We start from the raw sequence: 114,698 nt of genomic DNA, 5'->3' as shown, positions 1-114,698 counted from the left end.
CTGGCACGGCGTGCCGCGAGTGAAGGACCTCACCGGGCTGGGGTTGACCCGGTGAGGTCCCTTGAACAGCCCCGAAGGGGCACAAACAGGCGGCCCCGGGGCTCCGGGACGGAGGGTCCCCACCCCAATGGGGACCCTCCGTCCCGTCCGCGAGGTTTCGGCCGGACAGACCGACGGCTTTCGGCCGTCCAGGACCTGTCGCCTCACGGAGTCGGTTCGGTCGGACGTCGGTCGGACGTCGGTCAGACGCTGTATGTGCTGCCGTAGTGCAGGTTCTGCGCGTAGTCCGGGGTGATCGACTCGGCGACGCCCTCGACGCCGGTGACGGCGTTGCCGACGAGCGGGCCCGCCGCGCCCTGGACCGTCCCGGTCAGGTCCGCTGCGAGGGGAGCGACCTGGCCGGCGACGCCGTACGCGAAGGGAGCGACCTCGCCGACGACCCCGCCCGCGAAGGGCGTGACGTCACCGCTGACGCCGTACGCCAGCGCCGTGGCGCTGCCGCCGACGCCCCGCACGACGGGCCGGACGGTCTCGGTGACGGTGTCGACGAGGGGCTGGACGGCACCGGTGACCCCGTAGGCGAACGGCTGCACCTCGCCCACGACGCCGTAGGCCAGATCGCTCGTGTGACCGCCCACGCCGTACGCGAGCGGCGACACGGAGCCGACGGCCCCGCCCGCGAAGGGCTCCACGTCACCGACCACGCCGTACGCCAGCCCGCCCGCATCCGTGACGGCCTGCCCGGCGACGGGCCCAACGCCCTGCACAGCGGTGTTCGCCATGGGAGGCAGGACGGCGCCCGTGGTGTCCTCGGCGACCTGCCCGACGACACCGGTGGCGACCGGCGGCAAGCCCTGGACGACACCCCCGGCGACGGGCCGCACCTCGGCGGCGACCCCGTACGCCATCGCCGTCGCGGCCTCGACGCTGTACCCGGCGGTCTGCTCGACCCCGGCGACCGCACCACCGGCGACCGGCGTCACGCCGTGCACGGCCGTGTTCGCGGCCGGCGGGACGACCGCGCCGGCGGTCTGCTCGACGACCGGGGTGACCGTCCCGGGGACGCCGGCGACGGTGCCGGCGAGTTGCTGCTGCTCGACCTCGGGCGCGAAGGCGGAGAGGGGACCGAAGAGGTGGTCGATCCCGTCCTGCGGGGTGTCGGTGCCGACACCGGTGTCGGAGACGGCGGACCGGGCGGCGGTGGCGGTCCCGTCGACGGTGCCGGCGGCCTTGGCCTGCGCCGCCCGGGCGGCCTTCGCGCCCTGGATGGCCGCGGCGCCCTTCACCTTGGACGCCTTCGGGACGGTGACCTTCGCATCGACGTAACGGCGGGCCTGCTCGGCGGTGCCGGTAGGGGTGCCGGTGCCTGTCGTGTCGGTCGTGGTGCTCTGGACGCCGGAGACGACGCCGTCGACCGCGCCGGTGACCGTACCGAGGGTGTCGGAGAGGCCGGTGGTCGCTTCGGTGGTCGCTTCGGTGGTCGCTTCGATGGTGGTGCCGGGTGTTGCGTCGGCCGCTGTGTCGGTCACTGTGTCGGTCGTCGGGTCCGATACGGAGAGGGAGGACGCGGGCAGCTCGTCCGCGCTGGCCACGGCGGAGCCGAGTGCCCACGCGCCGGTGACACCGGCGGCTATCACGATGGAACGGCGGATGTTCTTGTTCATGGCGTGCGTCAGATCCTTAGATCCTCGGGAGTTCCGGAGCTCCTTGGGAGCTGCGGGACTTGGGAAGGCCTGGGAAGGCTTGGGGACACTCCGGATCGGGTCCGGAGGGAAGGGCAGACCTGTTCCGCCCCCGCGCAAGGCAGGTCTACGGCGGGAGGAGAGAGGGTCTGGCCTAGGCGGGGGAAACGGGAATGTCCCGGTGCCTGTCCCGAATGCCGTCCGCGTCAACACGCGCCGCGGCGCCGGGCACAAGCCGCAAGGGCGCCCGGTGGTCGAACGTGACGGCGTGTGCGTCGCCATGCCGCGACGTACCGGTGTCGACCGCCGCCTTGCCGCTCAGCGCACCACCCGGATCACCGGGCGCCTGATGCGCGGGGGCGTGCCAGACGGGGGCGGCCCGGTGCGTGGACATGTGCGCCGCGACGCCGGTCGCGATGGCGGGAGCGGCGGCGAAACGCGGTCCGTATGTGCCGTGGGTAAGGGGCGTTGCCGTGGTGGAGAGCCCCTCGGGGGCCTGTTCGTTCGTCGTCGGGGACGTCGCCGACGAGCCCGGCTGCGGCGCGGGCGTAACCGGGACCGGGAGCGGCAGCGTCTGCACCGGAAGCGCGGGCAGGCCGGGCAGGCCCGGTAGGGACGGGGAGTCGGGTGGGCTGGGCAGCGAAGGCAACGGCGGCGCCTTCGCCTCCACGTCGGCCAGCCCAGCCGTCACCTTGTGCACGAGGTCACCGACCCCGACCGGCTGCACGACACGCACGGCCACTGACTGGACGGCCTGCTCGGTCACGGGCCGCAGCGCTTTGCCGACCTCCGGCTGCCGTGCATCAACTGGACGGGCATCAACTGGACGGGCATCGACTGGGGGACCACCGGACTCGGCAGTACCGCTCTCGGCCTTCCGCCCGCCCGAAGCGTTCACCGCCTGACCGACCGTCGAAGCCACGGAACTCGTCGCGGACGCCGATGCCGAAGCCGCGGAGCTCGTCGCCACCGCGGAGCTCGTCGCAGACGACACCGCACCGTCGGCCGCCTGCGCCTGCCCCCCGAAGAGGAAGCCGAGCGCGAACAACCCGCCCACCAGGACCACCACTTGCAGCGCACGCCGTCCGGCCGCCGTACGCGTCACGCGCAGAGCGGCACCGGAAAAGGCGGCTGGCAGGATCAAGGCGGGGAGGGTCCTCCCGTGCGGCGGAACGATGTGCGCGGCACGCGGCAAGCGGAGCGCGGCGCACCGCAGACAGGCGCTGATCCTTGCACGGGACTCCCGAGGTTGCGCAAGCCCCCCGTTACCGATGCGTACTCATGTCCCTTTTGCTGCCCCACGTCGTCGTCAATGGGTCGACAAGTCGCCAGTCCCCGGCCTGCGCCGGCCCCGCTCCCCAGGCCCTCACGCGGTGTCCGGTACAGGAAGGGGCCGTTTCTCGATCGCCGCCGCCATCACCTCCGGGAACAGGTCGGGCGTGCAGGCGAAGGCGGGTGCCCCCAGCGCGGCGAGCGCGGCCGCGTGCTCCCGGTCGTAGGCGGGTGCCCCCTCGTCGGACAGGGCGAGCAGCGTCACGAACTGCACCCCCGACGCCTTCATCGCCGCGACCCGCTTGAGCATCTCCTGCCGTATGCCTCCTTCGTAGAGGTCGCTGATCAGCACGACCACCGTCTCCGCGGGCCGCGTGATCTGCGACTGGCAGTACGCGAGCGCCCGGTTGATGTCCGTGCCCCCGCCGAGCTGGGTGCCGAACAGGACGTCGACCGGGTCGTCCAGCTGGTCGGTGAGGTCGACGACCGCCGTGTCGAAGACGACGAGCCGCGTGTCGATCGACCGCATGGACGCCAGCACCGCCCCGAACACGGACGCGTACACGACGGACGCCGCCATCGATCCCGACTGGTCTATGCAGAGGACGACCTCTTTCTTCACGGACTGCGAGGCCCGCCCGTACCCGATGAGCCGCTCCGGCACGATCGTCCGGTACTCGGGCAGGTAGTGCTTGAGGTTGGCCGCGATCGTGCGGTTCCAGTCGATGTCGTGGTGGCGCGGCCGGCTGACGCGGGCGCTGCGGTCGAGGGCGCCGGTGAGGGTGGCCCGGGTGCGGGTGGCGAGCCGCTTCTCGAGGTCCTCGACGACCTTGCGCACCACGGCCCGTGCGGTCTCCTTGGTCGTCTCCGGCATCACCTTGTTGAGGGAGAGCAGCGTGCCGACGAGGTGCACGTCGGCCTCCACGGCTTCCAGCATCTCCGGTTCGAGGAGCAGCGTGGACAGTCCGAGCCGGTCGATGGCGTCGCGCTGCATGACCTGTACGACGGAGGACGGGAAGTACGTCCGGATGTCCCCGAGCCAGCGCGCCACGGCCGGCGCCGACGCCCCCAGCCCCGCCGAACGGTCCCGCCCCGCCTGTGCCTTGTCCCCCTTCCCGTAGAGCGCGGCCAGCGCCCCGTCCATCGCGGTGTCCGTCCCGGACAGCGCGCACCCGGTGCCGTCGGCCGTGTCGCCCCCGAGGACGAGCCGCCAGCGCCGCAGCCGCTCCTGCGCCGGGTCTGCCGGAGCGGTCAAGTTCGTCACGTCGGCCGTCATCTGCCCACCCCCACAAGGTCGTTGTCATCGGCGCTCTCCTGGTCGCCGTCGCCGTCGCCGTCCAGTCCGAGCAACAGCCGCACCACCGGCACCACGGCGTCCGCGCGCGCGATGTCGAGCTCGGGCGCGAAGCCAGGTATGCCGGACCCGACGGTCGCCGCATTCCCCCGCTGCCCCGGTCCGCGTCGGACCAGTTCCCCCAAGGTCCGGCGCACGCCCGCCTCATACGCCGAGAAGGTACGCCGCAGCAGTGGCAGCACGTCCGTGAACGCCTCCGCCGGCACGCCGGTCAGCCAGGCGTCGACCAGACCGAGCAGCCGCTCGTCGTGCACGAGCAGCATTCCGCCGCCGGAGCCGCCGCCGACGAAGCCCTCGATCCACGCTGCCGCGTCCCCCGGCGGCGTCCCCGGCGACAGCACGAGCCCCATCAGCCGTGCCGCCTCGTCCTGCGCCAACTCCCCGCCGTCCAGCAGCAGCCGCACAGCCCGCCCCCGGACGACCCCGGGCACGGTGTCCCGCCCGGACAACACCCCGAGCACCGCGTGCCAGCGATCACGCAGGGCACCACGCGCAGGGGCGGGCGCGGAGATCCCGTGAGGCTTGTGTATGTCGCCGGCGTCGCCCGACTGTATGTCGCCGGCCTCGCCCGGCTCACGGGCGTCGCGAATATCCCCCAGCAAGCCCACCGCCCCATGCACCGCGTCGACATGGCCCCGCATCTCCTCGGCCGCGTCCGCGTCGAGCGCCGCACAGGCCGGGGGCAGGCCGACGAAGATCCGCTCGGCGAGGCCCGCGGCGACCTCGGTCAGCGCCCCGGTGTCCGTGCCCCGCACGTCGCCGTAGCGCAGGGAGCGGACCAGGGCGGGCAGGGCCTGGGCGAGATGGCCGACGTCCGCGTCGAGGGCCGCCCGGTCGGCGAGGATCCGCATCACCGCGGGCAGCGCGTCCGGCAGTTCGGCCAGCAGGCAGCGCTCGGCGAGCGCCGTGACGTCGGCCAGGCCCTGCGCCCCGACGGCGTCCGCCTCCGCCTTGGCGGTCGCCGCGGCCGGCACGGTCGTCCCCCACACCCCGGCCTCCGCGACCCGCACGGCCAGCTCGGGCTCCCACCTCAGCCGCCAGGTCTCCCGGAACGTGCCCGTGCTGCCGCGCGAGGCAATCGGCTCGCCCCACTCCACGCCGAGCAGTCGCAGCCGATGCAGCAGCCTGCTGCGCTCGGCGTCGGTGTCCTTGCGCAGGTCGAGCTCCAACTCCCGCTCCAGCGCCTCGGGTTTGAGCCGCAGTCGGCGCTGGATCCGGTCGAGGTCCCGCTGCAAGGGCACCGCCGGCGCCGTCCGCGGCACCTCCCCCAGCACGTCCCCCACCACCAGCCGGTCGTGCACCAGCGCCAGCGGGACGTCCGAGCCCTCGCACATCACCGCCCGCACCGCGTCGGTCGTCTCGCTCAGGCCGGGCAGCGGGCGGCCCCGCATCGCGGCGAGGGTCTCGGCCAGCCGCACGGCCTCGATGACGTGCGCCGAGGACACGAGCCGGTCCTCCTCGCGCATCAGCCCCGCCACCTTGGTCAGCCACCGCACGACCGGCCGGTCCGGCGCCCCGAACAGGTGCCCGTACCAGCCCGGGGAGTCGATCCCCGCGCCGTACCCGCTGTGCCGCGACAGCCTCCGGTACGTCCACGGCACCCAGGTCATGTCTGCCTTGACCTTGGGCAGCCCCTTCAGCAGCGCCTTGTCGGCGGCGACGGTGGTCCTCCGCCGCAGCGCGGGCACGTGCCAGGCCCCGCACACCACCGCGACAGCGTCCCCGAACCGGCGCTGTGCCGCCCGCACCTGGAGGCGCATGAACGCCTCCCGCACCAGATCCCGGTCCTGGCCCCCGCTCCCGTACGTCTCCCGGAGCACCCCCATGGCCTCTTCGAGCACGGTGAACGGCGCGAACGCGTCCCCCTCTCCTCCGTCCCGGTGCTCGACGACGTCCTCCCACCAGCGCTCCGGGTCGTCGTACCCGGCGGCCTCGGCCAGCACGGCCAGCGGATCGACACGGACATCGACGGTGGACCCGACCTCATCGCCTCCCGCGGGCACGTCGGCGTCTTCAGCCCCGGACGACGGAACCCCTGCCTCCGTCTCCACGTCCCTCCCCCACGCCAACGTGTGCGTGGCCGGCAGGTCGATGAAGGAGGCCGGGACGTCGTGCTCCAGGGCCCAGCGGATCGCGACCCACTCCGGGGAGAACTCGGCCAGCGGCCAGAACGCCGAGCGGCCGGGCTCGTCCACGGCATGGGCGAGAAGCGCGACCGGCGGCCGCATGTCCTCCTCGGCGGCCAGCGGGATCAGGGCGTCGGCCTCGGGCGGTCCCTCGATCAGCACGGCGCGCGGCCGGGCGACGTCCAGCGCCGCCCGCACGGCCCGCGCGGAACCGGGCCCGTGGTGCCGCACCCCGAGCAGCAGCGGCCCCGCCCCGGGCCACTGGCCCCCGGACTCCTCAGCGCCTGTCACACCATCCCCCCTCGCCGCCAAGGCCACTTCGCATCGTCATAGCCATCGTCGAAGTCGTTGTCGAAATCGTCGTAGTCGTCGTAGTCGTCGTCGAGCAGCACGCAGACCTGGCGATGAGCGACCGCCGTCCCGCCACCCGCCGTCCCGCCACCCGCCGTCGGGTGCCCGCGCCGGCGTCCCCACTCCGTGTCGCTCATGCGCTCACCTCCCGACAGGCCCGGTAGAAGTCCTTCCAGCCGTCGCGTTCGCGGACGACCGCCTCCAGGTATTCCTGCCAGATGACCCGGTCGGCCGCCGGATCGCGGACGACGGCGCCGAGGATGCCCGCCGCGACATCGCCGGCCCGCAGCACGCCGTCGCCGAAGTGCGCCGCCAGCGCGAGGCCGTTGGTCACGACGGAGATGGCCTCGGCCGTGGACAGCGTGCCGCTGGGCGACTTCAGCTTCGTGCGGCCGTCGGACGTGACACCGTCGCGCAGCTCGCGGAAGACCGTCACGACGCGGCGGATCTCCTCGAAGCCGTCCGGCGCGGCCGGCAGGGCGAGGGAGCGGCCGATCTGGTCGACCCGGCGCGAGACGATGTCGACCTCGGCCTCGACGCTCTCCGGCAGCGGCAGCACGACCGTGTTGAAGCGGCGGCGCAGGGCGCTGGACAGGTCGTTGACCCCGCGGTCGCGGTCGTTGGCCGTGGCGATCAGGTTGAAGCCACGGACCGCCTGCACCTCCTGGCCCAGCTCCGGTATCGGCAGCGTCTTCTCCGACAGGATCGTGATGAGCGAGTCCTGTACGTCGGCCGGGATGCGGGTCAGCTCCTCGACGCGGGCCGTCATCCCCTCCGCCATCGCCCGCATCACCGGGCTGGGGACCAGGGCGTCGCGGCTCGGGCCGTGCGCGAGCAGTTGCGCGTAGTTCCAGCCGTACCGGATCGCCTCCTCCGGGGTGCCGGCCGTGCCCTGCACCAGCAGCGTGGAGTCGCCGCTGACCGCCGCGGCCAGGTGCTCGGACACCCAGGTCTTCGCCGTGCCGGGAACTCCGAGCAGGAGCAGGGCCCGGTCGGTGGCGAGCGTGGTGACGGCGACCTCGACGAGACGGCGCGGGCCCACGTACTTCGGCGTGATCACCGTGCCGTCGGACAGGGTGCCGCCGAGCAGATAGGTGGCGACGGCCCACGGCGACAGCTTCCAGCGGGCCGGGCGCGGGCGATCGTCCTGCGCGGCGAGCGCGAGGAGTTCACCGGCGAACGCGCCCTCGGCATGCGGCCGCAACGCCTCGGCCGACTCCGCCTCGCGCACCTCCACGGACATCGGGTCTACGGACGCCGGGTCTACGGACGTCGAAGCTGCGGACGTCGAAGCTACGGTCGTCGAATCTACGGACACAGACATGGCTGAGGCCCCCTCCAGCTCGGCCGGTTCAGATCTGGTGTCCACCGTGCACCACGCCACTGACAATGCGATCTGACCTGCGCAAACGCGCTGGCGAGGCCGATTGTCAGTGGTGGGATCTACCTTCGATGACATGACTCAGCAGGGGGTGCGCTGGAGCGCGGATCAGGTGCTGTCACTGGCGCCTGACGCCGCATCACGCAAAGCGGGAAGCAAACTCGGCGCGGCCGGGCCGTGGTCCGAGGCGGGCCGGTCCGGCGAAGGGACGGTGTGGGGGCTGTGCGAGGGCAGTGGCAGCAAGCCGTATCAGACGGTCGTCGACATCGCGGACGCGTCCGGCCCGGCGTACAGGTGCAGTTGCCCGAGCCGCAAGTTCCCGTGCAAACACGCGCTCGGGCTGCTGCTGCTCTGGGCGGGCGAGGACGGCGCGGTGCCGCCGGGGCAACCGCCGGAGTGGGCCGAGCAGTGGATAGCGGGGAGAGGGCAGCGGGCGACGGGGAAACGGACGGCGGAGGCGGCCGGTTCCCCGTCCGGCTCCGGTGATCTCGAGGCGGCGCGGCGCAGGGCGGAGCGCCGGGCCGAGCGGATCACCGCCGGGGCGACGGAGCTGGAGCAGCGGCTGGCCGACCTGCTGCGCGGCGGCCTGGCGGGCGCGGAGCAGGCGGGGTACGGGCTGTGGGAGGAGACGGCGGCTCGCATGGTCGACGCGCAGGCCTCCGGACTGGCAGGCCGAGCAAGGGAATTGGGTGCGATCCCGTCATCCGGGCCCGGCTGGCCGGTGCGCCTGCTGGAGGAGTGCGCCCTCCTCCATCTCCTCGACCGGGCCTGGCTGCGCCGCGAGCGGCTGCCCGACGGCCTGGCGGCGACGGTCCGTTCCCGCATCGGCCTGACCGCCTCGGCGGACGGCCCGCCGATGCGGGACCACTGGCTGGTCCTGGCGCAGTACGACACGTCGGACGCGCGTCTGACGACCCGCCGGACATGGCTGTACGGCGCCGGATCGGACCGTACGGCACTGCTCCTGTCCTACGGGGCAGCCGGCCGCGCACCGGAGCTGGCGCTGCCGGTCGGGCTGGCCCTGGATGCGGAGGTGTCCGCCTACCCGGGCGCCGGGCAGCCGCGCGCGGCTCTGGGCGAGCAGTTCGCCCCGCCCGCTCCGGCGGCGATACGGCCACCGGGGCTCACCACGGCCCAGGCCGCCGCCCGCTACGGCGATGCCCTCCGGGAGGACCCCTGGCTGGACTCGGTCCCGGTGACGCTGGACCGGGTCATACCGACCCCGGACGCGACCCTGGACGGCGACGGCTGGCAGCTGGCGGACGCCGACGGGGACACGGCGCTGCCCCTCACCCCCGTCGCCCGTTCCCGTCCGGGCCTGTGGCGGCTCGTCGCCCTCTCGGGCGGCAGTCCCGTCAAGGTCTTCGGCGAGTGCGGCCATCGGGGGTTCACCCCGCTGACTGCCTGGCCGGAGGGGGCGGGCGAGGCGGTGTCGCTGTGCTGACCCGCCAGGCACCACCGACCGACAATCCACCCGCTCTCCCTCAACCCACGTATATGTCCTGCCCCACCGGACACCCGAACCGAGTGCCCCTTCAACCACTTCCAGGCACGGCACGGCGAGGACACGGAGAGGAAGGGAAAGGAACCGCATGAACAAGACCTCTGCTCTGGTGGATTCGCCCGCGCCGGGCGCTTGGGAGGAACTCGTCACAGCGGCACTGCTCGGGACGGAGCGGCGCACCCCGCCGGGCTGCGCGCCTGGCCGCGAGGCGCCGCTGACCCTGCTGGACGCGGCGGCCGTGGAGACCGTACGACGGCGGGCCGGTCTGCGGCCGGGTCGGGCTGCTCGGCGTCCGGAACCGGCAGCCGAGGACTCGCGCCCGCCGCTGCCCGGCGCGGCAGCCCGCCGACTGGCGATGCTGCTGGCCGACCGCCCCGGCTCCGGCGGCGGTGGCCGCAGAAGTACCGCGCCGGACCTCATGGAGCTGCTGCCGCAGTGGCTCGCCACGGCGAACGCCCGCGGTTTCGCCGCACCCCCCGAGATGCTGCCCGCGCTCCTGGACGCGGCCCGGGGGCGTACGGACCTGCGGCCGGCGGCGCTGGCCTTCGCGGGACCCCGTGCCGTGTGGCTCGCCCGGCTGAACCCGGACTGGCGGTTCGCCCTGCGTGCGACACCGGGCGGAGGGACGGCGCTGCCGGACCTCGATGACATCGGCGGGATTCAGCAGTTGTGGCAGGAAGGGCTGTTCGCCGAGCGGGTCGCCTTGCTCGCCGCGATCCGCGCCCGCGAGCCCGCCGCCGCCCGCGAACTGCTCGCGACGACCTGGGCGACGGAGCGGGCCGAGGACCGGCTGATGTTCCTCGACTCACTCCGGACGGGCCTGGCCGCGGACGACGAGCCGTTCCTGGAACAGGCACTGACCGACCGGAGCCGCAATGTCCGGGCGACGGCCGCGGAGTTGCTGTCGGCGCTGCCCGGTTCGGCGCTCGCCGCGCGGATGGCGGTGCGGGCCGGGGCGTGCGTGGCCGTCGACCACACGCGGGACAGACCGACCCTCATGGTCGAGGCGCCCCACGAGTGCGACACGAGCATGGAGTGCGACGGCGTCGTACCCAAGGCTCCCGCCGGGCGGGGCGAACGGTCGTGGTGGTTCGGCCAGTTGGTGGAGGCGGCACCACTGGGCACCTGGCCGGGGCGGCTCGGCGGCCGTACCCCTCAGGAGATCGTGGCGCTACCGGTGGCGGACGACTGGCGCAGCGAACTGCACGCGGCGTGGTGCCGGGCGGCGGTGCGGCAGCGGGACGCGGGGTGGGCGCGAGCCCTCCTCGGAGCGCCCGGCGCCCCCGAGGCCGGCGGCCCCGGTGCGGTGTCCCTGGCCGAGCGGGCCAAGCTGCTCGCCACCCTGGGCGCCGCAGAACGGGCCGAGTGGGTCGCCGGATTCATCGCGGCCCACGGTCTGTCCGAGGCGTTCCAACTGCTCGGAGTGTGCGCGGCGCCATGGGCCACACCACTGGGCCGGGCCGTGGTGGACGCGCTCAACATCGCACGGGACGCGGGGAGTTACCCATGGAGTTTCAGCGGAGTGATGGGACTGGCGGAACGCTGCCTCGACCCGTCCGAGGCGAGCCGCCTCAACGGGCTGATGGCAGTACCGGACGAGCCGGAGGACGCGAGCCCCGGAGCCGGGGGCTACTGGGCGGAGGCGTTCCAGCGACTTGTCACTACGTTGCGGTTGCGGGCGGCGATGCAGGAGGAACTGGGGGCCTGAGGGCGGAGCCCCCAGGCAACGGCCGCCCCAGCCCAGCGCAGCGGCTACGCCCCCGCAGGCTGTCGTACATTCGCCCGCACCCAGTTCACGATCGACGCCGTGGTGGCACCCGGCGTGAAGATCTCCGCGACGCCCTTCTCCTTCAGCGGAGCGATGTCCCCCTCGGGGATGATCCCGCCGCCGAAGACCAGGATGTCCGCCGCGTCGCGCTCCTTGAGCAGCTTGATGACGGCCGCGAAGAGCGTGTTGTGCGCCCCGGAGAGGATGGACAGGCCGATCGCGTCGGCGTCCTCCTGGATCGCGGTGTCGACGATCTGCTCGGGCGTCTGGTGGAGTCCGGTGTAGATGACTTCCATACCCGCGTCGCGCAGCGCCCGCGCGATCACCTTGGCCCCGCGATCGTGGCCGTCGAGCCCCGGCTTGGCCACCACCACGCGGATCGGACCGGCTGCCATACCCATCACTGCCTCCATGAAGCGACTCCATTCATCTGTACCCACAAGTACCGCACCGGCCGGGAAAGTGAACGAACGTTATTGCCAGCATCCCGCACCCGGCAGTTTCGCGGTGGATACCGAGGGGGAAATCACACGGTGGGACACGTTCGGGAGCCGCAACGAGGTCGTCGCACCGCCGCGCCGCAGGCCACGCGCCGCGGCGGTGCGACGTATCGGCGTCGGCACGAAAGGCACGCAGGGCAGGTAAGGCACGACAGCGGGGAGCTTCGTCGTCCCACCGGCAGGGAGCCTCGCCACGTCATCGGCGCACGCGCCGCACGCCACCCCCGCCCCAGGCGATCCGCTCGCGCCGCGTCGACGACCTCGCTCGCGACTTCCCATAAGGGCACCCGGTGGACAGAGCCGTCCTCCCGCGTGTCGACAGGAGGTCGGCCATGAAGGTCACGGGGGCCACGCTGCCCTTTCTTCCCTTCTGCCAGCGGCTGTTGCCCAGCAGACTGGCGGGTTTCTCGCTGGCCCTTCTCAAGGCGACCGCCCTGGAGATCACGATCCTCGCGGGACACCTCCTCCTCTATCCCTCCGGCATCACCCAGGAGCGCCGGGCCGCCCCCGTGTCCCCGCTCCCCACACCGGACGACGGCGACGACGGCCCGGCCCAGCTGCCCACGCAGGCCAAGCCCCCGGTCGTGCTGCTGCACGGCTTCATCGACAACCGCTCGGTCTTCGTCCTGCTGCGCCGCAATCTCGCCCAGCACGGCAGGCAGCAGATCGAGTCGCTCAACTACTCGCCGCTGACCTGCGACGTCCGCACCGCGGCCGCGCTGCTCGGCCGGCACATAGAGGAGATCTGCGAGCGCACGGGCAGCAAGCAGGTCGACATCGTCGGCCACAGTCTGGGCGGACTGATCGCGCGGTACTACGTCCAGCGCCTGGGCGGTGACTTCCGCGTCCGGACGCTCGTGACACTCGGCACCCCGCACTCCGGCACCCGAGTGGTGCCACTGGCGAACGCCCACCCGATCGTGCGCCAGATGCGCCCGAGCTCGGAGCTGATCGAGGAGCTGACCGGGCCCGCACCCGGCTGCCGTACGCACTTCGTCAGCTTCTGGAGCGACCTCGACCATCTGATGGACCCGCTGGAGACAGCCTGCGTCGACCACCCCGACCTGATCTCGCAGAGCGTCCGGGTGAGCGGGATCGGGCATCTCGCCCTGCCCGTGCACCCCGCCGTCGCGACCGGGATACGCCAGGTACTCGACACGGAACAGACCCCAGCCGAAGCCACGGCCGACTCGGGCGGCCTGACGGTGGCCTGACAGCTGAAACAGCCGACCCACAGCCCTCGGACAGCCATTCATCTTCGAACAGTCTTCGAACGCAGAGCCAAACCCGCGCCCGCAGTCCCCCGAAACACGGCCGAATGCCCGTTTCCCGCGCGCGTGAAACCCGCGGAAGATTGTCGCGCCCGCATACCGCCGGGTACAGTCACCGCACTGCTCTGCCAGCCCCTGTTGTCGAGGCGAAAGAGAAGTTGGTGAACGACCGTCACCCGTCGGGGACCATGACCACCCCGGCTCCGGCTTCCGACGCCGCCTCGACGCCCTACGCGTCATACGGCACCCAGGAAGCCCAGTACGGCGACTTCACCACGTACGGAAACTACGACGCCACAGGTTTCGAAACCGGCGGCAACGCCACCCCGACCTTCGAGGCCGACCCCCTCTTCGGCTGCCTTCCCGGCGACGGCACGGGGTCGTACGACAGCTCGACGTGGTCCACGGGCAGCCAGCAGACCCTGAACTACGACGCGTACGCGGCCCAGCACCACGCCGCCCACGACAGCGGCGCGTACGACACCACCGCCTGGACCGGCGAGCAGCAGCACCTCTCCGTGATCCCGCCGCAGGCCACGAGCCCCGACGTCAGCGGCCAGTGGAACGCGGGCGCCTGGCTCCAGCCCGACCAGTCAGGATGCCCGGCCGACCAGACCCAGCACTGGGAATGGGGCACGCAGGCCTTCGACACCGGGGCGTACGACGCCACGCAGTGGAACTCCGACGGCGGCACCTCGGCAGCCGCCGCGGAGTACGAGCCCCACGCCGAATCCTTCCACCAGTCCCTCGACCAGCAGGCGACGGCGACCTTCGAGCAGGTCACGCACGACGAAACCGCCGCAGACGACAACGAGTTGGGCGTCACCGGCGTCATGCCCGCCGCATCCGTCGCCCCGCTCCTGAGCGACCGGGAAGAAGCCACACCAACTCCAGCCCCGGCCCCGGCGACACGCGCTGCCGCTCGCGGCGCGGGGCGCTCCCGCCGCCGTCCGCCCCCCAAGCGCTCCCCGCTGCTGACCATCGCCGTGCCCTCGGCCTGCGTGATGGGGGTGGCCGGGATCGCCGCCGCGTCCGTCGGCACCTTCACCGACGACAGCAAGGCCGCCTCGACGACCGCGTCGGACGTGACCGCCGTCAAGCCGTCCGCCGCGAACAACAAGCTGGACACCCAGCTGGAGAGCCTCTCCGCCGGCGTCGACGACTTCGCCGACCGGGCCAGCCGCACGCAGGAACGTATCGACCTCAAGGCTCAGCAACTGGCCGAGAAGAAGAGGGCGGCCGCGGAGGCGGCCCGCAAGGAGCGGCTGCGCCCCAAGTACGCGCTGCCGGTCGCCCAGCGCGGCCTCAGCGCCTACTTCGGCCAGGCCGGCGTCAACTGGATGTCCATCCACACCGGCATAGACTTCCCGGTCTCCTACGGCACGACCGTGATGGCCGTCACCGACGGCACCGTCCGGACGCAGTGGAACAGCGCCTACGGCAACATGATGATCGTGACCGCGAAGGACGGCACGGAGACGTGGTACTGCCACCTCGCCAGCTACCGCGTCGCCTCCGGTACGACGGTGAAGGCCGGCGACCCGATCGCCTACTCGGGCAACTCGGGCAACTCGACCGGGCCGCACCTGCACCTCGAGGTACGGCCGTCCGGCGGCTCGGCCATCGATCCGCTTCCCTGGCTGCGGAGTCACGGGCTCGACCCGACGTAAGCCGCCCGCAACACGCTTACAACCGGCGCAGTCGCTCCTAGCCGCAGTCGCACAGCTTCACCACCGGCGCAGTCGCCACAGCTCTCGCTACAGCGCTACAGCTGTCGCTACAGCCGTCGCTACAGCTTCTCCACCGGCGCGTACCGCAGCAGCAGCCGCTTCGGATTCGCCTCCCCGAAGTCGATCGTCGCCTCGGCGTTGGCGCCCGTGCCCTTCACGCCCACCACCGTCCCGAGCCCGAACTGGTCGTGCGTCACCCGGTCCCCGACCGCCAGCGCGACCACCGGCTTCTCCGAGGTCCGCCGCGTGGCGAAGCCGGAGGCGCCCGAGGCCGCCGAGCGGGAGCGGGACGACGACAGCGAGGCCGCCACGCCGGACGCCGGACCCGAGGACATCGGTGCCGTGGCACCGGTCCGCTTCCAGTCGACGTGGTGCGCCGGGATCTCCTCCAGGAAACGGGACGGCGGGTTGTACGACGGCTGCCCCCACGCGCTCCGCATCGACGACCGCGTCAGATAGAGCCGTTCCCGCGCGCGCGTGATGCCGACGTACGCAAGGCGCCGCTCCTCCTCCAGCTCCTTGTTCTCACCGAGGGCGCGCATGTGCGGGAAGACGCCGTCCTCCATGCCGGTCAGGAAGACGACCGGGAACTCCAGGCCCTTGGCGGTGTGGAGGGTCATGAGGGTGATGACCCCCGAGCCGTCCTCGTCCTCGTCGGGGATCTGGTCGGAGTCGGCGACGAGCGCGACCCGCTCCAGGAAGGCGGAGAGCCCGCCGACCGCCTCGCCCTCGGCGGACTCCTGTTCGAACTCCAGGGCCACGGCGGCGAGTTCCTGGAGGTTCTCGATCCGGGTCTCGTCCTGCGGATCGGTGGAGGCCTGCAACTCGGCGAGGTAGCCGGTGCGTTCGAGGATGGCTTCCAGGACGGTCGCAGGTCCCACGCCGGACTCGACGATCGTACGGAGGTCCTCCATCAGCGTGTTGAACCGCTTCACGGCGTTCGTGGAGCGCGCGGCCATGCCGTACGCCTCGTCGACGCGCTTCAGCGCCTGCGGGAAGCTGATCTTCTCGCGCTGGGAGAGGGCGTCGATCATCGCCTCCGCGCGGTCGCCGATGCCGCGCTTGGGGACGTTCAGGATGCGGCGCAGCGGGACCGAGTCCTCCGGGTTGGCCAGCACGCGCAGGTAGGCCAGGACGTCCCGGACCTCCTTGCGCTCGTAGAAGCGGACGCCGCCGACGACCTTGTAGGGCAGGCCGACGCGGATGAAGATCTCTTCGAAGACACGGGACTGGGCGTTCGTACGGTAGAAGACCGCGACGTCCCCGGCCTTCGCCTCGCGCGCGTCCGTGAGGCGGTCTATCTCGTCGGCGACGAACTGCGCCTCGTCGTGCTCGGTGTCGGCGACGTAGCCGGTGATGCGCGCGCCCTCGCCCGCGTTGGTCCACAGGTTCTTGGGGCGGCGGGACTCGTTGCGCTCGATGACCGCGTTGGCGGCGGAGAGGATCGTCTGCGTCGAGCGGTAGTTCTGCTCCAGCAGGATCGTCGTCGCGTCCGGGTAGTCCTCCTCGAACTGGAGGATGTTGCGGATCGTCGCGCCGCGGAAGGCGTAGATCGACTGGTCGGCGTCGCCCACGACGCACAGTTCGGCGGGCGGGAGGTCCAACTCGCTGGGCGGTACGTCCACCGGGTGCTCGGAGGTGCCGACGAGTTCCCGGACGAGGGCGTACTGGGCGTGGTTGGTGTCCTGGTACTCGTCCACGAGGACGTGCCGGAAGCGGCGGCGGTAGTGCTCGGCGACGTCCGGGAACGCGCGCAGCAGGTTGACCGTCGTCATGATCAGGTCGTCGAAGTCGAGGGCGTTCGCCTCGCGCAGCCGCGACTGGTACATCGCGTAGGCCTGGGCGAGGGTCTTCTCGAAGCCGTCGGTGGCCTGGGCGGCGAAGTCCTCCTCGTCGATCAACTCGTTCTTCAGGTTCGAGATCTTGGCGCTGAAGGACTTCGGCGGGAAGCGCTTGGGGTCGAGCTCCAGGTCACGGCAGACCAGGGCCATGAGGCGCTTGCTGTCGGCGGCGTCGTAGATGGAGAAACTCGACGTGAAGCCGAGCTTCTTGCTCTCGCGCCGCAGGATGCGTACGCACGCGCTGTGGAAGGTCATCACCCACATCGCGTTGGCGCGCGGGCCGACGAGTTGCTCGACGCGCTCCTTCATCTCGCCCGCGGCCTTGTTGGTGAAGGTGATCGCGAGGATCTGGCCCGGGTGGACCTGCCGCTCGCCGAGCAGGTGGGCGATGCGGTGGGTCAGCACACGCGTCTTGCCGGAGCCGGCGCCGGCCACGATGAGCAGCGGGGTGCCGTGGTGCACGACGGCGGCACGCTGGTTGTCGTTCAGCCCCTCCAGGAGCGCGGCCGCGTCCACCGCCGGGCGCGGGGCGCCGTCGCGGTAGTAGGCGTCCCGGTCCGGGGGCACGTCGAACTTTCCGCCGAACAGATCGTCCGGAACGGACTCCGGTACGTGATCGTCGTCGGGCGGCGGCGGGGGCTCCTCCGCGTGCCCACGAGGGGCCTGGAGGTTCGCCAGGAAGCTGTCATCAAAGAGGCTGCTCATCGCTCTCCGAGTCTAGGGCGCCCCACTGACACCCCGCCGCCGCCCCGAGAACATCACCCGGCCTTCTCGCCCTCCGGAACCGTTCCGTCACGGTCCGCGATGGCCGGCGACGCCCTGAGTCAAGGTCACGAAAATGTATCGGGCATTTCACCCATCAACCTTCACAGGCACCACACGAGTTGGCTACGGTGCCGAGCAGGCCGCACGACCCCCTCCGGCGAACGTCGCCGGGCCGCGCGGCCTCCGCCGAGTCCGGTGCGCCGCCGCGCAGCCGGAGCCGGGGACCCACCGAACTTGGGGTGAATCGGCCGGCTCCCTTCCGGGAACGGCCGTAGGGCAACCCTTCCAGACCACCCGCCCGAACCCGACAGCTAACTCGGTAGGCGGAGCATGGAAGGAGTCGCCTCCCTTGGCGTCGCACCGCAAGTCGCGTCCTTCGGGCACGCGCGTAGCAGGCATACGGACCCCCGCCCTCGCCACGGCGGCCCTCACCTCCGTGGCCCTGCTGTCCCAGACGGCCAACGCCGCCCCCTCGGCCGACGACAAACCGAGCCTCGAGGAAGTCGAGAAGAAGGTCGACGACCTCTACCGCCAGGCCGAGTCGGCGACCGACAAGTACAACGCGGCCAAGGAGAAGTCCGCGAAACAGCGCAAGCGCGTCGACACCCTCCTCGACGACGTCGCCCAGCGCACGCAGAAACTCAACGAGGCGCGGGAGGAACTGGGCACCTTCGCCGCCGCCCAGTACCGGACCGGCGCCTCGGCCCCCGACACCGCGACCTTCCTGCTCGCGGACTCGCCGCAGGACTACTTCGACCAGAACCAGCTGATGGGCCGGCTGACCAGTCGCCAGAAAGGCGCGGTCGACGACTACGTCACCGAGCAGTCCGCGACGATGAAGAAGCGCCAGGAGGCCACGAAGAGCCTCGAGACGCTCACCGAGTCGCAGGGCGACCTGAAGACGGCCAAGGCGACCGTCCAGACCAAGCTCGCCGGCGCACGAGAACTCCTGTCGAAGCTGACCGCCGAGGAGAAGGCACGGCTCGCGGCGATCGAGAAGGAGAAGCAGCAGGAGGCGGCCCGCAAGGCCGCGGAGCTGGCACGGCAGCAGGCGGCGGAGCAGAAGGCCCGGGAAGAGGCCGCGGCCCAGCAGGAGCAGGAGAGCTCCTCCGGATCCACCACCGCCCCCAGCACCTCCGCACCTTCCGCGCCCTCCGCGCCCGACTCCTCGTACGCCACCAAGGCCGAGAAGGCGCTGGCCTTCGCCCGCGCCCAGATCGGCAAGCCGTACGTCTGGGGCGCCACGGGCCCCGGCTCCTACGACTGCTCCGGCCTCACCCAGGCCGCCTGGAAAGCCGCCGGCGTCGACATCCCGCGTGTCACCTACGACCAGGTCAACGCCGGCACCACGGTCTCCCTCTCCAACGCCCAGCCCGGTGACCTGGTCTTCTTCTACGACGACATCAGCCACGTCGGCATGTACATCGGCAACGGCATGATGATCCACGCCCCGAAGCCGGGCGCGTACGTCCGCGAGGAGTCGATCTACTACGACGGCGAGTCGTCGATCTACAGCGTGGTACGTCCGGCCTGACGCGGGTCAGTGGTGGGTCCTGCTGACGCGGTCACGTCCATCGCGTCCGTCACATCCGTCATGTCCACAGCACCGCGATGAAGATGTTCGCGGTCGTCAGCAGACCCACCACGCCGAACAGGCTCTTGTCCACCTTCTCGTCGTCGCGCTTCACGTAGACCAGGCCGAGGATCACGATCAGCAGGGCCAGTTTCACGCCGATCTTGATGTTGTTGACGGGCTGGTCGTCGGCCTGGTTGAGCCCGACCAGGATCGCGCCGGTGACCAGCATGGTGAGCGCGCCGTGCAGCATCGCGGGGACGAAGCGGGCCGTGCCCTGGCCCATCGCCTTCATCTGCGTGAGGAAACCGCCGAGCAGCGCGGCGATGCCGACGATGTGCAGGGCGACGAAGAGATGGATGAGTACGTCCATGAGTCCGGAGCCTAATCAGAGGCTCAGATGCCGCCCGACACCGGCCCACCTCCCTTGACCGGATCTTGCATATATGCGACCCATAGCATCCCGTCGCCCCCGCCTGTCCCGGAATCCCCACTTCGGTCATCGCGCTGCGTGAAGTCGACGGCGCCGACACCGGATCACGGTCACTTACGGTCACCCGGCGGTCCGCTCGCGGCACTTCCGCACATCGCGTCACCGCGCCGGTACAGCGCGGTTTAGCGTCCTCCACCAGGTGACCGGCTCCCCACCGCCGCCCGGGCCAGGGGCGGTAGTCGGCCACCACCGCCAAGAAGGTCCGGCGGCGGTCCAGCTCCCCCTGTGCGGGCCGCCGCCGGACGCGCAAACCGTCCCAGAGTGGTCGTACGAAAGGACGTGCAGTCCACGTGGCAGCGCACCGCAAGCCCCGACAACGCTCGACCGGCGGCAACACGGCCCGTACGGCGGCGACGATCGCCCTCGCCGGCGCGGCGACCGCGACGGGCTTCGACGGGACCGGACACGCCGAGCCGCAGCTGACACCGGCACAGGTCAAGGCGAAGGTGGACAAGCTGTACCAGGAGGCGGAGGTCGCCACCGAGAGGTACAACGGCGCGAAGGAGAAGGCGAAGGGTGCCGAGACCCGGCTGGCGACCCTTCAGGACGAGGCGGCGCGCAAGACGGAGAAGCTCAACTCGGCGCGGGACGCACTGGGTTCGACGGCGGCCGCGCAGTACCGCGAAGGCGGCCTGGACCCCGCGCTGCAACTCGCGCTCTCCGAGGACCCCGACGGCTACCTGAACGGCGCCGAGTTCGTGGAACGGGCGGGCAACCGCCAGGCCTCCTCCGTCGCGACCGTCCGCAAGCAGCTGCGGGAGATCGAGCGGCTGCGCGGGGCCGCGCACATCGAGCTGACCTCGCTCAAGTCCCGTCAGGCCGAGCTGAACCGGCACAAGAAGACGATCAACGGGAAGCTGGGCACGGCCAGACGCCTGCTGTCCCAGCTGACCGCCCAGGAGCGCACGCGGCTCGGGGGCGACGCGTCCCGCGCCTCACGGTCGTCGACAGCGGGCCGGGACGGCCTCGCGGCCACCGGCTCCGCCACCTCCCAGGCCCCCAACTCCCGTGCGGCGGCGGCCGTCTCGTACGCCTACGCCAAGCTCGGCAGCCCCTACGTATGGGGCGCGACGGGCCCGGACGCCTTCGACTGCTCGGGCCTCATCCAGGCCGCCTACCGCTCCGCCGGCATCTCCCTGCCCCGCACGACCTACGCCCAGATCGACGCAGGCCGCCGCGTCTCCCGCTCCGAACTGCTCCCGGGCGACCTGGTGTTCTTCTACTCCGGCATCAGCCACGTCGGCATCTACGTCGGCAACGGCCAGATGATCCACGCCCCGAGGCCGTCGGCGCCGGTACGGGTGGCGCCGATCAGCGAGATGCCGTTCGCGGGGGCTGCTCGGGTGGTGTGAGGCAGCCTCACTCTCGCGTCACGGGCAAGAGGGGGACCCCGAGCCCGTGATACTCCTCGGGTTCCGTCGTGGCCACCTCCCAACCGGTCGTCATACTCACCACCGCGGCATGCAGAGGCGCCCACCCCTTCCCAGGGAAGAACGTCACGGCGATCCGCCCCATGGTGTCGGCGACGAGCCGGTCGATCGACGACACTTCCACAGCGGGGAGTTGGGCAAGGTGCACCGAGATGCCCGGGCGGCTCTTCGTCGCCTCCGCGAGGCAGAGTGCCGGAACGATCACCGAGTACAGCGGATCCTCGTGCGCCGCCACGACGAACCCGGACAGCACCCGATGGCCTCGCCCCAGGGCCAGCAGGCCATGGTGATCGAGGACGATCCCGTCGCTCACGCGGCTGTGCCCTTGCGGCGAGCGTCGGTGCGGGCCTTGTTCGCGGCCAGCATGCCGCGTGCCTCGACGAGTTCCTCATCCGTCAACGCCTGCCCGCGCAGCAGGTTCTCCTCGATGTACTCCCGAGCCTGCTCGGCTCGCTGTCGACGCTCGACGCGGCTTCGCATCGTCTCGTTGATCAGCGCCGAGAGCGACGGGGCCTCGCCTGCCTCGACGAGTTGCTGCAGCTCTTCGAGTACATCCGGATCGAGAGTGACGGAGATGGGCTTTTTGACTGCCATGATACGAGGGTATCGCATGGGAATATGAGACTCTCTTATTTCATAGGTACACCTGTGGGCGGCGGGGCGCGGCGGACGGGGAAGGGCCGTCAGTCGCCGCGAAAGGCCGAGGACTTCACGCACGCTGTGGCGTGCGAATGGCGGCGCGCACCTGCGCAGCCCGAGCCCGCACCGCTGATGGCCGCACCTCCGTCGGCTCTCGTGTCACACTCCCGTCCCGGCAGCCGCAGGCCCGGCAGAGGCCGCCGGGCAACGCCTCCGGGCGTCCGGGCACGCCGCAGTCGGTGCACTCCATGAGCGTGCGAGGCAACTGGGCTACAACGGCGGGCCGCTCGGGCGGCAACTTGTCGACCAGCCTGCGTCGTACGAAGGCCCGGGGCGAGTGGACGTCCTCGGGAAGCCCCGCCGACACGATCTGCACCAACTGCTCGGCGGTCACTCCGCGAGCGAGCCAGTCACCGGCCAACTCCTCCAGGGCGGCGCAGTCGGCGGAGGAGAGGGCGAGGCGGGGGTCGCGGAGGCCGAGTTGGGCGAGGGCGTTGTAGGCGGCGGAGGTCGCGGGCCGCTGGGGTTCGGGAGTGGGTCGCGGCTTCGGCTGCGGTGAATCGGCTGACGCACCGTGGAGTGTGTGGGGTGCCACGTCGCCGGCGGCATCCGTCTCCGGCGGCACATCACCATCGAGGAACCGGGCCCACCATTCGTCGTCACGTGCGGTGCGGGACCAGTAGGTGTGGAAGACCCAGCGAGTACCTGTGCCGCCCTGTTCCGGTTGGATACGGCGGCGTACCCGGCGCAGATGACCAGCCCGGCCGAGTTCGTTGAGCGCCGAGCGGACGGCCTGCTGACCGTAGAGCGGCTGCGCCTTGGCGAGGGTCTTGGCGTCCATGGCCGCGTTCTCGCAGAGCCGGTCGAGGAGGGCGGCGAGGTACGCCTCACGGGCGGGGAGGTGGTCGAAATCGCCTCGGCGCGGGGGCTTCTGGTCCGGGGCGGAGCGCTTGCCGTAGCCGGGCTTGGCCATGGGATGCGCTGCGAGTGCGGGCAGGGCCGCGATAGAGTTTTCGTAAGCCACGAGATCGTCCTAAGCCACGGATCTTGGGGTGAGACCCCGGCGGGTGCTGGTAACACCCGGCCGGGGTTGTTTGTTGTGGCGAACGCTAGACGGTCGCGACAGCGCGTCGCAAGCCGATCACGAAAAGTCACTTTGGCTGCCGCGCGGGCGAGTTGAGGCGCGGGGAGGGCGGGAGGGTGGGTGGATTCTGTCCGCCCGTTCCTTGAAAAAGAGGCTCGAATCTCGGCCCCCGAAGCCCGGGGCTCAGGCCTCGCGGGATGCGTACACGACGAAGGCCGCCCAGGCGTCCGGGGGGACTTCGAAGCGGGGGCTTCGAGTGCCGAGCTTCGAGTCGCGGATGTGGATGGTGTGGGGGCGGGGGGCGACTTCGAGGCACTCGCCGCCTTGGGAGTCGCTGTAGCTAGATTTGAACCACGTCAGGGGTTCGCTCATAGCTCCTCTGCCACCTTCCTGATGAATGCTGCCGACTCCTCAACTCCGAGCGCCTGCATGCGGATCATGCCATGCACTTGTGCGAGGGAGGAGACCTTGTCACCGTCGGCGTGCAGCACGCTGGTCTCGGGCCCCTCGACGTATGCGAAGCGCTCGTGTTCAGCAGTCTCAAGCAATACGAACGGGCCATTGAGCGCGATGCCGTTGCACTTCCCGAACGGCAGCACCTGGATGGACACGTTACGCAGCGCGCTGACCTCCAGGAGACGCAACAGTTGACGCCGCATAACCTCCCGTCCGCCCACCTCGGTGCGCAACGCGGCCTCGTGGATGACGAAGCCGTACACCGTCTTCGTGCGGCGCGTCAGCGCCTCCTGCCTCGCCAACCGTGCTCGAACCCGTTCCTCCACCGTCTCGTCGTCCATCGGCGGGCAGCTTTCGCTGATCAGCGCTCGCGCGTACTCCCCTGTCTGCAAGAGGCCGGGAATCAGCCCAAGCGCATAGTGATGCACAACGATCGCCTCGGCCTCGATCCCCATGTACTCCTGCGACCGCGCGGGAAACGGCTCAGGCTTGAGGAACTCATGCCCGGCCACCAACTTCCCCCGCGCCCCCCACAGTTGATCCGCGACCTGCAACAACCGCAACGTCGGCCTGCGCCGCCCGCACTCCATCGACTTGACGTACTCGTAGTCGTACCCGGCCTCATCGGCCAGCGCCTGCCGCGCGACCCCCGCTTCCTCCCGCCACAGCTTGATCTGCCCACCGCAGTACCGCCAGTTCTGCTGAGCCTGTTGAGACGCCCCGGAAGTCACCGCACCCTCCGCCTCCCGCCACCACACCGTGTACAAGCACGCTGTGTACCCGTTCCGCTACTCCCGAGGCTACGCGCCAACGACCAGCCTGATCACCACAAATGACGGAGAATCACACGCAAGGAACGAAGCGCGCATGCCCGAGGAAGTCGAGTGGCGGCTGCCCCGTCACGCCCGCAGCGTGGGCCGGGCCCGAGCCCTCCTCCGCGACCAGGCCGTCGCCTGGAAGCTCCCGGACGAGGTGACGGAGACGGCCGTACTCCTGCTCAGCGAACTGATGACGAACGCCTACCGCCACGCGAAGGTCTCCCCCGGACGCGAGATCTGGACCCGCTGCACCCTGGAGGCCGAACCCCTCCACGTCTCGGTCGCGGACGCGAACGGCACACCGCCGACGCCCCGCCCGGCGCTGCCGGACGACGAGTCCGGCCGAGGCCTGGCGCTGGTGGCGGCGCTGTCGGACCGCTGGGGTGCGAGACCTCGGTCCGGCGGCATCGGCAAGACCGTCTGGTTCGAGCTGGTCCGCTCACCGGGTGAGGACGCCGGTCAACGCTCCTCAGACCCTGGACAGGATCGCGTACACGCCTACCGGACAGTCACACCAACCGCCGAGCCGTAGCCCACCGAGTCAGCTCATGCCGGTTCGACAGCTGAAGCTTCCTCAGCACCGCCGACACATGGGACTCCACCGTCTTCACGGAGATGAACAGCTGCTTGGCGATCTCCTTGTACGCGTACCCGCGGGCGATCAGGCGCAGCACCTCGCGCTCGCGCTGGGTGAGGCGGTCGAGGTCCTCGTCCACCGGCGGCGCGTCCGTGGACGCGAAGGCGTCCAGGACGAAACCGGCGAGCCTCGGTGAGAAGACCGCGTCGCCCTCCTGGACTCGGAAGATGGAGTTGATCAGGTCCGCGCCCGTGATCGTCTTCGTCACGTAGCCCCTCGCGCCGCCGCGGATCACTCCGATCACGTCCTCCGCCGCGTCCGAGACGGACAGGGCGAGGAAGCGGACGGGCTGTTCGGCGTCGGCCATCAACGGGGCGCAGCGGCGCAGGACTTCGACGCCGCCGCCGCCCGGGAGGTGGACGTCGAGGAGGACGACCTCGGGCCGAGTCGCGGTGATGACCGTGACCGCCTGGTCGACGTCCGCGGCCTCGCCGACGACCTCGACACCGGTCTGCTCGGTCTGGCCGATCTCGGCCTGCACACCTGTGCGGAACATGCGGTGGTCGTCGACGAGGACCACGCGCACGTGACGCTCGCCCGCCTCCGCCGCTCCCGCCGTACTGTTCGCCTCGGTCGGGTCGCTCATGACGTCTTCTCCGCCCTCTCCATCTCCAGCTCGACCTCCGTGCCGCCGTCCGGCACCGCGCGCAGTCGCGCCGTGCCGCCGTGTCGCTCCATGCGGCCGATGATCGATTCTCTGACGCCCATGCGGTCGGCGGGTATCGAGTCGAGGTCGAAGCCGGGGCCGCGGTCCCGGACGGACACGAAGACCGTCTTGCCCTCGACTTCGGCGTAGACCTGGACGGCGCCGCCCTCGCCACCGTACTTGGCCGCGTTCACCATTGCCTCGCGCGCGGCCTGCATCTGTGCGCCGATTCTCTCGTCGAGGGGGCAGTCGCCGACGACGACCACCTCGATGGGGACTCCGTGCTTGTCCTCGACCTCCGCGGCGTTGCGCCGTACCGCGTCGGCGAGGGTGGTGGGTTCGTCGGCCTCGTCCTTGCCGGTGCCCTCGGGTTTGTACAGCCAGGTGCGCAGGTCGCGTTCCTGGGCGCGGGCGAGGCGGCGCACCTCTGCCGGGTTCTCCGCGCTGCGCTGTATCAGGGTCAGGGTGTGCAGCACGGAGTCGTGGACGTGGGCGGCGACCTCGGCGCGCTCCTGGGCGCGGATACGCATCAGACGCTCCTCGGAGAGGTCCTGGGTCATGCGCACCAGGTAGGGACCGGCAAGGAGCGTTATGCCGACGAGGACCGCGAGAGCCGCCTGGAGGATCGAGCCGAGGTGGGCGGCCGATCCCTGGAGGACGAAGATGCCGGAGACGCCCGCGGTGACGAGCAGGACACCCGCACCCGCGCGCAGCAGGGTGAGCGTGCGCCGGCGGCGGCCGGCCTCGACCCAGCGGGCCCGGCGGGCATTGTCCGCCTGGCGCCAGACGAGGGCGACGCCGGCGCCGACGAGGACGATCGGCCAGAGGTAGGCCTTGGCGCCGTTGCCCAGATTCACATTGCCCACGAAGACCATGGCCACGACGACCATAAGGAGCAGGGCCACGATCTGGCCCTTGTCCGGCCTGCGGGCGACGAGTCTGCGGCGGCCGTCCGGCGAGGTCTCGGCGGTGACGAGGGACGGGGGCCGCTGACCGCCGACCCCGCCGACGCCGAGGGGTACGAAGAACCAGAACGCGGCATACAGCAGGGCACCGAGGCCGTCCGCCATGAACAGGCCGACGAAGACGAGCCGCACCCAGATCACGGGCAGCCCGAGATGCCCGGCGAGCCCCCGCGCCACACCACCGAGCCAGCGTCCGTCACTGCTGCGGTAGAGCTTGCGCGGCGGCCGCGGTTCGACGAGTGGCGCTGTCGCGGCTTCCGGCATGCCATTGATGGTCACACGGTCGGCCCAGCGGAGCATCAGGGTCGACCCCCGAGACTCCCCTGATCTTCGGCCGCCGGCTCTGTCGAACGCTTCCCCGGCGCCGGCTCAGGGCAGATATCAGGGTCCGGCCAGGGTCCTACCGACTGCCGCTGCGGCGGTGCGCCCGTCACCATGGACACATGACAGAGCACCAGCACGCCGCGGACTCCGCGCCCGACGAGGGCACCTCGTCCGACGCGCGCACCGCGGCCCCCGCGGCCGGGGAACCGCGCGCACAGGAACAGGGAGGCATGCGCGGGCGGGCGAGCGCGCCCGGAGATCCAGGAGATCCAGGAGATCCAGAGGACAAGGCCGCGACGCCCGAGGCGCCCGGCGAAACCGGTGCGGCCGAGTTGCCCCGTAAGTTCCGGCGCGGGAGGCGGCACAAGTTGCTCGCCGGTGTGTGCGCCGGGCTGGGGCGGCAGTACGACATGGATCCGGTGATCTTCCGGATCACCCTCGCGGTACTCTCCGCCACCGGCGGCATCGGCCTCATCTTCTACGGCTTCGCCTGGCTCTTCGTCCCGTACGACGACGAGGACGAGAACGAGCTGCGCAAACTGCTCACCGGCCGCGTCGACGGCCAGGCGCTGACGGCGGTGCTGTTCGCGCTGGTCGGCTGCGGAGTGTTCCTGACCCTGCTGAACAACGGCGGGGTGCTGACCTTCGCCGTCGTCCTCTCCTTGCTCCTCGCGGGCGCGGGGTACTGGTCACGGCAGCGCGGCGCCCCCGACACCGACCCCCTGGGCGCGCAGGCCGTCGCCGACGCCCCGCCGGAGGCCCAGGCGCCGCCGGTGCCCGCCGCCTACTCGTCCTGGTGGCGCGACCCCATCGTCAAGGACGGCACACACGTGGGCGGCACCGGCTATCTGTGGGGCCCCCAGGACTCCCGCGACCGGGACATCGCGGCGGCCGTCAACATCAGCCTCGGCTCCTCCTGGGACCACCGCGGTGGCATACCCACCCCGCGCGCGCAGCCCCCCAAGCCGCGCGGCCCCCGCTGGATAGGCGGCTGGGTCCTCGTCTTCGCCCTGATCGCGGGCACTCTCGGCACCCGCCTGACGTGGGAGGACCGGACACTGGGCACCAGCGTGGAGACCGGCCTGGCCTGCGCACTCGTCGTCTTCGGCATAGGCATCGCGGTCAGCGCGTTCCTGGGGCGGACGGGCGCGGGATCGGTCTTCCTGGCGGTCATCACGGCGGCCCTGCTCGCCGGTTCGGCCGCCCTGCCCAAGGACATCAACACCCACTGGGAGCGGACGGACTGGCGGCCCGCCGCGGTGGCGGACGTCCATCAGCACTACAAGGTCGGCAGCGGCGTCGGCACCCTGGACCTGAGCCGCCTTGACCTGGCGAAGGGGCAGACGGTGACCACGCAGGCCGACGTGGGCATGGGCCGCCTGCGGGTGATCGTGCCCGAGGACGTGGCCGTGAAGGTGAGCATCAATGTGGGCGTGGGCGACATCCAGTTGCCGGGCGACGACGAGAAGGACGTGGACGTGGCACCGGGCAAGCAGAAAGAGGTGACCCTGGCACCGACGGGCGCGGCCAAGGCCAGGGCCAACGGCACGCTCGACCTCGACCTGCGGGTCGGCATCGGACAGGCGGAGGTGAGCCGTGCTACGTCATGAGTTCCAGCCCGGGAGGCTGGTCGCCGGGCTCTTCCTCATCCTCGCGGGCATCATCTACGCCGGTGACGCGGGGGGCCTCTGGGACACCCCCTGGTTCGTGATCATCCCCGTGGTCGTGGGCGGCCTGTGCCTGGCGGGCGCGGTCGGAGTCCTGACCCGGGGCATACGCAAACGCCGCGGAGCGGGCCGTACGGACCTCGCCGGGCCACCGCCACCGCTCCCCTCCGCGAATCAGCCACCGGCACCGCACTGACCGAGGACGGAAGGGGGTCCCGGGACGGAAGGGGGTCCCCAGACGGACAGGGTCCCCAGACGGACGGGATCCCGACCCCGCTACCGATAACCGCCCAGCCTCCGCCTCCGTCGCCGACCGCGTAGCGCCGCGTCCAGGGAGAGGAAAGGCGCACCCGCGAGGACGAGAGGCAGCCAGGCCATCAGATAGGCGAGGTCATTGCCGTAGTAGTACGGCTCGGTGGCCCAGCTCACGGTCAGCCACAGGCTGAGCGAGATCAGCGCGCCGCCGAGCGCGGCCAGACGAGTGAGGAGACCGATCAGGGTGCCGATACCGACGGCGAGTTCACCGAAGGCGATGGCGTAGCCGAAACCGACGGGGTTCTTCAGGGCCAGGTCCACCAGGGCCGGGATGGCCGAGGAGTCGCGGATGGTGCGCATGAGATCACCGATCGAGCCGGAACCGGAGTTCTTCATGAAGGCGCTGTCGGTGAGTTTGTCCAGGCCGGCGTAGATGAAGGTGACGCCGAGGAAGACGCGGAGCGGAAGCAGCGCGTATCGGGTGGCGGTCTCGCGCCAGTCCCGGTCGCCGTCCAGATAGGGGGAATGCGTGTCCGTACGAATGCCGTGAGTCATCGCTCCTAGCCGCCTCTCGCCCGCCGTGCAGTGACTCCTCAGAAGACGATACGCACGCCAGGGAAACCCCGCTCAACCCCGCGCGACCAGTTTCTCCGACTTGACCCGACTTCAGCGGCTGCCGTCACTCCGTCACATCGATCGCATACCGGTTCGTCTCCACCCCGGCCGCGGTCACCACCTGCACATCCACCCGCCCCGGCTCCACATCCACCGGCACCGGCACGGTCAGCACCGCGTCCGTCGGATTGCTGAAGCCCCCGGCCACCGGCACCAGCGGCACCCGTACGTTCACCGCGCCGATGCGCACGACCATCTGCGACAACCGGTCCGCGCCCTGTGCCCCCGGCGGCACGAACCCGGCGCCCCGGATCTCCACGTCGTCGCCGGTCCGGATCGGCCCGTCAAGGTCACCGGCCTCCCTCGCCCGCACCACGGAAAGGATCACCGGCCGCCCGCCCTCCGCGTACTTCCCGGCCAGATAGGTCCCGGCCGACACGAGCACCACCACCGCCAGCCCCCACGGCAGGTCCGGCAACTGGTCCGGCCGCCGGGCCAGCCGTACCGCCGCGAACAGCAGAGCCACCCCGCTGATCACGACGTACTGGATGTCCGCGAAGGTCCCCCGGCCCGCGTCGTCCGTCAGCACGTCGGCCGCCCTGGGCCGTTCGGCCCGTACCTTCTGCAACCGTTGACCCAGCACCCGCAGCCCGACCACCCGCCGCACCAGCACCGCGATCGCGCACACCACCGCGAGCACGGTCACCACGCCCGCGCCCCGGGCGAGTCCGAGCCCGGAGATCAGCGCGTCCCGCTCCGTGTGTCCGGAGGCCGCGGCCAACCGCCCCACCAGTACCAGCACGGCGTACGCGACGAACACCACCCAGCCGACCGCCACCGCGCGCGAGGTGGACAGGCGGTTGTCCTCGCCGATCAGCGGGGCCAGCGCGCCACCGCAGGCCCGGTGGAACCACGACGCCGCCGTCACCGCGCCGGCCACCAGCAGTGCCGCGAGCAGTCCGGCCGTGCGCGCCGTCGTCCAGCCCGCGCCGATCGCCGTGAGCGACTGCGCCAACAGCAACAGCACGACCAGCGCCCACACCGCGATCGTCGTACGGCGCCACAGCAGTCCCAGCCATGCCTCGCCCTCGGCCCGGCCGCGTTCGGCGACGAGTTCCGCGGACTGGGTCAGCTCCTCCGAGACCCACTGCCGGGAGGCCGACGCCGAGTGGGCCACCCCCGCGGGCAGCCCCTGCCCTGCCGCGAACTCGTCCCGCTTCAGCAGGAACTCGGCGACCGCCCGCCGGTGCCCCGCACGCGCGCCGTGCGGACAGTCCCCGCAGGTGCAACCGCCTCCGTGCGCACGTCCGTGCCCACTCGTGGACGCTCCGCCCGGCCCGCCCGCTGCCCCGCCCTGTCTCGCCTCCTGTACCGCCACGTCCAACGCCCGCTTTCCCGCGGCCTCACGAGCCACGACCTTCACGATCGGTGGCCCCTTCGCGGAATCCGGCCACTGCCACGCAAGTTCCCCCTACGACGACAGCGGAATTGTGCCCTACCCGGCGCGTCCGCGTCCGCCCGGTCTGGTCAGCACGGGGGAAGTCGGGCCTGCCGTGTTGACCCGGCTGCGAGAATTTGTCCATGGCCGAGATCATCCAGCGCGACGGGACCTGGGCCTTTGACGGCAGCACGGTCCGGATCACGCCGGGGCTCCACCGCTCCGTGCCGCTGTTCCGGCAGACGTACGGAGAGGTCGCCGTGCCCCTGGAGGCCATCTCGGGCATCGTCTTCGAGCCCGAACGCAAGCGCGGCCGGCTGCGCATGCGGCTGCGCGAGGGCGCCGACCCGCTCCTCCAGGCGACGGGGGGCCGCCTGCCCGATCCGGCCGATCCCTACCGGCTGCTGGTGGACGTCGACCGCGCCGGGGTCGCCGAGTACGTGGCCGAGGAGATCCGCCGCTCCCTGCTCCTGGACCAGATCCCCAAGGAACCGACCAAGGCCTACCTCCTGCCGGGTCCACCGGTCCCGGTCTCGGTGCGTTCCTCCGACGGCACGGTCTCCTTCGACGGCACCCAGGTGCGCATCGACTGGTCCGACACCTCCGACCGGCTCAAGCGGGCCACCGGCCCGCGGATCATCAACATCGGGGACCTCGTCCAGGTCGAGTGGCTGCCCAACTCCGGTTACGAGGACGGCTTCCTGCGCTTCGTGACCCGGGAGACGGTGTTCTCCAAACTGCCGCCGGAGAAGGACCCGTACGCCCTGGACCTGTGGGGCAGCGCCCGCCGCGACCTGCTCACGGCCCTCGTCGCCACCGCGGTCACGGCCCGGCTGTCCCACCCCTCCACCCGCACCGGCGTCGAGGACGGCGAGCGGCACGCGCCCCGGCCCCGCCTCACGACGGCCGCCGTGCCGCCCCAGGCCGACCATCACGACGTCCTCCTGCGGCGGCTGCGCGAGCTGGGCGAACTGCACCGGGACGGGGTGCTCACCGACGAGGAGTTCGCGATGACGAAGGCGGCGGTGCTCCGGGGCTTCTAGCCCGACCAGCTGAACCGCTGAACCAGCTCAGCTGGCCGAACCAGCTGAACCAGCTCAGCTAGCTCAAGAAATCAGGCTCGCTGCGGCTGATGTCCTGCCACATGGGCTGGTAGTTGATCCATGCCACCAGGTCCCCGCCCGTCTGCTCCCGCGTGGCCACCGCCGCCTTGTGGTCGATCAGGACGGGCCGGCCGGCCGCCTTCGCGGTCAGCTGGACCTGACAGGACCGTTCCATCGACAGGAACCACCAGGCCGCCGCGTCCACCGAGTCCCCGACGGTCAGCAGCCCGTGGTTGCGCAGCACGAGCGCCTTGCGGGAGCCGAGGGCGGTGGCGATCCGGCGGCCCTCGTCGGCGTCGACGGCGACGCCGGTGTAGGCGTCGTACAGGGCGTGATCCTCGTAGAAGGCGCAGCTCTCCTGAGTGATGGGGTCCAGGAAGTCGCCCAGCGCGGAGAGCGCCCGCCCGTGCACCGAGTGGCAGTGGGCGACGGCGACGACGTCGGGGCGGGCCGCGTGCACCTGGGCGTGCACGGTGAACGCCGCCTGGTTGACGTGGTAGCTGCCGTCGACCACCTGCCCGTCCGAGTTGGCGAGCACCAGGTCGCTCACCGTGACGTGCCGGAACGGCATCCCGAAAGGATTGACCCAGAAGCAGTCGCTGAACTCGGGGTCGCGCGCGGTGATGTGCCCTGACACCCCGTCTTCGAAGCCGAGCCGCCCGAAGATCCGCAGCGCGCCCGCGAGCCGCTCCTTGCGGTGCCGCCGCTCGTCCTCGACCGATTCGTGCATCGGCGGCATGGCGAACCGCAACCGGTCGGTGGGCAGCGGCAGGGGCGGTGTGGGCCCGGCTTCGGGCATCCCGTGCATGTTTCCTCCAGCACTGCGTAGCTTTACGGGGCGGAAGTTACCGTCGGTCAGCACAAGAGAACAGCGCTGGTGCGTGAAGCCGATGGGTAAAGATGGCGCACGCCGCCAATACCAGACAGAAGGTGTCGGGTATCGGCGGGAGACTGTCCGCTATGAACTGGGCAACCTGGGCGGCCTTCTCCGCAGCGGAACCCGAACTGGCCAAGACCGTCGAAGAACGCTTCGGCGCCTACACCCACCACACCCTCGCGACCCTGCGCAAGGACGGATCGCCGCGCACCACCGGCCTCGAGGTGCGTTTCCTGAACGGTGAGCTGTGGCTGGGCATGATGCCGGGCTCGCTCAAGGCGCTCGATCTGCGCCGCGACCAGCGCTTCGCGCTCCAGGCGAACCCGGGAGACGGCACCGGCATGGGCGGCGGCGACGTCCGGATCAGCGGGCGGGCGATCGAGGTGGACGACCCCGAGACGCGGGCCGGGTATGCGAAAGAGGTGGAACCGCCGGAGCCGTTCCACCTCTTCCGCACCGAGCTGATGGAGGTCGTACGGACCTACGTCGAGGACGACACCTACCTGGTCGTCCAGGTCTGGAAACCCGGAGAGCCGGTGCGCACGCTCAAGCGGACCTGAGCCGCACAGAAGAAGCTCACTCCCACTCAATCGTCCCCGGCGGCTTGCTCGTCACGTCGAGGACGACCCGGTTGACGTCCGCGACCTCGTTCGTGATCCGGGTCGAGATCTTCGCGAGGACGTCGTACGGCAGCCGCGACCAGTCGGCGGTCATGGCGTCCTCGCTCGAGACCGGGCGCAGGACGATCGGGTGGCCGTAGGTCCGGCCGTCGCCCTGGACGCCGACGCTGCGGACGTCCGCGAGCAGGACCACCGGGCACTGCCAGATGTCCCGGTCGAGGCCGGCCGCGGTGAGTTCCTCGCGGGCGATGGCGTCGGCGTCACGGAGCAGGTCGAGACGCTCCTTCGTCACCTCGCCGACGATCCGGATACCCAGGCCGGGACCGGGGAACGGCTGGCGCTGGACGATCTCGTCCGGCAGGCCGAGCTCCTGGCCGACCATCCGCACCTCGTCCTTGAACAGCTTGCGCAGCGGCTCGATCAGCTTGAACTCGAGGTCTTCGGGGAGCCCGCCGACGTTGTGGTGGGACTTGATGTTGGCCGTGCCGGTACCGCCACCGGACTCGACCACGTCCGGGTAGAGCGTGCCCTGGACCAGGAAGGCGACCTCGGGACCCGCGTCCGCGATGATCTCCGCCTGCGCCTGCTCGAAGACCCGGATGAACTCCCGGCCGATGATCTTCCGCTTCTCCTCGGGGTCGGAGACCCCCGCGAGCGCCTTGAGGAAGCGCTCCTCGGCGTCGACGACCTTCAGCTGTACGCCGGTCGCGGCCACGAAGTCCTTCTCGACCTGCTCGGTCTCGCCCTTGCGCATCAGGCCGTGGTCGACGTACACGCAGGTCAGCTGCGAGCCGATGGCCTTCTGTACGAGGGCGGCTGCGACGGCGGAGTCCACGCCGCCGGACAGACCGCAGATCGCGCGCTTGTCGCCGACCTGCTCGCGGATGGCAGCGACCTGCTCCTCGATCACGTTGCCCGCGGTCCAGGTCGGGGTCAGGCCCGCGCCCCGGTACAGGAAGTGCTCGAGCACCTGCTGGCCGTGCGTGGTGTGCATGACCTCGGGGTGGTACTGGACGCCGTACAGCTTCTTCTCGTCGTTCTCGAAGGCGGCGACCGGGACGACGTCCGTGGAGGCCGTGACGGTGAAGCCCTCGGGGGCGGCGGAGCAGGCGTCGCCGTGCGACATCCACACCGACTGCTCGGCCGGGGTGCCCTCGAAGAGGGTGGAGCCGGACTTCGAGACGTGGAGGGGCGTACGGCCGTACTCGCGGGCGCCCGTGTTGTCGACGGTGCCGCCGAGGGCCGTCGCCATCAGCTGGAAGCCGTAGCACATGCCGAAGACGGGGACGCCGGCCTCGAAGATCTCGCGGTCGAGGCGAGGGGCGCGCTCGGCGTACACCGAGGAGGGGCCGCCGGAGAGGATGATCGCCGCCGGGTTCTTGGCGAGCATCTCGGCGACCGGCATGGTGCTCGGCACGATCTCGCTGTAGACCCGTGCCTCGCGGACGCGACGGGCGATGAGCTGGGCGTACTGCGCGCCGAAGTCGACGACCAGGACGGTGTCGGGGGCGGGGGTCGCTGATGACACGGGGTGCCTTCCGGCGGTGGGGCGGGGGCTGTGATTACCGATTCTAACGGGGTGGCCGTGGGGCCCCTCACCGTGTCACCGTGCGCTGGGGCTCCGCCCCCAGAAGGCGCCGTGGCATACTGAACCCCATGCTCACGCACCCGACCTTCCTCTTTACCTATGGCAACCGGCCCGCCGGATGCCATGGTCGTGCTGCTTGAGCTACTGACAAGCGACTTCCCAGGCGCCCCGGGCCGACAAGGCCCGGGGCGTCTGGCGTTTCCCGGGTCGTGTCGCTCCGAGGCCGCCTCACCCCACCCATCGAACGCCTATCGAATGAGGAGCCCCGACATGACCGCCACCGACGTGACCGGCGCCCGTACCCCCGAAGCCGCCGACGTGATCAGCGGTGCCCGTGAGCGCATCGACGCCCTGGACGACCGGATCATCGGGCTGATCCAGGAACGGATGGCCGTGTCCGCCGTCATCCAGGAGGCGCGGATCGCCTCCGGCGGCCGGCGCGTGAACCTCTCCCGCGAGATGGACGTCCTGGGCCACTACAGGGACGCGTTGGGCAAGCCGGGTACGTCCCTCGCCATGACGCTCCTCGAACTGTGCCGGGGTCGCATCTGAGTTCGGTCCCGCTCTCACCCGTACGGCGCGTGACCGCCGCGCGAGCGGCTTCGTTGGTACCGGTGTCCGTGCCAGCCAGGGGCGGGCTCGAGAGAACCACGCGTGGCTCGCTGGAGCGATGAGACGTACGGGTCGTGCTGTGCGTCGTGGGACCTCGCTCCGGGAAGGTGACCGGACGGCAGGGGACAGCAGCCCGGTCACCCAAGAGAACGGTCGGCTCCGGGGACGCTCGGGGCCGACCGGCGGGAAGCACAAGACGAAGCAACCAGGACAAGCGGCGCAACCCCCCGGCGCCGCTACCGGCACCGGCGCTGCCCTGACGTCGGTGCTGACGAAAGAAGGGCCCCGCGGCCGACCTCCCGCGGGGCCCTTCGCACGTCCGCTCGGGAGTCGCGCCCGCTCGGAAGTGACCTGGGTCATATAAAGATCCTGTGAGTGCGGGCACAACCATTATCCGGCTTCACGAATCAAACCTGGCGAACCAAGGGCCACCCCCCGCGCCCCACACGCGGAGGCCTCCCAAGTGCGCTGCTACCTGCGGCGCACCGGATTTCCGAGGTCTTCATGAAGCTTCGCCGTGCCATGGCCGCAGCGGCCGCGACGGCCGTCATCGCCCCACTCGCCCTGCTCTCGGCGCCGACCGCGTTCGCGACGGGCGACGAGACTGCGACTCCCACCACGTCTACGAGCAGCCCGGCGGCAGAGGACAGCACGCCCGCCGCGGACGACACGACTCCGGCCGCTGACGACACGACTCCCGCGGCCGACGACACGACACCTGCCGCGGACGACACCACGCCCGCGGCCGACGACACCACCCCGGCCGCCGACAAGAGCAGCACGGCCGCCTCCCCGTCCGCGTCCCCGTCGCCGAGCGCCAGCGAGAGCGCGCCCGTGGACGAGGACCCCGAGCTCTGCGTCGACGAGGACGGCAACAGCACCGCCGAGCTCAGCGCCGACGTGACCAGCGGCCTGTCCGGGCTGCCCGAGACGGTCGTCGCCGGCGGCGGATGGACCGCGTTCTCGTTCAACGTCTCCAACAAGGGAGACGACGAGGTCAAGGACATCAAGCCGCTGCTCGGCGTCGCCGCGTTCGGCTGGGACGACGAGAAGGACTACTCCGGCCAGATCAAGCTCCAGATCTTCGACAAGTCCTCCGGTACCTGGACGACGGTCGCGGACGCCGCGGGCGAGGGCGGCACGTTCCCCGCGTTCTCGCTCGGCGCGGGCCAGTCGGTCTCGTACAAGCTGCGGCTCAGCGTCAGCGGCAAGGTGCCGGACTCCATGGGCCTGACCGGCGGCCTCGCCGAGTACGCCGACGACGAGGGCTGCTGGATCGCCGACGACCCGAACGGCTGGTTCTACTTCTTCGACATCCTCGCGGCCGGCTCCGACGCCGGTAACCCGAACGACGCCAAGCCGCAGACCGGCGGCATGAAGGACCTCTCGGACGTGAACGAGGTGTCCGCCACCGGCAGCCTCGCCGAGACGGGTTCCAGCTCGGCACTGCCGGTGATCGGTCTTGTGGGCGGGTTCGCCGTCGTCGCCGGTGCGGGCGCGGTGTTCGTGGTGCGCCGTCGCAAGGCCGGGGTCGAGGCGTAGATACAGCTTCGCGAGAAACGCGAGAAACAGAGAAGGACCTGCGCTCGGAGGGGGGTGCAGGTCCTTCTCGCTGTCTGTTACTTCCAAGTCCCCTTCTACTTCTACTTCCGCATCTACTTCTTCGGCGGCACCGCCGGTATCCCCAGGAACGGCAGCTTCAGCGCGCCGAACGCGTCCGCCGGGACCGCCGGTGACTTCGGCTCGACCGGCTTCAGGCGCTCGTATGCCGTCCCCTGGGCCGGACGCGGGTCCTGCTCGCCCTTGTTGGGCCAGTACGACATCGCGCGCTCGGCCTGGGCCGTGATCGTCAGGGAGGGGTTCACGCCCAGGTTAGCGGAGACCGCCGCGCCGTCGACGACGGAGATGCCGGGGTGACCGTAGAGGCGGTGGTACGGGTCGAGTACGCCGGTCTCGCGGGAGGAGCCGATCGGGCAGCCGCCGAGGAAGTGGGCGGTGAGGGGAGTGCCCATCAGTTCGCCCACGTTGGAGCCGGCGAAGCCGTTGATCTCGGCCGCGATGGCGGAGGCGCCCGCTGAAGCCGCCTTGATCTGCTTGGGGTTGGGGGCGCCGTGGCCCTGACATGCCGTCAGCAGGCCCTTGCCCACTCCGTCCGGTTTCAGGTACGTCGTCAGGGAGTTGTCCAGGGACTGCATGACCAGGCCGATGATGGTCCGCTCCGACCAGCGGTGGTTGGAGAGGGAGCGCAGGACCAGGAACGGGTGGCGGGCCGCGTTCCGCAGCCAGGCCAGGGCGCGGGAGGAGCCTGCCGCGTACGGGACCTGGAGGATCGACAGGCCGCCCATGGAGTTGGAGCCCTTGCCGTAGCGGACCGGCTCGATGTGGGTGTTGGCGTCGGGGTGGACGGACGACGTGATGGCGACGCCGCGGGTGAAGTCGACCTTCGGCTCGCCCGTCGCCTTGCGGTAGCGGCGGTTGGTGGTCTGGGCGCCGACCAGGGCCTCGGAGTTGGTGCGGGTCAGCTCGCCCAGCCGGTCGGAGATGTACGGGAGTTGACCGCCGGTCTTCATGCGGTGCAGGAGGGTCTGGGTGCCGTAGGTGCCGGCCGCGATGACCACCTGGCGGGCCTTGAAGGTCCTGCCCTTCGCCTTGCGGCGGTCGTCGGTGGCGAGCGTGGCGATCGCGTAGCCGCCCCGCGAGTCGTCGGTGACCGACACGACCGTCGTCATCGGGTGGACGACCGCGCCCCCCTTCTCGGCGAGGTACAGGTAGTTCTCGTTGAGGGTGTTCTTCGCGCCGTGGCGGCAGCCGGTCATGCACTCGCCGCACTCGTTGCAGGCCTTGCGGGACGGGCCCGCGCCGCCGAAGTACGGGTCGTTCACCTGCTCACCGGGGCTGGCCTTCGTGGCGCCGGCCGCGTCCTCGCCGTCCCCGAAGAACACGCCGACCGGGGCCAGGTGGAAGGTGTCGCCGACGCCCATCCGCTCGGCTGCCGCCTTGAGGTGCACGTCGGACGGGGTCATCGTCGGATTCAGGCGTACACCGAGCATGCGCCGCGCCTGGTCGTAGTACGGCGTCAACTCCTCCTGCCAGTCCGTGATGTCCCGCCACTGCGGGTCCTCGAAGAACGGCTTCGGCGGTACGTAGAGGGTGTTGGCGTAGTTGAGGGAGCCGCCGCCTACGCCTGCGCCGGCCAGGACCATGACGTTGCCGAGCAGGTGGATGCGCTGGATGCCGTACATGTTGAACTTGGGGGCCCATAGGTAGTTCTTCAGGTCCCAGGAGTTCTTGGGGAGGGTTTCGCGAGTGAAGCGACGGCCCGCTTCCACTACGCCGACCTTGTAACCCTTTTCCGTGAGGCGGAGGGCGGTTACCGAGCCGCCGAAGCCGGAGCCGATTACGAGGACGTCGTAGTCATAGGCGTCTTGCGACAACGTGTTCTCCTCATTGAGATTCGCTGCGGGCCGTCTGTGGTTCTACCTGAACCGGAATGCCTTCATGAGCCGGAGGCTGCGGCTCATGAACTGGGCGTACTTCTCATCGTCCATTCCCAGTGAGGGAGCCATCGGCAGCAGGCGCTGCTGGGCGATCGTCTGGGCCTCGGTGAACTTGAGGATGCCCTCGGAGCCGTGGCGGCGGCCGAGGCCGGAGTCCTTCATGCCGCCCATGGGGGCCTGGACGCTGCCGTAGGCGGACGCGTAGCCCTCGTTGACGTTCACGGTTCCGGTGCGCAGGCGGGAGGCGACCTCGCGGCCACGGCGGCCGTCCTTCGTCCAGACGGAGGAATTGAGGCCGTACGGCGTGGAGTTGGCGACCTGCACCGCCTCGTCGTCGGTCTTGAAGCGGTAGATCGACACGACCGGGCCGAAGGTCTCCTCCGAGCAGACGGCCATCGGGGCCTCGACGCCGTCGAGGATGGTCGGCTCGAAGAAGTACGGGCCGATGTCCGGGCGGGCCGCCCCGCCGGCGACAAGCTTCGCGCCCTTCGCCACGGCCTCCTCGACGTGCCGGGCGACGGTCTCCAGCTGCCGCTCTCCGGCCAGGGATCCCATGTCGGCGCCGTAGGCCAGGGAGGTGCCGAGCCGCATGGCCTTCGTACGGGCGGCGAAGCGCTCGACGAACGCGTCGGCGATCGACTCGTGGACGTACAACCGCTCGATGGAGACGCAGAGTTGGCCGGCGGAGGAGAAGCAGGCGCGGACCGCGCCCGCCGCCGCCTTCTCGATGTCGGCGTCCTCCAGCACCAGCATGGCGTTCTTGCCGCCGAGTTCGAGGGAGGCGCCGATCAGACGGGCGGCGGCGCCCTGGGCGACCTCGCGGCCCGTGCGGGTGGAACCGGTGAAGGAGACGTAGTCGGCGTGCTTGACGATCTCCGGGCCGACGACGGGCCCCTCGCCGAGGACCACCTGGAAGACATCGGCGGGCAGACCGGCCTCGATGAGGAGGTCACGGGCCCAGAGGGCCGTCAGACACGTCTCCGTGTCGGGCTTCATCACGACCGCGTTGCCCGCGACGAGCGCCGGGAGCGCGTCGCCGGCCGACAGTTCCAGGGGGTAGTTCCAGGGCACGATCAAGCCGACGACACCGCGCGGGTGGCGCAGTTCGGTGACGCGGGTGAGGGTCGGCACGGCGCCCGCGTGCCGCTTCGGCTTCAGATACGCGGGTGCCTTACGGCCGTAATGGCGGGCCGCGACGGCGACGGACTGCACCTCCTCGTGCGCGTGCAGCCGGGCCTTGCCGGTCTCCAGCTGGACCAGGTCGAGGACCTCGGCCTGGCGTTCGAGGATCAGGTCGTGAAAGCGCAGGAGTACGGCGGCGCGCTCCCGCAGGGGAGTCTGCGCCCAGACGGACTGCGCCGTGCGGGCCGTCTCGAAGGCCTTCCGTACGTCCTCGGGCGTGGACTCGGGCAGATCCGCCAGCTTCTCACCGGTGAACGGCGTGTGGTTGGCGGTCCGGCCGGAGCCGACCACACCCTTGGTGAGCTGGGCGACCAGCTCGGGCGTGACCACGTCGGCGGCGGTGCGGGCGCCCGCCGGGGCGGGGGCGATGGGGTTCGTGCCGGTCTGGGCCGGGGCCTGCGCGTCCGTCATGAGCCGCAGGGTATGACGCCGCGAAGACTTTGTGTACCCGTCGGTAATGGGGATTCACCGGCTGCTCACATGACGCCGGCCAGGACTGGCCCTGCGGACTCAGCTTTTCCCGATCTCCAGCCGCTCGCGGGCTTCCTTGAAGAGGGCCGTGCCCTTCTTCTCGTCCGCCGTTCCCTTCGGCATGTCCACGCGCAGTTGGTACATCCGGTCGTCGTCGGTGCGGACGACCAGCCGCATCACGCGAGTCGGTGTGCCGTGCGGATCGTAGGTGACGTCGGCGAGGACGGCCTCCTGACCGTGGAAGCTGGTGGGGGTGTACTGGCCGGCGGACCGCTCGTACCCCTCCCAGGCGACCGGGGTCTTCTTCGCCTCGGTCGTCGGGGAGCCGGGCGCCTGGTCCCACTCGGTGAGGAAGACCTGGATGTTCTCGCCATTGCCAGTGCCATTGCCAGTGCCATTGCCGTACACGCTCATGCGGGGGTCGTCGCGGGCCTCGCCCACCTGGTGCATCCGCTTGTACTGCGGGGGGAGGTGGAGAACGGCGTCCATCGCCTGATCGCGGTGCGCTACCCAGCCGTCCTGCGGGGCTGTTCCGCCGGCGAACGAGGTACTGAGCCATACGCCGCCGGCGAGGAGGACGCCCACGAGGGCGACGGCCGTGCGGATGACGGTGCGGTGCTTGGGGGGTGGGGGGAGGAGGGGTGAGGGGAGAGGTTGGGGTGGCTTGGGAGTGGGATCGGTATCAGGGAGTTCGGGCTCGGGCTCGGGCTCGGGCAGGGGTGCGTCGTCCACAGGCCGCCGCTCCCCCGCCGCCGACTCCAGTGCCCGTGCGGCCTCCTCCGGGGCCGGCCGCCGTTCGGGGTCCTTCGCCAGCAGCCCGGTGATCAGCGGCCCGAGAGGGCCGGCCCGGGTGGGCTCGGGCGGATCGGCGGCGAGGATCGCGGCGAGCGTCGACTCCGGTGTCATACGCCGGAAAGGAGAGCCTCCTTCCACGGCGGCGTACAGCAGGACGCCCAGGGACCACAGGTCGGAGGCGGGGCCGGCGCCCGTGCCCGACATCCGCTCGGGGGCGATGAACTCCAGCGAGCCGACGAACTCGCCGCTGGCGGTGAGGGATTCCTCGCCCTGGACGTGGGCGATGCCGAAGTCGGTGAGGACGACGCGGTCGTGGTGGCCGAGCAGGACATTGGCGGGCTTCACGTCCCGGTGCACGATCCCGACGGCGTGCGCGGCGCGCAGGGCGCCGAGGACGGCGAGGCCGATGCGGGCGGCCTCGGCGGGTGGCAGCGGGCCGCGCCTGAGCGCCTCGTGCAGGGATTCGCCACGGACCAACTCCATGACGATCCACGGGAGTCCGTCCTCCTCTTCGACGACCACGTCATGGATGGCGACGGCGGCGGGATGGTCGACGCGGGCGGCCGCCCGGGCCTCGCGGTAGAGCCGGTGAGCGGCGCGCCGGTGTGCCTCGTGCTCCGGGTCACCCGGCAACCGGGGTTGCTTGACGGCGACTTCGCGCTCCACGAGTTCGTCGCGTGCCCGCCAGACGGTGCCCATGCCGCCGGATCCGATGCGCTCGATCAGCCGGTAACGCCCGTCGAGCAGCACGCCCTTGGGGTCCGTGTCGCCCCCGCTGTTGCTCATGCCTCATGAGTACCGCGCGGAACACCCGCTTGTCGACGCGGGACCCGGCTGGACCGCTCACCCACCCGCCGAGGGTGAGCGTGCCGTTGTCCCGCCGGAGAGGCTGGGCGAGGGGGACACGCTCGAGTACGTCGAGGTGCTCGGCGTACGCGGTGTGTCCCGACCGCCGGAAGCGGTCTGAGGCGCCGAACTCGTGGGCACCACACCCCCGTTCCCGTCGCCGTCCCGGTCCATGAGCAGCGCCGCCGCCGACACCCCCGCCCCCGCCATCGCGGCGACCAGAAACGCGCTGACCAGCACGCTCCGCTGCGAGTACCCGTGACGCTCCCCCGCGCCGAACCCTCCCGGCGTACGGCCCGTGTCCAGGAAGTCCCGCAGCATCCGCTCCGCATCCCCCGCATCGAGCCGCCGTCCGGGATCCCGCTCCAGCAGGCCCTGTACGACGGGCAGGATCGGCCCGGCCTCGGCGGGCGGCCGTATCTCGCCGGAGACGACCGCGTGCAGGATGCCGCCCAACGAGTCGCGCCGGAACGGCGATTCGCCGCTCAGGGCGGTGCACAGCAGCGCACCCAGCGACCACAGGTCGGACTCGGGGCCGGTCCTGGCCCCGGCGATCCGCTCGGGCGCGGTGTACTCGGGCGAGCCGACGAAGGACCCGGTCTCGGTGAGCGTGGTGGCGCCCTCGACCCGGGCGATGCCGAAGTCGGTGAGGACGACGCGGTCGGTGCCGTCCTCCACGAGGACGTTCGCGGGCTTGAGGTCGCGGTGCAGGACCCCGGCCGCGTGGGCCGTGCGCAGCGCGCCCAGCAGGGCGATGCCGATCCGGGCGGCCTCGGCGGGGTCGACCGGGCCGTGCTCGCCGATGCGCTCGGCGAGCGAGCCGCCGTCGATCAACTCCATGACGAGGTAGGGGCGCTCGTCGTGCTCGACGACGTCATGGACCACGATGATGTGCGGATGGCTCAACTGCGCGACCGCGCGCGCCTCCCGCAGGGTGCGGTCGCGCCACCGCCGGGCGTCGTCGGCGGGGAGAGTCTCGTCCAGGGGGAGTTCCTTGACGGCGACCCCGCGGCCGAGCAGCGTGTCCGTCGCCCGCCACACCACGCCCATGCCGCCGCGCCCGAGGAGTGCCTCCAGCCGGTAACGGCCCGCGATCACACGGGCGTTGTCCCCCTCGGTCCTCATACGTCTCATCATCCCGCACCGGACGGATCCGCTCCGGGGCGTCGACCAGCCAAAAAGGGACGGGCTCAGGGGCCCTTCGGCTGCCAGCCCTGAAGGACAGTCTTGAACTGCTTGCGGGTCTTCGCCCAGTCCGAGGCGGGCGACGACATGTAGATGGCGTACTCGATGCCGTCCCGCGCCAGGTACGTCTCCTCGATGGCGCGACGCGGCCCGGGCAAGGTCGCCTTGTCCTTGGCCAGCGCGGTCCACGTGTACTCCCACAGGGAGCCGGGGCGGTCACGGTAGATGTTCTTCTCCAACGTCACCGTCTTGTAGTCGACCAGCTTCGACTTCAGCTGCTGTTCCAGGTCACGCTGATGCTCGTACGGAACGCTGAAGTCCGGCGACTCGTCGACGGCGATGCGGATGAAATGCTCACCGCCGTCGGGTGAGTAGTCGATCTGCTCGATGCCGTCCGCGTCGCTGAACTCCTTCCGCGTCCAGCCCTTGGGCAGAGAGAGGCTGAAGCCCACCGGGTCGTGCCGGGTGACCCAGGTACTCGCGCCGGTGCTCGTCGGGCTGGGGTCCGCGGACGTGACGTCCTGCTGCCGCCCCTTGTCCCACTGCTGCAACGCCACGGCCGAGCCCCCGCCGACGATCGCGGCCAGCGCGACGACGAGCGCCAGGGTGCGCAGACGGCGGCGCTTGGGCGGGGGCGCGGCGGCGGCAGGCTGCCCCGGTCCGACGGCCGTGTGACCGCTCGCCGGCGGATACGGCGTACCGGCGGCCGAGCCGTACGGCGTACCGGTCGCCGGGGTATACGGCGTGCCGGTCGCCGGCGTGTACGGCGTACCCGTGGCTGAGCCGTACGGCGAACCGGTGGTTGAGCTGTACGGCGAACCCGTGGCCGCCTCCGGTCCCGTACGGCTCTCGGTCTCCCGGCGGTTGCCCACGTGCTGCGTCGGGACGTACGCCTGCGCCGAGCTCGGCCGCCGTCCCTCCGCCGCCTCGGCGAGCATCTGCTCGGCCTCGGCCAGGTCGGGCCGCACGGCCGGATCCTTGTGCAGCAGGGCGGCGATGACGGGCCCGAGCGAACCGGCGTACCGCGGCTCGGTGGGTTCCTCGTCGACGACCGCCTGCATGGTGGTCAGCGGTGAGGTGCGGCGGAACGGCGACCGGCCCTCGACCGCCGTGTACAGCGTGGCGCCCAGCGCCCACAGGTCCGAGGAGGCTCCCGGGTCGTGGCCGCGGATCCGCTCGGGGGCGAGGTAGTCGACGGAGCCGACGATCTCTCCGGTCCGAGTGATGGCGGTGTCGCCCTCGACCTGCGCGATGCCGAAATCGGTGAGCAGGACCCGGCCGTCGCGGGACAGCAGCACGTTGCCCGGCTTCACGTCGCGGTGCAGCACGCCGGCGGAGTGCGCGGCGCGCAGCGCACGCAGCACCCACAGCCCGATGCGCGCGGCCTCCCTCGGCTCGATCCGACCCTGTTCCTTGACCGCGTCGGCCAGCGAGTGGCCCTCGACCAGCTCCATCACGATCCACGGCCGGCCGTCGTGATCGAGCACGTCGTGCACGGTGACGACGGCGGAGTGGTTGATCCGCGCGGCGGCACGCGCCTCCGCCCGGGTACGGGCGAGGAGAACGGCCTGGTCGCTCTCGGAGACGTAGAGCGCGGCGGTCAACTCCTTGATCGCGACGGCCCGGTGCAGCACCTCGTCGTGCGCACGCCACACCCGCCCCATGCCGCCCTTGCCGATCGTGTCGGCGAGCCGGTAGCGACCGGCGAGGAGCTGACCCTGCATCTGATTCACGTTGCCCCGCAATGTTCTTGACAGGCTCAGGTTAAGTACCTGCCCGCTCCCAGGGGAACCAGGGGGGTGTCACGGTGACCGCACTGTGACGGTTGGCGTTTCGAGAGACATGAGTAAACCCGTGGGACGCGGGTGGCGTTCCCTCAGGGGAACCTAGGCTGCTTCAGCAGGTGGCCTGAGTTTCAGCCGGTGATCTGATACGTCGCCGACGCCTGCTCGTACAGCCGGGTTACCTCGTCCCGCTCGGCCTCCGGGCCGCGCACCTGCACCACGTGGTACTTCCCGTCGACCAGCATCGCGAGATTACGCACGAACAGCTCGCGCCCGTCGTCGCCGGTCCAGGTGAACTGCCCCTCGGCCATGGTCCGCTCGCCCACCTGGATCGTCTTCAGCCCGGTCGCGGTGGCCCAGCTGGAGTCGCGGTACGGCTGGAGCTCGGGCTCCTTCTCCCGCTGGTACACCATGGGATCGCTGCCGTCCTCGGCCGCGCTGTCCCGCCCCGGTACGACGATGAGCTCGAAGTTCCCCTGTGAGTACACGACCTGACCGCGCCCGTTCCCCGGCGTGCGGTCCCAGCCGTTGGCCACGGCGACCTGGAAGCCCGCCGCGTCCTTGCGCAGGGTGAAGCCGTCGGCGACCTCGGGACCGGCGGTCTGCGTCTCGGTGGAACCGGTGGACGACGAGGGACTGCTCGCCTCCTTCGACTCCTCCGGCGAGGTCTGGTCGGGCCGGGGCTCGCTGCTGGCCTCCGGCGACTCGGCGGGCGCCGGGCCGACCTCACCGGCGGTACCGGCCCGGTCCGCGGCGCTCCCCGCGCCGGGGTCGGTCTTCGGCATGAAGTACATGGCGTACGCGATCGCCCCGGCCAGCGCGAGCAGGATCAGCAGGAGCAGGGTCCGGCCGAGCCGGCGCGGCGAACGGACCTCCTCCCGGGCCCGCTTGTGCCGCCCGTGGTGCGCGGGCAGCCCGGCCCGCCGCCGACGCACCAGCTCGCCCCGCCGCCGTACGATCGGCAGCCGGCTGGTGTCGGCGGGCGGCGCCGCGACGACATGCGCGCCGGCCTCCGGTTCGGGCGCCGACCGCACCAGCGAACGCAGCCAGCCGTTCAACTCCTCGAAGTCGAGCCGCTCGGTCGGATCCTGCCGCAACAGCGACTCGACGACCGGCCTGAGCGGACCGCACTCCTCGGCGAAGGCAGGCGGCTCCGCGCACACCAACTGCACCAGCTCGGCCGTCGATTCCTCCGGATACGGCGCGTGTCCCTGTACGGCCCGGAAGAGCAGCGCGCCCAACGCCCACAGGTCGGTCGCGGGCCCGATCGGCGCCGCCAGCTGCCAGTTCTCATGCACGGGCCCGGCCTGCTCCGGCGCCCACCGCTCGGTCACGGGTCCCACCACAGCCATCCGGGCATGCCGAGCCCGCTCAGCGGCCAGCGCGGTGGTCGGCCCTCGCCGCGCGGGCACACTGGCGGCCAGGTCGTCCCAGCGGGTGGGGGGTGGGGTGCCGGTGCCGGTACCGGAAGTGTGCGGTGCCTGTACGCCGACGGGTGGGACGGGGGTGCCGGGAGTGCCGGGGCCGCCGGGGGTGGACGGCGTGCCGTGTCCGGAGGGTGCGGCGGCGTGGCCGGGAGGCCCGCTTTGACCGGGGAGTGCGGCATGGCCGGACGGACCGCGGTGATCGGAGAGTCCGGCAGAGCGCGAAGGCCCACCGTGACCAGACGGTGCGCTGAGTCCCGGGGCGGGGGTGCCGGGCGGCGTAGGCCCGCCGTTCCCTCCGGCACCGGCGGGCAGAGCCGTACGCCCGTGGCTCCCCGCACCCGTCCCGCTCCCCCCGGCCGACGGCGTGCCGCCGGTTCCGCCGCGGGGCGCGGCACCGTGCCAGGAGGTGGCACTCGTGCCGTAGGGGTCGCCTATCTGCCCCGGAGCCTCGGTGCCGGGCAGGTGCTCCAAACCGTTGGCGGTGGGGTACGGCGGCGGCTGCGCACCGTTCGCCGTGGAGTAGGGCGGCGTGGAGTAGGGCGGCGCCTGCCCGCCGTTCGCCGTGGAGTAGGGCGGTGTGGAGTAGGGCGGCGCCTGGTCGCCATTCGCCGAGGGATACGGGGGCTGCGCCGATCCGTTCGTCGTGGGATACGGCGGCGCCTGCCCACCGTTCGCCATGGGATACGGCGGCTGCGCGGAGCCGTTGGGCTGCGGGTCCGGGGCGCCCTCGTGGGCGGGGTAGGTCGCGGGCAGTGCGGTCGGGTTCGGGGCGGCCTGTGCCGGCGGGTCACCCTGTGCTGTCGAGTCGTCCTCGGGGGCGGGACGCGCCCCCGGCAGTGCCGCCCGGCCGTTCTGCGTTTCCTGGACCCGGGCCGCTGCCCGCGCCCCCGCGCGATACGCGGCGATCGCCCCGGCCCGCGCCGCCCTGACGTCCCCGCCGGTGTCAACGGCCTTGCGGACGAGCGCGGCCGACGCCCCGTTCGCCGCCTCCGCCCCGGCAGCCGGCAGTGCCCCGGCCGCCCGAGCCTCGATCGCGGCCCGCCGAGCGGCCTCGGGATCCGCTCCACCGAACCCCACCGCACCACCGGCCGGGCCGGGCCCACCGGACCCACCAGGCCCGCCGGTTCCCACGCCACCACGCCCATGGGATGCACCGGCTCCTCGGGGCGCACCGACACCGCTGATCCCACCGGCTCCAACAGCTCCACCCGGCCGACCCCCACCCGGACCACCAGGCACCCCGGCACCACCGGATCCGTCAGAGGCCCGCCCGTCGCCGAACTCCCCACCCCCGCCGCCCCATTCCGCGTCCTCGGCCGGCACCGGGTCGTACCCGCACAGCGCTTCCTCCGCCGCGCCGACCGCCAGGCCGGTCAGCATCACCCGGCCGTCGTCGCAGACCAGCACCGTGCGCGCGGTGACGTTGCGGTGCACCCAGCCGTGGGCGTGCAGCACCCGCAGGGCCATGAGGACGTCGGAGGCCACTTCGGCGGCCCGGTACGGCGTCAACGGCTTCTCGGCGAGCAGGGCGGCCAACGGCCGCGCGGCCACCAACTCGCTGACGATCCACAGTGAACCGCCATCGGCGAACACGTCGAAAACCTGGTCGAGCCGAGGATGGTCGGGGATCCGGGCCGCGGCCTGCGCGGCCTCCACGGCCCGCCGTACGGCCGGATCGGTAGGCCGCCGCGTACCGGAGCCCGCCGGAGCGCGCCCCGCGCCACGCTCCCGGGCCCCCCGCGGGTCCCGCGCCCCCCGCGGGTCCCGCGCCGTGAAGCCGTCCGGCAAGCCCTCCGCGTCGAGCACCTCCGCCTCGACGACCTCTGGCAACGGCACCTGCCTGACCAGGACTTCCTGCCCGCTGTAGGTGTCGAAGGCCCGGGTCTCGGTGAGTTCGTACTCGTCGGAGGGCGGCAGCGGCAGGCGGTAGCGGTCGGCGAGTACCCGTCCCGCATAGTCGTCCACGTTGCCTCCCTCGGCCGCCCGGTTGGTCAATTCCGTTCGCCTCGCGGCCCGTTCTGTACCCATTCCTGGATGCGTACGGTCCGCAAGCACTCACGATACGTGCCGGAGGCAACCCGCAAAGAGGGGATTCCCAGATCTCACGCCTCAAACAAGAAACCGAACAAGAGGCCGATCACTGCACGGCTCCTCACGATTTCGGTTTGAAGGTCTCCGCCAACGTCCGCCATGTGTCCGCGCGCTGCTCACTGCCCCAGTTCGCGGCTTTCGCCGTGTACATCAGGGCGTATCCGAGATGATCGTTGACGACGAACCCCCGGTCGATCGTCCGGTACTTCGTCCCGCCCTCCACATAGGTGAACTCCCAGTCGGCCGTGTTCCAGCCTCGGTAGTCCACCTCCGCTATTCGGATCTTCGTGTACTGGGAGCGCCTCATGCTCCGCTCCTGGTTCTCCCAGTCCGCCACCGGGTCGCCCTTCGGCGTGGACGTCCAGGCGACGAGCAGCTTCTGCCCGTCGGGCCCGGTGAAGCGGTCCCCCGCGCCATCCGTGGACCGGTACTTCCACCCATCGGGCAACCCGATCGAATACCCCTGGTTCCCCCGGTACGTCTTCACCGCACTGTCGTCACCGGAGCCGGAGCCGGAGCCGGAGGAGTCACCCGAGCCCTCGCCAGTGCCCCCGGACGTGCTCGCCCCAGAGCTCGGCGTGGTCTTGGATCCCGCCCCCGCCCCCGAGGTCGCGGACGCGGTTGCCTCACTGTCCGTACGGGTGCCGCCGTTCTCGTCCTCCTTGGTGTCCGCACTCGCGCTCGCGGTCACCTTGGTCCCGCCACCGCTCTCGGCCCCGTCGGAGCCGTCGTCGGCGCCCAGCGTGAAGGCCAGCACGGTACCGATCACGGCGAGCGCCACGACCACCGCGATGATCACCAGGGTCCGCCGCGGCACCACATCGGTGAGCGGCGCCCTGGGCACAGGCCGCGGCGGCAGATCCGGCGGCGTCATCACGGGCCACCCGGAACTCCGGCCCCCCGTGGCCCCGCTCGCTCCCTGCGCACCCCCGTCCCGAGCCCCGGGAACCCGCCCCGAACCCGAACCCGAACCAGCAGACACCGACGCTGAACCGGAACCGGAACCGGAGCGGGAATCGGACGCCGGAGCGGACGCTGCCGACACACCCGACGCGGCCTTCCCCAAAGTCCCGGAACCACCCGAGCCCGAATCACGAGCACCACCCGAGCCCGAACCAGCAGCACCACCCCGGGAACCCGAGGCCCCCGCACCACGGCCCGATTCCGGGGCCGTCACACCACCACTGCCCCCAGCCCCGGCTACACCCACACCGGAACCCGCCCCGACCGCACCACTCCCAGAACCCGAACCAGCCGCACCACCACCGGAGCCCGAAGCGGCCGGTCGGCCACCGGCGCCCGAAGCGGTGGGTCCGCCACCGGCGCCCGAAGCAACCGACCCGCCACGGGAACCGGAACTCGCCCCAGCCGAGCCACCATCCGAAACACCATCCGAGCCCGCACCAGCAGCCTCGGCACCGGACTTCGTACGCGTCGCAGCCGCGCCGGTCGCCGCGGCTCCCGCCGCTCCGGCGGCCTTCCGCACAGAGCGCAGTGCCCCGCGGAACCGGTCGGCCGCCTCCTCGCCCCGCTTGCTCCCGGAGCCGGCGCCCGCGGAACTCTTCTTGCTCGCACGCTCATCCGGCTGCGGGGGCAGGGGAACGACCTTCGTCGCGTCCGGCACCAGTTCCGGCTCGGCCGCCTTCGGCTCGGGCGCGTGGATCACCTCGTTGAGCATCGCCCGGGCACCCGCGTCGTCGAGCCGCTTGGCGGGATCCTTGGTGAGCAGCCCGTAGATGACGTCCTTCAGCGGACCCGCGTTCTTCGGTTCCTCCAACTGCTCGGTCATCACCGCGGTCAGCGTCGCGATCGCGGACCCCTTGTCGTACGGCGGCACACCCTCGACCGACGCGTACAGCAACCCGCCCAGCGACCACAGGTCGGCCGCCGGCCCCGGCTTGTGCCCGCGGGCCCGCTCCGGGGAGATGTAGGAGGGCGCGCCGACGAGCATGCCGGTGGAGGTGATGGACGGGTCGCCCTCGACCTGGGCGATGCCGAAGTCGGTGAGCACGACCCGGCCGTCCTCGGAGATCAGCACGTTCGACGGCTTCACGTCGCGGTGCAGGATGCCCTCGCGGTGCGCGGACCGCAGCACGTCGAGGACCGCCAGGCCGACCTCCGCCGCGCGCCTGGGGTCCAGGAGGCCGTCCTCCCGGATGACCTCGGCGAGCGACTTGCCCTCGACGAGTTCCATCACGATCCACGGCCGGTCGTCCTCGTCGACCACGTCGAAGACCGTCACCGCGCTGTTGTTGCGGATCCGCGCGATCGCCTTGGCCTCGCGCAGCGTGCGCGTGATCAGCCGCCGCTTCTCGTCGTCATCGATATTCGACGGGAACCGCAGTTCCTTGACTGCGACCGTCCGACCCAGAGTCTCGTCCTCGGCACGCCACACCGTGCCCATGCCGCCGCGGCCGAGCACTTCTCCCAACCGGTAACGCCCGGCGAGGAGACGATCACTCTTGTCCTGCCGGGATGCCCCCGCCCGCTCCGCCTCCGACATGCGTCCCCTCATGCAACCCGCCCTGACAGAGCCTCCATTGTCCCTCACCCGACAAGTGCCCAACGCCCAGGGTGCCCCCGGCAGCCCGCCGACCGCCGCGCGACCCCGCATTTCCCGCCCCAGGACCTCACAGCCCGAGACACCTCGGTGACCCCCGGGACTCCTCAGCCCAAGGCGCCTCTTGGTTCCCGGGGACTCCTCAGCCCAAGGCCCCTCTTGGTCCCCGGGGACTCCTCAGCCCAAGACCCCCTCTTGGTTCGCGGGACTCCTCAGCTCAACCCAAGACACCTCTCGGCCCCGGGGACTCACAACACCGGACACCCTCACCCCGGCACGCGCTCCGTGACCCCGCATGATGGGCCGCGACAAGGGAGGACCCGCGCGATGCCACCGCTCCCACCACTCCCACCGCTCCCTCCACTTCGGACGCTACTCGCCGTTCCTGTGTCCATAGCCCTCCTCGGTCTGGCCCCGGCCGCCTCCTCGGCGCTCTCAGCCCCGCCCACGGACGCGCTCCTTCCACTCTTGGCCACACGGGGTGGCGCCCCCGCCGCGGCCCTGCTCGGCGGCCGGCTACTGACCCCGCATAACCGGCAGCTACGTGAGCAAAGAGTTACCCAGAACTACCCATATCGACCTACAACGGCGCAATATCCGGCGCCCCCAGCCTCGCCGCATCCGCCGTCAGATCGTCCGGCTGCCGCTGCGACTCGCGCTCGGCCTCCACCCGCTTCTCGTAGTGCTCGATCTCCCGCTCGATGTGGTCCTTGTCCCAGCCGAGCACCGGCGCCATCAGCTCGGCGGCCTCGCGGGCACTGCGCGTACCCCGGTCGAAGGTCTCGATGGAGATGCGGGTGCGCCGGGTCAGCACGTCGTCCAGGTGCCGTGCGCCCTCGTGCGAGGCGGCGTACACGACCTCGGCGCGCAGATAGTCGTCGGCGGCGTGGAGGGGTTCGCCCAGCGCGGTGTCCGCGGCGATGAGGTCGAGGACCTCCTCCGCCATCGCCCCGTACCGGTTCAACAGGTGCTCCACGCGCACCGCGTGCAGACCGGTCCGGGCGGCGATCCGCGCTCGCGCGTTCCACAGCGCCCGGTAGCCCTCGGCGCCCAGCAGCGGCACGTCCTCCGTCACGCACTCGGCGACCCGCATGCCGAGGCCGTGCACCGCCTCGTCCACCGCGTCCTTGGCCATCACCCGGTACGTCGTGTACTTGCCGCCCGCCACGACGACCAGCCCCGGCACCGGATGCGCCACGGTGTGCTCGCGCGACAGCTTGCTGGTGGCGTCCGACTCGCCGGCCAGCAGGGGGCGCAGGCCGGCGTAGACACCCTGGACGTCGTCCCTGGTCAGCGGCACCGCGAGCACCGCGTTGACGTGCTCGAGGAGGTAGTCGATGTCGGCGCTGGACGCGGCCGGGTGCGCCTTGTCGAGGTTCCAGCCGGTGTCTGTCGTGCCGATGATCCAGTGCCGGCCCCACGGTATGACGAACAGCACGGACTTCTCGGTGCGCAGGATCAGCCCGGTCGTCGAGTGGATCCGGTCCTTGGGTACGACCAGATGGATGCCCTTGGACGCCCGGACGTGGAACTGCCCCCGCTCTCCCACCATCGCCTGGGTGTCGTCGGTCCACACCCCGGTCGCGTTCACGACCTGCTTGGCGCGGATCTCGTACTCCCCGCCCGCCTCCACGTCCAGCACCCGGGCCCCGACCACGCGTTCCCCCTCGCGCAGGAACCCGCTCACGCGCGCGCGGTTGGCGGCCTTCGCGCCGTACGCCGCCGCCGTGCGCACGAGAGTCGCCACGAAGCGGGCGTCGTCCATCTGGGCGTCGTAGTACTGCAACGCTCCGACCAGCGCGTCCTTCTTCAAGGCCGGCGCCACCCGCAGCGCGTGACGGCGGCTCAGGTGGCGGTGCGCGGGCAGGCCCCGGCCGTGTCCTCGGGCCATCGACATGGCGTCGTAGAGGGCGACGCCCGAGCCGGCGTACAGGCGCTCCCAGCCCTTGTGCTGGAGCGGGTACAGGAACGGCACCGGCTTCACCAGGTGCGGGGCGAGCCGCTCCAGCAGCAGGCCGCGCTCCTTCAGCGCCTCCCGTACGAGCGCGAAGTCGAGCATCTCCAGGTAGCGCAGGCCGCCGTGTATCAGCTTGCTGGACCTGCTGGAGGTGCCCGACGCCCAGTCACGCGCCTCGACCAGGCCGGTGGACAGGCCTCGGGTCACGGCGTCGAGCGCGGTGCCCGCACCGACCACTCCCGCTCCCACCACCAGCACGTCCAGTTCGCGCTCGGCCATTGATGCGAGTGACTCGGCGCGTTGCGCCGGTCCCAGTGTCGCTGTCCTCACCGCTGCCTCCCACTGTCCGTATCCCCCATGCCCAAATTCTGACCGGCTTGCCCGAGTTCAGCCACCAGTCACCCCCAGCCTGTGGACAACTTTCACGGACCCGCTGGCTGACGGTCATGTGGCCCACGGGAAACCGGTGACGGACCCAGCAGAAGACACACGGAACCAATCCCGCATATCGGTCATATTTACTCCTAGTCTGACATTGCACTCGCCCATCCTGTCCACCGGGCTTGCGCACCTGTCCCGCTTCGGCTACTGGGAAGGACGGCCCACGTCATGCCCGCAGATCTCGCCGTCATCGGACTCGGCCCCTACGGACTGCCCCTGGCCCAGGCCGCCGTCGCCGCCGGCATCTCCACCCTCGGATACCGGACCGGACCGGAGCCCGGCCCCCTCAGCCCCGCCGAACTGCGCCGGATGCTCGCGGGGGGCTTCCGGCACGCCACGAGCCCGGCCGAGCTCGGCCGGGTGCGCACCGCGGTCATCTGCGCCCCCACCCCACGGGGCGCGGACGGCGGGCCGGACCTGAGCCAGGTGGAGGCGGCCGCCCGTACCCTCGCCGCCCGGCTGCGCCCGCACACCACGGTGATCCTGGAGTCGCCCGTACACCCGGGCACCACCGAGGAATTCCTGCGCCCGCTCCTCGAAGAGGGCTCCGGACTGCGCGCGGGCCGCGACTTCCACCTCGCCTACTCCCCCAGCCGGGTCGACCCCGGCAACCGCGACTTCACCCCCGCCAACACCCCCAAGGTGATCGGCGGCCTCACGCCCGCCTGCACCGAGTCGGCCGCCGCCTTCTACGGCCGTCTCACCGAGAAGGTGGTACGCGCGCGTGGACCGCGCGAGGCGGAGACCGTGCAGCTCCTGGAGACCAACTACCGGCACGTCAACATCGCCCTCGTCAACGAAATGGCCGTCCTGTGCCACGACTTGGGCGTCGACCTCTGGGACGTCATCCGCTGCGCGGAGACCAAGCCGTTCGGCTTCCAGGCCTTCCGCCCCGGCCCCGGCGTCGGCGGCCACGCCGCCCCTCAGGACCTGACCGGCCACGCGGGCCGCACCCTGCGCATGGTGGAACTCGCCCAGCAGGTCAACAGCCAGATGCCCCGTTACGTCATCCAGCGCGCCACGGCCCTCCTCAACGAGCACGGCAAGTCCGCGCGCGCCGCCCGCGTGCTGCTCCTCGGCGTCACCTACAAGCCCGACCTCGCCGACCAGCAGTCCACCCCGGCCCAGGAGATCGCGGTCCGGCTGATGGAGCTGGGCGCCTCCGTCAGCTACCACGACCCGCACATCCCCTCCTGGAGCGTCCTGGACCGCCCCGTCCCGCGCGCGGACTCCCTCTACGAGGCCGCAGCCGACGCCGACCTGACGATCCTGCTCCAGAACCACCGCACGTACGACCTCCAGGGCCTGTCGGTGAAGGCCCAACTCCTGCTGGACACCCGCGGGACGACGCCGACAGGGGCCGCGCACCGGCTCTGAGTGCGAATCAACCGGTGCACCACTGCTGAATTCGCCAGTGAAACGGGCAAAGGCGCCTGCTACTCTTCGGCGACTCGTCGCACACATGTGCGCGAGTTCCGTCGCACAGTCGTGCGCACACACCACCGCTCGTTCACCGGTCCCGTGAGGGACAGTTCACCGGTCCCGTCAGGGACATGGGGGGATTTCTGTCATGACCCAGTCAGTGCCGCCACAGCCCGCCGAGGGCAATCCGTACGCCCAGCAGCCCGGCGCCGTGCCGCCGCCCACCGACGGCGGCAACCCGTACGCCCAGCAGCCGGGCACCCAGCAGCCGTATGCCCAGTACCCGGGCGCCGTACCGCCGCCCCCGGCACCCAGCGCGCCGGCCCGGGGCAACATCACCCTCGGCCTCGTCGTCGCCGTCGTCGTGGCACTGATCACCGCCGGAATCTACGGCGCGATCATCGGCGCCACCGAGCGCGAGATCGGCTATGCGGCCATCGGCGTCGGCTTCCTCATCGGCTTCGCCGCCGGCAAGCTCGGCGGCGCCAACCCGGTGGTTCCCGTGGTGAGCGCCGTCCTGTCTCTGGGCGCCGTCTACCTGGGCCAGCTCCTCGGGGTCGCGATGATCACGGCCGACCTGGCCGGCATGTCCCTGAGCACGGTGCTCTCCGAGCACTTCGACGTGGTGACCGCGGGCTGGAACGAGTCGACCGACGCGATGACCTTCCTGTTCTTCGCGATCGGCGCGTTCGCCGCCTTCTCCGGCGCGAAGAAGGCCGCCGCGTAAGGACGTACGCGAACGGGCCCGCCCACCTCGATCGGGAATCGAGAGGGGCGGGCCCTTCGCCGTCGTAGGCGCTGTCGTACGGGTACGGGACGTTCGTACGGCTCCGTCGTACCGCCTACCGCCGGTGCACCGAGTCCGCGACCGTCACCTCGACGCGCTGGAACTCCTTCAGCTCGCTGTAGCCGGTGGTGGCCATCGCCCGCCGCAGCGCCCCGAAGAAGTTCATCGAGCCGTCCGGAGTGTGGGACGGGCCGGTGAGGACCTCCTCGATGGTGCCGACCGTGCCGAGGTCGACCTTCTTGCCGCGCGGCAGCTCTTCGTTGACCGCCTCCATGCCCCAGTGGTGGCCCTTGCCCGGCGCGTCGGTCGCGCGCGCGAGCGGGGAGCCCATCATCACCGCGTCGGCGCCGCAGGCGATCGCCTTGGGCAGGTCGCCGGACCAGCCGACACCGCCGTCCGCGATCACGTGTACGTACCGGCCGCCGGACTCGTCCATGTAGTCGCGCCGGGCCGCCGCCACGTCCGCGACCGCCGTGGCCATCGGGACCTGGATGCCCAGCACGTTGCGCGTGGTGTGCGCGGCGCCGCCGCCGAAGCCGACCAGGACGCCGGCCGCGCCGGTGCGCATCAGGTGCAGGGCCGCGGTGTACGTGGCGCAGCCGCCGACGATCACCGGGACGTCGAGCTCGTAGATGAACTGCTTCAGGTTCAGCGGCTCGTGCGAGCCGGAGACGTGCTCCGCCGAGACCGTCGTACCGCGGATGACGAAGATGTCCACGCCCGCGTCCACGACGGCCTTGGAGAACTGGGCCGTGCGCTGCGGGGAGAGCGCGGCGGCGGTGACCACGCCCGAGTCGCGCACCTCCTTGATGCGCTGCCCGATCAGCTCCTCCTTGATCGGCGCGGCGTAGATCTCCTGGAGGCGGCGGGTCGCGTTGTCCACGTCCAGCCCGGCGATCTCGTCGAGCAGCGGCTGCGGGTCCTCGTGCCGCGTCCACAGGCCTTCCAGGTTCAGGACGCCGAGGCCGCCGAGCTCTCCTATGCGGATCGCGGTGGCCGGGGAGACGACCGAGTCCATGGGGGCGGCCAGGAAGGGCAGCTCGAAGCGGTAGGCGTCGATCTGCCAGGCGATGGAGACCTCCTTCGGGTCCCGCGTACGGCGGCTGGGGACGACGGCGATGTCGTCGAAGGCGTACGCCCGGCGGCCGCGCTTGCCGCGCCCGATCTCGATCTCAGTCACGTGTGTGGCCTTTCCCTGATGCGTTTCAGCGTCTTCCAGTATGGGCGACGGGTACGACAAGGGCGGCCCCGGATGCTCCGGAGCCGCCCTCGGCATGCTTCACGCGCGCGTGCGGGTCATTTGTTGCGGCTGTAGTTCGGCGCCTCGACGGTCATCTGGATGTCGTGCGGGTGGCTCTCCTTGAGGCCCGCCGAGGTGATCCGGACGAAGCGGCCCTTGGACTCCATCTCCTCGATGGAGGCGGCACCCACATAACCCATGGTCTGGCGCAGACCGCCGACGAGCTGGTGCAGGACGTTGCCCAGCGGGCCGCGGTAGGGCACCTGGCCCTCGATGCCCTCGGGCACGAGCTTGTCGTCGGCGGCCACCTCCGCCTGGAAGTAGCGGTCCTTCGAGTACGACTTGCCCTGGCCGCGCGACTGCATGGCGCCCAGCGAGCCCATACCGCGGTACGACTTGAACTGCTTGCCGTTGATGAACTGGAGCTCGCCGGGCGACTCCTCGCAGCCGGCGAGGAGGCTCCCCAGCATCACCGTGTCGGCGCCGGCGGCCAGCGCCTTGCCGATGTCGCCGGAGTACTGCAGACCGCCGTCGCCGATCAGCGGGACACCGGCCGGACGGGCCGCGAGGGACGCCTCGTAGATGGCGGTGACCTGCGGGACGCCGATGCCGGCGACCACCCGGGTGGTACAGATCGAGCCGGGGCCCACGCCCACCTTGATGCCGTCGACCCCGGCGTCGATCAGCGCCTGGGCGCCGTCGCGCGTGGCGACGTTGCCGCCGATCACGTCGACGTGGACGCTCGACTTGATCTTCGCCATCCAGCTCAGGGCGTTGCTGTTGTGGCCGTGCGAGGTGTCGACGACCAGGAAGTCCACCCCGGCCTCGGCAAGCGCCTGGGCCCGCTCGAGCGCCTCGGGGCTGGCGCCCACGGCGGCACCGACGATCAGGCGGCCCTCCCCGTCCTTCGCGGCATTGGGGTACTGCTCGGCCTTCACGAAGTCCTTGACCGTGATGAGGCCCTTGAGGATGCCCGCCTCGTCGACCAGCGGAAGCTTCTCGATCTTGTGGCGGCGCAGCAGCTCCATGGCGTCGGCGCCGGAGATGCCGACCTTGCCGGTGACCAGCGGCATCGGGGTCATGATCTCGCGCACCTGCTGCGAGCGGTCGGACTCGAAGGCCATGTCGCGGTTGGTGACGATGCCGAGCAGCTTCTTGTTGCCGTCGGTGACCGGGACACCGCTGATGCGGAACTTGGCGCACAGGGCGTCGGCCTCGGCCAGCGTCGCGTCCGGGTGCACCGTGATCGGGTCGGTGACCATGCCGGACTCGGAGCGCTTCACCAGGTCGACCTGGTTGACCTGGTCCTCGATCGAGAGGTTGCGGTGCAGCACGCCGACGCCGCCCTGGCGGGCCATCGCGATCGCCATGCGGGACTCGGTCACCTTGTCCATCGCCGCCGAGAGCAGCGGGATGTTGACACGGATGTTGCGGGAGATGCGGGACGAGGTGTCGACCGCGTTGGGGAGCACCTCGGATGCACCCGGCAGCAGCAGCACGTCGTCGTAGGTCAGCCCGAGTGTCGCGAATTTACCGGGCACTCCGTCGACGTTTGCAGTCATGACACCTTCCCCAATGGCCTTGATCGGTGCGGATGTCCATGCTAACGGGAAGCAGCGGCCCCGGATTCCGCGGTTCGCGATGACTGCGGGCTTCGTACCTTCGTACGGAATCGGCGCCCTGCCCGTTCACCGGAGGAACTACTGCTCGGCCAGCGCCCGCAGTCTGCTCAGTGCCCGGTGCTGGGCCACGCGGACCGCTCCGGGTGACATTCCCAACATCTGGCCGGTCTCCTCGGCCGTGAGGCCCACCGCGATCCGCAGCAGCAGCAGCTCCCGCTGGTTCTCGGGGAGGTTGGCCAGGAGTTTCTTGGCCCATTCGGCGTCGCTGCTCAGCAGGGCGCGCTCCTCGGGGCCGAGCGAGTCGTCCGGCCGCTCCGGCATCTCGTTCGAAGGGACGGCCGTCGAGCCGGGGTGCCGCATCGCCGCTCGCTGGAGGTCCGCGACCTTGTGCGCCGCGATGGCGAAGACGAACGCCTCGAAGGGGCGTCCGGTGTCCTTGTAGCGCGGCAGAGCGAGGAGGACCGCGACACAGACCTCCTGTGCGAGGTCCTCGACGAAGTGCCGCGCGTCGCCCGGGAGACGGGACAGACGGGTGCGGCAGTAGCGCAACGCCAGGGGGTGGACATGGGCAAGCAGATCGTGCGTAGCCTGCTCGTCCCCGTCGACGGCGCGATGCACGAGCCCGCCGATCGCCCCTTGGGCAGTGCCCGCCTCGTCGTCGCGCATCGGTCCATGGTGCCTTGGCGGCATCCGGTCCGTGGCATCGCGCCCGTCGTTGTGCACCGAAGCGTTATGAGCAGGTGCGCCGGAACTCATCCTTTGCGCCCTCCCGTCCCGCTCGATCGACTCGTCCCCGAGGAACTCCACACCCTCAAGGATGCGGCATCCGCGGCGAAACGAGCAGCGGGCACCTGGCGGGCCCTTTTGCCACCCCCGCCCACCTTGCGGCGGGCGGGGACTTCCATACCCCCGCTACGACACACGCAGGCCTGCTCAGCGCACCAGGCCCCACCGGAATCCGAGCGCCACGGCGTGCGCCCGGTCCGAGGCGCCGAGCTTCTTGAACAGCCGCCGGGCGTGCGTCTTGACGGTGTCCTCGGAGAGGAACAGCTCGCGGCCGATCTCGGCGTTCGAGCGGCCGTGGCTCATGCCTTCGAGGACCTGGATCTCGCGCGCGGTGAGCGTCGGTGCGGCGCCCATCTCGGCGGAGCGCAGCCGGCGCGGGGCGAGCCGCCAGGTCGGGTCGGCCAGGGCCTGCGTGACGGTGGCGCGCAGTTCCGCGCGCGAGGCGTCCTTGTGCAGATACCCGCGGGCTCCGGCGGCGACCGCGAGCGCCACACCGTCGAGGTCCTCGGCGACGGTGAGCATGATGATGCGCGCACCGGGGTCGGCGGACAGCAGCCGCCGGACGGTCTCGACGCCGCCCAGACCGGGCATGCGTACGTCCATCAGAATCAGGTCCGAGCGGTCGGCGCCCCAGCGGCGGAGGACTTCCTCGCCGTTGGCCGCCGTCGTCACGCGCTCGACGCCGGGCACGGTCGCGACCGCGCGGCGGAGCGCCTCTCGGGCAAGCGGGGAGTCGTCGCAGACGAGGACGGATGTCATGGCCGCCCTCCGCAGCTGATGCACGTCACCTTGAGCCTCCAGGCTGGTACGAAATCGTCACCTGTGCGGTCGACCGTCTCGGACACCTGCCCGAGCGCTTGTCTTTCCAACCGCCTCGCACTCTCAACGACGGTCACTCGAAAGAGTTACGGGGCCGTGTGCCATCTTCGGCACTCTACGTGAGGGCTCGGACACGGTGCAGACATGTGCGGTGGACCCACAACGTTTCATCACAACCATGCCCCATTCAGACCCTTTTCTTCCCTTTTGCTGGTGTCTGAGGCTAGATTCGCAATGAGTCATATTTTCATCTCCTTAGATCGTAGTTATACGGTCGTAGACACCGTATCCGCCCAGAACGGCTACAAGGGGTCACGTAATGGCAGATTTCTCCCGCCTTCCCGGACCGAACGCGGACCTGTGGGACTGGCAGCTTCTGGCCGCCTGTCGCGGGGTGGACAGCTCGCTCTTCTTCCACCCGGAGGGCGAACGCGGTGCGGCTCGGAGCGCTCGTGAGAACTCGGCCAAGGAGGTCTGCATGAGGTGCCCGGTGCGCGCGCAGTGCGCGGCGCACGCGCTGGCGGTGCGCGAGCCGTACGGCGTCTGGGGCGGGCTGACCGAGGACGAGCGCGAGGAGCTCATGGGGCGGGCGCGCCACCGGCTGGTGTCGGCGTCGGCCGGGGACGGCCCTTCGAACAATTGAACGACCGAACAACTGAAGGAACGTTTCTGCACAGTGGGCACGCGCACGCGTGCCCCTACTTCTGACCCGAGGTGTCTCCCTGGGGAGCGCGCTTACCGCGCCGCGCCGCCCGCGCCAGCTGGTCCAGCGTCGCCGCCACCGCCGGCACCTGAGCCAGGTCGGGCAGCGTGAGCGCGACGATCTCCCGCCGCACCGCCGGCTCCAGTGTCACCGTGCGCGCACCTCGGGGCCGTACGGACTCGACGGCGAGCTGGGGCAGGACGGCGACGCCGAGACCGGCGCCCACCAGGCCGACGACCGCCGGATAGTCGTCGGTCGCGAAGTCGATGCGGGGGGTGAACCCGGCGGCTTCGCACACCTCGACCAGCTGGCCGCGGCAGCGCGGGCAGCCGGCGATCCAGGGCTCCCCGGCGAGTTCGCCGATGGCGACGGACCCCGAGGACCCTGTGCGGGCGAGCCGGTGCCGTTCGGGCACGAGGGCGACCAGACGGTCTGTCAGCAGCGGTCGTACGACGAGGTCGTCCCACTCCTCGGCGCCTGCGGCGCCCTCGTAGCGGAAGGCGAGGGCCAGGTCGCAGTCGCCCTCGCGCAGGAGCTCGACGGACTGCGGCGGCTCGGCCTCCTCCAGTGAGACGCGGGTGCCGGGGTGTGCGGCGCGCAGGGCGGCGAGGGCGGTGGGGACGAGCGTGGAGCTGCCGCTGGGGAAGGAGACGAGCCGGACGCGGCCCGCGCGCAGGCCCGCGATGGCGGCGACCTCCTCCTCGGCCGCGGTGAGTCCGGCGAGGATCCCGGCGGCGTGCCGCACGAGTGCCTCGCCGGCCTGGGTCAGCCGCATCTCGCGACCGCCGCGGATCAGCAGGGGGGTGCCGACGGAGGCCTCCAGGGCCTTCATCTGCTGGCTGACGGCGGGCTGGGTGCAGCCCAGTTCGCGCCCCGCCGCAGAGAAGGAGCCGGTGGCGGCGACGGCGCGCAGCACGCGGAGATGACGGGCCTCGATCACAGGTTGAGCATAAGCGGAGCTTGGGGACTCCGCCGGATATTCGCTCGACGCTTTGAGCGGTGTTCGCCTACCGTGCGCTCATGAAGCTTCTCTCGGTGAATGTGGGCCGCCCGCGGGCCGTGCCGTACACGGACCAGCCGCAAGGACTGACCGGCATCGACAAGCAGCCGGCCGACGGGCCGGTGCAGGTGACGGCGCCCGGGCCCAAGGGCATCGGGGCGAGCGGGCTGGCCGGGGACGCGGTGTGCGACACGCGTCATCACGGCGGCGACGACCAGGCCGTGTACGCGGTGGCGCGCGAGGATCTCGACGAGTGGGAGCGCGAGCTGGGCCGCCCGCTGGCGAGCGGCGCGTTCGGCGAGAACCTCACCACGCAGGGCCTGGACGTCTCCGGCGCGCGGATCGGCGAGCGCTGGCGCATCGGGTCCGAGGTGGTGCTGGAGGTGACTTGCGGACGGATTCCGTGCCTCACCTTCCAGGGGCATCTGGGTGAGCGCCGGTGGGTGAAACGGTTCACGGAGAGGGGTGCGCCGGGCGCGTACCTCCGGGTGATCCGCCCCGGCGAGATCCGGACGGGCGACCCGGTCGAGATCGTGCACCGCCCGGATCACGAGGTGACGGTGGCGCTCCAGTTCCGCGCGGTCACCACGGAGCGGGAGTTGCTGCCGCGGCTGCTGCCCGCGGGCGAGGCGCTGCATCCGGAGTCGCTGGCGCAGGCGCGGAAGTGGGTGGCGGGGCACGAGGGATGAGTGGCGCGCGGGGGCCCGGCGGACGAGGGGGGCTGACCAGCGTGCGCGGGCACGGGAGAGGTGGCTGACCCGGACGTGTGCTGCCGACGGACGCTCACGGGATTACGCGGCGCGGCATCCGGGGGCACAGGCGGCGGCGCGGAAGTACACGGCAACGGCGCGCGCGGCGGCTGACGAGCGCGGGGAGGGCCGCCCTCCCTGCACGGGAGGCTGGCGGGCGCGTGCGGGGAGACGCTGACTAGCCGCGCTCGGGAGAGCTGACTGGCCCGCACGCGGGCTGCTCGCGGGACTACGCCGCGCTGCGTGCGGAGACACCGGCACCGCCGCGGAAGTACACGGCGGCGCACGACGATTCACGGACACGCGGGGAGGGCCGACAAACCCGCACGAGGAGGCGCCGACAGCGCGCACGCGATAACCGACTGGCGCACACACACGCCCCCGGCGGACGCTCACGGAACTACGCGGCCCAGCATCCAGAGCCACAGGCGGCGCCGCGGAAATACACGGCAACGGCACACGACGACTCACCGACACACCGGAAGAGCCGACAAACCCGCACGAGGAGGCGCCGACAGCGCGCACGGCGACTTACGGACACGCCGGGCGAGCCCGCAGCCCCGCACGCAGGATGTCAGTGGGCGTCCTGAGGCTTGCCCGCGGCCGTTCGCGCCCCCGGCATTCGCCTGGGCCGCACGCGTCGGGAGGGCCTGTGCGGGATGCGGGCGGGTGCAGTCCGGGTCATTAACCTGGCGCCATGACAACGGCTCTCATCACGGGATCGACCGCGGGCATCGGTGCCGCGTTCGCGCGGCGGCTGGCGGCGGACGGGCACAACCTCGTTCTGGTCGCCCGCGACACCAAGCGGCTGCGGGAACAGGCGACCGAACTGCACGACCGGCACGGCATCGAGGCGGAGGTGCTCACCGCGGACCTGGCGGCGGACGACGGTATCGAGGCGGTGGCCGCCCGCCTGGCCGACCGCAAGAGCCCCGTCGACCTGCTGATCAACAACGCGGGCTTCGGCAACAAGGGCCGCTTCCTCGACGTATCCATGGCCGACGAGCTGACGATGCTCAAGGTGCACTGCGAGGCGGTGCTGCGGCTGACCTCGGCGGCGACCGCGGGGATGCGGGAGCGGGGGCGGGGCGGTGTCGTCAACGTCGCCTCGGTCGCCGCGTTCGTGCCGCGCGGGACGTACGGGGCGTCCAAGGCGTGGGTCGTGCAGTTCACGCAGGGAGCGGCGCGGGATCTGGCGGGGAGTGGGGTGCGGCTGATGGCGCTGTGCCCGGGCTTCGTCCGTACGGAGTTCCATCAGCGGGCCGGAATGGGCACGGACAACGTCCCCGGCTGGATGTGGCTGGACGCGGACAAGCTGGTGGCGGCGGCGCTGTCCGATCTGGCGCGCGGGAAGTCCTTGTCCATCCCCGATCCGCGGTACAAGGCGCTGATGGGGCTGGTGAAGGTGACGCCGCGGTCGCTGCTGGGCGGGATCTCCTCGAAGACGGGGCGCAAGTACGGGCCCAAGTAGTCGGCAGGTGTGGTCGGCAGGTGGCGTCGGCGCTCCGATGGGAAAATGGGCGGGACCGAGCCGGACCCAGGGGGGCCGGAGGCGATGTCATGACGTTCGTACAGCTCATCGACTGCAGGACCGACCGGTTCGACGAGATGAACCGGTTGATGGACAGCTGGGTCGAACAGACCAAGGGGAAGCGGACCGCGACGCACGCCGTGGTCGGCAAGGACCGGTCGGACGCGTCGCACTTCATCGAGATCGTGGAGTTCCCGTCGTACGAGGAGGCGATGCGCAACTCCGGGCTGCCGGAGACCGACCGGATCTTCCGGGAGATGGTCGCCCTGTGCGACGCGACGCCGACGTTCACCGACCTGGACGTGGTGCGGGACGAGCAGCTGAACCCGGCGACGGCGCGGGAGTTCTTCGAGCAGGCCGGGCGGGGCGATCCCGACCGGCTGTTCGAGCCGTTCACGGACGACTACGTGGACCACGACCCGGCCAATCCCGATGCTCTGGGGCTGCGGGGGACGCGCGAGGAGTACGCGGGCTGGCGGCGTTCCTTCGACTTCACGTTCCGGGTCGACGACCAGATCGCCCAGGAAGACCGGGTGTGCACCCGCTGGAACTGGACCGCGCGGCACAAGGGCGAGTTCCTGGGGATCGCGGCCACCGGCCAGGAGGTCACCATGGCCGGCATGACCTGGCACCGGTTCCGGGACGGGAAGATCTGCGAGGGCTGGTGGCAGTACGACCGGGCCGGGCTGATGGAGCAGCTGGGGGTACTCGGGAAGTGACCCGCGAAGGGGCAGGCCCTCGCTCCCTTCAGGGAACGAGGGCACCTTCTTCAACGCCCTTGATACGTCGATGCCCGGTCCTCCCTGTGGAAGGACCGGGCATCGGCTGCTTACGGCTTACCGACCGACGTGCCTCAGTGGCTGTGGCCGTGACCGTGGCCGGCCGCGGCCGGCTCTTCCTCTTCCTTCTTCTCGACGACCAGGGTCTCGGTCGTCAGGAGGAGGGCGGCGATGGAGGCGGCGTTCTCCAGGGCGGAGCGGGTGACCTTCACCGGGTCGATGACGCCGGCCTTGACCAGGTCGCCGTACTCGCCGGTGGCGGCGTTGAAGCCCTGGCCCTTGTCGAGCTCGGCCACCTTGGCGGTGATGACGTAGCCCTCGAGGCCGGCGTTCTCCGCGATCCAGCGCAGCGGCTCGACGACCGCGCGGCGGACGACGGCGACACCGGTGGCCTCGTCGCCGGTCTTGTCGAGGTTGCCCTCGAGGACCTTGGCGGCGTGCACCAGCGCGGAGCCACCACCGGAGACGATGCCCTCCTCGACCGCGGCGCGGGTCGCGGAGATGGCGTCCTCCAGGCGGTGCTTCTTCTCCTTCAGCTCCACCTCGGTGGCGGCGCCGACCTTGATCACGCACACGCCGCCGGCCAGCTTCGCGAGGCGCTCCTGGAGCTTCTCGCGGTCCCAGTCGGAGTCCGTGTTCTCGATCTCGGCCTTGATCTGGGCGACGCGGCCGTGGACGTCCTCGGTCTTGCCGGAGCCGTCGACGAGGGTCGTGTCGTCCTTGGTGACCGTGACGCGGCGGGCGGAGCCCAGCACTTCGAGGCCGACCTGGTCGAGCTTGAGGCCGACCTCCTCGGAGATGACCGTGGCGCCGGTGAGGATCGCCATGTCCTCCAGCATCGCCTTGCGGCGGTCGCCGAAGCCGGGGGCCTTGACCGCGACCGCGTTGAAGGTGCCGCGGATCTTGTTCACGACCAGGGTCGACAGGGCCTCGCCCTCGACGTCCTCGGCGATGATCAGCAGCGGCTTGGAGGAGTTGGCCTGGATGACCTTCTCCAGCAGCGGCAGCATGTCCTGGATCGAGGAGATCTTGCCCTGGTGGATCAGGATGTACGGGTCGTCGAGGACGGCCTCCATACGCTCCTGGTCCGTGACGAAGTACGGCGACAGGTAGCCCTTGTCGAAGGCCATGCCCTCGGTGAAGTCGAGCTCCAGGCCGAAGGTGTTGGACTCCTCGACGGTGATGACACCGTCCTTGCCGACCTTGTCCATCGCCTCGGCGATGAGCTCGCCGACCTGGCTGTCCTGGGCGGACAGACCGGCGACGGCGGCGATGTCGGACTTCTCGTCGATCGGGCGGGCCGAGGCGAGCAGGTCCGCGGAAATGGCCGCGACAGCCGCGTCGATGCCCTTCTTCAGGGCGGCCGGGGAAGCACCCGCGGCGACGTTCCGCAGGCCCTCGCGGACCAGCGCCTGGGCGAGCACGGTGGCGGTGGTGGTGCCGTCACCAGCTACGTCGTTGGTCTTGGTCGCCACCTCCTTCACCAGCTGGACGCCGAGGTTCTCGTACGGGTCGTCGACCTCGACCTCGCGGGCGATGGTGACGCCGTCGTTGGTGATGGTGGGGGCGCCGAACTTCTTGTCGATGACGACGTTGCGGCCCTTGGGGCCGATCGTCACCTTGACGGTGTCGGCGAGCTTGTTGACGCCGCGCTCAAGGGCGCGACGGGCGTCCTCGTCGAACTTCAGGATCTTCGCCATGGGAGCGTAGCCCTCTCGGAATTCTGGAGACGAACGAACTGCGCCCCGGGCGCCCGGCTTCTTGATGGTCGCGGGGGCCAGGGGCGCAGCTCAAAAGCAAAGGTGCTTCACGACGCGAGGTGCTTCGCGAAGCGAGGTGATTACTTCTCGATGATCGCGAGTACGTCGCGAGCGGAGAGGACGAGGTACTCCTCGCCGTTGTACTTCACCTCGGTGCCGCCGTACTTGCTGTACAGCACGACGTCGCCGGTCTTGACGTCGAGCGGAAGACGCTCGCCGTTCTCGAAGCGGCCCGGGCCGACGGCCAGGACGACGCCCTCCTGGGGCTTCTCCTTGGCAGTGTCCGGGATGACCAGGCCAGAGGCCGTGGTCTGCTCGGCCTCGACGGCCTGGACCACAATGCGGTCCTCGAGCGGCTTGATGGCAACCTTGGAGCTGGTGGTCGTCACGATCCGACCTCCCCCTTCGGAGATCTCACGGGGTTAACTGTCTGAGGTGGCGACCAGGTGGATCCGTCGTCGCGGGTGCCGGACCTGCCCGTCGCGTAGTTGGCACTCTCCAGTGGGGAGTGCCAGGTCTGAGACTATGACTGTGGTTAGCACTCGGTCAAGCGGAGTGCCAGTGCCGTGCGGCGCGGGGCGGGATTTCAGCGAGCCTCGGCAGCCGCGACGGCAACGGCAACGGCATGGCTACAGGTAGTCCTCCAGCCGCCCCACCGTCAGCCCCCTCCCCTGGACCTCCCGCAGCAGCCTCGTCGTCCGTTCCCGCAAGCTCGGGCCCGTCCGCTCCCTGGATGCCACCGACACGATGTCGCCCGCCCGCAGCCGTTCCTCGCCCGCGGCAAACGTCAGGTCGTGGCTCTCCATCGACGCCCGCCACAGGACGACCGCCGAGAGGCCGCAGTCGGCGGCGGCGCGCAGGGTGGTGGCGTCGTACGCGCCGTAGGGCGGGCGGAAGAGGCGGGGGCGGATGCCGAAGCGGGACCTGAGTTTGTCCTGCTGGCCGCAGATCTCGGCGCGCTGGCCTGCGTAGGGCAGGCCGCGCAGGGCGGAGTGGTCGAGGGTGTGGTTCTGGATGTTCGCGCCGACCGACTGGAGGCGCGCGAAGTGGCCGTATCCGGGTCCGACGACACTGTCCGTGAGGAACATGCTGACCGGAAGCCGCAGTTCACGAATCATGTCGACGAACCGCGGATCCTTCTCGGCGCCGTCGTCGTAGGTCAGGAAGACGACCTTGTCGGGAGTGCGGATGTGTCTGACGACGGGCGGGAGCCGCGGGCCCGCCGTACGGGCGGCCGGGGGCCGGGCGGCCGGCTTCGGGGCCGGGGGCAGCGGCGCCGCGAGGCCCCAGCGGCGGTACGGATGCCTGTTCGCGTCGGTGGGTCCGTACGACCCCACCCGCTCGGCCGCCTTCTTGCCCAGCCGTTCGATGGGGTCGACGGACCGGGCGCAGCCGGCGAGAAGCGCGGCCGCCAGGACGCCGACGACCAGCGCCCGCCGCCTCTGTCGCCTCTGCCGCCTCTGCCGCCTCACGGAAGAGACCAACTCTTGTCATTTTGTCCTACTGCTCGCATGGTGTCGGATCCTCGCAGTCCCTCGTGGCGAACCCGTTCCGACACCGCTGCCGCAAGCGCGCCGTCCACCGACTGGCCCACAATGAGCAGGTGAACGACCTCGCCCCACTCCTCACCAGTGAAGGCCGCGCCCTCCTCGACGAAGTGCGCGACACCGCCCCCGCCGACGAGCTCGCCGTCGCCACCCGGCTGCGCCGCGAGCACCCCGCCGAGCTGGTGTCGGCGGCGCTCGGGCAGGCGCGGCTGCGGCAGCGGGCGGCGGCGAAGTTCGGGGCCGAGGACGCCGGGCGGATGTTCTTCACGCCCCACGGCGTCGAGCAGTCGACCCGGGCGAGCGTGGCGTCGTACCGGGCGCGGCGGCTGAAGGAGCTGGGCGTGACCTCCGTGGCCGACCTGTGCTGCGGCATCGGCGGGGACGCGATCGCGCTGGCGCGGGCCGGGATCCGGGTGCTCGCCGTGGACCGGGATCCGCAGACGGCGGCGGTGGCACGGGCGAACGCGGACGTGCTCGGGCTGGCCGGCCTCGTCGAGGTGCGGGAGGCCGACGTCACGGGGGTGGACACGGGCGGATACGACGCCGTGTTCGTCGATCCGGCGCGGCGCTCCGCCAAGCGCGGGCGGATCTTCGATCCCGAGGCGTACTCGCCACCGCTGTCCTGGGCCGTCGAGGCGGCCCGCACGGCACCTCACGCCGCTCTGAAGGTCGCCCCGGGCATCCCGCACGAGGCCGTCCCCGCCGAGGCCGAGGCCGAGTGGATCTCCGACGGCGGCGATGTGAAGGAGGCGGTGCTGTGGTTCGGCACCCGGCCGGGCGCCATCAGGGCGACCCTGCTGCCGGGGCCGCGGACGCTCCTCGGACGAGGGTTGCCGGATCCCCGAGTCCGGCCGGTCGGGCGGTACTTGTACGAGCCCGACGGCGCCGTCATCCGTGCCCATCTGGTCGCCGAGGCCGCCGAGGAGCTCGACGGCGGGCTGGTCGACGCCACGATCGCGTACGTGACCTCCGACGCGCTACGGCCGACGCCGTACGCCTCCGCCTACGAGATCACCGACCAACTCCCCTTCAACGTAAAGAAGTTGAAGGCGCTGCTGCGGGAGCGGGAGGTCGGCATCCTGACCGTGAAGAAGCGAGGGTCGGCGGTGGAGCCGGAGGAGCTGCGACGGAAGGTCAAGCCCCAAGGGCCGCACTCGGCCACGGTGTTCCTGACCCGGGTCGCGGGAGCGCCGACCATGCTCGTCGGGCGGCCGGCGTGGCCGGGTCAGGGCAGCGGGACGATGGTGTGATCGCGCAGGACGCGGACTCGGGCGCGACGCCCGACGGCTACCTGTCGGTTTCCGCGTGCCCGGCAATTCTGGCACCGCCCGTGCCCGGGGGAGTTCCCTTTGCCGCATCGTCCGCCCGTGCCGCCCCCTCCGCCCGTGCCAACAGGAGGGCGCGCTCACGGGCGTTGTGCGTCAGCGAGGCGGCCCGTTCGAACTCCGCCCGTGCCTGAGCCGTACGCCCCACGCGCAGCAGCAGATCCCCGCGCACGCTCGGCAGCAGGTGGTAGTCCCGCAGGGCCGGTTCGGCCGCGAGGGCGTCGACGATCTCCAGGGCCGGTTCCGGGCCCTCGGCCATCGACACGGCGACCGCGCGGTTGAGTTCGACGACCGGGGAGGGGGCGCGGGCGGCGAGCAGGGCGTAGAGGGTGGCGATCCGGGGCCAGTCGGTGTCCTCGTAGGCGTACGCGATGGCGTGGCAGGCGGCGATCGCGGCCTGGAGGGCGTACGGGCCGGGGGCGCCCGTGGCCGTGGCGTCGGCGCGGCCTAGGGCGGTGATGCCGCGGGCGATGAGCATGCGGTTCCAGCGGCGGCGGTCCTGGTCCTTGAGGAGGACCGGCTCGCCGTCCGGGCCGGTGCGGGCGGCCGTGCGGGACGCCTGGAACTCCAGGAGCGAGGTCAGGCCGTGGACCTCCGGTTCCTTCGGCATCAGCGCGGACAGGACGCGGGCCAGGCGCAGGGCGTCCTCGCACAGGCCGGGGCGCAGCCAGTCGTCGCCGGCCGTGGCGGCGTACCCCTCGTTGAAGATCAGGTAGATGACGTCGAGGACGGAGCCCAGGCGGGCCTCGCGGTCGGGTCCGTAGGGCACCTCGAAGGCGACGTTCCTGGTCGCGAGCGTGCGCTTGGCGCGGACGATGCGCTGGGCGACCGTCGCTTCCGGGACGAGGTAGGCGCGGGCGATCTCGGCCGTGGTCAGACCGCCGAGCAGGCGCAGGGTGAGCGCGGTGCGGGCCTCGGCGGACAGGACCGGGTGGCAGGTGCTGAAGACGAGCCTGAGCAGGTCGTCGTCGATGTCGTCGGGGTCGGCGGGCTCCTCGGGAGGGGCCACCGTCGAAAGGTCCCGGCCGATCTCCCGCAGCTTGCGGGCGTAGTTCTCCCGGCGGCGGATCAGGTCGACGGCGCGGTGCCGGGCGGTGGCCATGAGCCAGGCGCCCGGGTTGTCCGGCACCCCCTCCCGCGGCCACCGCTCCAGGGCCGCGACCAGCGCGTCCTGCGCCAGTTCCTCGGCGATGCCGACGTCCCGGACGACGCGGGTGACGCCGGCGATGATGCGCGGGGACTCCATGCGGAAGACCGTCTCGACGGTGCCGCGCGGGTCGGCGGAGGGCTGTGGGCTCACAGCCCCCCATTCGACACCCGGACCCGCGCACGGCCAAGTGGAGCTCTCAGCCCTCCGCGATCTGCCGCACCTCGCAGGTCACCGTCCAGTGGTCCTCGTGGATCTTCAAGAACCGCTTGGTCCACTCGATCGCCTCGGCCTTGTCCTTGCACTGCATGATCGAGTAGCCGCCGATGACCTCCTTGGACTCGGTGAAGGGCCCGTCGGTGACGGTGTCCTTGCCGCCCTCCCAGAGCACGCGGGTGCCCTGCGCGGAGGGGGTCAGCCCGGCCGTGTCGAGCAGCACCCCGGCCTTCGTCATCTCCTCGATCAGCTCCCCCATGCGCCGCATCAGCTCGGGGCTCGCTCCCTCGGCCGGCGCGGTGCTCTCGTCGACCTTCACCAGTGACAGGTAGCGGGGCATAGTGACTCCTCGTGTCGCGTCATGTCGTTCGGACCGGTTTCTTCCCGGCCTCTCACACCCGCGTCGAACGGGAGACGCCCGGATCGACAGGCTCGACGGATTTCTTCGGACTTTTTTCTCCGGAATCCGACTCCGCCAGTCCGGCGTCCGTTTCCGCAGGTCCGGAGTCCGACTCCGCCGGTGGGGCCGCCTGCTTCCGATACAGCGCCCCGGCCGCCAGTCCCGCCACGGCCAGGAGCCCCGCCGCCACCCAGTACGCCGCCGCGAACCCGTCGACCAGACTCTGTGCCCCGTCCGCCTCGCCTGCGCCCCCGCCCGCACTCGCCGCGACCGTCACCAGCACCCCGAGCCCGACCGCCCCGCCGACCTGCCGTGAGCTGTTGAGCAGCCCGGACGCCATCCCCGTCTCCTCCGGGGCGACCCCCATGGTCGCCGCCGTCCCCAGCGGCACGAAGCACATGCCGATGCCCAGGCTCGCGATCACCGAGGGCGCCAGGATCGACAGCGGGAACCCGCCGTCCACCGACACCGTCGCCGCGAACCCGGCGATCCCGACGGCCCCGAGCAGTCCGCCGGTCATCAGCAGGACCCCGGATCCGACCCGCGCCACCGTACGGGCGGCGATCACGGAGCCCACCACCACGCCCACGCAGAACGGCAGGAAGGCGGTTCCGGCGGCCGTCGGGCCGTAGCCGAGCACCTGCTGCATGTACAACGAGGTGAAGTAGAACGCGGCGAACTGCCCCGCCGACATCAGCAGCGCGAAGACGTTCGCCGCGAGCACCGGGCCCCGGGAAAGAAGTCCGAGCCGCAGCAGCGGCTGGCGTACCCGCGTCTCCGTCACGGCGAAGGCGGCGAGCAGTACGGCCGCGGCGCCCAGCGCGCCGGTCGTCCGCCAGTCCGTCCAGCCGCACGTCTCCGTCCGCACCAGACCGAGGACCAGCAGCGAGGTTCCGGCGGTGACGAGCAGCGCACCGACGAGGTCGAGGCGCGGCCGGAGCCCGGGCTTCCGGTCGTCGTCGGCGGGTACGGCGGAGCGTACGACGGCGAGCACGGCGACCACGAAAGGCACGTTGACGAGCATCACCGCACGCCAGCCGAACCAGTCGGTGAGCAGTCCGCCGGCGAGCACCCCGACGGCCCCGCCGGCCGCACCGGAGGCGCCCCACAGTCCCAGAGCGCGCGAACGGGCCGCCCCCGCCGGATAGTTGACGGTAATGAGGGCGAGCGCGACCGGCGCGAGCGCGGCGGCACCGACGCCCTGCACGGCGCGGGCCGCGATCAACTGCCCGGGAGCTTGGGCGAGTCCGCCGGCCGTGCTGGCGAGGCCGAAGACGACGAAGCCGGCGATGAGCGTCCGCCGCCTTCCGACGACGTCGGCGAGTCGGCCGCCGAGCATGAGCAGCCCGCCGAAGGTGAGGGCGTAGGCGTTGACGACCCAGGTCAGGGACTCGGGATCGAAGCGGAGGCCGCCGCCGATGTCGGGCAGGGCGACGTTGACGACGGACATGTCGAGGGAGACGAGGAACTGCACGGTCAGCAGCACCGGCAGTAACCAACTGGGCTTGTGCGTATGTGAGTCCACCATGCGAGGCAGATTAATATACGCGTACAGAAACTTTCTATACACGTACGAAAACAAGCCGAGAACCTGCCGCCGAACCACCCGCCGAACCAGCCGCCGAACCAGCCGCCGAACCAGCCGATGGAGAATGCCCCCGTGGCAGAGAAAAGACGGACCGTCGGCCGCCCCCCGCGCATCGCCGCCGATCAGATCGTCGACGTGGCGCGGCGCATCATCCGGGAGGAGGGCGTCGAGGCGGTCTCGATGCGCCGGGTCGCCAAGGAGGTCGGCGCGACCCCGATGGCGCTCTACCACCACGTCCGCGACAAGGACGAGCTGCTGCTGCTGACGCTGCGCGGCATGGCCGCGACGTTCCCGCGCCCGGCCCTCCCCGACGACCCGCGCGACCGCGTCCTCGCGACGTCCGTCCACATGCACGCGATCCTGAGCGAGGTGGACTGGGTCATCGACGTGCTGAGTCTGGGCGACCTCACCGACAAGGGCGCGCTGTGGATGCCGGAGGAGATCATCGACTCGGCCGTCGCCTGCGGCCTGACCCCCGAACAGGCGATCCACGCCTACCGCACCATCTGGTACGTCGTGTACGGCGCCCTGGTCTTCCGCCGCGCCGAGGCCCGCCGCGCCGCCGACCCGGGTCGCAGGCGCTTCTTCCCCACCTTCGTCACCGAGGAGGACGCCACCGAACTGCCGCGCCTCGCCGCGCTGTCGGACCGCTGGGAGGAAGTGACCGCGCAGTACGACGTGGCCGGGCAGCTGGCGGCGGTGGTGGACGGGCTGCTGGGACAGCGGGGTTAGCCATCTCGCCACGCACATTCAGCCAGGTCACCACGCACACTCAGCGCAGCGACTCCCACAACGCGCTCGCCTCCGGCTCCTCGGCCACCACCCGGTTGCGGTCGGACGGTGCCTGCACCACCGGCATCGTCACCGTCGTCGTCCGGTCGGCCGGCAGGCCCTTCAGGCTCTCGCCGAAGCGCATCAGCTCGGTGAGCGAGTCGAGGCCGGTGTCCGTGGTGAGGCTGCCGGTGACCGCGTCGGCGACGTCGTACAGCTGGGTGGGGTGGGAGAGCAGGTCGGTCGAGGCGATCTGTTCCAGCAGCGCCTTCACCAGCTTCTGCTGGAGGCCTATGCGGCCGAGGTCGCTGCCGTCGCCGATGCCGTGCCGGGTGCGGGCCAGCGCCAGGGCCTGCGTGCCGTCGAGCTCGTGGGTGCCGGCGTCCAGACGCAGATGGCTGTCCTGGTCGTCGATGTCCTCGTCCGTGGTGACGGTGACCCCGCCGAGCGCGTCCACCAGCTTCGCGAAGCCCGAGAAGTCGATCTCGATGTAGTGGTCCATGCGGACGTTCGTGATCGACTCGACCGTCTTGACCGCGCACACGGCTCCGCCCACCGAGTAGGCGCTGTTGAACATCGCGCCGTAGGCGACCGCGGTCGAGCCGCCGGACGGCAGCGGGCAGGAGGGCCGGGTGACGAGCGTGTCGCGCGGGATGCTGACCACGGTCGCCTTCGTCCGGCCCGCGTCGAGGTGCACCACCATCGCCGTGTCGGAACGGGCCCCGGTGCTGCTGCCGCCGCCGAGTGCCTGGTTCTCCTTGCCGCTGCGCGAGTCCGAGCCCAGGACCAGGATGTTCAGGGATCCGCTGGGCAGCGGGGAAGGGGACGTGGAAGGGGAGGCGGGGGCGGATGCCGTACCGGAGGGGGTCGGTGTCGTCACCGCCCTCGGCGGGCGGTCGTCGCCCAGCGCGCTGTTGATGTCGACGCTCTTGATGTTGCTGTTCAGATGCCAGTAGGCCCAGCCCGCAGCCGCGATGCCGAGCACCAGCGTGCCTGCCAGAGTGAGGCCGGCGGCCTTGAGCACGGTCGACCGCCGGCCCGCTCTTCTGCCGTCGTCCCCGTTCGCGTTGTCTCCCGCCACAGGAAGGAACGTACGTCCGAATTATTACGAGGAGGGCGCCAGAGCTGCCTTTCTTCGGAAATTCTCAGACTTCCCGGCCGATCTCAGCCCAGGGCGACCGTCGGTACGGGATTGCTCCCGCTCCAGGAGCCGTTGAACCCGAAGGTCACCGACCCGCCGTCGGGAACCGTCCCGTTGTACGAGGCGTTGGAACAGGTGACCGCCGCTGAGGACTGGGTACAGGTCGCGTTCCATGCCTGCGTGATCCGCTGCCCCGCGCCGAAGTTCCAGCCCACCTTCCAGGACGCCAGCGCCGCCCCCGAACAGGCGACCCTCACCTGGCCGGTGAAGCCGGTGTTCCACTGGCTACTCACGCTGTACGTCGCCGTGCACGCGCCCGTCGGCGGTGTCGTCGTACCCCCGAGCGCCTCCGCAATCGCGTGGTACGCCGGTTTCGGCGCGTAGTTCTCGTCGTACGGCGTCGCCGCGCCCTGACCGGGGAAGGTGTCCGGGATCCAGGAGTCGGAGTCGGTGAAGCCCCAGACGGTGACGCCGACGCACCGCGACACCGCCACGCACGCGGCGAGCACCGACTTGTAGTCGGCGGCCTGCTGCGTCAGCTTCGCGCTGTCCGACGGGAGTTGCATCCGGATGTCCAGCTCGGTGATCGCCACGTCGACCCCGAGGTCGGCGAAGCGCTGGATGTTCTGCTGGAGGGTGGACGGCACCTGGCCGAGGATCAGGTGGGCCTGCAAGCCCACCCCGTCGATCGGGACGCCGCGCTCCTTCAGGGACTTGACCAGGTTGTACAGGGCGGTGCTCTTCGCGTTCACGCCCTCGACGTTGTAGTCGTTGATGTACAGCTTTGCGGACGGGTCGGCGGCGCGGGCGGCGGTCAGTGCCTGGGCGATGTAGTCGGCGCCGAGGCCGTTGTACCAGAGGGTCTGGCGGTAGGTGCCGTCCTCGTTGAACGGCTCGTTCACCACGTCCCAGGTGGCCAGCCTGCCCTTGTACCGGCCTACTTCGGTCGCAATGTGGTCGTTCATCAGCTGGCTCAGCTGGGCCGGGGTCCAGCTGCCGTTCGTCAGCCAGTTCGGGTTCTGGCTGTGCCAGACCAGGGTGTGGCCGCGCACCTGCTGGTCGTGCGCCTCGGCGAAGTCGACGATCTGGTCGGCCTCGGACCAGTTGAAGTTCCCCCGGGTCGGCTCGACCGAGCCCCACTTCATGGCATTGCCCGGGGTGAGCGCGTTGAACTCGCGCCCGGCGACCTCGCCGTAGGTGCCGGTGAGTTTGGAGCCGGTGACCGCCGTACCCATGACCTTGCCCTTGGCGTCGGCGAGGTCGCGGAGGGGGGCGTCGGCGGCGTGTGCCGCGGGTGCCGTGACCAGCAGCGCGCCCAGCATCGCGACGCCGCTCAGCAGTGACGTCAGGGATAAGCCCGTTCTCAGAGATCTCATTGCGGGTGCCTCCGAAAGTTTCGGTTGAACAACCGACTGGCTTCGGAGCAGTGTGGGGGGACTCACCACACCCGTCAATACAGGAACCACACCCGTCAATTACAGGAACCACACCGGCCGACTACAGGAACACGCCTACCCACTACCCCGTCGGAGGCACTCCCGTACTCGCCCGCACCACCAGGCTGGTCGCCAGCTCCACCCGCGTCGCCGCCGGCGTCCCCTCCGCGCGCCCGAGGTCGAGCACCAGCTTCGCGGCCGCCTCGGCCATCTCGGTCAGGGGCTGCCGTACGGTCGTCAGCGGCGGCCCCACCCAGGGCGCCACCGGCAGATCGTCGAACCCGACCACGCTCAGGTCCTCCGGGATCCGCAGGCCCAGCTCGCGCGCGGCCTCGTACAGCCCGAGCGCCTGGAGGTCGTTCCCGGCGAAGACGGCGGTGGGCCGGTCCGGGCGGCGCAGCAGCTGAAGGCCCCGCCGGTAGCCGGCCTCGTGATGGAAGTCACCGGCCGCGATCAGCTCGGGGTCGACCGGCAGCCCGGCGGTCTCCAGGGCGGCCCGGTAGCCGTCGACGCGGGCGCGGCTGCACATCATCCGGGACGGCCCGGTGATCGCGCCGATCCGGGTGTGGCCGAGCTCGACCAGATGCCGGGTGGCGGCGAGCCCGCCCTGCCAGTTGGTGGCGCCGATGGAGGGCACGTCGGCGCCCGGGTCGCCGGCCGGGTCCATCACCACGAACGGGATGGACCGGCTGTTCAGCAGCGCCCGCTGGGACTCGTCGAGCCCGGACAGCACGAGGATCACGCCGTGCGGGCGGCGGGCGGCGACCTGGTCGGCCCAGGTCCGCCCGGGGGTGAGCCGCCCGGCGCTCTCGCTCAGCACGACGCTCAGCCCGGCGTCCCGCGCCACGTTCTCCACGCCCCGGATGACCTCCATCGCCCAGGCGCTCTCCAGCTCGTGGAAGACCAGGTCGATCAGGGGTGAACGGCTCGCCTCGGCACGCCGGCGGCGGTAGCCGTGGGCGCGCAGCAGGTCCTCCACGCGGCTGCGGGTCGCCGGGGCGACATCGGCGCGTCCGTTGAGGACCTTCGAAACTGTCGGCGCCGAAACGCCGGCCTCCCGGGCGATCTCGGCGAGCGTCGCGGTCTGCGCCGACCGTCCTGCCGTCGGCGTTGTCGTCCGGGTTTCTGCGGGCTCCGGGGGTGTCATGGCGGCGATCGTATCCCTGCGCGACCTCTTGACGAACCCCTCTCACCCGCCTAGGTTCCCAAAACATTCGACTTACATCTCGAAACATTCGCGAGTGGGCCATTCACCCCGACAGGAGCTTCATGACCACCGCCCCCTGGCGTGACCCCGCCCTGCCCGCCGCCGACCGCGTCGACGACCTCCTCTCCCGGATGACCCTGGAGGAAAAGACCGCCCAGTTGTACGGGGTGTGGGTGGGCGCCGCCACGGACGGCGACGGAGTCGCCCCCCTTCAGAGCGAGATGACCACCGATTACGACTGGGACGAGCTGATCACCCAGGGCCTGGGCCAGCTCACCCGCCCCTTCGGCACGGCCCCCGTGGACCCGGCGCTCGGCGCGCAGGCACTGGCCCGCGCCCAGCGCCGTATCGCCGACGCCGGCCGCTTCGGCATCCCCGCGCTCGCCCACGAGGAGTGCCTGGCCGGCTTCACCGCCTGGCAGGCCACCGCCTACCCCGTGCCGCTGGCCTGGGGCGCGACCTTCGACCCCGAGCTGGTCGAGGAGATGGCCCGCCGCATCGGCCACGACCTGCGCTCGGTCGGCGTCCACCAGGGCCTCGCCCCGGTCCTGGACGTCGTACGGGATCCGCGCTGGGGCCGGGTGGAGGAGACCATCGGGGAGGACCCGTATCTGGTCGGCACGGTCGGCGCCGCCTATGTCCGCGGCCTCGAATCCGCCGGGATCATCGCCACGCTCAAGCACTTCGCCGGGTACGCCTCCTCGGCCGGCGCCCGCAATCTGGCCCCGGTGCGGGCCGGGGTCCGGGAGTTCGCCGATGTGACGCTGCCGCCGTTCGAGATGGCCCTGCGCGAGGGTGGCGCCCGCTCGGTGATGGCCGCGTACAACGACACGGACGGCGTCCCGGCCTCGGCGGACCCCGGCCTGCTGACCGAACTCCTGCGGGAGCGGTGGGGGTTCACCGGCACGGTGGTCGCCGACTACTTCGGCATCGGCTTCCTCCAGACCCTGCACCGGGTGGCGGGAAATCCGGCTCAGGCGGCGCGGGTGGCGCTGGAGGCGGGCATCGACGTCGAACTCCCCACCCTCAAGTGCTACGGCAAACCACTGCTGGAGGCGGTCCGGGCGGGCGAGGTGCCCGAGTCCCTGATCGACCGCGCGGCCCACCGGGTGCTGCTCCAGAAGTGCGAACTGGGCCTGCTGGACGAGGACTGGCGGCCGGAGCCGACCGGGCGGATCGATCTGGACTCGGCGGCGAACCGCGCGCTGGCCGGCCGCCTGGCCGAGGAGTCGGTCGTCCTGCTGGACAACCCGGACGGCCTGCTGCCGCTGGCCCCGGACACCAGGATCGCGGTGGTCGGCCCGCGCGCCGCCGACGCCCTGGCGATGCTCGGCTGCTACTCCTTCCCGTCGCACGTCCTCACGCACCACCCCGAGGTGCCGATGGGCGTGGAGATCCCGACCCTGCTGGACTCGCTGCGGGCCGAACTCCCGGACGCCAAGGTCACGTTCGCCGAGGGCTGCGGGGTCTCGGACCCGGACACCTCGGGCATCGAGGAGGCGGTGGCGCGGACGGCCGAGGCGGACGTGTGCGTGGCCGTACTCGGCGACCGGGCGGGCCTGTTCGGCCGGGGCACCTCGGGCGAGGGCTGCGACGCGACGGACCTGCGCCTGCCCGGAGCCCAGGGCGAGTTGCTGGACGCGCTGGTGGCGACGGGCGTCCCGGTGGTCCTGGTCCTGCTGACCGGCCGCCCGTACGCGCTCGGCCGCTGGGACGGGCGGCTCGGCGCCGTCGTCCAGGCGTTCTTCCCGGGGGAGGAGGGCGGCCCGGCGGTGGCGGGAGTGCTGTCGGGCCGCGTCAACCCCTCGGGCCGCCTCCCGGTGAGCGTCCCGCGCCTGCCCGGCGGCCAGCCGTGGACGTACCTCCAGCCGCCGCTGGGCCTGCGGGCCGACGTCAGCAACCTGGACCCGACCCCGCTGTACCCCTTCGGACACGGCCGCTCCTACACGGCGTTCACGTGGGAGGACTTCGAGGGCGGCCCGGCGGCGGAGGTGGACACCGACGGTACGTACGACGTGTCACTCACGGTCCGCAACACCGGCGAGCGCGCCGGCGCCGAGGTCGTCCAGCTGTATCTGCACGACCCGGTGGCGAGCGTCACGCGTCCGGACGTACGGCTGATCGGCTACCAGCGGCTGTCCCTCGAACCCGGCGCGTCCGCCCGCGTGACCTTCCACTTCCACACGGACCTTTCGGCCTTCACCGACCGTACCGGCCGAAGGGTGGTCGAGCCGGGTGCGCTGGAACTACGGCTGGGGGCATCCAGCACGGACGTACGGCACACGGCCCGGCTCACTCTGACGGGACCGGTGCGGGTGCTCGGCCAGGACCGGCGACTGCTGTGCGAGGCGGAGGTGTCGGGGGAAGTGTCGGAGGAGGTGAGGTGACCGTCACCCCTCCCCCACCGATTCGAACCGCCACCGGTGCACCGCCCGAGTGACCAACTCCCCGTCCGGCTCAGGCAGTTCGGGGAGATCGGCGTCGTAGGCCGCGTCCCACCAGGTGATGACGAGGACGCGGTCCTGCGGGCCCCGGAAGGTCTCCCGGCGCAGGGGCGGCAAGGGGAGTTCCTGCGCACGGGCCCAGGCCAGGAGCTCCTCGCCCCGCCCTGGCGCCGCCTTCGCCTCCCACATCAACGCGACCGTCACGAGTACAGGTTCTCCTTGCTGACCTCGTGAACGTGGTCGTGCCCCGGCACATGAGGCTCCGTCACCGGCAGCGAGGAGTCCGCCGACAGGTCCCAGCTCGACGCGGCCCGGCCCCGCGCCACCATCTCCGCGCCCAGCGCCGCCACCATCGCCCCGTTGTCCGTGCACAGCTTGGGCCGCGGTACCCGTAGCCGGATCCCGGCCGCCTCGCAGCGCTCCTGGGCGAGGACCCGCAGCCGTGAGTTGGCGGCGACGCCGCCGCCGATCATCAGATGGTCGACGCCCTCGTCGCGACAGGCGCGCACCGCCTTGCGCGTCAGCACGTCCACGACCGCCTCCTGGAAGGAGGCCGCCACGTCCCGCACCGGCACCTCCTCCCCTGCCGCCCGCTTCGCCTCGATCCAGCGGGCCACGGAGGTCTTCAGCCCGGAGAAGGAGAAGTCGTACGCCGCGTCGCGCGGGCCGGTGAGGCCGCGCGGGAAGGCGATCGCCGCCGGGTCGCCCTCCCTCGCGTACCGGTCGATGACCGGCCCGCCCGGGAAGCCGAGGTCGAGCACGCGGGCGATCTTGTCGAAGGCCTCGCCGGCCGCGTCGTCGATGGTCGCGCCCATCGGCCGGACGTCCGAGGTGATGTCCGACGACAGCAGCAGCGACGAGTGCCCGCCGGACACCAGCAGCGCCATCGTCGGCTCCGGCAGCGCGCCGTGTTCCAGCTGGTCGACGCAGATGTGGGAGGCGAGGTGGTTGACGCCGTAGAGGGGCTTGCCGAGCGCGTAGGCGTACGCCTTCGCCGCCGAGACGCCGACCAGAAGCGCACCGGCGAGCCCCGGACCGGCGGTCACCGCGATGCCGTCCAGGTCCCGCGCGCTCACCCCCGCTTCCTTCAGCGCGCGGTCGATGGTCGGCACCATCGCTTCGAGGTGCGCCCTGCTGGCGACCTCCGGCACGACCCCGCCGAAGCGGGCGTGCTCGTCGACGCTGGACGCGATGGCGTCGGCCAGCAGGGTGCTGCCGCGGACGATGCCGACACCGGTCTCGTCGCAGGAGGTCTCGATCCCCAGGACCAGGGGTTCATCAGCCATGGATCTCGGTTCCTTGTACAGAGTTTGGTACAGAGGTTGATGCAGAGGTTGGTACAGAGGTTGATCCGGCGGCGGAGCCGCTGTCGGATGCCGTGGTCAGGCGCATCACCAGGGCGTCGACGTTCCCCGGCTGGTAGTAGCCGCGCCGGAATCCGATGGCCTCGAAGCCGAAGCGCTCGTACAGCTTCTGGGCGCGGGTGTTGTCGATCCGGCACTCCAGCATCACTTCGGCGACTTCGAAGGCGGTGGCGGCCCGCAGCAGCTCGGTCAGCAGCCGGCGGCCGAGGCCGGTGCCCTGGTGGTCACGGGCGACGGCGATCGTCTGTACGTCGGCCAGGTCCCCGGAGGCGGCCAGTCCGGCGTATCCGACGAGCCGCCCGTCGCCGTCCTCGGCGACGACGTAGCGCCGCGTCGCCTCGGGGCCGCGGGAGTGGGCCAGCTCGGACCAGAACATCCCGCGCGACCAGGCGTCCTCGGGGAAGAGGTCCCGCTCCAGTTCGAGCACGGGGTCGATGTCCCACCAGCGCATCTCGCGCAGTCGCGGGGTCACGGTCGTCGATTCGGTCACTTGGGGGTGACCACCTTGTAGTTCTTGGGGACCTGGGCGTCCGGGCGGCGCAGGTACAGGGGCCGGGGGGCCGGGAGTTCCTCGCCCTTGCCGAGCTTCTCGGCCGCCAGCGACGCGAGCGCCGCGGCCGACACGTGCTCCGGCTCGTGCGCGCGCGGGAAGGTGTCCGGGTACAGCAGCGCGCCCGCGCCGACGGCGGGCAGCCCCGCGACCCGGTCGGCGATGTCGGCGGGCCGGTCGACGGCGGGGTCGGTGAGCCGGGTGCGCGAGTCGGCGTACGTCGCCCAGTAGACCTCCTTGCGCCGGGCGTCGGTGGCCACGACGAAGGGGCCCTTCTCGATGTCGGCCGCGTACGCGAGGCCGTCGAGGGTGCACACGCCGTACACGGGCACGCCGAGCGCGAGCCCGAAGGTGTCGGCGGTCATCAGCCCGACGCGCAGCCCGGTGTACGGTCCGGGTCCGGTGCCGACGACGATGCCGCTGACGGCGTCGAGTCTGAGCCCGGCCTCGACGAGCACCCGGTCGACGGCCGGCAGCAGCAACTCACCGTGCCGGCGCGCGTCCACCTGACTCGACGAGGCGATGACGTCCGTGCCGTCGTGGAGCGCGACGGTGACGGCGGGGGTGGCGGTATCCAGAGCGAGCAAGAGCACGCAAACAGCGTACGGCTCCGCGGCAGCCGTGTCGGTCGCTCCGGTCGGGCGGTCACCTGCTGCTACCGTCACCACGACGCAGGGTGTACGGCGCTTTTCAGACGTGACGCAGAGGTGAACGACGGTGGCAAGCAGCAGCTCGGGAATCGTGGCCGGGCTCACCGTGGCGGCCCTCGCGACGGTCGGCTTCCTCGCCTTCCAGGCCTCGGCGAGCGTCCCGGCCGGACTCGGCACCCCGCACGCGAGCGCCTCCCCCGCGATGGCCCCCTCGCAGGCGCCCCGGGTCAGGCGGGACCCCGCCGCGCTGCCCGCCGGGTCCGGCGCGGGTGCGCGGGTCGTGTACTCGGTGGACGACGACCGGGTGTGGCTGGTCGGCGCCGACAACAAGGTCAAGCGCACGTTCAAGGTCACCCCGGGCACTGTCGACCCGGCGCGGGGCACCTACACCGTCACGTCACGCTCGGGCTCGGTCACCGGCACCGACGGCGTCCCCGTCGAGCACGTCGTGCGCTTCACCAGTGTGAACGGCGTGCCCATCGGCTTCAGCGCGGCGGTGGGCGGCGCGACGCCGACAGCCGACGCGAACGCCCGGACGGGCGGCATCCGCGAGTCCCGCGCGGACGGCGACGCGATGTGGCGCTTCGCGACGATCGGCGAGAAGGTCGTCGTCGTTCGCGGGCCGGCCGGGCCGCTGGGCCACTAGTGCGCTAATTGCCCCTGGTGCGCTCTCGGCGAGCGCTAGGCCGCGTGACGGTGCTCGGCAGGCGGCCGGACCGTGTCCGGCTCGGGCTCGCGGGGCGGGGTCGAGATCGCCTTCGCGGCGGCGCAGGACGCCAGCAGGTCGCGCATGGACACCCCGGCGACGACCGCGTACGGCCTGCGCTGTGGCTGGTTCTCGGTGGCCGGCATGGACGCCTCCTGAAGTTCGGGGGCGGGCGTAGTTAGGCACACCTAACTACGGACTGGATACCATGTGACCACGCCCAAGACGTCGAGCGCAACATCTTGCCGACGCCTTGTCGGAACGTTCATGATTCCCAGCGGACCTCAGCAATGCCCAGCGTCCGTTCACGCCGCCAGCACGCTCAGGTCCACCGCCGCCCACCGCTCCCCCAGCCCGGTCACCGTCACGTGCCGCACCTCGTCCGTCGTATCTCCGACAGCGCGGTGGATGACGACCTCCAGCCGGTCGTCGGTCAGCTCCTCGACCTTGCCCTCGCCCCACTCCACGACGATCACGGACTCGGGCAGCGAGACATCGAGGTCGAGGTCCTCCATCTCGTCCAGGCCGCCGCCCAGGCGGTACGCGTCGACGTGGACGAGCGGCGGACCGTCGCCGAGGGAGGGGTGTACGCGGGCGATCACGAAGGTCGGGGACGTGACCGCACCCCGGACCCCGAGCCCCGCACCCAGCCCGCGGGCCAGCGTGGTCTTGCCGGCGCCGAGCTCCCCGGTGAACATCACGAGGTCGCCCGCGCGCAGCAGCTTGGCGAGCCGACGCCCCAACTCCCCCATTTTTTCAGGGGAGTTGACGGTGATCTCCATGGCTGTCCGGTCAGCCGGGTTGTGCGGTGCTGCTGGTGCTTCCATAGCCACTTACGGTAGCGCCCGCGGGCACGGCACCCGCGCGGGTGAGCAGGTCGGCGAGCCGGTCGGTGACCACTTCCGGGTGTTCCAGGATCACCAGGTGCCCGGCGTCCGGCACCAGCACGAGCTCGGCGTCCGGCAGCAGGTCGGCGATGGCCTCGCTGTGCTCACTGGGCGTGACGAGGTCCTTGACCCCGGCCAGCACGAGCACCGGGATGTCCGCGAAGTGGGCGAGGGCCTCGGACTTGTCGTGGTCGTTGAACGCCGGGTAGTACTCGGCGACCACGTCGATCGGCGTGCCCTCGATCATCCGCTCGGCGAACCGGACGATGGCCGGGTCGACGTCCCGGGACGAGAAGGAGTACCGCTTGATGATCCCGGCGAACAGATCGGCGGTGGCCCGGCGTCCCTTCTCCACCAGGGCGGCCTGCTGCCCCAGCGCCTTCAGCACCCCCGGCAGCACCCGCCGTACGGCGTTGACGCCGGCCACGGGCAGCCCGAAGTTGACCTGGCCGAGCCCCCCGGACGACGTACCGACGAGGGCGGCGGCGACGACCCGGTCGCGGATCAGCTCGGGGTACTGGTCGGCGAGCGCCATGATCGTCATGCCGCCCATGGAGTGCCCGACCAGCACCATCGGCCCCTCGGGCACGGCGGCGTCGATGACGGCCTTCAGGTCACGGCCCAGCTGGTCGATGGTGACCGGCACGTCGTCCTGCGCCTGGGACACGCCCCGCCCGGACCGGCCGTGGCTGCGCTGGTCCCAGTGCACGGTCCGTACGACCCCGCGCAGGGCGGCCCGCTGGAAGTGCCAGGAGTCCTGGCTGAGGCAGTAGCCGTGGCTGAAGACGACGGTGACGGGGGCGGGGGCCTTGCGTCCGAAGAGCCGGCGCCGGCGGGGCGCCGATCCGCCCTCGGGCTCGACGTCGTCGACCTCGTAGTACAGCTCGGTGCCGTCGTCGGCGTACGCCTTTCCGGGCATGCCGCGCAAGGAGCCGTACGGACCGGTCGAGTCCAGTGCGAGCCGCGCCTTCCGCCGGATCCCGCGGCCGACGGTGAGCCGCTCTATGGCCACGCCCGCGGCCGCACCCGCGGCGACCACCCCTATGGCGGCGCCCGCGATGCCGGTCGCCCTGCGCCAGCCTCCGGCCGCCCCCGTGGCGGCGGAGGCGGCGACGGCCAGGGCGGCCTCCGCACTGCTCTCACTCACGTACCGCTCCTCTTCGCCGGACTGGTGGTTGCTGGGCTGGTTCGATGGGCTGATGGTCGGTGGGTCAGTGGGTCCCGCTGGTGCGGGTTACCCGTCCTGTCCCGCCCTCACCGAGACGTGTTCCTCATTCACATAGACGCGAGGAACACGCGTACCGATCCGGGTGACGATTTCGTACGCGATCGTCCCCGCGGCCTGCGCCCAGTCCTCGGCGGTGGGCTCACCACGGTCGCCGGGCCCGAACAGTACGGCCTCCGACCCGGTCGCGGGCTCGTCGCCCCCCAGATCGACGACGAACTGGTCCATCGCGACCCGCCCCGCGACCGTACGCCACTTGCCGTCGACCAGGACCGGGCCGGTCCCGGAGGCGTGCCGCGGGATGCCGTCCGCGTAGCCGACGGGCACGAGTCCCAGGGTCGTCTCCCCCGGCGTGACGTAATGATGCCCGTAACTGACGCCGTGGCCCCCCGGGACGTGCTTCACCAGTGCGATGGACGCCGACAGCGTCATCACCGGGCGCAGTCCGAAGTCGGCCGGGGAGCCGATCTCGGGGCTCGGCGAGATCCCGTACAGCGCGATCCCGGTCCGGACGAGGTCGAAGTGGGCTTCGGGGAGGGTGAGCGCGGCGGGCGAGTTGGCGATGTGCCGCACCTCGGGCCGCACGCCCTGACCTTCGGCGTACGCCGTCATCTCCCGGAAGAGGGCGAGCTGGGCGGCGATGGAGGGATGCCGGGGTTCGTCGGCGCAGGCGAAGTGCGACCACAGCCCGGTGATCCGGACCAGCCCCGCGCGCTCGGCACGCAGGGCCTCGCCCACCAGCTCGGCCCAGTCCTCGCCGGGCTGGCAGCCGCCCCGCCCGAGCCCGGTGTCGGCCTTGAGCTGCACGCGCGCGGGAACACGGGCACCGCGGGCCGCCTCAGTGACTTCCCTGAGGGCCCACATCCCGCCGACCGACACGTCGAGGTCGGCCTCGATCGCCTCCCGCCACGGTCCGCCCGGGGTCCACAGCCAGCACATGATCCTGACGTCACCCGTCAGCCCGGCCGCGCGCAGCGCCAGGGCCTCTTCCGGCGTGGCCGTACCGAGCCAGCCGGCCCCCGCCTCGACGGCCGCACGCGCACACGGCACCGCGCCGTGCCCGTACCCGTCGGACTTCACCACGGCCATGACAGCGGCACCCGCCGCGCGGGCACGCAGGCTCCGCACGTTGGCCCGCAGGGCGGCCAGATCGATCTCGGCGCGGGCACGCAGTGGCGCATACCGCATGGCTGGTGTCTCACTCATCGCGCCCCAGTGTCTCAGAGGGGTCCGACAGGCCCGGCGGACCCGGTCGCCGTTCTTCAGGACGCCCGCGATACGTCTGCTGATCATGCGAGCAGACAAACGCGGGGGAAGGGGTCTGAGGGGGCTGCCGCGCGGGAGGGTCACCCTTATCGACGAGCGACCGCCGCCTTCGGCCCGTCCGGCGCTTGAGCCCATTCCGGTTGACAAGCAGCTGCCCTTCCCAGCCCGTCCGGCGTTTGAGGACGAGGCCGTTCAGGCCGATAGCGGGGGTCTGGGGGCGCAGCCCCCAGGGACGGGACGGGTAGGGGCGGCGGGGGCGAAAACACCCGACGCCCACACCAACGCCGGCCCCTACTCAGCCCCGACCACATCAGCGCCGTACATCAACGCCCCCGCACACATCCCGCCAGGCCCCCGGAATCCCCTCCGCCACATCCTGCGCCCCCACCGGCGCCCCACCCGCCACAAACCTCCCCGCCAACCCATGCAAATACGCCCCCACACTCCCCGCATCCACCGCCGAAAGCCCCGCCGCCAGCAACGACCCCGCCAGCCCCGACAACACATCCCCACTCCCCGCCGTAGCGAGCCACCCAGTCCCCGTCGAGTTCACCCGCACCACCGCCCCACCACCCGAACCACCCGAACCACCTGAACCCCCCAAACCCCCCGCCCCGGCGACCAACGTCGTCGACCCCTTCAGCAGCACGGTCGCCCCATACCGCCCCGCCAACTCCCGCACGGCAGCCAGCCGAGCCCCCTCGACCTCCTCCCGCGCCACACCGAGCAACGCGGCGGCCTCCCCGGCGTGCGGGGTCATCAACGTCGGCGCCGTACGCCCCCGCACCACAGCCACATCCGCCAGCCGCAGCCCGTCCGCGTCGACCAGCACCGGCACGTCCGCCGCCAGCACCTCCGCCACGCTCGCCGCGTCCTCCCCCGCGCCCGGCCCGACGACCCACGCCTGCACCCGCCCGGCCTTGCGCGGACCCTTGTCCGATACGAGCGTCTCGGGAAAGCGCGCGATCACCGCATCCCCCGCCGGCCCCACGTACCGCACGGCCCCGGCCCCGCCCCGCAGCGCCCCCGCCACGGCGAGCACCGCCGCCCCCGGATACCGCGCGGACCCGGCGGCGATACCGACGACGCCCCTGCGGTACTTGTCGCTCTCGGCGGCCGGCACCGGCAGCAGCCGGGCCACATCGGCGTGCTGCAACGCCTCCAGCTCGGGCTCGTCCGGCAATTCCAGCCCGATGTCGACGAGCCGCACCGACCCGGCGTACTCCCGCGCCGGATCGATCAGCAGCCCCGGCTTGTGCGTTCCGAAGGTGACCGTCAGGTCGGCCCGCACGGCCACGCCGTTCACCGCGCCCGTGTCGACGTCGACCCCGCTCGGCAGATCGACGGCGACGACGGCGGCCCGGGACCGCTCCGCCGCAGCGGCCAACGCCACGGCGTCCGGCCGCAGTCCCCCCTTCCCGCCGATCCCGACGATGCCGTCGAGGACGAGATCGGCCCGCCCGATCAACTCCTCGGCGGCACCCGTCCCCGTGGCCCTTCCCCCCGCCCGCCGGAACGCCGCAAGCCCCCCGGCATGAGCCCGTTCGGGCGCGAGCAGCACCGCGGTCACCCCGGCACCGCGACGCGCCAGCCGGGCCCCGGCGTACAGGGCGTCCCCGCCGTTGTCCCCGCTGCCGACGAGCAGCACGACACGGCTGCCGTACACCCGCCCGAGCAAGTCCGCGCAGGCAGCGGCCAGTCCGGCCGCCGCCCGCTGCATCAACGCCCCGTCCGGAAGCCGCGCCATCAGCTCCCGCTCGGCCGTCCTTACCGTCTCCACGCTGTACGCAGTACGCATGCGGTCGAGTGTCTCGCGCCCCCGACCGTGTGCGCATTCCCGTCTTTGCTCTTGACGCTTTGCAGTGCCTTTGCCAAACTCGCCGCCCCGCACAGCCTGAATCGATTCAGTCGAATGGATTCGACGACAGGACGGACAGAGACCTCATGGGACGAAGAGCCGCACCCCCCGCACATGAGCCTGCACGCAAGTCCTCACGCAAGTCCTGGGGCAAAGCCGTAGCCGCAACGGCCCTCACCCTCCTCACCACAGCAGCCGCCCTGGCGGCACCCGCAACCGCCGCTCCCGCCGCCCCCGCCGCTCCGGCCCAGGCCGCAGCCGCCTGTGGCGAAGGCTCCTACCAGGCCGAAGCCGTGCTCAATGGCAGCACCTGGACCGCCCGCCGCGGCAGCAGCACCGTCTACACGGGCACCGACCTGCGCGCGGCCGTGCAGGCGGCGGTGAACAGTCTGACCGCCGGCCGGACCGCGAAGGAACGGGTCGTCGTCCGCGGCTCGGGCTCCATGTCCGCCGGCTCACGCATCTCACTGCCGAGCTACACGACCCTCGACGTCTGCGGCACCATCAACGTCACCGGCACCGGCAGCGGCGACCAGGCCCCGGTCTACTCCCGCGGCACCCGGGACGTCGAGGTCCAGCACCTGAACCTCACCGGCGCCCCGCTGTACGGCATCTTCATGCGCAACGTCCAGAACGTGGTCCTCGGCCAGATCGACATGCGCCTGTCGCGCGGCCTGGGCGTCCGCATCGACAACCGCGGCGACACCAGCCAGTGGACCCGGAACGTCCGCATCGACAACGTGTACGTCTCCGGCGCCTCCAGCCACGCGGTCGAGACGTACGGCGTCGACGGCATCACGATCGGCACCGTCACCGCCCGGAACGTGGGCGAGTCGGGGTTGCTGCTCAACCAGACCATCAACGCCACGGTCACCAAGGTCGACGCGGACGGAGCGGGCGCCGGCACCGGATACGCGGCCTTCCGCATGGCCAACCGCAACGGCCGTATCGGCAGCGGCTACGCCACCAACATCCGGGTCGGCGAGGTCATCGCGCGCGGCGGCGGCCGGGGCGTCTTCTGCGTCTCGGAGAGCGGCGGCGCGGTGATCGACCGGGTGAACCTCTCCAACACCGGCAACAACGCGATCCTGATCGAGAACTGCTACAACGTGAACATCGCCGCCCAGAGCGGCACGGTCACGGGCGGCGGCGAGATCCGGCTGGCCGCGCGCTCGGAGTTCCCGAACAACTCGGACATCACCATCCAGAACCTGACGGTGACCAACTCCGCGATCAGGGAAAGCCCCTGCGGCACGAACACCACGTTCCGCAACAACAAGCTGGTGAACAGCAGCCAGTCCATCTGCTGACGGCGGCTCGGGGATTCGGCCTCGGCGGGCTTCACCCTTCCGCGATCACGACCGCCGAGGCCACCCCCGCGTCATGGCTCAGCGACACGTGCCACGACTTCACCCCGATGTCCGCCGCCCGTGCCGCCACGGTCCCCGTCACCCGCAACCGGGGCTGCCCGCTGTCCTCGACGTAGACCTCGGCGTCCGTCCACAGCAGGCCGCCCGGGGCACCGAGCGCCTTGGCGAGAGCCTCCTTGGCAGCGAACCGCACGGCCAGGGAGGCCACACCGCGCCGCTCCCCACTGGGCAGCAGCAACTCACTCTCCAGAAACAGCCGTTCGACCATCCCGGGCGTACGCTCCAGCGCCGCCGCGAACCGCTCGATCTCGGCGACGTCGATCCCGACCCCGATGATGCTCATCCGAGCACTCTACGATCCGTCGGCCGACCGTGGGCTCGTCTCCTTGGTGACCAGATCGGCCTGGCGTGTCGCTGTGAGGGCCCGATCCAGGAAGCGGGTCAGCAGCTCCGCGTCCGGGCACAGGTTGACGCCCCGGTAGAGCTCCTTGGAGTACTCGACACCGCGCGTGTCCAGAACACGCAGTACCGCCGCCGCCCAGGCCGAGAGATACCCGGCGGCGAAGCCTGCAGCCCACTGCGCGGGTTCGTCCCGCTCCCCCACCGCGTCGGCGCGCACCCGCGCCACGTCCTCGACGCGAAGAACTCCGTCCTGCCTGAGTCCCTCCAGCCCGAACAGGAAGTCACCGGCCACCCTGTCCTCGGGGATGCCCAACTCAAGGCATGTGGTCGAGAACCGGTAGAGATCGAACAACTCCGGCGGCTCGTCCGGTGGCCTGCCTTGCTGGTCGTCTTGCTGGTCGGCCAACGCTCAGGCCCGTTCCGGACTGGTCCCCGGAATCTCCGGGTCCTCGACGAACAGGTCCTCGGCCCGCTCGACCGTGCGGGAACGCTCCAGCCAGGCGTCCATGCGGTCGAGATCGGTGCAGGCGGTGATGCGCTCGCGCACAGTGTCCGACACGGGGATGCCGCGCACCTCCAGCACGAACAGGATCCCCTTGGCCTCGCCTTTGGCCTCGCCCTCTGCCTTGCCCTCTGCCTTGCCCTCTGCCTTGCCCTCCAGGTACGCCGTCTCGCGGACCGTCCCCCGGCCGGGGAAGTAGCTGACGAACGACATGATCTCCCTCAATTTCTCTCCGGCTGGGGTGCTACCCAGGTTGATTTCCAGGAACTCGAAGAAGTACCCGGCGGTCTCGGGATCCGATTCCTGGAGTTCCTGAAGGGCGGTTGTGATTGCCTTCAGTATGGCCTCACAGTCGGGGCTGCGGGCGTGCGCCAGGGCCGAAAGCACGCCCAGTGCGAGGTTCTTCGCCGCGGTCCTGGCATCGGTGATCACCGGCAGGTTGTCCGGCCCGGCGACCAGCGGATACGTCCGCAGAGCCGTCCAGCCGCGCGTGCCACAGTCGAAGGGGCCGGCCGCCCACTTGGCCGTGGCGCTGTCCTGACAGACCACAAGAAGCAGCACGGGCAGCCGGTACTTCGCCTGAAGGTAGGCGACGTAATACGTCCAACTCGCCTCCTTGCCCGGCACCTTGCCCGACTGCGACTCGATGGCGAGCAGGAAGTCCTCGCCGTCGGACGGGCCGATGCGCAGCACGGTGTCCACGCGCCGCTCCAACGGCCGGGCCTCCGTCACGTCCGTGGTGACGGCGTCCACGGTCGCCTTCGCGGATAACGGGACACCCAGCACCCCGAACACGGGAGCCAGGATCTCGGGCCGCTCCTGGAAGATCCGGTGCATGCCCTCGTGAGCTGATGTGACCATGTGCGCAACCTATGTGGAGGGAAGGGACGATTGTCCGGGTGATCGGGAGACGTTCACCCTTTCGAGGGGCGGCAAAACGTTCACCCAGCCGAGGTCAGCTCGCACCACACGTATTTGCCCCGGTTGCCACCCCTGGCCAGCGGATGCCACCCCCACAGATCGGCACCCGCCCGCACCAACGCCAGCCCCCGCCCCTCCTCCGACTCGGCGACCTGGTCCCACGCCCTCGGCGGTTCGGGCGGCTCGGGATCGGCATCCCACGCCCCGAGCCGCAGCACCCCGGCCGACCAGGACACACGTAGGGCGGCGGGGCCTTTGGTATGGCGTACGGCGTTGGAGACCAACTCGGTCGCCAGCAACTCGGCGACATCGACCAGGCGGATCAGGCCGTGCATCGTGAGGATCAGGCGGAGGGTGCGTCGACTGACGGTGACAGCTCGGGGGTCGTTCGGGATGTAGAGGGAGTACTCCCAGGGTTCGTTTTCGGGCATGCGTGAACTCCGTTCGGTTGGTTGGGGGTGCGGCAGGCGGGCGGTGTCTCTGCCGCAGCCGTCATGGCAGGACGGAGCGGTGCACTTCCGGTAACCCGGCAATCCGCAGCGTGTGCGTCGCGTCACTGACGGTAGGGGTAGTGTGTAACCCAGAGCAAGCCGATCGCGTAATCCGCCCCCGAACGAGGAGCAATCGATGGTCCAGAGGCGCGAACCAACCGCACGCCAGAGGCGCCTGGGGATCGAACTGCGCAGGCTCCGCGAGGCGGCAGGACTCACCCACGTCGAGGCAGCAGCGCTACTCGGGGCGAATCGCGTCCAGATGAGCCACATCGAAACCGGACTCGTGGGCGTGAGCGAAGAACGAGTACGCCGCCTCGCATCCCACTTCGCCTGCACAGACGGGGAGTTCATCGACGCCCTGGTCACCATGGCCACCGACCGGACACGCGGCTGGTGGGAGGAGTACCGGGGCCGGCTGCCCACGTCGTTCCTGGACATCTCCGAACTGAACCACCACGCCTCGTTCCGGAACGATGTTGCGATCCTGTACGTCCCGGGCCTGCTACAGACGGAGGACTACGCCCGCGCCGTCTTCTCCGGAAGGGTGCCCGAACTCACCCATGATGAGCTGGAGTTGCGCGTCCGCCACCGAATGGCGTGCCAGGACATCACCATCCCGTACGAGCTGGTGATTCACGAGTCGGCCCTACGCATCAGAGTCAGCGACCGCGCCGCCTCCCGGGCCCAACTCACCAAGCTCATCGACCTTTCCGAGGCGGACAACATCACCGTCCGCGTGATCCCCTTCGACCTGGACGGCTTCGCCAGAGCCGCCAGCACCATGACCTATGTGGGCGGCCCCGTACCCAAACTGGACACGGTGGTGCGTGATGTACCCCATGGCTCAGCCTTCATCGACTCCGAAGCACAGCTCAGCGCCTTTCGAACTCGTTTCCGTACAGTGGAGGCTGTATCCCTCGACCCTGAACGGTCGCGTGACTTCATCAACCGGCTGGCGAAGGAGCTGTGAGGCACCCCATGGGCAACTGGCGGAAGTCGTCCTACTCAGGCCCCGACGATGGCAACGAGTGTGTGGAGATCGCGAACTCCCCCACTCACATAGCCATCCGCGACTCCAAGGCCCCGGTCAGGGCAACCCTCACCTTCCCCACCAGCGCCTTCACCCCCTTCATCAACGCCCTGAAAACACCTCACTCCACCGTCACCGACTTCGCCAGGTTCCGAGGCTGATCCACCTCGTTCCCCCGAGCCGTGGCCAACTCACAAGCGAACACCTGCAACGGCACCGTAGCCACCAACGGCTGAAGCAACGTCGGCGTGGCCGGAATCCGGATCAGGTGATCGGCATACGGCACCACCGCCTCGTCCCCCTCCTCCGCGATGACGATGGTCCGCGCCCCCCGGGCCCGGATTTCCTGAATGTTGGAGACGATCTTGTCGTGAAGGACGGACCGCCCCCGAGGCGAAGGCACAACCACCACCACCGGCAGGTCGTCCTCGATCAAAGCGATCGGCCCGTGCTTCAACTCCCCCGCCGCGAAGCCCTCGGCGTGCATATACGCCAGCTCCTTCAGCTTCAGCGCACCCTCCAGCGCCACCGGATACCCCACATGCCGCCCCAGGAACAGCACGGTGTTCTTCCCCGCCAGCGACCGCGCCAGCGCCCGCACCGGCTCCATCGTCTCCAGCACGCGCTCGACCGCACCGGAGATGTGCGAGAGGTCCCGGATCACGGCGGAGATCTCGTCACCCCACTTGGTGCCCCGCAGCTGGCCCAGATACAGGGCGACCAGATAGCAGGCGACCAACTGCGTCAGGAAGGCCTTCGTCGAGGCGACCGCGACCTCCGGCCCGGCGTGTGTGTACAGCACCGCGTCCGACTCGCGCGAGATCGTCGAGCCGTTGGTGTTGCAGATCGCCAGCACCTTGGAACCCTGATCGCGGGCATGCCGTAGGGCCATCAGCGTGTCCATGGTCTCGCCGGACTGGGAGATCGCGATCACCAAGGACCGCGCCCCCAGAATGGGATCCCGGTACCGGAACTCGCTGGCCAGCTCGACCTCGCACGGAATGCGCGTCCAGTGCTCGATCGCGTACTTGGCGATCATCCCGGCATGGAAAGCCGTACCGCACGCCACGACGACGACCTTGTCGATCTCCCGCAGCTCCCCCGGAGGGATCCGCACCTCGTCCAGGCTCAGCGAACCGGACGCGTCGATCCGTCCCAGCAACGTATCGGCGACCGCCTTGGGCTGCTCGGCGATCTCCTTGAGCATGAAGTAGTCATAACCCCCCTTTTGCGCGGCCGACGCGTCCCAGTCGACGTGGTACGACCGGACATCCGCCGGCCGGCCGTCGAAGCCGGTCACCGTCACCCCGTCCCGGCGCAGCTCCACCACCTGGTCCTGACCCAGCTCGATCGCCGACCGCGTGTGGGCGATGAACGCGGTGACGTCCGAGGCGAGAAAGGTCTCGCCTTCTCCAACGCCCACCACGAGCGGCGAGTTCCGGCGCGCGCCGACCACCACATCCGGCTCGTCGGCATGCACCGCGACCAGCGTGAACGCGCCCTCCAGCCGTCGGCACACCAGCCGCATCGCCTCCGCCAGGTCAGCGCACCCGGAGAACTCCTCGGCCAGCAGATGCGCCACGACCTCGGTGTCGGTCTCGGAGGCCAACTCGTGCCCGCGCTCCTCCAGCTCGGCCCGCAACACCGCGAAGTTCTCGATGATCCCGTTGTGGACGACGGCGACGCGCCCCGCGTTGTCGAGATGCGGATGCGCGTTCGCATCCGTGGGTCCACCGTGCGTGGCCCACCGGGTGTGCCCGATGCCGTTGGTCCCCGTCGGCAGCGGCCGTTCGACCAGTTCCTTCTCCAGGTTGACCAGCTTCCCGGCCTTCTTCGCCCCGGCCAGCCCCCCGTCCGCGAGCACGGCGACCCCCGCCGAGTCGTACCCCCGGTACTCCAGCCGCTTCAGCCCGGCCATCACGACATCGAGCGCCGACTGCGCCCCCACGTATCCCACGATTCCGCACATGATCGGCAGCCTAAGCGCCGGAACCCGCTCGAACATGGCACTCCATGCCCGAATTCGGAAATCGCGGCGGGGTCGAATACAGGCCGCCTTCAAGACCCGCGCATCGCCGGCGAAGGCCGCCGGCCTCGCCCACGGCACCGCCCAGCTGCGATGGACACGACGTTCTCAACCTCCCTTATGGATCCTCTCGCAGACGTCTTGGCGGCGCGCCTGCCCGGGCGAGGCCGGGAGGGGTCCCGGTCGAGGCGGGGTTCAATGCCGGCCATGATGCGTAGAACGTCATCCACCGCCACCATGGCCATTGTTGTCGCTGTCGTGTTCGCCGCTCTCACCTCGTGTTCCTCGGATTCTTCGGACGGGTCGCCCGCCGAGGGTCGGCCCAGTGGGTCCGCCTCCGGAGCACCGGCGTCGGATCCCAGGCCGACTCCCACGCAGACGGCCCCGCCGTCGCCCTCGCCGACAGGGCCGTGTGCTGACGGGACGTGTGAGATCGAGGTCGCCGTGGGGGACGTCGTGACAGTGCCGGAAAAGTACGGCCTCGGGCCGATCGAGGTGACGGCGATCACCGGCAGCGAGGTCGAGATGGCCGCGCCGCTGACGGGGTCGGGCTACAGCGTTTCGGGCTGTTCCGGTGGTGGCGGCGTGTCCTCGGAGGGCGGCGGCGGCGTCAGCCTCAGCTGCGGCGAGGGACCCGCCGCGACCATCAACGACGCCATGAGCCTGAAGGTCGTCGAGATCCACGACACCGCCGCCGTCCTCCGTATCGAACCCGCAGGGTGACGTACGGCTCGGCCCGTTGGGCAGGGCTCCCTCGCGGTTCCGTACGAGGGTGCCGGTCAAGAGCTGGACAGCGCCGCCCTTGCGGGCCCTGGACGCCTGGCCCGTGCGCGAGAGATCCAAGGGCAAGTCACTGAGACGACTCCTCCACCGTGGATGGCGAGTACATGACCGCTACCGGCCGGGCTTCCCTGTCGAAGTCGATGACGATCGTTCTGGCACGTCGTAATCCCGCGTCACTCGCATGCGACCTCGCATCAGCCAAGGCAGCCCTGTACCAACTCGTAAACGCGCTAAGGGACTCCCGGACCTACCGCAGTGGCACGCGGGCTGACGAAGCTCGCCGCCAAGCGAAGGAAGTCGCGCGCCAATTGCGCCACATCAGCCGCCGCCTCTACACGGGACCGTGCGGGCCGGCCCGACGGCACAAACGGCTTGGCAGATACGTCAGTGTCCATGACCGCGATGCTCTCGATGATGGCGGCCTCAGGAGCGTCGCCAGGGAACTCGCCCACATCGTCAGGGTGTTAGGGAGGCTCGGCCCCGGGTCAGGCGCCTCCATGGTGGTGCGCGACAGCTCAGGGGAGAACACCGCATCCCGCATGGGTGAAATCGGCCAGTCGCTGGCAGCCGTACTCGCCACGGTTGTTCTCGACTTGACCGCTGCCGACCTCACTGGCCTCGGACCCGGCCGGCCACCTGGGGTCAATGCGATCTGGTCATCCGGCACTGTCTGGCCCTCCGGCATCGTTGACCGGATACGCACCTCGTCTCGGGAGGTCGGCCCCGGCGTCTTCCTGGTGCGGCCTCTGGATTGGGCGTAAAGCGGACGGACGGCTTCGACCTGTCTCCAGCAGGAGCGGCTTCCGGGCGGAAGCGATCGTGGTGCCGAAGTGACACCACTGCCCCGGTGCAGACCCGAACAGGCCCTGCACCGGGGCAGCACCGCGCAGTGGGCGGCAGGGCCGGTCAGCCGTGGAGGTCGATCGTGAAGCGCCTGGTGCCCGGAGCGATCGTGTCGGCGTGGACCGATCCACGAGCCCGGTCGAATTCCCCGGTGCCGCCGGTGATCGCGTTGTCGAACGAAGGGGGCGGGCCCGGGATGAGGTGGCGGAAGACCATCCCCTGCACGGCGAGCTGGCCGCCCGGGAGGGAGTAGGTCACGGTGCACTCCTCCGCTCCGCCGTTGTCGACCCGGGTGGTGGTGCAGGTGCCGTTGGTTTCGCCGACCTGGTTGCCGGCCTGGTCGAAGAGGTTCGAGCGGAAGGCGGTCCGATCGCCCTGGGCGGGGGCGCCACCGGGGTTGACGGGGATGCGCGTCTGCTGCGCGAGCCGGCCGATGAGTGTGATGACCCGGTCTCTGCCCTTGCCGTGGTCGGAATCAGTGTCCGGCCCGGCAGCCGCCGCGACAGGGGAGCAGGCGAGAAGGGTGGTAACCAGCGCAGTGGCCGTGCCGAGACAGGCTGCTCTGATGGGGCGCATCGTGTGGCTCCTGAGGTTGATGCTCATGGGGTGGTCAGATGACGCATTCATAACCTCGGCTCTGCCGCCGCCCGGAACGTCCCGGCTCGACCCACCGGCAGATCCGACCGATCGGACCAACCCGGGACGAGCGACGACCCGCCCCGACCGGACGCCCCACCCGACCGGACGATTCGCGCGGGCGGACCGGCCGCCCTTCAGGCCCGCGCCCCACCTCGCCTCGCCCCACCTCGCCTACGCCGACTTCACGTGACCGCACCGAAAGAGCCCGTTCACGGCACAACGTGACCGACCCCACCCGCCACCCCGTTCAAACTCCGTTAACAATGGACTGTGATCTCTCCGGTCTCCCCGATGCCCCGGAGCGCCCACCGGCACAGGCCGGAGGCGACTCCCTACGTCGACCTCACCCGAGCCGAGTGGAGTGTGCTGCGTGAGAAGACGCCGCTGCCGCTGACCGCCGAGGAGGTGGAGAAGCTGCGCGGCCTCGGCGATGTCATCGACCTCGACGAAGTGCGGGACATCTACCTCCCGCTGTCCCGGCTCCTCAACCTCTACGTCGGCGCCACGGACGGTCTCAGAAGCGCCCTCAACACCTTCCTCGGCGAACAGGGCTCCCAGTCCGGCACCCCCTTCGTCATAGGCGTGGCAGGGTCGGTCGCGGTCGGCAAGTCAACCGTCGCCCGCCTCCTCCAGGCCCTGCTCTCCCGCTGGCCCGAACACCCCCGCGTCGAGCTGGTCACCACCGACGGATTCCTGCTCCCCACCAAGGAGTTGGAGGCCCGCGGCCTGATGTCGCGGAAAGGTTTCCCCGAGTCCTACGACCGCCGCGCGCTGACCCGCTTCGTCGCCGACATCAAGGCGGGCAAGGACGAGGTGACGGCCCCGGTCTACTCCCACCTCATCTACGACATCATCCCCGACCAGCGGCTCACGGTCCGGCGCCCCGACATCCTGATCGTCGAGGGCCTGAACGTCCTCCAGCCCGCCCTGCCCGGCAATGACGGCCGCACCCGGGTCGGCCTCGCCGACTACTTCGACTTCAGTGTGTACGTCGACGCCCGCCCCGAGGACATCGAGGGCTGGTACCTCAACCGCTTCAAGAAGCTGCGCGCGACCGCCTTCCAGGACCCGTCCTCGTACTTCCGCAAGTACACACAGGTGTCCGAGGAAGAGGCGCTCGACTACGCCCGCACGACCTGGCGCACCATCAACAAGCTCAACCTGATCGAGAACGTGGCCCCCACCCGCGGCCGCGCCACGCTCATCATCCGCAAGGGCCCCGATCACAAGGTCCAGCGCCTGAGCCTGCGCAAGCTGTGACCGGCAAGCTGTGACCGACAGCCTGCCGTTAGTCTGCCGTCATGCTGCACCTGCGCCTGATCACGCCGTCCGACCAGACCGACGCCGTGGTCCGCCTGATCGACTCGACGGTCGGCGCCACCCACCTCGTCGTGCTGCCGAGCGCCGCCCGCAATCCGGCCGGGGACGTGGTGATGTGCGACGTCGCACGCGAGGCGGGTGACGAACTCCTCAGCGCCCTACAGAGGTTGGGCCTCGACGACACCGGCTCCATCGCCGTCGAGAACATCGACCTGTCGCTGTCCAAGCGCGCCGACAAGGCGGAGGAGGACGCACCCGGTGAGGGCGCGGACGCGGTCCTGTGGGAGCACCTGACCGACGCGACCCACGAGGAGTCGACCCTCTCCATCACCTACATCGCCTTCATCACCCTGGCCACGATGATCGCGGCCTGCGGTGTGGTCCTCGACAACGCGATCCTGATCGTCGGCGCGATGGCGGTGGGCCCGGAGTTCGGCCCGCTCGCGGGCATCTGCACGGCGATGGTGCAGCGTGCGCCCCGTCTGGCCCTGCGCTCCCTCATCGCCCTGCTGGTGGGCTTTGCGGCAGCGATGGCGGTGACCGTCGGATTCAGCCTCTTCATGGACGCCGTCGGCCTGTTCACCGAGGCCCAGTTGGAGGCCGACCGCCCCAACACCAGCTTCATCTACGCCCCGGACTGGTTCTCGTTCGTCGTGGCGGTGCTCGCGGGAGCCGCCGGCACCCTCTCCCTGACCTCCGCCAAGTCGGGCGCCCTGGTGGGAGTCGCCATCTCGGTCACGACCGTCCCGGCCGCCGCCAACGCAGCCGTCGCCCTGATCTACGGCGACACCAACCAGACCGTACGTTCGACGCAGCAGCTGCTGCTCAACCTGCTCGGCATCATCCTCGCCGGCACACTCACCCTGCTGGCCCAGAAGTGGCTCTGGGCCAGCCAACGCGAACGTACGGCGAAGGCATCGAAACTCCGTTAGCCGAACACCGACCGTCAGCCAAGCGCCGACTTCACCGCGTCCGCCAGCCGCCCCGCCACCGACCGAGCCTGATCGATATCAGCCGCCTCGACCATCACCCGGACCAACGGCTCGGTCCCCGACGGCCGCAACAACACCCGCCCGGTCGCACCGAGTTCGCGCTCGGCATCGGCGACAGCCGTCGCCAGCTCCGTGGACGAACCCACCCGGGACCGATCCACATCAGGCACGTTGATCAGCACCTGCGGCAACCGCTCCATCACAGTAGCCAGGTCCCTCAGCGACCGCCCGGTCTCCGCGACCCGCGCGGCCAGCAAGAGCCCCGTCAGCGTGCCGTCCCCGGTCGTCGCGTGGTCGAGGATGATCACGTGCCCGGACTGCTCCCCGCCGAGCGCGTACCCGTGCTCCTTCATCTCCTCCAGCACATACCGGTCCCCGACCGCCGTCTGGATGAGCTTGAGCCCCTCCCGCTCCAGCGCCAGCTTGAACCCGAGGTTGGACATGACAGTCGCGACAACGGTGTCGGAGCGCAGTGCGGAACGCTCCCGCATCGCCAGCGCGATGACGGCCATGATCTGGTCGCCGTCCACCTCCTCGCCGGTGTGGTCGACGGCGAGGCAGCGGTCCGCGTCACCGTCGTGCGCGATGCCGAAGTCGGCGCCGTGCTCGAGGACCGCGGCCTTCAGCGGACCGAGGTGGGTGGAGCCGCAGCCGTCGTTGATGTTGAGCCCGTTCGGCTCGGCCCCGATCGTGACGACCTCGGCCCCGGCCCGGGTGAACGCCTCGGGCGAGACCCGCGCGGCCGCGCCGTGCGCCTCGTCCAACACGATCTTCAGACCGTCCAGCCGGTTCGGCAGTACGCCGACGAGATGGGTGACGTACTTCTCGAACCCTTCCTCGTACTCACGCACGCGCCCCACGCCCGCGCCCGTCGGCCGTTCCCAGGGTTCGCCGGTGCGGTGCTCCTCGTAGACGGCCTCGATGCGCTCCTCCAGCTCGTCGTCGAGCTTGTGCCCGCCGCGTGCGAGGAACTTGATGCCGTTGTCCGGCATGGCGTTGTGGCTGGCCGACAGCATCACGCCGAGGTCGGCACTCAGCGCGGCCGTCAGGTACGCGACCGCGGGCGTCGGCAGCACGCCCACCCGCAGGACGTCCACGCCCGCGCTGGCGAGGCCCGCGACCACCGCGGCCTCCAGGAACTCCCCGGACGCACGCGGGTCCCGCCCGACCACCGCCACCGGCCGGTGACCCTCGAAGGTGCCCGCCTCGGCGAGTACGTGCGCCGCGGCGACGGAGAGGCCGAGCGCCATCTCGGCCGTCAGATCCGCGTTGGCGACACCGCGCACGCCGTCCGTGCCGAAGAGTCGTCCCACTTGTCCTCCTGAGGAAACGTCGGTCCTGGAAGCGGTGCCGGTGCGCTGGAGGCGTACCGGGCGGCTCCCGCATCCCAGGCATTCCATGCCTGAACATCCGATCGCACAAGCCGTTGAGCGTCTTGTGTCGTTATATGCCCAGACGTACGTGGAAAACGAACGCCCCGACGGCACTGTGGCGTGCCGCCGGGGCGTTCGGAGTACCTACGAGCAGGCAGCGAGGCTTAGCGCTTGCTGTACTGCGGGGCCTTGCGGGCCTTCTTCAGACCGGCCTTCTTGCGCTCGACCGCACGGTCGTCGCGCTTGAGGAAGCCGGCCTTCTTGAGGGCGCCGCGGTTGTTGTCCACGTCGGCCTCGTTCAGCGCGCGGGCGACACCGAGACGGAGCGCGCCGGCCTGACCGGAGACACCGCCACCGGAGATGCGGGCGATGACGTCGTAGCGGCCTTCGAGCTCGAGCACCTTGAAGGGCTCGTTGACTTCCTGCTGGTGCACCTTGTTGGGGAAGTAGTCCTCAAGGGTGCGACCGTTGATCTTCCACTTGCCGGAGCCCGGAACGATCCGGACGCGGGCGATGGCGTTCTTGCGACGGCCCAGGCCGGCGGCCGGCTGCGGCTCGCCGAAGCGGGACGCCAGCGACTCCGAGGTGTACTCGCCCTCGACGGGGACCTCGGACTCGGTGGTGTAGCTGTCGATGTCGACGATCTCTTCGCCCTCGACGGGCGTCTCGACGGTGGTCTCGGCCACGATTCTCCTCAGATTCTCTTCAGTCTTAGGGGGTGGCCGGACTTACTGCGCGACCTGGGTGATCTCGAACGGCACCGGCTGCTGAGCAGCGTGCGGGTGCGTGTCACCCTTGTAGACCTTCAGCTTCGAGAGCATCTGACGGCCCAGAGTGTTCTTGGGGAGCATGCCCTTGACGGCCTTCTCGATGGCCTTCTCGGGGTTCTTGTCGAGCAGCTCGTCGTAACGGACGGAGCGCAGACCACCCGGGTAGCCCGAGTGGCGGTACGCCATCTTCTGGGTCCGCTTGTTGCCGGAGAGGTGCACCTTGTCGGCGTTGATGATGACGACGAAGTCACCGGTGTCGACGTGGGGTGCGTAGATCGGCTTGTGCTTGCCCCGCAGAAGGGTGGCGGCGGTGGTGGCGAGACGACCCAGGACGATGTCCTGAGCGTCGATGACGTGCCACTGGCGCGTCACATCGCCGGGCTTGGGGCTGTACGTACGCACGGTTCGTAGCCTTCGCTTCGAGTGAATGGTCCTAAACAAGGTCACCGAAACGATCACGACAGCCTGGACCGCACTGCGGCGACGCATACCGCGTACGTGGGTCGCTGGTCATCGGCCCGGTGGACCGGTGTAAGGGCCCGTCCCGTGAGAATGAGCAAGCCAATACACAACGAACATGCAGGATACCCGCGCTGGCCCAGACGGGTCAAAACGAGGTCACTGCCGTTGTCCCAGCCGAGTCTACGGGACCCCGGCGCCCTTCCGCCCACCCGTGCCGGACGGCCGTATCCGCCACCGTGACAACCGGCACACACAGCGTGAAGGCGCCCTTGAACGCCCTGAGCCGCACCGCTTCCGTATAGGGCCAGGTCAGCCTTGGCACCTGGGGCACCAGAGCGAGCCAGAACCAGGGGCTGCGGGCGACCGAAAAAGAGGAGAAGAGGAACAGCAGCGCCAGCGGGGGCGCCGTCCAGTTCGCCAGCAGGACCAGATGCGCAAAGGGTGCGAAGCCGGCCGCCAGGGCCGTGATCCGGGACCGCCGCCGGGACCGCGCTCGGAAAACAGCGGAAGTGTGGATCGTCATACGGCGAGCCGCCGACCGGCCAGGTGCGCGCGGCCCGCACGACGAGCGCGTTGTCCATCCCGCCGTCCGAGGTCAGCCGTGCCGTGCGCGCCATGGCCGCCCCCAGTACGGCCGCCGGCACCACCCACAGACGCCGGCTCGCCCTTCGCACCAACCACCCGGAGATGTCGCTTTTGCCCTCGCGCATCGACCGAACGCCAGGTGCCCCAGAGCCTCTTGAGACGGACCGGCACACCCCTGGAGGGTTGGGGCCCCGTCTAAGATGCGGCCCATGAGCTTTGGGCAGCAGCAGGGACCCCAGTCCCAGTGGGATCCCTGGAAACCGCATTCCCAGCAGCCGTGGGACAGCGACGGCACCGACCGGACCCCGGACTGGGCCGCGCTCGCCGAGGCGTCCGAGACGCGCAACAAACGGCGCCGTCTGCTGTTCATCGGCGGCGGCGCGCTCGCCACGATCGCGATAGGCACGGCCGTGGCCATGGCCGTGGTGTCCGCGAACGGCAGCGACGAGGCCTCGAACAGCCCGACCAACCAGCTCCCCTCCGCCGCGAACATCCCGAGCGGCTCCGGCAGCGCGGCCCCGTCGTTCGCGCCGACCAGCGCCCCGCCCCCGCTGGACCCGAAGGACTTCGTCGCCAGCAAGGGCAAGGACACCGCCCCGATGAGCACGGACATCCTCTTCCCGGGCACGCAGCTGACCATGGGCGAGACGGTGTACAAGAAGGGCCCGACGGCCGACACCAGGAGCTGCGCGGCGGCGGCCGAGGGCACCCTCAAGAAGGTCCTCACCGACAACGGCTGCACCCGCCTGATGCGCGTCACCTACACCAAGGACGCCGTCGCGGTCACGGTCGGCGTGGCGGTCTTCGACACCGAGGCGGCGGCGACCAGGGCGAAGGGCCAGTCCGACAGCAAGAGCATCGTCACCTCGCTGTCCGGCAAGGGCGTCAAGGGCTTCTGCAACGGCGCCGTGTGCCGCTCGACCACCAACTCGTACGGCCGTTACGCCTACTTCACCATCGCCGGCTTCACCACCGGCAAGGACGTGACGACGAAGGACACGGCGGTCTTCTCCACCGGCGACGACCTGGCCGAGTTCACGTTCCGCCAGATCCGCCGCCGCGGCGAGGCCCAGGCGTCGGCCGCGGCGGGCGAATAGAGCGAATAGCCGGACGCACCGCGAGCGGCGCCCGGCTCACAGCCGCTTGGCGCTGCGCAGCGTCTTCGCGTAGTAGCCGTTGCCGTCCAGGCGGGAGGCCCCGCCGATGTCGCCGATGGTGGGGCCGTTGACCTCCTCGCGGCTGGAGATGAAGACCAGGTGGCCCTCGGTGTCGTAGCCGAGCACCATGCCCACGTGGTCCAGTCGCTGGCCCGTCCGGGTGTCGAGCTTGAAGAAGACGAGGTCCCCGGGCTGCAACTGGTCGATGCCGGACGGCCGGTCCTTGGCCGCGAGGCCGGTCAGCGGCAGGACGTCGACGCCCTCCTTCGAGCGGGCCATGCCGTTGGCCGTGCGCGGCAGACCGTCGCCCGAGCCGTCCGCGGACATCAGCGGGTAGCGCGCGCGGTAGCCGAACACCATGCGGATGTATCCCGAGCAGTCCACCGACCGGGCGCGGGCGCTCTCCGGCGTCCCGGTCGCACCGTCCCGGAAGGGATAGGGGATGCCGAGGTAGTCGTAGAAGTCGGACTGCTCCAGGCGCAGGTCGCCGTCCTCGGCCCCGGTCGTGTTCAGGGGGCCGAAGTTGGCGTCACCGGCGTAGACGACGCCCTGCTCGTCCTTCTTCTCCTTGGCGCCCGCCGTGTACTGGGAGGCGAAGGCGAAGAGGTCGTCCTCCTTGCTGCCCTCGTACTCGGCGTACCAGTCCTTGAACCACTTCTCCTGCTCCGCGCCCTCCGTCCAGGGTTCGGGCATGAGGCGGGCCCAGTCCGTCGTGGAGACCTCGGAACCGGTCGACGACGGCTCCGCGAACGTGCGCGCGGGGCCGGTCAGGGTCGCGGTGCGCGCCCCGTCGGTGAACACGGCCTTGACCTGGCGGTCGGCCCCGCGCAGCACGGAGCGCGCCGGGTTCTCCAGCCGGGACCAGCTCTGTTCGCCCTTGTCCGTTCCCTTGGTCGGGCCATCGGAGCCGTCCAGCACTCCGACGTTGGTGATCTCCGTGACGCCCCGCTCGTCCTGCTTGCGAAGCTCCACGGTGAGGTAACCGGACGCCCCCACGAGCGTCAGCACCACGAGGGCCGAGACGACCGGACGCGACTTCTTCTTGCCTGCCATGTTTTCTCCTCGGTTCTCGGACGGCGGATCAGACGGTGGGCATGACGCCGAGCAGAAGTCCGGCGGCGACGACGATGTAGGCCATGAGCGACACCGTGCCGGTTGCCAGCAGCGTGGGCCCCTTCGGCTGGCGCACCATCTGGTACGCGATCAGCCCGGGCACGATGAAGCCGAGCGTCTGGTTGCCGTACAGCAGGGGGAATTCGAGCGAGAGCACGATCATCACCGTGGCCTGGAGCAGCACGCCCAGCAGGACCACCGCGGCGAACAGCCGCTTGCCGTAGAGGATCACCAGCCGCTGCATGACCTTGGTGCCCGCGTAGGTCAGGGCGGTGACACCGACCACCATGGCCGCCCGCTGGAGGTCCTCGATGAGCGTCAGGGCGAGCCAGCCCGGCGTGATCATCCCGCCGGGCGACAGGTTGGTGGTCAGGTAGCACAGCAACGAGAAGAAGAGGCCGATGGCGATGCCGAGGGCGGCCATCTCAGGGGTCAGGGCGGCGGTGGTCAACGGGATCTCCGGGCACGGGTGCGGGTCGTGGTGCGAGGCGGTCGGCGACGGCAGACGGGGCTGGGCGCCACCGACCGCCGCCCCCAGCGGTCAGGGGTGCGGATGCTGCTGCCCACCGCCGTAGGGGTCGTCGGTGTACGGCCATGTCTCCTGGCCGGGATCGGCGTACGCCTCGGGCTGTCTGCCCGGTCCGGCGTACGTCTCCGGGTCCTGGCCGGGACCTCCGGCGTACGTCTCCGGACCCGAGCCCGAGCCCTGGCCCTGGCCCGCGTACGTGCCCGGCTCCTGACCGGGACCTCCGGCGTGCGGCCCCTGCCGACGGGCCGGGCCGCTGGCGTACGGCCCCTGCTGACGCCCCGGGCCGCCCTCGTACGCCCCCTGCTGCCGGCCCCGGCCGCCCCCGTACTGCTGCCCTGCCTGCCGGCCGGGTCCCGCGTACGACCCTTGCTGCCGGCCGGACTCGGCGTACGCCCCCTGCTGCCCAGGTCCCGCGTACACCCCCTGCTGCTGCGCCGGAATGCGGATCACCGGGATCTCCTGGGTCTGCGAGGCCTGGTAGCGCTCCTCGTAGGCCATGGGGTACGGGGCGTAGGGGTCCAAGCGCGGCGGCTGGGCCGGCGGTGCGGCGGCCGGGGGCTGCTCGGCGTCCGCGGGAACACTCTCGTCCGCCGGGAGTTCGGCCAGGTACTCCAGCAACTCCTCGCCCTGGCCGTGGATGTTGCCGATGGCGACGAGGGACGAGTCGGCGGAGAGGTGGCCGAGCAGCGTCGGCATGAACTCCTCGGCCGAGCGCCGCTCACCGCCCAGGTCGATCGCCCGGTCGCGCCACTCGGCGGGGATGGCGTCGATCGCGCTCTTGGCGGGGTGCCCGATGACGAAGACGTTGTCCGGCTGGAGGTCGGGGATGATCTCGCCCATCTGACCGTTGCGCTCGACCCGGTCCGGCCGGCAGTTGATCACGACGTTCAGCGGCCGGTGGATGGCTCCGAGGTCGAGCAGCTGGTTGATGTTCATCAGCGTCGACTCGGGGTCGTTCGCCGCGAAGACGTTGGCGAAGGCGAGCCGCTTGCCCTCGGGCGCCTCGTAGCGCTCCACGGAGAGCACGCCAGGGTCCGGCGGGGCGTCGTACATCCCCTGGAGGGCGACCTGGCGTTCCACCCCGAGCAGCTCCGCCACGGTCAGCGCGATCGCGACGTTCTCCTTGAAGGTGAACCAGCTGAAGCCGCGCAGTTCCTCGTCGGAGACCGTCTCGGGGTCCGCGTAGATCAACTGGCAGTTACGGGCGTCCGCCTCCTCCTGGAGGATGTCGAAGCGCTCCTTCTCGGCGGTGACGCAGATGCCGTCCTGAGGCATCGAGCGGCACAGCGAGCGGGCCACGTCGTCCAGGGTGGGGCCCATCTCGGCAAGGTGGTCCTCGCGCACGTTGCACAGCACGCCGATCGTGGAGCGGATCAGCTTGCTCTGGTTCACCTCCTGGAGGGCCGGCATGACGGCCATGCACTCGATGACCAGCGCGTCGGGCCGGTAGGTGGCGGCCCGGCGGACGATGCCGATCTGCTCCACCACGTTGGCGATCCCGAACTTGCGGTAGACCGGTTCCTCGGTCGCGTCGGGGTGGATGAACCGCGCGGCCGTGCCGGTCGTCTTCGCCACGGTGACCAGGTCACCGCCGCGCAGGGCGCCCGCGCACAGCCGGGTGATGGAGGACTTGCCGCGGATGCCGTTGACGAGCACCCGCGACGGGATGCTGTGCAGACTGGCGAAGTGCCGGCGCTGTTCCACGATGCCCGCCGCCAGCAGCAGCACACCGCCCGCCAGCAGCACGAAGTACAGATAGAGCACAGCGGGTCACCTTCCTCGCGCGACGGCCGACGGGCCGGGCGACGGCTCGGCCTGCCGACGCGCCTGGTTGTGCCTACGGGCCTGCAACTGCTGCCGGAGCAGTTCGAGACTGCGTACGACGGCGCCCACCTCGTCCTGGTAGCGGGGATACAGCACGGTCTTGAGGTCGCCGTCCGCCAGCTTCTCGGCGCCGGCCGCGAGGGTGCGCAGCGGCCGGGCCACGACCAGGAGCACCCAGCCCAGGCAGACGACGATCAGGGCCAGACCGAGCAGCCCGGCCAGCACGCTGCGGTCCTCGAGCTGGTACACGGCGATCTCGAAGTCCTTGGCGTTCTGCCAGCTGACCACCGTCCAGCCGATGTCGGCCGCCACACCGCCGCCGGAGAAGGGGGCCGCCGCGGCGACGGTGACCCCGCGCCCCGCGCGGATCAGCAGGCCGTTCTCCACCGGACCGGCGCCGACCTGGAGGCCGCCGGCCCTGACCAGGTCGGTGAGGCTGTCGCGGGGCAGCTTCTCGAAGGCCAGGAAGCCGTCACTGGCTGCGACGGTCCGTGCCTCGGAGTCCACCACGCGGACCTCGCCGAGCCCGGGCCGGTTCAGCAGGGAGTTGAGGAACTCCACCCGGACCTCGCCGACCAGGGCCGCCTTCTCGTCACCCTTGCCACCCTCATCGCCCGCGTCACCCGGCATGGACGCCCCGACCTGGATCACCGGCTTCTTCTCGCCCTTGCCCGACAGGCGGACGAGCGGGAGGTCCTCGTCACGGCTCCAGCCGGCGTTCGGCTCGTCCCCCGCACGCGCGACGACCTCGCCGTCCTCGCCGACGACGTACAGCGCCCCGTACCGGCTGTGCTCGCGCAGGGTCTCCTCCAGCAGGCTCCGGGTGGCGTCGGCGTCCTTGCCCTCGATGAGCCGGGAGGTAGAGACGAGGTCGGCCTGTGCCTCGTTGAGCGCCCTGCGCACGCGGTCGGCGACCAGGTCGGTGCGGTCGCGCTGGTCGTTGACCATGGAGGCGGGGACGCTGACCGAGTCGTCCGTGCGGTTGAGCAGGAAGCCGACCGGCACGCACCACAGCAACAGCAGTACGGCCGTCAGCGCGAGCGGACCGCGCACCCCGAACCGTCCCTTCGAGCGCCGGCGGTCGGCGGGGTCGTCGCCCCCGGCGCCTAGTGCCCCGGCAGGCAACGTTTGCCCGTTAAGGAGCGGCGTCCGGTGCGTGCTCTCGGCGTGCCGGCCGGAAGTCCTCGTACCGGATGTACTTGGGCTTTCGGCCGGTGCGGCGAAGGGGGTCCCCCCGCCCGAGCCGGGCGAAGCCGGTTCGAGGGTGGGGGCGCGTGCCGGGCGTCGCGACGGGGCGAACGTTGCCTGCCGGGGCACTAGCTGCACCCGCAGTTGCTCCAGGGCGGAGCCGATGCGCGCGGCCTCGCCCCAGCGGGGCACGGCCACCGGCCGGGTCAGATCCCCCCTGGCCAGCCGGCGGGACTCCAGAAACAGCCGCAGCAGCGGTCGCTGCACGGTCGCCCAGAGCACGGCCGCCGCGAGCAGACCGAGCACCACGAGGGCCCCGGCCGCCAGCAGCCCGAACAACTCCCGGCCCGCGTCGACGGCTTGCTCCTGGACCACGGGCAGCAGCGCCACCACCGTGAGACCGAGCCCCGCGCCGACGCTCTGCTCGTCCTCCGGGTCGGCGGAGGCGAGAGAGGCGTAACCGGCCGTGATGATACGGCCGTTGTAGCTCCCGCCCAGCAGGGTTCCGCTGACTCCGGGGTAGCCGCGGGAGCCGGGTTCTCTGGCGCTGACGGGGTCCTGCTCGGTCTTCTCGGCCGCCTGGGCGGACAGCCGGGACATCTGCTTCTGGAGGAAGGTCAGCTCATCGCGCTCCTGGTCCGAGTTGAGCGCCTCGGACTGCTCGAAGCCGGCCGTGGCGAGGGCCTCCCCGCCGGTGGCCACGACCGCCATGGAACGGAACGGCCCCAGGGTGACGGCGGGCACGGACAGGCTGTTGGACGCGATCAGCAACTGCTGCGGACGGTCCTTCCAGTCGAGGACCGCCATGGTCATCAGGCGTACGTCGCCGGTCTCCAGCCGCACCATGCGGGGCTTCAGGGCCTGGTCCCCGGTGAGGACGTCCTTGTCCAGCCAGGCGAGCGGGATCGTTTCTCCCCTGGCGGCGAGCACCTTCCCGCTCTCCAGGTCCAGGACCGTGGTGCCCGTCCACTTCTGGTAGGTCTTCCCCAGGTCGGACAGGACGCGCTCGGGCTCGACCGGTGACCCCGCGTTCAGCGCGGTCGCGGTGCGGTCGAGGTCGGTGACCCGCTCGTCGATCGAGGCCCGCAGCGCGATGGCGCCATCCTCCGCGAAGTGCTGCTGCGAGGACAGCACGGCCTCCGGCACGACCGGCTCACCGGCGGGGCCGAGCACCTGGGCGGTGAGGCCGGCAAGGGCGAGCACCAGCACGCACAGCAGGGCGATCGGGGGGCGGATGCCGCCCAACAGCGGCATGTCCGCTCGTCTGCGGCTACGCCGCCGCCCTCCCCTCCCGGGGCGCGCGGCACGCTTGGATGTCACCGGTGGTCTCCTCCGACCTCTACACGAGTAGACGGCGACCGCGAAGAGGCCCGCTTTACGCGGGCATGACGGGCCGTCATGTAACAGACTCTTGGAGAGCGCCGGGGTTGTGGCCCCTCGCCCCAGATGTGCTGTGGCGCTAGTCACGCTCCAGCGAGAGCTCTTCCAGACCGTCGCCGCCAAAAGCCCCGCGGTTGTAGAGGAATCCACGCGTCCGGTCCGCCGCCAGCCGATAGCGGGCCAGCCGCTCCGACGAGAGACCGTCCGGATCCCGCACGGCGCGCCGCACGTCCACCACCCGGTAGTCCGCCACCGCGCCCTGGGGCAGCTTCTCGCCCTCCTCCACCTCGGGCGGGATGTCCACCAGCGTCGTGGCGTAGCGGGCCCGGACGTCCCATCCGCCGGTCGTCTCCCGGAACTCGAACCAGCCGATCGCCCCCTCCTCGGTGAGCCCGGTGGGCGAGGAGTGGCGGGCGACCTGGTTGCCGAGGCTGTAGGCGACCCAGGTGCCGTTCACCTTCTGGATCGGCTGCACCACGTGGGAGTGATGCCCGATCACCAGGTCGACCCCCGTCTCCCTCGTCAGCCGTTCCGCCAACCGCAACTGCGGGACGCTCGGTTCGTTGTAGTGCTCCAGCCCCCAGTGGACCGAGAGGATCACCACCTCGGCGCCCTCCTTCCGTGCCCGGGCCTCGGCCTGCTTGATCGCGTCCGTGCCGAGCCGGTTGAACGCCCATTTCTCCTTCTCGGGCGTCGGGTTGAGGAACGACTCCCAGGAGTAGGAGAGATGGGCGACCTTGACCCCGTTGACGTCACGGATGTTGATCCGTTCCGCTTCCTCGGGCGTCCGCGCGGAGCCGGTGTGTCCGAGGCCGGCCTTGTCCATGGCGTCCAACGAGCGCCGTACGGCCGTCAGTCCGTGGTCGTAGGTGTGATTGGAGGCCGTCGAGCAGGTGTCGTATCCCACGTCCTTGAGCGTCGTCAGGATCTGCGGCGGGACAAGGAACTCCGGATAGCCCTCGAAGGGGCCCTTGGGCGTCCCGACCGGCGTCTCCATGTGACAGATCGCCAGGTCTGCCTTGCTGATGACCGGCTTCACCCCGGCAAGCATCGGGCCGAAGTCCAGCCCGGACTCCCCCTCGCCGGTCTCCTTGGCGTCCTTGGCCGCCTGGTCGACCAGTTCGGGATGGATCAGTACGTCACCGGCGGCGGCGACGGTGAAGGAGCGCCCGCCCGGTTTCACCTTCGACGCCGATGCCCCGGAGGCACACGCGGCAGTCAGGGCGGCAATCGCCACCGCCGCAGCCGCCAAGCGACCTCTCCGGAGAGAATTGCGATATGTCACCGCGTCATATTCACACAAGCCACACAAGAGCCATGGCCATTACCGTCACAAGACAATCACATTTCGTTCGCATACTGGCTCAAGTCGGGCTCGTACTGGCGCTGTTCGGCTGCCAGGCTCCCGACGAGGCAACGGACGGAGCGACTCCGCATGCGAGGGAGCTGGCGAACGTGCGACACCGCATCCTCGCGTATACGGCCGACTTCCGACCCGACGGCGACTACACGCCGCCGAGCGACAAGGAACGCGCGCGACTGGCCGAAGGCGTCGGACACCTCCTGGAGGGGGACGCGACGAAGGCGGAGCGACTGCTCGCCTCCGTCGGCTTCGGAGTCACCCGCCTGACCGACGCCGCCTCCGGCCGCCGCTACGACGAGATCGCCGCCACCCGATCCGGCGAGGGCGAGCACTGGGGCCGCCTCTATCTGAACGCGGACTCCGCCGTCCGCTGGAACGCGCAGATCCCGCACCCCGTGGCCGACCGGGACACCGAACTCCTGGGCGTACGACTGCTGGAGGACGCCCCCGGCGGCTCACTGGTCCTGGCCGGCGCCCACCGCCGCGCGGGCCGGGACAACTCCGCGGACGTCGCCCATCGCGAGGACAGCGTCTTCCACGCCATCGTCGTGGAGCTCCAGAAACGCGGCGTGCCCGGCGTCCAGTTGCACGGCTTCGCCAAGGGGCCGGACCGCCCGTACGAGGCCGTGGTCTCCACCGGGGCGGCGCGGCGCGCGCTCGCCGAGACCACCGCCCTGGCCGACAGCCTGGAGGCCGACGGGCTACGGGTGTGCCGCAGCTGGTCGGCGCGGTGCCCGCTGGAGGGCGTCACGAACGTCCAGGGCAAGTCCGCCGAGCGCCGGCACGCGAAGTTCGTCCACGTGGAACTCGCCCCCAGCGCACGGGGCGACGGAGCGGACGCCGACGCCACCGAGAAGGCCCTCACCGGACTCGTCACCAGCTGGGCCGACGACTGAGAACGGCACGGAGCCCGCTCAGCAGCACCCGACCCCGGGCAGCGACCGCCTGTTCCGCGCCTCCTTGTTCCGCGCGGCCAGCAGCTCGTCGGCCGGGTAACCGACCTCTTCCAACGTCAGCCCGTGCGGCCGTACGACATGCACGGCCGAATCCCGTATGCCGGCCGCGAGCACCTTGCCCGGCCAGTCGGGGCCCCGATGCCCGTCCCCCACGAACAGCAGCGCCCCGATGAGCGAGCGCACCATGTTGTGGCAGAAGGCGTCGGCCCGGACCGTGGCGGTGATGATCCCGTCCTCGTCCCGCCGCAGACTCAGCTCCTGGAGCGTACGGATGGTGGTCGCGCCGTCCCGCTTCTTGCAGTAGGCGGCGAAGTCGTGCTCGCCGAGAAGCCCTCGCGCCGCCTCGTTCATGGCGTCGACGTCGAGCGGCCAGTCGTGCCAGAGGACGTGGTTGCGCAGCAGCGGATCCACCCCGCCGGGGTTGTCGGTGACGCGGTAGGCATAGCGCCGCCAGATCGCCGAGAAGCGGGCGTTGAATCCGGCGGGAGCCTCGGTGAGGGACCACACCCGCACATCCTTGGAAAGCCGCCCGGCAAGCCGCTTGAGCAGCTTCTCCCGGTGCTCGGCCCAGAGCCCCTCCGGCAGATCGACGTGCGCCACCTGCCCCCGCGCGTGCACCCCGGCATCCGTCCGCCCGGCCACGGTCAGCTCGTACGTCGTGTCCCCGGACCGCGTCACGGTCCGCAGAGCGTCCTCGATCTCCCCCTGCACGGTCCGCCGTCCCCCGGCCTGCTTGGCCCACCCGGAGAACGCGGTCCCGTCGTACGAGAGACCCATCCGCACCCGTACGAACCCGGGCTGTACTTCGTCACTCACCCCTAGATCCTCTCAACACGCAAGAACGGGCCCGCCCCGCAAGGGGCGGACCCGCTCACGCGAGGTTCAACCTCAGGCGTCCTTCGACTCCTCGGCCGGAGCCGCGTCCTCGACCTCGTCGGCCTTGGTCACGTCGACCTTGGTCTCCTCAGCCTTGGCCTCGGTGGCGGCCTCGGCGTCCTTGGCGGCACGCTGGGTGGCGGCCTCGGCCTCACCCGTGGCCTGCTGCGCGACCGTCAGCGCCTCGACCAGCTCGATGACAGCCATGGGCGCGTTGTCGCCACGGCGGTTACCGATCTTGGTGATCCGGGTGTAGCCACCCGGACGGTTCTCGTAGCGCGGGCCGATCTCGGTGAAGAGCGTGTGCACGATGCTCTTGTCCGTGATCACCTGGAGCACCTGACGGCGGTTGTGAAGGTCGCCCTTCTTCGCCTTGGTGACCAGACGCTCGGCGTACGGCCGCAGACGGCGGGCCTTCGCCTCGGTGGTGGTGATACGACCGTGCTCGAAAAGCGACTTCGCAAGGTTCGCGAGCAGCATCTTCTCGTGCGCGGCACTGCCGCCCAGACGGGCACCCTTGGCGGGCTTCGGCATGATCTTTCTCCTAGGTGTCTGCCCCGGCCGTATCAGGTACCGGGGGCAGTATCCGAGCAAGCGGTCGCTTGTCGGAGATCCGGACGACAGCCCCGAAGGGGCGTCGTCCGGAAGGGGCGCGGGGAACTGCGCGATCAAGCACAGCGCACCCGCACCCAAAATCGAACCGTGTGGCCCGAGCTCTTAGTACTGCTCGGTCTCCACGTTGCGATCCTCTGGGGCCAAACCCCAGCCAATCAGTACTGCTCGGTCTCAACGAACCCCGCGTCCGCGTCGTCATCCGCGCCAAACGCGTCAGCCGCAGCGGTCGGGTCAAACCCGGGAGGCGAGTCCTTCAGCGCAAGACCCATCCCGGCCAGCTTCGCCTTGACCTCGTCGATCGACTTCGCACCGAAGTTGCGAATGTCGAGCAGATCCGCCTCGGAGCGCGCGACCAGCTCACCCACGGAGTGGATGCCCTCACGCTTGAGGCAGTTGTACGACCGAACGGTGAGCTCCAGCTCCTCGATCGGCAGGGCGAGATCGGCGGCGAGGGCGGCATCCGTCGGGGACGGACCCATGTCGATGCCCTCGGCGTCGATGTTGAGCTCACGCGCCAGACCGAACAGCTCGACCAGCGTCTTACCGGCCGACGCCATGGCGTCACGCGGACGCATGGCCTGCTTGGTCTCGACGTCGACGATCAGCTTGTCGAAGTCGGTGCGCTGCTCGACACGGGT

The 114,698-nt window shown here is 70.9% G+C and carries 100 protein-coding genes and 1 riboswitch; of the genes, 32 read left to right on the top strand and 68 right to left on the bottom strand.

Annotated features, from left to right (window positions below):
• Positions 1-242: 242 nt before the first annotated feature.
• The 6 genes from AB0I77_RS28880 to AB0I77_RS28855 all read right to left on the bottom strand — a co-directional run bounded on the left by AB0I77_RS28880 (position 243) and on the right by AB0I77_RS28855 (position 8,028).
• Positions 243-1,664 (bottom strand): hypothetical protein, encoded by a 1,422-nt coding sequence (locus tag AB0I77_RS28880; protein WP_363285641.1) that lies wholly within the window; start codon positions 1,662-1,664, stop codon positions 243-245.
• Between the two features lie 172 nt (positions 1,665-1,836).
• Complete coding sequence (locus tag AB0I77_RS28875) at positions 1,837-2,826, bottom strand: hypothetical protein (RefSeq protein WP_363285640.1); 990 nt, start codon at positions 2,824-2,826, stop codon at positions 1,837-1,839.
• Between the two features lie 222 nt (positions 2,827-3,048).
• Positions 3,049-4,230, bottom strand: coding sequence for a VWA domain-containing protein (locus tag AB0I77_RS28870; RefSeq protein WP_363285639.1), 1,182 nt, complete (start codon positions 4,228-4,230; stop codon positions 3,049-3,051).
• A complete protein-coding gene (locus tag AB0I77_RS28865) occupies positions 4,227-6,725 on the bottom strand; it encodes a DUF5682 family protein (RefSeq protein ID WP_363285638.1) in 2,499 nt (832 codons plus the stop codon). The genes AB0I77_RS28870 and AB0I77_RS28865 overlap by 4 nt, the downstream gene beginning before the upstream one ends.
• The gene (locus AB0I77_RS28860) at positions 6,722-6,922 is read right to left on the bottom strand and encodes a hypothetical protein (protein ID WP_363285637.1); all 201 of its coding nucleotides are present in this window, start codon (positions 6,920-6,922) and stop codon (positions 6,722-6,724) included. The genes AB0I77_RS28865 and AB0I77_RS28860 overlap by 4 nt, the downstream gene beginning before the upstream one ends.
• Complete coding sequence (locus AB0I77_RS28855; protein WP_363285636.1) at positions 6,919-8,028, bottom strand: AAA family ATPase; 1,110 nt, start codon at positions 8,026-8,028, stop codon at positions 6,919-6,921. The genes AB0I77_RS28860 and AB0I77_RS28855 overlap by 4 nt, the downstream gene beginning before the upstream one ends.
• A 214-nt stretch (positions 8,029-8,242) precedes the next feature.
• On the opposite strand from AB0I77_RS28855, the gene AB0I77_RS28850 reads away from it, so the two are divergent.
• Together AB0I77_RS28850 and AB0I77_RS28845 are read left to right on the top strand one after the other, a co-directional pair.
• Positions 8,243-9,610: an SWIM zinc finger family protein gene (locus AB0I77_RS28850; protein ID WP_363285635.1), complete on the top strand. Its 1,368-nt coding sequence runs from the start codon at positions 8,243-8,245 to the stop codon at positions 9,608-9,610.
• 148 nt (positions 9,611-9,758) lie between these two features.
• Entirely contained in the window at positions 9,759-11,378 is a 1,620-nt protein-coding gene (locus tag AB0I77_RS28845) for a DUF5691 domain-containing protein (RefSeq protein WP_363285634.1), read from the top strand.
• A gap of 44 nt (positions 11,379-11,422) precedes the next feature.
• Here AB0I77_RS28845 and AB0I77_RS28840 read toward each other — a convergent pair whose 3' ends face one another.
• The gene (locus AB0I77_RS28840; protein ID WP_363285737.1) at positions 11,423-11,839 is read right to left on the bottom strand and encodes a cobalamin B12-binding domain-containing protein; all 417 of its coding nucleotides are present in this window, start codon (positions 11,837-11,839) and stop codon (positions 11,423-11,425) included.
• A gap of 431 nt (positions 11,840-12,270) precedes the next feature.
• Here AB0I77_RS28840 and AB0I77_RS28835 point away from each other — a divergent pair, with 431 nt between their 5' ends.
• Positions 12,271-13,152, top strand: a complete 882-nt coding sequence (locus AB0I77_RS28835) for an alpha/beta fold hydrolase (protein WP_363285633.1) — start codon at positions 12,271-12,273, stop codon at positions 13,150-13,152.
• A 245-nt stretch (positions 13,153-13,397) separates the two neighbouring features.
• The gene (locus tag AB0I77_RS28830; protein WP_363285736.1) at positions 13,398-14,879 is read left to right on the top strand and encodes a M23 family metallopeptidase; all 1,482 of its coding nucleotides are present in this window, start codon (positions 13,398-13,400) and stop codon (positions 14,877-14,879) included.
• A 119-nt stretch (positions 14,880-14,998) separates the two neighbouring features.
• Here AB0I77_RS28830 and pcrA read toward each other — a convergent pair whose 3' ends face one another.
• Complete coding sequence (gene pcrA, locus AB0I77_RS28825; RefSeq protein ID WP_363285632.1) at positions 14,999-17,485, bottom strand: DNA helicase PcrA; 2,487 nt, start codon at positions 17,483-17,485, stop codon at positions 14,999-15,001.
• Positions 17,486-17,719: 234 nt separating this feature from the next.
• Positions 17,720-17,886: riboswitch (cyclic di-AMP (ydaO/yuaA leader) on the top strand.
• Between the two features lie 8 nt (positions 17,887-17,894).
• Here pcrA and AB0I77_RS28820 point away from each other — a divergent pair.
• Entirely contained in the window at positions 17,895-19,079 is a 1,185-nt protein-coding gene (locus AB0I77_RS28820) for an NlpC/P60 family protein (RefSeq protein WP_363285631.1), read from the top strand.
• Positions 19,080-19,137: 58 nt separating this feature from the next.
• Here the strand turns inward: AB0I77_RS28820 and AB0I77_RS28815 are convergent, their stop codons facing one another.
• On the bottom strand, positions 19,138-19,491 hold the full coding sequence (locus AB0I77_RS28815; RefSeq protein WP_363285630.1) for a hypothetical protein: 354 nt from the start codon (positions 19,489-19,491) through the stop codon (positions 19,138-19,140).
• A gap of 410 nt (positions 19,492-19,901) precedes the next feature.
• Here AB0I77_RS28815 and AB0I77_RS28810 point away from each other — a divergent pair, with 410 nt between their 5' ends.
• Positions 19,902-20,963, top strand: a complete 1,062-nt coding sequence (locus AB0I77_RS28810) for an NlpC/P60 family protein (RefSeq protein ID WP_363285629.1) — start codon at positions 19,902-19,904, stop codon at positions 20,961-20,963.
• A 7-nt stretch (positions 20,964-20,970) separates the two neighbouring features.
• Here the strand turns inward: AB0I77_RS28810 and AB0I77_RS28805 are convergent, their stop codons facing one another.
• The 5 genes from AB0I77_RS28805 to AB0I77_RS28785 all read right to left on the bottom strand — a co-directional run bounded on the left by AB0I77_RS28805 (position 20,971) and on the right by AB0I77_RS28785 (position 23,951).
• Positions 20,971-21,354 carry a hypothetical protein gene (locus tag AB0I77_RS28805; RefSeq protein ID WP_363285628.1) on the bottom strand — a complete coding sequence of 128 codons (384 nt, stop codon included), beginning with the start codon at positions 21,352-21,354 and terminating at the stop codon, positions 20,971-20,973.
• Complete coding sequence (locus AB0I77_RS28800; RefSeq protein ID WP_363285627.1) at positions 21,351-21,635, bottom strand: type II toxin-antitoxin system CcdA family antitoxin; 285 nt, start codon at positions 21,633-21,635, stop codon at positions 21,351-21,353. Before AB0I77_RS28800 ends, AB0I77_RS28805 begins: the two co-directional genes overlap by 4 nt.
• Before the next feature lie 115 nt (positions 21,636-21,750).
• Complete coding sequence (locus AB0I77_RS28795; RefSeq protein ID WP_363285626.1) at positions 21,751-22,704, bottom strand: hypothetical protein; 954 nt, start codon at positions 22,702-22,704, stop codon at positions 21,751-21,753.
• 243 nt (positions 22,705-22,947) lie between these two features.
• Positions 22,948-23,136 carry a DUF397 domain-containing protein gene (locus AB0I77_RS28790; RefSeq protein ID WP_363285625.1) on the bottom strand — a complete coding sequence of 63 codons (189 nt, stop codon included), beginning with the start codon at positions 23,134-23,136 and terminating at the stop codon, positions 22,948-22,950.
• Positions 23,133-23,951 (bottom strand): helix-turn-helix transcriptional regulator, encoded by an 819-nt coding sequence (locus AB0I77_RS28785; RefSeq protein ID WP_363285735.1) that lies wholly within the window; start codon positions 23,949-23,951, stop codon positions 23,133-23,135. The genes AB0I77_RS28790 and AB0I77_RS28785 overlap by 4 nt, the downstream gene beginning before the upstream one ends.
• A gap of 136 nt (positions 23,952-24,087) precedes the next feature.
• Here AB0I77_RS28785 and AB0I77_RS28780 point away from each other — a divergent pair, with 136 nt between their 5' ends.
• Positions 24,088-24,570 (top strand): ATP-binding protein, encoded by a 483-nt coding sequence (locus AB0I77_RS28780; RefSeq protein ID WP_363285624.1) that lies wholly within the window; start codon positions 24,088-24,090, stop codon positions 24,568-24,570.
• Here AB0I77_RS28780 and AB0I77_RS28775 read toward each other — a convergent pair.
• Positions 24,548-25,261, bottom strand: coding sequence for a response regulator transcription factor (locus AB0I77_RS28775; protein ID WP_363285623.1), 714 nt, complete (start codon positions 25,259-25,261; stop codon positions 24,548-24,550). The two genes, AB0I77_RS28780 and AB0I77_RS28775, sit on opposite strands and share 23 nt — an antisense overlap.
• Entirely contained in the window at positions 25,258-26,550 is a 1,293-nt protein-coding gene (locus AB0I77_RS28770) for a PspC domain-containing protein (RefSeq protein ID WP_363285622.1), read from the bottom strand. Before AB0I77_RS28770 ends, AB0I77_RS28775 begins: the two co-directional genes overlap by 4 nt.
• Positions 26,551-26,729: 179 nt before the next feature.
• Here AB0I77_RS28770 and AB0I77_RS28765 point away from each other — a divergent pair, with 179 nt between their 5' ends.
• Positions 26,730-28,220: a PspC domain-containing protein gene (locus AB0I77_RS28765; protein WP_363285621.1), complete on the top strand. Its 1,491-nt coding sequence runs from the start codon at positions 26,730-26,732 to the stop codon at positions 28,218-28,220.
• Positions 28,207-28,473, top strand: a complete 267-nt coding sequence (locus AB0I77_RS28760) for a hypothetical protein (protein WP_363285620.1) — start codon at positions 28,207-28,209, stop codon at positions 28,471-28,473. The genes AB0I77_RS28765 and AB0I77_RS28760 overlap by 14 nt, the downstream gene beginning before the upstream one ends.
• An 80-nt stretch (positions 28,474-28,553) precedes the next feature.
• Here AB0I77_RS28760 and AB0I77_RS28755 read toward each other — a convergent pair whose 3' ends face one another.
• Positions 28,554-29,087, bottom strand: a complete 534-nt coding sequence (locus tag AB0I77_RS28755) for a DoxX family protein (protein ID WP_363285619.1) — start codon at positions 29,085-29,087, stop codon at positions 28,554-28,556.
• Between the two features lie 124 nt (positions 29,088-29,211).
• Positions 29,212-30,525 carry a hypothetical protein gene (locus tag AB0I77_RS28750; protein ID WP_363285734.1) on the bottom strand — a complete coding sequence of 438 codons (1,314 nt, stop codon included), beginning with the start codon at positions 30,523-30,525 and terminating at the stop codon, positions 29,212-29,214.
• Between the two features lie 203 nt (positions 30,526-30,728).
• Between AB0I77_RS28750 and AB0I77_RS28745 the strand changes: the two genes are divergently transcribed.
• Positions 30,729-31,628 (top strand): DUF4429 domain-containing protein, encoded by a 900-nt coding sequence (locus tag AB0I77_RS28745; protein WP_363285618.1) that lies wholly within the window; start codon positions 30,729-30,731, stop codon positions 31,626-31,628.
• 58 nt (positions 31,629-31,686) lie between these two features.
• Here the strand turns inward: AB0I77_RS28745 and AB0I77_RS28740 are convergent, their stop codons facing one another.
• Complete coding sequence (locus AB0I77_RS28740; RefSeq protein WP_363285617.1) at positions 31,687-32,496, bottom strand: class II aldolase/adducin family protein; 810 nt, start codon at positions 32,494-32,496, stop codon at positions 31,687-31,689.
• 152 nt (positions 32,497-32,648) lie between these two features.
• Here AB0I77_RS28740 and AB0I77_RS28735 point away from each other — a divergent pair, with 152 nt between their 5' ends.
• Positions 32,649-33,125, top strand: a complete 477-nt coding sequence (locus AB0I77_RS28735) for a pyridoxamine 5'-phosphate oxidase family protein (RefSeq protein ID WP_363285616.1) — start codon at positions 32,649-32,651, stop codon at positions 33,123-33,125.
• A gap of 16 nt (positions 33,126-33,141) precedes the next feature.
• Here the strand turns inward: AB0I77_RS28735 and guaA are convergent, their stop codons facing one another.
• Complete coding sequence (guaA, locus tag AB0I77_RS28730; protein WP_363285615.1) at positions 33,142-34,713, bottom strand: glutamine-hydrolyzing GMP synthase; 1,572 nt, start codon at positions 34,711-34,713, stop codon at positions 33,142-33,144.
• A gap of 330 nt (positions 34,714-35,043) precedes the next feature.
• Here guaA and AB0I77_RS28725 point away from each other — a divergent pair, with 330 nt between their 5' ends.
• Together AB0I77_RS28725 and AB0I77_RS28720 are read left to right on the top strand one after the other, a co-directional pair.
• The gene (locus AB0I77_RS28725) at positions 35,044-35,325 is read left to right on the top strand and encodes a chorismate mutase (protein WP_363285614.1); all 282 of its coding nucleotides are present in this window, start codon (positions 35,044-35,046) and stop codon (positions 35,323-35,325) included.
• A 564-nt stretch (positions 35,326-35,889) separates the two neighbouring features.
• Positions 35,890-36,927, top strand: a complete 1,038-nt coding sequence (locus tag AB0I77_RS28720) for an LAETG motif-containing sortase-dependent surface protein (protein WP_363285613.1) — start codon at positions 35,890-35,892, stop codon at positions 36,925-36,927.
• 113 nt (positions 36,928-37,040) lie between these two features.
• Here AB0I77_RS28720 and AB0I77_RS28715 read toward each other — a convergent pair whose 3' ends face one another.
• From AB0I77_RS28715 to AB0I77_RS28680, 8 genes are all read right to left on the bottom strand, one after another.
• Entirely contained in the window at positions 37,041-38,819 is a 1,779-nt protein-coding gene (locus AB0I77_RS28715) for a GMC family oxidoreductase (protein WP_363285612.1), read from the bottom strand.
• A 42-nt stretch (positions 38,820-38,861) separates the two neighbouring features.
• The gene (locus tag AB0I77_RS28710; RefSeq protein ID WP_363285611.1) at positions 38,862-40,475 is read right to left on the bottom strand and encodes a succinic semialdehyde dehydrogenase; all 1,614 of its coding nucleotides are present in this window, start codon (positions 40,473-40,475) and stop codon (positions 38,862-38,864) included.
• A gap of 99 nt (positions 40,476-40,574) precedes the next feature.
• Entirely contained in the window at positions 40,575-42,116 is a 1,542-nt protein-coding gene (locus AB0I77_RS28705) for a serine/threonine-protein kinase (RefSeq protein ID WP_363285610.1), read from the bottom strand.
• 57 nt (positions 42,117-42,173) lie between these two features.
• Entirely contained in the window at positions 42,174-43,301 is a 1,128-nt protein-coding gene (locus AB0I77_RS28700) for a serine/threonine-protein kinase (RefSeq protein ID WP_363285609.1), read from the bottom strand.
• 65 nt (positions 43,302-43,366) lie between these two features.
• A complete protein-coding gene (locus AB0I77_RS28695; protein ID WP_363285608.1) occupies positions 43,367-45,085 on the bottom strand; it encodes a protein kinase in 1,719 nt (572 codons plus the stop codon).
• 191 nt (positions 45,086-45,276) lie between these two features.
• Complete coding sequence (locus AB0I77_RS28690; RefSeq protein ID WP_363285607.1) at positions 45,277-48,537, bottom strand: protein kinase; 3,261 nt, start codon at positions 48,535-48,537, stop codon at positions 45,277-45,279.
• A gap of 187 nt (positions 48,538-48,724) precedes the next feature.
• Entirely contained in the window at positions 48,725-51,166 is a 2,442-nt protein-coding gene (locus AB0I77_RS28685; RefSeq protein ID WP_363285733.1) for a serine/threonine-protein kinase, read from the bottom strand.
• Between the two features lie 637 nt (positions 51,167-51,803).
• Positions 51,804-53,510, bottom strand: coding sequence for a glycerol-3-phosphate dehydrogenase/oxidase (locus tag AB0I77_RS28680; RefSeq protein WP_363285606.1), 1,707 nt, complete (start codon positions 53,508-53,510; stop codon positions 51,804-51,806).
• Positions 53,511-53,789: 279 nt separating this feature from the next.
• Between AB0I77_RS28680 and AB0I77_RS28675 the strand changes: the two genes are divergently transcribed.
• Positions 53,790-54,998 carry a nucleotide sugar dehydrogenase gene (locus AB0I77_RS28675; protein WP_363285605.1) on the top strand — a complete coding sequence of 403 codons (1,209 nt, stop codon included), beginning with the start codon at positions 53,790-53,792 and terminating at the stop codon, positions 54,996-54,998.
• Between the two features lie 193 nt (positions 54,999-55,191).
• The gene (locus tag AB0I77_RS28670) at positions 55,192-55,770 is read left to right on the top strand and encodes a hypothetical protein (protein WP_363285604.1); all 579 of its coding nucleotides are present in this window, start codon (positions 55,192-55,194) and stop codon (positions 55,768-55,770) included.
• A 115-nt stretch (positions 55,771-55,885) separates the two neighbouring features.
• Here AB0I77_RS28670 and AB0I77_RS28665 read toward each other — a convergent pair whose 3' ends face one another.
• The 4 genes from AB0I77_RS28665 to AB0I77_RS28650 all read right to left on the bottom strand — a co-directional run bounded on the left by AB0I77_RS28665 (position 55,886) and on the right by AB0I77_RS28650 (position 60,237).
• Complete coding sequence (locus AB0I77_RS28665) at positions 55,886-57,010, bottom strand: GuaB3 family IMP dehydrogenase-related protein (RefSeq protein ID WP_363285603.1); 1,125 nt, start codon at positions 57,008-57,010, stop codon at positions 55,886-55,888.
• A gap of 116 nt (positions 57,011-57,126) precedes the next feature.
• Positions 57,127-58,632, bottom strand: coding sequence for an IMP dehydrogenase (guaB, locus tag AB0I77_RS28660; protein ID WP_363285602.1), 1,506 nt, complete (start codon positions 58,630-58,632; stop codon positions 57,127-57,129).
• Positions 58,633-58,770: 138 nt separating this feature from the next.
• Entirely contained in the window at positions 58,771-59,358 is a 588-nt protein-coding gene (locus tag AB0I77_RS28655; RefSeq protein ID WP_363285601.1) for a sigma-70 family RNA polymerase sigma factor, read from the bottom strand.
• 267 nt (positions 59,359-59,625) lie between these two features.
• The gene (locus AB0I77_RS28650) at positions 59,626-60,237 is read right to left on the bottom strand and encodes a response regulator transcription factor (protein ID WP_003948568.1); all 612 of its coding nucleotides are present in this window, start codon (positions 60,235-60,237) and stop codon (positions 59,626-59,628) included.
• Between the two features lie 379 nt (positions 60,238-60,616).
• On the opposite strand from AB0I77_RS28650, the gene AB0I77_RS28645 reads away from it, so the two are divergent.
• A complete protein-coding gene (locus AB0I77_RS28645) occupies positions 60,617-60,940 on the top strand; it encodes a WhiB family transcriptional regulator (protein WP_363285600.1) in 324 nt (107 codons plus the stop codon).
• Between the two features lie 55 nt (positions 60,941-60,995).
• On the opposite strand, the gene AB0I77_RS28640 is transcribed toward AB0I77_RS28645, so the two are convergent.
• The gene (locus AB0I77_RS28640) at positions 60,996-61,940 is read right to left on the bottom strand and encodes a LysR family transcriptional regulator (RefSeq protein ID WP_363285599.1); all 945 of its coding nucleotides are present in this window, start codon (positions 61,938-61,940) and stop codon (positions 60,996-60,998) included.
• Between the two features lie 80 nt (positions 61,941-62,020).
• Here AB0I77_RS28640 and AB0I77_RS28635 point away from each other — a divergent pair, with 80 nt between their 5' ends.
• From AB0I77_RS28635 to AB0I77_RS28625, 3 genes are all read left to right on the top strand, one after another.
• Entirely contained in the window at positions 62,021-62,689 is a 669-nt protein-coding gene (locus AB0I77_RS28635; RefSeq protein ID WP_363285598.1) for an MOSC domain-containing protein, read from the top strand.
• 757 nt (positions 62,690-63,446) lie between these two features.
• Complete coding sequence (locus tag AB0I77_RS28630; protein ID WP_363285597.1) at positions 63,447-64,220, top strand: SDR family oxidoreductase; 774 nt, start codon at positions 63,447-63,449, stop codon at positions 64,218-64,220.
• An 89-nt stretch (positions 64,221-64,309) separates the two neighbouring features.
• Positions 64,310-64,999, top strand: coding sequence for an ester cyclase (locus AB0I77_RS28625; RefSeq protein WP_363285596.1), 690 nt, complete (start codon positions 64,310-64,312; stop codon positions 64,997-64,999).
• Between the two features lie 134 nt (positions 65,000-65,133).
• Here AB0I77_RS28625 and groL read toward each other — a convergent pair whose 3' ends face one another.
• From groL to AB0I77_RS28610, 3 genes are all read right to left on the bottom strand, one after another.
• Positions 65,134-66,759 carry a chaperonin GroEL gene (gene groL / locus AB0I77_RS28620; RefSeq protein WP_363285595.1) on the bottom strand — a complete coding sequence of 542 codons (1,626 nt, stop codon included), beginning with the start codon at positions 66,757-66,759 and terminating at the stop codon, positions 65,134-65,136.
• Between the two features lie 140 nt (positions 66,760-66,899).
• Positions 66,900-67,208: a co-chaperone GroES gene (gene groES, locus AB0I77_RS28615; protein ID WP_363285594.1), complete on the bottom strand. Its 309-nt coding sequence runs from the start codon at positions 67,206-67,208 to the stop codon at positions 66,900-66,902.
• A 240-nt stretch (positions 67,209-67,448) separates the two neighbouring features.
• Positions 67,449-68,291, bottom strand: a complete 843-nt coding sequence (locus tag AB0I77_RS28610; RefSeq protein ID WP_363285593.1) for a polysaccharide deacetylase family protein — start codon at positions 68,289-68,291, stop codon at positions 67,449-67,451.
• Positions 68,292-68,422: 131 nt separating this feature from the next.
• On the opposite strand from AB0I77_RS28610, the gene AB0I77_RS28605 reads away from it, so the two are divergent.
• Positions 68,423-69,616 (top strand): methyltransferase domain-containing protein, encoded by a 1,194-nt coding sequence (locus tag AB0I77_RS28605; RefSeq protein WP_363285592.1) that lies wholly within the window; start codon positions 68,423-68,425, stop codon positions 69,614-69,616.
• Between the two features lie 37 nt (positions 69,617-69,653).
• Here AB0I77_RS28605 and AB0I77_RS28600 read toward each other — a convergent pair whose 3' ends face one another.
• The 3 genes from AB0I77_RS28600 to AB0I77_RS28590 form a co-directional block, all read right to left on the bottom strand.
• Positions 69,654-70,937, bottom strand: coding sequence for a sigma-70 family RNA polymerase sigma factor (locus AB0I77_RS28600; protein WP_363285732.1), 1,284 nt, complete (start codon positions 70,935-70,937; stop codon positions 69,654-69,656).
• Positions 70,938-71,037: 100 nt separating this feature from the next.
• Positions 71,038-71,394 carry a YciI family protein gene (locus AB0I77_RS28595; protein WP_363285591.1) on the bottom strand — a complete coding sequence of 119 codons (357 nt, stop codon included), beginning with the start codon at positions 71,392-71,394 and terminating at the stop codon, positions 71,038-71,040.
• Positions 71,395-71,446: 52 nt separating this feature from the next.
• Positions 71,447-72,982, bottom strand: coding sequence for an MFS transporter (locus AB0I77_RS28590; RefSeq protein WP_363285590.1), 1,536 nt, complete (start codon positions 72,980-72,982; stop codon positions 71,447-71,449).
• Positions 72,983-73,099: 117 nt separating this feature from the next.
• Between AB0I77_RS28590 and AB0I77_RS28585 the strand changes: the two genes are divergently transcribed.
• A complete protein-coding gene (locus AB0I77_RS28585) occupies positions 73,100-73,774 on the top strand; it encodes a helix-turn-helix domain-containing protein (protein ID WP_363285589.1) in 675 nt (224 codons plus the stop codon).
• A gap of 40 nt (positions 73,775-73,814) precedes the next feature.
• Here AB0I77_RS28585 and AB0I77_RS28580 read toward each other — a convergent pair whose 3' ends face one another.
• From AB0I77_RS28580 to AB0I77_RS28570, 3 genes are all read right to left on the bottom strand, one after another.
• Positions 73,815-74,894 carry an LCP family protein gene (locus AB0I77_RS28580; protein ID WP_363285588.1) on the bottom strand — a complete coding sequence of 360 codons (1,080 nt, stop codon included), beginning with the start codon at positions 74,892-74,894 and terminating at the stop codon, positions 73,815-73,817.
• 83 nt (positions 74,895-74,977) lie between these two features.
• The gene (locus AB0I77_RS28575) at positions 74,978-76,330 is read right to left on the bottom strand and encodes an endo-1,4-beta-xylanase (protein ID WP_363285587.1); all 1,353 of its coding nucleotides are present in this window, start codon (positions 76,328-76,330) and stop codon (positions 74,978-74,980) included.
• Between the two features lie 142 nt (positions 76,331-76,472).
• The gene (locus AB0I77_RS28570) at positions 76,473-77,537 is read right to left on the bottom strand and encodes a LacI family DNA-binding transcriptional regulator (RefSeq protein WP_363285586.1); all 1,065 of its coding nucleotides are present in this window, start codon (positions 77,535-77,537) and stop codon (positions 76,473-76,475) included.
• A 122-nt stretch (positions 77,538-77,659) separates the two neighbouring features.
• Here AB0I77_RS28570 and AB0I77_RS28565 point away from each other — a divergent pair, with 122 nt between their 5' ends.
• Positions 77,660-79,984: a glycoside hydrolase family 3 N-terminal domain-containing protein gene (locus AB0I77_RS28565; RefSeq protein ID WP_363285585.1), complete on the top strand. Its 2,325-nt coding sequence runs from the start codon at positions 77,660-77,662 to the stop codon at positions 79,982-79,984.
• 3 nt (positions 79,985-79,987) lie between these two features.
• Here AB0I77_RS28565 and AB0I77_RS28560 read toward each other — a convergent pair whose 3' ends face one another.
• The 4 genes from AB0I77_RS28560 to tsaB are packed head-to-tail and all read right to left on the bottom strand — an operon-like array spanning position 79,988 to position 82,548.
• Positions 79,988-80,245, bottom strand: coding sequence for a hypothetical protein (locus AB0I77_RS28560; RefSeq protein ID WP_363285583.1), 258 nt, complete (start codon positions 80,243-80,245; stop codon positions 79,988-79,990).
• Entirely contained in the window at positions 80,242-81,327 is a 1,086-nt protein-coding gene (tsaD, locus tag AB0I77_RS28555) for a tRNA (adenosine(37)-N6)-threonylcarbamoyltransferase complex transferase subunit TsaD (protein ID WP_363285582.1), read from the bottom strand. The genes AB0I77_RS28560 and tsaD overlap by 4 nt, the downstream gene beginning before the upstream one ends.
• A complete protein-coding gene (gene rimI, locus AB0I77_RS28550) occupies positions 81,320-81,856 on the bottom strand; it encodes a ribosomal protein S18-alanine N-acetyltransferase (protein WP_363285731.1) in 537 nt (178 codons plus the stop codon). The genes tsaD and rimI overlap by 8 nt, the downstream gene beginning before the upstream one ends.
• Before the next feature lie 35 nt (positions 81,857-81,891).
• Positions 81,892-82,548 carry a tRNA (adenosine(37)-N6)-threonylcarbamoyltransferase complex dimerization subunit type 1 TsaB gene (tsaB, locus tag AB0I77_RS28545; protein WP_363285581.1) on the bottom strand — a complete coding sequence of 219 codons (657 nt, stop codon included), beginning with the start codon at positions 82,546-82,548 and terminating at the stop codon, positions 81,892-81,894.
• A gap of 124 nt (positions 82,549-82,672) precedes the next feature.
• Here tsaB and AB0I77_RS28540 point away from each other — a divergent pair, with 124 nt between their 5' ends.
• Complete coding sequence (locus AB0I77_RS28540) at positions 82,673-83,251, top strand: hypothetical protein (protein WP_363285580.1); 579 nt, start codon at positions 82,673-82,675, stop codon at positions 83,249-83,251.
• Positions 83,252-83,286: 35 nt separating this feature from the next.
• Here AB0I77_RS28540 and AB0I77_RS28535 read toward each other — a convergent pair whose 3' ends face one another.
• The 5 genes from AB0I77_RS28535 to AB0I77_RS28515 form a co-directional block, all read right to left on the bottom strand.
• Positions 83,287-83,457 (bottom strand): hypothetical protein, encoded by a 171-nt coding sequence (locus AB0I77_RS28535; protein ID WP_363285579.1) that lies wholly within the window; start codon positions 83,455-83,457, stop codon positions 83,287-83,289.
• Between the two features lie 159 nt (positions 83,458-83,616).
• On the bottom strand, positions 83,617-84,138 hold the full coding sequence (tsaE, locus tag AB0I77_RS28530; RefSeq protein ID WP_363285578.1) for a tRNA (adenosine(37)-N6)-threonylcarbamoyltransferase complex ATPase subunit type 1 TsaE: 522 nt from the start codon (positions 84,136-84,138) through the stop codon (positions 83,617-83,619).
• The gene (locus tag AB0I77_RS28525; protein WP_363285577.1) at positions 84,104-85,345 is read right to left on the bottom strand and encodes an alpha/beta hydrolase; all 1,242 of its coding nucleotides are present in this window, start codon (positions 85,343-85,345) and stop codon (positions 84,104-84,106) included. The genes tsaE and AB0I77_RS28525 overlap by 35 nt, the downstream gene beginning before the upstream one ends.
• A gap of 87 nt (positions 85,346-85,432) precedes the next feature.
• The gene (gene alr, locus AB0I77_RS28520) at positions 85,433-86,629 is read right to left on the bottom strand and encodes an alanine racemase (protein WP_363285576.1); all 1,197 of its coding nucleotides are present in this window, start codon (positions 86,627-86,629) and stop codon (positions 85,433-85,435) included.
• Positions 86,630-86,999: 370 nt separating this feature from the next.
• Complete coding sequence (locus tag AB0I77_RS28515) at positions 87,000-88,487, bottom strand: NAD(P)H-hydrate epimerase (RefSeq protein ID WP_363285575.1); 1,488 nt, start codon at positions 88,485-88,487, stop codon at positions 87,000-87,002.
• Positions 88,488-88,633: 146 nt separating this feature from the next.
• On the opposite strand from AB0I77_RS28515, the gene AB0I77_RS28510 reads away from it, so the two are divergent.
• Positions 88,634-89,857: a hypothetical protein gene (locus AB0I77_RS28510; protein ID WP_363285574.1), complete on the top strand. Its 1,224-nt coding sequence runs from the start codon at positions 88,634-88,636 to the stop codon at positions 89,855-89,857.
• 31 nt (positions 89,858-89,888) lie between these two features.
• On the opposite strand, the gene AB0I77_RS28505 is transcribed toward AB0I77_RS28510, so the two are convergent.
• From AB0I77_RS28505 to AB0I77_RS28490, 4 genes are all read right to left on the bottom strand, one after another.
• Positions 89,889-90,260: a holo-ACP synthase gene (locus tag AB0I77_RS28505; RefSeq protein WP_363285572.1), complete on the bottom strand. Its 372-nt coding sequence runs from the start codon at positions 90,258-90,260 to the stop codon at positions 89,889-89,891.
• Positions 90,261-90,269: 9 nt separating this feature from the next.
• Positions 90,270-90,725 carry a hypothetical protein gene (locus AB0I77_RS28500; protein WP_363285571.1) on the bottom strand — a complete coding sequence of 152 codons (456 nt, stop codon included), beginning with the start codon at positions 90,723-90,725 and terminating at the stop codon, positions 90,270-90,272.
• A gap of 3 nt (positions 90,726-90,728) precedes the next feature.
• Positions 90,729-91,682 (bottom strand): hypothetical protein, encoded by a 954-nt coding sequence (locus tag AB0I77_RS28495; protein WP_363285570.1) that lies wholly within the window; start codon positions 91,680-91,682, stop codon positions 90,729-90,731.
• Positions 91,683-91,762: 80 nt separating this feature from the next.
• On the bottom strand, positions 91,763-92,173 hold the full coding sequence (locus tag AB0I77_RS28490; RefSeq protein ID WP_363285569.1) for an ATP-binding protein: 411 nt from the start codon (positions 92,171-92,173) through the stop codon (positions 91,763-91,765).
• Positions 92,174-92,369: 196 nt separating this feature from the next.
• Here AB0I77_RS28490 and AB0I77_RS28485 point away from each other — a divergent pair, with 196 nt between their 5' ends.
• Together AB0I77_RS28485 and AB0I77_RS28480 are read left to right on the top strand one after the other, a co-directional pair.
• The gene (locus AB0I77_RS28485) at positions 92,370-93,206 is read left to right on the top strand and encodes a helix-turn-helix transcriptional regulator (RefSeq protein ID WP_363285568.1); all 837 of its coding nucleotides are present in this window, start codon (positions 92,370-92,372) and stop codon (positions 93,204-93,206) included.
• Between the two features lie 8 nt (positions 93,207-93,214).
• Positions 93,215-93,427, top strand: coding sequence for a DUF397 domain-containing protein (locus AB0I77_RS28480; protein ID WP_363285567.1), 213 nt, complete (start codon positions 93,215-93,217; stop codon positions 93,425-93,427).
• Here AB0I77_RS28480 and glmS read toward each other — a convergent pair.
• Entirely contained in the window at positions 93,388-95,235 is a 1,848-nt protein-coding gene (glmS, locus tag AB0I77_RS28475) for a glutamine--fructose-6-phosphate transaminase (isomerizing) (protein ID WP_363285566.1), read from the bottom strand. The two genes, AB0I77_RS28480 and glmS, sit on opposite strands and share 40 nt — an antisense overlap.
• Positions 95,236-95,748: 513 nt before the next feature.
• On the opposite strand from glmS, the gene AB0I77_RS28470 reads away from it, so the two are divergent.
• A complete protein-coding gene (locus AB0I77_RS28470; protein ID WP_363285565.1) occupies positions 95,749-96,015 on the top strand; it encodes a hypothetical protein in 267 nt (88 codons plus the stop codon).
• Positions 96,016-96,572: 557 nt separating this feature from the next.
• Entirely contained in the window at positions 96,573-96,836 is a 264-nt protein-coding gene (locus AB0I77_RS28465; RefSeq protein ID WP_363285564.1) for a hypothetical protein, read from the top strand.
• Positions 96,837-96,981: 145 nt separating this feature from the next.
• Here AB0I77_RS28465 and AB0I77_RS28460 read toward each other — a convergent pair whose 3' ends face one another.
• Positions 96,982-97,494: a hypothetical protein gene (locus AB0I77_RS28460; protein WP_363285563.1), complete on the bottom strand. Its 513-nt coding sequence runs from the start codon at positions 97,492-97,494 to the stop codon at positions 96,982-96,984.
• Positions 97,495-97,848: 354 nt separating this feature from the next.
• Between AB0I77_RS28460 and coaA the strand changes: the two genes are divergently transcribed.
• Positions 97,849-98,817: a type I pantothenate kinase gene (gene coaA, locus AB0I77_RS28455; protein WP_363285562.1), complete on the top strand. Its 969-nt coding sequence runs from the start codon at positions 97,849-97,851 to the stop codon at positions 98,815-98,817.
• A gap of 41 nt (positions 98,818-98,858) precedes the next feature.
• Positions 98,859-99,809, top strand: a complete 951-nt coding sequence (locus tag AB0I77_RS28450) for a DUF389 domain-containing protein (RefSeq protein ID WP_363285561.1) — start codon at positions 98,859-98,861, stop codon at positions 99,807-99,809.
• Between the two features lie 14 nt (positions 99,810-99,823).
• Here AB0I77_RS28450 and glmM read toward each other — a convergent pair whose 3' ends face one another.
• The 3 genes from glmM to rplM all read right to left on the bottom strand — a co-directional run bounded on the left by glmM (position 99,824) and on the right by rplM (position 102,414).
• Positions 99,824-101,182 (bottom strand): phosphoglucosamine mutase, encoded by a 1,359-nt coding sequence (gene glmM / locus AB0I77_RS28445; protein ID WP_363285560.1) that lies wholly within the window; start codon positions 101,180-101,182, stop codon positions 99,824-99,826.
• 224 nt (positions 101,183-101,406) lie between these two features.
• Complete coding sequence (rpsI, locus tag AB0I77_RS28440) at positions 101,407-101,928, bottom strand: 30S ribosomal protein S9 (RefSeq protein ID WP_363285559.1); 522 nt, start codon at positions 101,926-101,928, stop codon at positions 101,407-101,409.
• A gap of 42 nt (positions 101,929-101,970) precedes the next feature.
• The gene (gene rplM, locus AB0I77_RS28435; RefSeq protein ID WP_363285558.1) at positions 101,971-102,414 is read right to left on the bottom strand and encodes a 50S ribosomal protein L13; all 444 of its coding nucleotides are present in this window, start codon (positions 102,412-102,414) and stop codon (positions 101,971-101,973) included.
• An 854-nt stretch (positions 102,415-103,268) separates the two neighbouring features.
• Between rplM and AB0I77_RS28430 the strand changes: the two genes are divergently transcribed.
• Positions 103,269-104,156: a hypothetical protein gene (locus AB0I77_RS28430; RefSeq protein ID WP_363285557.1), complete on the top strand. Its 888-nt coding sequence runs from the start codon at positions 103,269-103,271 to the stop codon at positions 104,154-104,156.
• A gap of 36 nt (positions 104,157-104,192) precedes the next feature.
• On the opposite strand, the gene AB0I77_RS28425 is transcribed toward AB0I77_RS28430, so the two are convergent.
• The 5 genes from AB0I77_RS28425 to AB0I77_RS28405 form a co-directional block, all read right to left on the bottom strand.
• Positions 104,193-105,269, bottom strand: coding sequence for an NlpC/P60 family protein (locus AB0I77_RS28425; RefSeq protein WP_363285556.1), 1,077 nt, complete (start codon positions 105,267-105,269; stop codon positions 104,193-104,195).
• A 28-nt stretch (positions 105,270-105,297) separates the two neighbouring features.
• On the bottom strand, positions 105,298-105,780 hold the full coding sequence (locus tag AB0I77_RS28420; RefSeq protein ID WP_363285555.1) for a poly-gamma-glutamate biosynthesis protein PgsC/CapC: 483 nt from the start codon (positions 105,778-105,780) through the stop codon (positions 105,298-105,300).
• A gap of 90 nt (positions 105,781-105,870) precedes the next feature.
• Complete coding sequence (gene pgsB, locus AB0I77_RS28415) at positions 105,871-107,622, bottom strand: poly-gamma-glutamate synthase PgsB (protein ID WP_363285554.1); 1,752 nt, start codon at positions 107,620-107,622, stop codon at positions 105,871-105,873.
• A 6-nt stretch (positions 107,623-107,628) separates the two neighbouring features.
• The gene (locus AB0I77_RS28410; RefSeq protein WP_363285730.1) at positions 107,629-110,124 is read right to left on the bottom strand and encodes a HAMP domain-containing protein; all 2,496 of its coding nucleotides are present in this window, start codon (positions 110,122-110,124) and stop codon (positions 107,629-107,631) included.
• 205 nt (positions 110,125-110,329) lie between these two features.
• Positions 110,330-111,502: a CapA family protein gene (locus tag AB0I77_RS28405; protein WP_363285553.1), complete on the bottom strand. Its 1,173-nt coding sequence runs from the start codon at positions 111,500-111,502 to the stop codon at positions 110,330-110,332.
• A gap of 194 nt (positions 111,503-111,696) precedes the next feature.
• Here AB0I77_RS28405 and AB0I77_RS28400 point away from each other — a divergent pair, with 194 nt between their 5' ends.
• Complete coding sequence (locus tag AB0I77_RS28400) at positions 111,697-112,509, top strand: hypothetical protein (RefSeq protein WP_363285729.1); 813 nt, start codon at positions 111,697-111,699, stop codon at positions 112,507-112,509.
• An 18-nt stretch (positions 112,510-112,527) separates the two neighbouring features.
• Here the strand turns inward: AB0I77_RS28400 and truA are convergent, their stop codons facing one another.
• From truA to AB0I77_RS28385, 3 genes are all read right to left on the bottom strand, one after another.
• Positions 112,528-113,385, bottom strand: coding sequence for a tRNA pseudouridine(38-40) synthase TruA (gene truA / locus AB0I77_RS28395; protein ID WP_363285551.1), 858 nt, complete (start codon positions 113,383-113,385; stop codon positions 112,528-112,530).
• A 72-nt stretch (positions 113,386-113,457) separates the two neighbouring features.
• Positions 113,458-113,979, bottom strand: a complete 522-nt coding sequence (rplQ, locus tag AB0I77_RS28390; protein WP_363285550.1) for a 50S ribosomal protein L17 — start codon at positions 113,977-113,979, stop codon at positions 113,458-113,460.
• Positions 113,980-114,215: 236 nt separating this feature from the next.
• Positions 114,216-114,698: DNA-directed RNA polymerase subunit alpha C-terminal domain-containing protein (locus AB0I77_RS28385; protein WP_301649636.1), on the bottom strand; the 483-nt coding region annotated here is incomplete at its 5' end.

The sequence above is a fragment of the Streptomyces sp. NPDC050619 genome (assembly GCF_040654815.1).
In the GTDB taxonomy this organism is placed as follows: Bacteria; Actinomycetota; Actinomycetes; order Streptomycetales; family Streptomycetaceae; genus Streptomyces.
The sequence above is the reverse complement of the archived record's forward strand: the minus strand, read 5'-3'. Positions and strand labels throughout refer to the sequence as shown.

What these genes read in the sequence shown, in the direction of transcription:
- AB0I77_RS28575 (WP_363285587.1), bottom strand. Translation starts at nt 76,330, where the DNA reads ATGAGATCTCTGAGAACGGGCTTATCCCTGACGTCACTGCTGAGCGGC.
- AB0I77_RS28870 (WP_363285639.1), bottom strand. Translation starts at nt 4,230, where the DNA reads ATGACGGCCGACGTGACGAACTTGACCGCTCCGGCAGACCCGGCGCAG.
- AB0I77_RS28880 (WP_363285641.1), bottom strand. Translation starts at nt 1,664, where the DNA reads ATGAACAAGAACATCCGCCGTTCCATCGTGATAGCCGCCGGTGTCACC.
- AB0I77_RS28485 (WP_363285568.1), top strand. Translation starts at nt 92,370, where the DNA reads ATGGTCCAGAGGCGCGAACCAACCGCACGCCAGAGGCGCCTGGGGATC.
- AB0I77_RS28835 (WP_363285633.1), top strand. Translation starts at nt 12,271, where the DNA reads ATGAAGGTCACGGGGGCCACGCTGCCCTTTCTTCCCTTCTGCCAGCGG.
- AB0I77_RS28655 (WP_363285601.1), bottom strand. Translation starts at nt 59,358, where the DNA reads ATGCGCGACGACGAGGCGGGCACTGCCCAAGGGGCGATCGGCGGGCTC.
- AB0I77_RS28780 (WP_363285624.1), top strand. Translation starts at nt 24,088, where the DNA reads ATGCCCGAGGAAGTCGAGTGGCGGCTGCCCCGTCACGCCCGCAGCGTG.
- AB0I77_RS28755 (WP_363285619.1), bottom strand. Translation starts at nt 29,087, where the DNA reads ATGACTCACGGCATTCGTACGGACACGCATTCCCCCTATCTGGACGGC.
- AB0I77_RS28670 (WP_363285604.1), top strand. Translation starts at nt 55,192, where the DNA reads ATGACCCAGTCAGTGCCGCCACAGCCCGCCGAGGGCAATCCGTACGCC.
- AB0I77_RS28850 (WP_363285635.1), top strand. Translation starts at nt 8,243, where the DNA reads ATGACTCAGCAGGGGGTGCGCTGGAGCGCGGATCAGGTGCTGTCACTG.
- groL (WP_363285595.1), bottom strand. Translation starts at nt 66,759, where the DNA reads ATGGCGAAGATCCTGAAGTTCGACGAGGACGCCCGTCGCGCCCTTGAG.
- AB0I77_RS28535 (WP_363285579.1), bottom strand. Translation starts at nt 83,457, where the DNA reads ATGCCGGCCACCGAGAACCAGCCACAGCGCAGGCCGTACGCGGTCGTC.
- AB0I77_RS28790 (WP_363285625.1), bottom strand. Translation starts at nt 23,136, where the DNA reads ATGAGCGAACCCCTGACGTGGTTCAAATCTAGCTACAGCGACTCCCAA.
- AB0I77_RS28710 (WP_363285611.1), bottom strand. Translation starts at nt 40,475, where the DNA reads ATGACGGACGCGCAGGCCCCGGCCCAGACCGGCACGAACCCCATCGCC.
- AB0I77_RS28725 (WP_363285614.1), top strand. Translation starts at nt 35,044, where the DNA reads ATGACCGCCACCGACGTGACCGGCGCCCGTACCCCCGAAGCCGCCGAC.
- AB0I77_RS28410 (WP_363285730.1), bottom strand. Translation starts at nt 110,124, where the DNA reads ATGCCGCTGTTGGGCGGCATCCGCCCCCCGATCGCCCTGCTGTGCGTG.
- alr (WP_363285576.1), bottom strand. Translation starts at nt 86,629, where the DNA reads ATGAGTGAGACACCAGCCATGCGGTATGCGCCACTGCGTGCCCGCGCC.
- AB0I77_RS28625 (WP_363285596.1), top strand. Translation starts at nt 64,310, where the DNA reads ATGACGTTCGTACAGCTCATCGACTGCAGGACCGACCGGTTCGACGAG.
- rimI (WP_363285731.1), bottom strand. Translation starts at nt 81,856, where the DNA reads ATGCGCTGGTGGGACATCGACCCCGTGCTCGAACTGGAGCGGGACCTC.
- AB0I77_RS28585 (WP_363285589.1), top strand. Translation starts at nt 73,100, where the DNA reads ATGGAGAATGCCCCCGTGGCAGAGAAAAGACGGACCGTCGGCCGCCCC.
- AB0I77_RS28855 (WP_363285636.1), bottom strand. Translation starts at nt 8,028, where the DNA reads ATGTCCGTGGAGGTGCGCGAGGCGGAGTCGGCCGAGGCGTTGCGGCCG.
- AB0I77_RS28840 (WP_363285737.1), bottom strand. Translation starts at nt 11,839, where the DNA reads ATGGGTATGGCAGCCGGTCCGATCCGCGTGGTGGTGGCCAAGCCGGGG.
- pcrA (WP_363285632.1), bottom strand. Translation starts at nt 17,485, where the DNA reads ATGAGCAGCCTCTTTGATGACAGCTTCCTGGCGAACCTCCAGGCCCCT.
- glmS (WP_363285566.1), bottom strand. Translation starts at nt 95,235, where the DNA reads ATGTGCGGAATCGTGGGATACGTGGGGGCGCAGTCGGCGCTCGATGTC.
- AB0I77_RS28845 (WP_363285634.1), top strand. Translation starts at nt 9,759, where the DNA reads ATGAACAAGACCTCTGCTCTGGTGGATTCGCCCGCGCCGGGCGCTTGG.
- AB0I77_RS28570 (WP_363285586.1), bottom strand. Translation starts at nt 77,537, where the DNA reads ATGACACCCCCGGAGCCCGCAGAAACCCGGACGACAACGCCGACGGCA.
- AB0I77_RS28775 (WP_363285623.1), bottom strand. Translation starts at nt 25,261, where the DNA reads ATGAGCGACCCGACCGAGGCGAACAGTACGGCGGGAGCGGCGGAGGCG.
- rplQ (WP_363285550.1), bottom strand. Translation starts at nt 113,979, where the DNA reads ATGCCGAAGCCCGCCAAGGGTGCCCGTCTGGGCGGCAGTGCCGCGCAC.
- AB0I77_RS28510 (WP_363285574.1), top strand. Translation starts at nt 88,634, where the DNA reads ATGGGACGAAGAGCCGCACCCCCCGCACATGAGCCTGCACGCAAGTCC.
- AB0I77_RS28830 (WP_363285736.1), top strand. Translation starts at nt 13,398, where the DNA reads ATGACCACCCCGGCTCCGGCTTCCGACGCCGCCTCGACGCCCTACGCG.
- coaA (WP_363285562.1), top strand. Translation starts at nt 97,849, where the DNA reads ATGCCCCGGAGCGCCCACCGGCACAGGCCGGAGGCGACTCCCTACGTC.
- AB0I77_RS28800 (WP_363285627.1), bottom strand. Translation starts at nt 21,635, where the DNA reads ATGGCAGTCAAAAAGCCCATCTCCGTCACTCTCGATCCGGATGTACTC.
- AB0I77_RS28675 (WP_363285605.1), top strand. Translation starts at nt 53,790, where the DNA reads ATGCCCGCAGATCTCGCCGTCATCGGACTCGGCCCCTACGGACTGCCC.
- tsaE (WP_363285578.1), bottom strand. Translation starts at nt 84,138, where the DNA reads ATGGAAGCACCAGCAGCACCGCACAACCCGGCTGACCGGACAGCCATG.
- AB0I77_RS28700 (WP_363285609.1), bottom strand. Translation starts at nt 43,301, where the DNA reads ATGAGGACCGAGGGGGACAACGCCCGTGTGATCGCGGGCCGTTACCGG.
- AB0I77_RS28685 (WP_363285733.1), bottom strand. Translation starts at nt 51,166, where the DNA reads ATGTCGGAGGCGGAGCGGGCGGGGGCATCCCGGCAGGACAAGAGTGAT.
- AB0I77_RS28765 (WP_363285621.1), top strand. Translation starts at nt 26,730, where the DNA reads ATGACAGAGCACCAGCACGCCGCGGACTCCGCGCCCGACGAGGGCACC.
- AB0I77_RS28595 (WP_363285591.1), bottom strand. Translation starts at nt 71,394, where the DNA reads ATGCCCCGCTACCTGTCACTGGTGAAGGTCGACGAGAGCACCGCGCCG.
- AB0I77_RS28740 (WP_363285617.1), bottom strand. Translation starts at nt 32,496, where the DNA reads ATGCACGGGATGCCCGAAGCCGGGCCCACACCGCCCCTGCCGCTGCCC.
- AB0I77_RS28650 (WP_003948568.1), bottom strand. Translation starts at nt 60,237, where the DNA reads ATGACATCCGTCCTCGTCTGCGACGACTCCCCGCTTGCCCGAGAGGCG.
- AB0I77_RS28460 (WP_363285563.1), bottom strand. Translation starts at nt 97,494, where the DNA reads ATGCGCCCCATCAGAGCAGCCTGTCTCGGCACGGCCACTGCGCTGGTT.
- AB0I77_RS28490 (WP_363285569.1), bottom strand. Translation starts at nt 92,173, where the DNA reads ATGCCCGAAAACGAACCCTGGGAGTACTCCCTCTACATCCCGAACGAC.
- AB0I77_RS28860 (WP_363285637.1), bottom strand. Translation starts at nt 6,922, where the DNA reads ATGAGCGACACGGAGTGGGGACGCCGGCGCGGGCACCCGACGGCGGGT.
- tsaD (WP_363285582.1), bottom strand. Translation starts at nt 81,327, where the DNA reads ATGGCTGATGAACCCCTGGTCCTGGGGATCGAGACCTCCTGCGACGAG.
- AB0I77_RS28770 (WP_363285622.1), bottom strand. Translation starts at nt 26,550, where the DNA reads ATGCCGGAAGCCGCGACAGCGCCACTCGTCGAACCGCGGCCGCCGCGC.
- AB0I77_RS28495 (WP_363285570.1), bottom strand. Translation starts at nt 91,682, where the DNA reads ATGGTCACATCAGCTCACGAGGGCATGCACCGGATCTTCCAGGAGCGG.
- AB0I77_RS28735 (WP_363285616.1), top strand. Translation starts at nt 32,649, where the DNA reads ATGAACTGGGCAACCTGGGCGGCCTTCTCCGCAGCGGAACCCGAACTG.
- AB0I77_RS28720 (WP_363285613.1), top strand. Translation starts at nt 35,890, where the DNA reads ATGAAGCTTCGCCGTGCCATGGCCGCAGCGGCCGCGACGGCCGTCATC.
- guaB (WP_363285602.1), bottom strand. Translation starts at nt 58,632, where the DNA reads ATGACTGCAAACGTCGACGGAGTGCCCGGTAAATTCGCGACACTCGGG.
- AB0I77_RS28565 (WP_363285585.1), top strand. Translation starts at nt 77,660, where the DNA reads ATGACCACCGCCCCCTGGCGTGACCCCGCCCTGCCCGCCGCCGACCGC.
- AB0I77_RS28705 (WP_363285610.1), bottom strand. Translation starts at nt 42,116, where the DNA reads ATGAGCAACAGCGGGGGCGACACGGACCCCAAGGGCGTGCTGCTCGAC.
- AB0I77_RS28635 (WP_363285598.1), top strand. Translation starts at nt 62,021, where the DNA reads ATGAAGCTTCTCTCGGTGAATGTGGGCCGCCCGCGGGCCGTGCCGTAC.
- AB0I77_RS28430 (WP_363285557.1), top strand. Translation starts at nt 103,269, where the DNA reads ATGAGCTTTGGGCAGCAGCAGGGACCCCAGTCCCAGTGGGATCCCTGG.
- AB0I77_RS28465 (WP_363285564.1), top strand. Translation starts at nt 96,573, where the DNA reads ATGGTGGTGCGCGACAGCTCAGGGGAGAACACCGCATCCCGCATGGGT.
- AB0I77_RS28515 (WP_363285575.1), bottom strand. Translation starts at nt 88,487, where the DNA reads ATGCGTACTGCGTACAGCGTGGAGACGGTAAGGACGGCCGAGCGGGAG.
- AB0I77_RS28630 (WP_363285597.1), top strand. Translation starts at nt 63,447, where the DNA reads ATGACAACGGCTCTCATCACGGGATCGACCGCGGGCATCGGTGCCGCG.
- AB0I77_RS28745 (WP_363285618.1), top strand. Translation starts at nt 30,729, where the DNA reads ATGGCCGAGATCATCCAGCGCGACGGGACCTGGGCCTTTGACGGCAGC.
- AB0I77_RS28450 (WP_363285561.1), top strand. Translation starts at nt 98,859, where the DNA reads ATGCTGCACCTGCGCCTGATCACGCCGTCCGACCAGACCGACGCCGTG.
- AB0I77_RS28600 (WP_363285732.1), bottom strand. Translation starts at nt 70,937, where the DNA reads ATGGAGTCCCCGCGCATCATCGCCGGCGTCACCCGCGTCGTCCGGGAC.
- AB0I77_RS28480 (WP_363285567.1), top strand. Translation starts at nt 93,215, where the DNA reads ATGGGCAACTGGCGGAAGTCGTCCTACTCAGGCCCCGACGATGGCAAC.
- AB0I77_RS28815 (WP_363285630.1), bottom strand. Translation starts at nt 19,491, where the DNA reads ATGGACGTACTCATCCATCTCTTCGTCGCCCTGCACATCGTCGGCATC.
- AB0I77_RS28505 (WP_363285572.1), bottom strand. Translation starts at nt 90,260, where the DNA reads ATGAGCATCATCGGGGTCGGGATCGACGTCGCCGAGATCGAGCGGTTC.
- AB0I77_RS28425 (WP_363285556.1), bottom strand. Translation starts at nt 105,269, where the DNA reads ATGGCAGGCAAGAAGAAGTCGCGTCCGGTCGTCTCGGCCCTCGTGGTG.
- AB0I77_RS28645 (WP_363285600.1), top strand. Translation starts at nt 60,617, where the DNA reads ATGGCAGATTTCTCCCGCCTTCCCGGACCGAACGCGGACCTGTGGGAC.
- AB0I77_RS28695 (WP_363285608.1), bottom strand. Translation starts at nt 45,085, where the DNA reads ATGCAGGGTCAGCTCCTCGCCGGTCGCTACCGGCTCGCCGACACGATC.
- AB0I77_RS28590 (WP_363285590.1), bottom strand. Translation starts at nt 72,982, where the DNA reads ATGGTGGACTCACATACGCACAAGCCCAGTTGGTTACTGCCGGTGCTG.